Origin of the sequence: Streptomyces sp. NPDC049879 (assembly GCF_044461265.1) — a bacterium.
Lineage (GTDB): Bacteria > Actinomycetota > Actinomycetes > Streptomycetales > Streptomycetaceae > Streptomyces.
In genome coordinates, this window is sequence record NZ_JBITKT010000003.1 from 706,130 (window position 1) to 818,825 (window position 112,696).

105 protein-coding genes (2 of these 105 cut by a window edge) are annotated in these 112,696 nt (G+C 74.4%); 48 read left to right on the forward strand and 57 right to left on the reverse strand.

From position 1 onward, the window contains the following. A protein-coding gene (gene ligD, locus ACIBPC_RS14110; protein WP_398844092.1) for a non-homologous end-joining DNA ligase crosses the window boundary here: on the forward strand, positions 1–657 show its 3' portion. Its footprint begins 330 nt before the window's first position; only the last 657 of its 987 coding nucleotides appear in the window; its start codon lies off the left edge, out of view; it ends in the stop codon at positions 655–657. Here ligD and ACIBPC_RS14115 read toward each other — a convergent pair. Further along, positions 629–1,309: a TetR/AcrR family transcriptional regulator gene (locus tag ACIBPC_RS14115; protein ID WP_398844094.1), complete on the reverse strand. Its 681-nt coding sequence runs from the start codon at positions 1,307–1,309 to the stop codon at positions 629–631. The genes ligD and ACIBPC_RS14115 overlap by 29 nt on opposite strands. 125 nt (positions 1,310–1,434) lie before the next feature. Between ACIBPC_RS14115 and ACIBPC_RS14120 the strand changes: the two genes are divergently transcribed. The 3 genes from ACIBPC_RS14120 to ACIBPC_RS14130 all read left to right on the forward strand — a co-directional run bounded on the left by ACIBPC_RS14120 (position 1,435) and on the right by ACIBPC_RS14130 (position 5,978). Next, positions 1,435–2,571: an FAD-dependent oxidoreductase gene (locus ACIBPC_RS14120; RefSeq protein WP_398844097.1), complete on the forward strand. Its 1,137-nt coding sequence runs from the start codon at positions 1,435–1,437 to the stop codon at positions 2,569–2,571. Positions 2,572–2,835: 264 nt separating this feature from the next. Then, entirely contained in the window at positions 2,836–4,497 is a 1,662-nt protein-coding gene (locus ACIBPC_RS14125) for a glycoside hydrolase family 13 protein (protein WP_398844376.1), read from the forward strand. 68 nt (positions 4,498–4,565) lie between these two features. Then, positions 4,566–5,978 carry a dihydrolipoyl dehydrogenase family protein gene (locus ACIBPC_RS14130; protein ID WP_398844099.1) on the forward strand — a complete coding sequence of 471 codons (1,413 nt, stop codon included), beginning with the start codon at positions 4,566–4,568 and terminating at the stop codon, positions 5,976–5,978. Here ACIBPC_RS14130 and ACIBPC_RS14135 read toward each other — a convergent pair. From ACIBPC_RS14135 to speB, 8 genes are all read right to left on the reverse strand, one after another. Next, positions 5,963–6,739, reverse strand: coding sequence for a phytanoyl-CoA dioxygenase family protein (locus ACIBPC_RS14135; protein ID WP_398844102.1), 777 nt, complete (start codon positions 6,737–6,739; stop codon positions 5,963–5,965). The two genes, ACIBPC_RS14130 and ACIBPC_RS14135, sit on opposite strands and share 16 nt — an antisense overlap. A gap of 87 nt (positions 6,740–6,826) precedes the next feature. Next, positions 6,827–7,228: a hypothetical protein gene (locus ACIBPC_RS14140; RefSeq protein ID WP_362962923.1), complete on the reverse strand. Its 402-nt coding sequence runs from the start codon at positions 7,226–7,228 to the stop codon at positions 6,827–6,829. Between the two features lie 97 nt (positions 7,229–7,325). Next, positions 7,326–8,324: an ABC transporter permease gene (locus ACIBPC_RS14145; RefSeq protein WP_362962921.1), complete on the reverse strand. Its 999-nt coding sequence runs from the start codon at positions 8,322–8,324 to the stop codon at positions 7,326–7,328. Between the two features lie 41 nt (positions 8,325–8,365). After that, positions 8,366–9,244, reverse strand: coding sequence for an ABC transporter permease (locus tag ACIBPC_RS14150; RefSeq protein ID WP_362962919.1), 879 nt, complete (start codon positions 9,242–9,244; stop codon positions 8,366–8,368). Beyond that, positions 9,241–11,280 (reverse strand): dipeptide ABC transporter ATP-binding protein, encoded by a 2,040-nt coding sequence (locus ACIBPC_RS14155; protein ID WP_398844107.1) that lies wholly within the window; start codon positions 11,278–11,280, stop codon positions 9,241–9,243. Before ACIBPC_RS14155 ends, ACIBPC_RS14150 begins: the two co-directional genes overlap by 4 nt. A 71-nt stretch (positions 11,281–11,351) precedes the next feature. Continuing rightward, a complete protein-coding gene (locus tag ACIBPC_RS14160; RefSeq protein ID WP_398844110.1) occupies positions 11,352–12,665 on the reverse strand; it encodes an MDR family MFS transporter in 1,314 nt (437 codons plus the stop codon). After that, entirely contained in the window at positions 12,665–14,281 is a 1,617-nt protein-coding gene (locus ACIBPC_RS14165; RefSeq protein ID WP_398844113.1) for an ABC transporter substrate-binding protein, read from the reverse strand. Before ACIBPC_RS14165 ends, ACIBPC_RS14160 begins: the two co-directional genes overlap by 1 nt. A 41-nt stretch (positions 14,282–14,322) precedes the next feature. Beyond that, positions 14,323–15,555 (reverse strand): agmatinase, encoded by a 1,233-nt coding sequence (speB, locus tag ACIBPC_RS14170; RefSeq protein WP_398844116.1) that lies wholly within the window; start codon positions 15,553–15,555, stop codon positions 14,323–14,325. Positions 15,556–15,803: 248 nt separating this feature from the next. Between speB and ACIBPC_RS14175 the strand changes: the two genes are divergently transcribed. Continuing rightward, complete coding sequence (locus tag ACIBPC_RS14175; protein ID WP_398844119.1) at positions 15,804–16,835, forward strand: LacI family DNA-binding transcriptional regulator; 1,032 nt, start codon at positions 15,804–15,806, stop codon at positions 16,833–16,835. Between the two features lie 102 nt (positions 16,836–16,937). On the opposite strand, the gene ACIBPC_RS14180 is transcribed toward ACIBPC_RS14175, so the two are convergent. Beyond that, positions 16,938–17,228, reverse strand: a complete 291-nt coding sequence (locus ACIBPC_RS14180) for a hypothetical protein (RefSeq protein WP_398844122.1) — start codon at positions 17,226–17,228, stop codon at positions 16,938–16,940. A 135-nt stretch (positions 17,229–17,363) separates the two neighbouring features. On the opposite strand from ACIBPC_RS14180, the gene ACIBPC_RS14185 reads away from it, so the two are divergent. The 3 genes from ACIBPC_RS14185 to ACIBPC_RS14195 all read left to right on the forward strand — a co-directional run bounded on the left by ACIBPC_RS14185 (position 17,364) and on the right by ACIBPC_RS14195 (position 19,787). Next, positions 17,364–18,383: an AraC family transcriptional regulator gene (locus tag ACIBPC_RS14185; protein ID WP_398844125.1), complete on the forward strand. Its 1,020-nt coding sequence runs from the start codon at positions 17,364–17,366 to the stop codon at positions 18,381–18,383. 95 nt (positions 18,384–18,478) lie between these two features. Beyond that, positions 18,479–19,306: a hypothetical protein gene (locus tag ACIBPC_RS14190; protein ID WP_398844127.1), complete on the forward strand. Its 828-nt coding sequence runs from the start codon at positions 18,479–18,481 to the stop codon at positions 19,304–19,306. A 67-nt stretch (positions 19,307–19,373) separates the two neighbouring features. Next, positions 19,374–19,787: an RNA-binding S4 domain-containing protein gene (locus ACIBPC_RS14195; RefSeq protein ID WP_398844130.1), complete on the forward strand. Its 414-nt coding sequence runs from the start codon at positions 19,374–19,376 to the stop codon at positions 19,785–19,787. Between the two features lie 46 nt (positions 19,788–19,833). Here ACIBPC_RS14195 and ACIBPC_RS14200 read toward each other — a convergent pair whose 3' ends face one another. From ACIBPC_RS14200 to ACIBPC_RS14220, 5 genes are all read right to left on the reverse strand, one after another. Next, entirely contained in the window at positions 19,834–20,343 is a 510-nt protein-coding gene (locus ACIBPC_RS14200; protein ID WP_362962901.1) for a hypothetical protein, read from the reverse strand. A gap of 170 nt (positions 20,344–20,513) precedes the next feature. After that, positions 20,514–20,816: a GNAT family N-acetyltransferase gene (locus ACIBPC_RS14205; RefSeq protein WP_362962899.1), complete on the reverse strand. Its 303-nt coding sequence runs from the start codon at positions 20,814–20,816 to the stop codon at positions 20,514–20,516. A gap of 56 nt (positions 20,817–20,872) precedes the next feature. Further along, positions 20,873–21,511: a DUF305 domain-containing protein gene (locus ACIBPC_RS14210; RefSeq protein ID WP_398844133.1), complete on the reverse strand. Its 639-nt coding sequence runs from the start codon at positions 21,509–21,511 to the stop codon at positions 20,873–20,875. Next, positions 21,508–22,155, reverse strand: a complete 648-nt coding sequence (locus tag ACIBPC_RS14215) for a DUF3105 domain-containing protein (protein WP_398844136.1) — start codon at positions 22,153–22,155, stop codon at positions 21,508–21,510. Before ACIBPC_RS14215 ends, ACIBPC_RS14210 begins: the two co-directional genes overlap by 4 nt. 67 nt (positions 22,156–22,222) lie before the next feature. Beyond that, positions 22,223–22,612: a hypothetical protein gene (locus tag ACIBPC_RS14220; protein WP_398844139.1), complete on the reverse strand. Its 390-nt coding sequence runs from the start codon at positions 22,610–22,612 to the stop codon at positions 22,223–22,225. A 286-nt stretch (positions 22,613–22,898) separates the two neighbouring features. On the opposite strand from ACIBPC_RS14220, the gene ACIBPC_RS14225 reads away from it, so the two are divergent. From ACIBPC_RS14225 to ACIBPC_RS14250, 6 genes are all read left to right on the forward strand, one after another. After that, the gene (locus ACIBPC_RS14225; RefSeq protein WP_362962893.1) at positions 22,899–23,858 is read left to right on the forward strand and encodes a sporulation protein; all 960 of its coding nucleotides are present in this window, start codon (positions 22,899–22,901) and stop codon (positions 23,856–23,858) included. Positions 23,859–24,089: 231 nt separating this feature from the next. After that, positions 24,090–25,007 carry a sulfotransferase family protein gene (locus tag ACIBPC_RS14230; protein WP_398844141.1) on the forward strand — a complete coding sequence of 306 codons (918 nt, stop codon included), beginning with the start codon at positions 24,090–24,092 and terminating at the stop codon, positions 25,005–25,007. After that, positions 25,004–25,468, forward strand: coding sequence for a hypothetical protein (locus ACIBPC_RS14235; RefSeq protein WP_398844144.1), 465 nt, complete (start codon positions 25,004–25,006; stop codon positions 25,466–25,468). Before ACIBPC_RS14230 ends, ACIBPC_RS14235 begins: the two co-directional genes overlap by 4 nt. Beyond that, positions 25,465–26,661 (forward strand): glycosyltransferase family 4 protein, encoded by a 1,197-nt coding sequence (locus ACIBPC_RS14240; protein ID WP_362962887.1) that lies wholly within the window; start codon positions 25,465–25,467, stop codon positions 26,659–26,661. The genes ACIBPC_RS14235 and ACIBPC_RS14240 overlap by 4 nt, the downstream gene beginning before the upstream one ends. A 163-nt stretch (positions 26,662–26,824) precedes the next feature. Continuing rightward, positions 26,825–27,226, forward strand: coding sequence for a hypothetical protein (locus ACIBPC_RS14245; RefSeq protein ID WP_362962885.1), 402 nt, complete (start codon positions 26,825–26,827; stop codon positions 27,224–27,226). A gap of 68 nt (positions 27,227–27,294) precedes the next feature. Then, a complete protein-coding gene (locus tag ACIBPC_RS14250; RefSeq protein WP_362962883.1) occupies positions 27,295–27,648 on the forward strand; it encodes a hypothetical protein in 354 nt (117 codons plus the stop codon). Positions 27,649–27,672: 24 nt separating this feature from the next. On the opposite strand, the gene ACIBPC_RS14255 is transcribed toward ACIBPC_RS14250, so the two are convergent. Further along, entirely contained in the window at positions 27,673–28,575 is a 903-nt protein-coding gene (locus ACIBPC_RS14255; RefSeq protein ID WP_362962881.1) for an ABC transporter permease subunit, read from the reverse strand. Further along, positions 28,572–31,274: an alpha/beta fold hydrolase gene (locus ACIBPC_RS14260; RefSeq protein ID WP_398844147.1), complete on the reverse strand. Its 2,703-nt coding sequence runs from the start codon at positions 31,272–31,274 to the stop codon at positions 28,572–28,574. Before ACIBPC_RS14260 ends, ACIBPC_RS14255 begins: the two co-directional genes overlap by 4 nt. Positions 31,275–31,479: 205 nt before the next feature. On the opposite strand from ACIBPC_RS14260, the gene ACIBPC_RS14265 reads away from it, so the two are divergent. The 3 genes from ACIBPC_RS14265 to ACIBPC_RS14275 all read left to right on the forward strand — a co-directional run bounded on the left by ACIBPC_RS14265 (position 31,480) and on the right by ACIBPC_RS14275 (position 34,911). Continuing rightward, positions 31,480–31,707 (forward strand): potassium transporter TrkA, encoded by a 228-nt coding sequence (locus tag ACIBPC_RS14265; protein WP_362962877.1) that lies wholly within the window; start codon positions 31,480–31,482, stop codon positions 31,705–31,707. Between the two features lie 10 nt (positions 31,708–31,717). After that, positions 31,718–33,208, forward strand: coding sequence for a cation:proton antiporter (locus tag ACIBPC_RS14270; RefSeq protein ID WP_362962875.1), 1,491 nt, complete (start codon positions 31,718–31,720; stop codon positions 33,206–33,208). 209 nt (positions 33,209–33,417) lie between these two features. Next, positions 33,418–34,911, forward strand: coding sequence for an MDR family MFS transporter (locus tag ACIBPC_RS14275; protein ID WP_362963095.1), 1,494 nt, complete (start codon positions 33,418–33,420; stop codon positions 34,909–34,911). Positions 34,912–34,992: 81 nt separating this feature from the next. Here the strand turns inward: ACIBPC_RS14275 and ACIBPC_RS14280 are convergent, their stop codons facing one another. Next, positions 34,993–35,253 (reverse strand): DUF397 domain-containing protein, encoded by a 261-nt coding sequence (locus ACIBPC_RS14280; protein WP_362962873.1) that lies wholly within the window; start codon positions 35,251–35,253, stop codon positions 34,993–34,995. A gap of 5 nt (positions 35,254–35,258) precedes the next feature. Next, positions 35,259–36,116: a helix-turn-helix domain-containing protein gene (locus ACIBPC_RS14285; RefSeq protein ID WP_398844152.1), complete on the reverse strand. Its 858-nt coding sequence runs from the start codon at positions 36,114–36,116 to the stop codon at positions 35,259–35,261. Positions 36,117–36,337: 221 nt separating this feature from the next. On the opposite strand from ACIBPC_RS14285, the gene ACIBPC_RS14290 reads away from it, so the two are divergent. Next, positions 36,338–36,799: an ATP-binding protein gene (locus tag ACIBPC_RS14290; protein ID WP_362962869.1), complete on the forward strand. Its 462-nt coding sequence runs from the start codon at positions 36,338–36,340 to the stop codon at positions 36,797–36,799. A 48-nt stretch (positions 36,800–36,847) separates the two neighbouring features. On the opposite strand, the gene ACIBPC_RS14295 is transcribed toward ACIBPC_RS14290, so the two are convergent. Beyond that, on the reverse strand, positions 36,848–38,506 hold the full coding sequence (locus ACIBPC_RS14295) for a SpoIIE family protein phosphatase (protein ID WP_398844155.1): 1,659 nt from the start codon (positions 38,504–38,506) through the stop codon (positions 36,848–36,850). Positions 38,507–38,862: 356 nt separating this feature from the next. Here ACIBPC_RS14295 and ACIBPC_RS14300 point away from each other — a divergent pair, with 356 nt between their 5' ends. Further along, positions 38,863–42,348 carry a CARDB domain-containing protein gene (locus ACIBPC_RS14300; RefSeq protein WP_398844157.1) on the forward strand — a complete coding sequence of 1,162 codons (3,486 nt, stop codon included), beginning with the start codon at positions 38,863–38,865 and terminating at the stop codon, positions 42,346–42,348. A 98-nt stretch (positions 42,349–42,446) separates the two neighbouring features. On the opposite strand, the gene urtE is transcribed toward ACIBPC_RS14300, so the two are convergent. The 6 genes from urtE to ACIBPC_RS14330 all read right to left on the reverse strand — a co-directional run bounded on the left by urtE (position 42,447) and on the right by ACIBPC_RS14330 (position 48,372). Next, entirely contained in the window at positions 42,447–43,136 is a 690-nt protein-coding gene (urtE, locus tag ACIBPC_RS14305; protein WP_398844160.1) for an urea ABC transporter ATP-binding subunit UrtE, read from the reverse strand. Further along, on the reverse strand, positions 43,136–43,909 hold the full coding sequence (urtD, locus tag ACIBPC_RS14310; protein ID WP_362962861.1) for an urea ABC transporter ATP-binding protein UrtD: 774 nt from the start codon (positions 43,907–43,909) through the stop codon (positions 43,136–43,138). Before urtD ends, urtE begins: the two co-directional genes overlap by 1 nt. After that, complete coding sequence (urtC, locus tag ACIBPC_RS14315) at positions 43,906–44,970, reverse strand: urea ABC transporter permease subunit UrtC (protein WP_362962859.1); 1,065 nt, start codon at positions 44,968–44,970, stop codon at positions 43,906–43,908. Before urtC ends, urtD begins: the two co-directional genes overlap by 4 nt. Further along, positions 44,967–45,863, reverse strand: a complete 897-nt coding sequence (urtB, locus tag ACIBPC_RS14320; protein WP_362962857.1) for an urea ABC transporter permease subunit UrtB — start codon at positions 45,861–45,863, stop codon at positions 44,967–44,969. Before urtB ends, urtC begins: the two co-directional genes overlap by 4 nt. A gap of 1 nt (position 45,864) precedes the next feature. Then, the gene (gene urtA, locus ACIBPC_RS14325) at positions 45,865–47,121 is read right to left on the reverse strand and encodes an urea ABC transporter substrate-binding protein (RefSeq protein WP_362962855.1); all 1,257 of its coding nucleotides are present in this window, start codon (positions 47,119–47,121) and stop codon (positions 45,865–45,867) included. Positions 47,122–47,271: 150 nt separating this feature from the next. Further along, positions 47,272–48,372: a substrate-binding domain-containing protein gene (locus tag ACIBPC_RS14330; RefSeq protein ID WP_362962853.1), complete on the reverse strand. Its 1,101-nt coding sequence runs from the start codon at positions 48,370–48,372 to the stop codon at positions 47,272–47,274. A 53-nt stretch (positions 48,373–48,425) separates the two neighbouring features. Between ACIBPC_RS14330 and ACIBPC_RS14335 the strand changes: the two genes are divergently transcribed. Then, positions 48,426–48,890, forward strand: a complete 465-nt coding sequence (locus ACIBPC_RS14335; RefSeq protein ID WP_362962851.1) for a MarR family winged helix-turn-helix transcriptional regulator — start codon at positions 48,426–48,428, stop codon at positions 48,888–48,890. 85 nt (positions 48,891–48,975) lie between these two features. Further along, positions 48,976–49,695 carry a hypothetical protein gene (locus tag ACIBPC_RS14340; RefSeq protein WP_362962849.1) on the forward strand — a complete coding sequence of 240 codons (720 nt, stop codon included), beginning with the start codon at positions 48,976–48,978 and terminating at the stop codon, positions 49,693–49,695. Positions 49,696–49,723: 28 nt separating this feature from the next. On the opposite strand, the gene ACIBPC_RS14345 is transcribed toward ACIBPC_RS14340, so the two are convergent. After that, on the reverse strand, positions 49,724–50,104 hold the full coding sequence (locus ACIBPC_RS14345; protein ID WP_398844166.1) for a 4-oxalocrotonate tautomerase family protein: 381 nt from the start codon (positions 50,102–50,104) through the stop codon (positions 49,724–49,726). 332 nt (positions 50,105–50,436) lie between these two features. On the opposite strand from ACIBPC_RS14345, the gene ACIBPC_RS14350 reads away from it, so the two are divergent. After that, entirely contained in the window at positions 50,437–52,149 is a 1,713-nt protein-coding gene (locus tag ACIBPC_RS14350) for a BCCT family transporter (RefSeq protein ID WP_362963093.1), read from the forward strand. 51 nt (positions 52,150–52,200) lie between these two features. Here ACIBPC_RS14350 and solA read toward each other — a convergent pair whose 3' ends face one another. From solA to ACIBPC_RS14385, 7 genes are all read right to left on the reverse strand, one after another. Beyond that, positions 52,201–53,313, reverse strand: coding sequence for an N-methyl-L-tryptophan oxidase (gene solA / locus ACIBPC_RS14355; protein ID WP_398844379.1), 1,113 nt, complete (start codon positions 53,311–53,313; stop codon positions 52,201–52,203). 146 nt (positions 53,314–53,459) lie between these two features. After that, complete coding sequence (locus tag ACIBPC_RS14360; RefSeq protein ID WP_398844169.1) at positions 53,460–55,112, reverse strand: FAD-binding dehydrogenase; 1,653 nt, start codon at positions 55,110–55,112, stop codon at positions 53,460–53,462. A gap of 72 nt (positions 55,113–55,184) precedes the next feature. Next, positions 55,185–56,069, reverse strand: coding sequence for a biotin-dependent carboxyltransferase family protein (locus tag ACIBPC_RS14365; RefSeq protein ID WP_398844172.1), 885 nt, complete (start codon positions 56,067–56,069; stop codon positions 55,185–55,187). Then, positions 56,066–56,692, reverse strand: a complete 627-nt coding sequence (gene pxpB, locus ACIBPC_RS14370; protein WP_398844175.1) for a 5-oxoprolinase subunit PxpB — start codon at positions 56,690–56,692, stop codon at positions 56,066–56,068. Before pxpB ends, ACIBPC_RS14365 begins: the two co-directional genes overlap by 4 nt. Then, a complete protein-coding gene (locus ACIBPC_RS14375; protein WP_398844178.1) occupies positions 56,689–57,465 on the reverse strand; it encodes a LamB/YcsF family protein in 777 nt (258 codons plus the stop codon). The genes pxpB and ACIBPC_RS14375 overlap by 4 nt, the downstream gene beginning before the upstream one ends. Before the next feature lie 69 nt (positions 57,466–57,534). Continuing rightward, a complete protein-coding gene (locus tag ACIBPC_RS14380) occupies positions 57,535–58,791 on the reverse strand; it encodes an SLC13 family permease (protein ID WP_398844382.1) in 1,257 nt (418 codons plus the stop codon). Positions 58,792–58,984: 193 nt separating this feature from the next. Then, positions 58,985–59,872 carry a hypothetical protein gene (locus ACIBPC_RS14385; RefSeq protein ID WP_398844180.1) on the reverse strand — a complete coding sequence of 296 codons (888 nt, stop codon included), beginning with the start codon at positions 59,870–59,872 and terminating at the stop codon, positions 58,985–58,987. Between the two features lie 182 nt (positions 59,873–60,054). Between ACIBPC_RS14385 and ACIBPC_RS14390 the strand changes: the two genes are divergently transcribed. The 4 genes from ACIBPC_RS14390 (at position 60,055) to ACIBPC_RS14405 (ending at position 62,875) form a co-directional block, all read left to right on the forward strand. Next, a complete protein-coding gene (locus ACIBPC_RS14390; protein ID WP_362962838.1) occupies positions 60,055–60,444 on the forward strand; it encodes a DUF202 domain-containing protein in 390 nt (129 codons plus the stop codon). After that, positions 60,441–60,746: a DUF202 domain-containing protein gene (locus ACIBPC_RS14395; RefSeq protein ID WP_362962836.1), complete on the forward strand. Its 306-nt coding sequence runs from the start codon at positions 60,441–60,443 to the stop codon at positions 60,744–60,746. The genes ACIBPC_RS14390 and ACIBPC_RS14395 overlap by 4 nt, the downstream gene beginning before the upstream one ends. A gap of 53 nt (positions 60,747–60,799) precedes the next feature. Beyond that, a complete protein-coding gene (locus ACIBPC_RS14400) occupies positions 60,800–61,261 on the forward strand; it encodes a MaoC family dehydratase (RefSeq protein ID WP_362962834.1) in 462 nt (153 codons plus the stop codon). Between the two features lie 300 nt (positions 61,262–61,561). After that, entirely contained in the window at positions 61,562–62,875 is a 1,314-nt protein-coding gene (locus ACIBPC_RS14405) for a hypothetical protein (protein ID WP_362962832.1), read from the forward strand. A 149-nt stretch (positions 62,876–63,024) separates the two neighbouring features. Here ACIBPC_RS14405 and ACIBPC_RS14410 read toward each other — a convergent pair whose 3' ends face one another. From ACIBPC_RS14410 to ACIBPC_RS14430, 5 genes are all read right to left on the reverse strand, one after another. Beyond that, positions 63,025–63,291: a hypothetical protein gene (locus tag ACIBPC_RS14410; RefSeq protein WP_362962830.1), complete on the reverse strand. Its 267-nt coding sequence runs from the start codon at positions 63,289–63,291 to the stop codon at positions 63,025–63,027. A 380-nt stretch (positions 63,292–63,671) separates the two neighbouring features. Beyond that, positions 63,672–64,850, reverse strand: coding sequence for an aldose epimerase family protein (locus ACIBPC_RS14415; RefSeq protein ID WP_398844184.1), 1,179 nt, complete (start codon positions 64,848–64,850; stop codon positions 63,672–63,674). 367 nt (positions 64,851–65,217) lie between these two features. Beyond that, entirely contained in the window at positions 65,218–66,123 is a 906-nt protein-coding gene (locus ACIBPC_RS14420; RefSeq protein WP_362968141.1) for a carbohydrate ABC transporter permease, read from the reverse strand. Then, positions 66,123–67,022, reverse strand: a complete 900-nt coding sequence (locus ACIBPC_RS14425) for a carbohydrate ABC transporter permease (protein ID WP_398844188.1) — start codon at positions 67,020–67,022, stop codon at positions 66,123–66,125. Before ACIBPC_RS14425 ends, ACIBPC_RS14420 begins: the two co-directional genes overlap by 1 nt. A 138-nt stretch (positions 67,023–67,160) precedes the next feature. Beyond that, positions 67,161–68,459 carry an ABC transporter substrate-binding protein gene (locus ACIBPC_RS14430; protein WP_362968143.1) on the reverse strand — a complete coding sequence of 433 codons (1,299 nt, stop codon included), beginning with the start codon at positions 68,457–68,459 and terminating at the stop codon, positions 67,161–67,163. Positions 68,460–68,790: 331 nt separating this feature from the next. On the opposite strand from ACIBPC_RS14430, the gene ACIBPC_RS14435 reads away from it, so the two are divergent. The 7 genes from ACIBPC_RS14435 (at position 68,791) to ACIBPC_RS14465 (ending at position 75,094) form a co-directional block, all read left to right on the forward strand. Beyond that, positions 68,791–69,909, forward strand: coding sequence for an ROK family transcriptional regulator (locus ACIBPC_RS14435; protein ID WP_362968144.1), 1,119 nt, complete (start codon positions 68,791–68,793; stop codon positions 69,907–69,909). Next, a complete protein-coding gene (locus ACIBPC_RS14440; RefSeq protein ID WP_398844193.1) occupies positions 69,906–71,021 on the forward strand; it encodes a substrate-binding domain-containing protein in 1,116 nt (371 codons plus the stop codon). The genes ACIBPC_RS14435 and ACIBPC_RS14440 overlap by 4 nt, the downstream gene beginning before the upstream one ends. Next, complete coding sequence (locus ACIBPC_RS14445) at positions 70,961–71,788, forward strand: ATP-binding cassette domain-containing protein (protein WP_398844196.1); 828 nt, start codon at positions 70,961–70,963, stop codon at positions 71,786–71,788. Before ACIBPC_RS14440 ends, ACIBPC_RS14445 begins: the two co-directional genes overlap by 61 nt. Beyond that, positions 71,785–73,008 carry a sugar ABC transporter permease gene (locus ACIBPC_RS14450; RefSeq protein WP_362968147.1) on the forward strand — a complete coding sequence of 408 codons (1,224 nt, stop codon included), beginning with the start codon at positions 71,785–71,787 and terminating at the stop codon, positions 73,006–73,008. The genes ACIBPC_RS14445 and ACIBPC_RS14450 overlap by 4 nt, the downstream gene beginning before the upstream one ends. Positions 73,009–73,030: 22 nt before the next feature. Further along, on the forward strand, positions 73,031–73,312 hold the full coding sequence (locus tag ACIBPC_RS14455; RefSeq protein WP_398844199.1) for a hypothetical protein: 282 nt from the start codon (positions 73,031–73,033) through the stop codon (positions 73,310–73,312). 147 nt (positions 73,313–73,459) lie between these two features. Next, positions 73,460–74,056, forward strand: coding sequence for a DoxX family protein (locus ACIBPC_RS14460; RefSeq protein ID WP_362968175.1), 597 nt, complete (start codon positions 73,460–73,462; stop codon positions 74,054–74,056). Positions 74,057–74,131: 75 nt separating this feature from the next. Beyond that, positions 74,132–75,094 carry a D-2-hydroxyacid dehydrogenase family protein gene (locus ACIBPC_RS14465; RefSeq protein ID WP_398844201.1) on the forward strand — a complete coding sequence of 321 codons (963 nt, stop codon included), beginning with the start codon at positions 74,132–74,134 and terminating at the stop codon, positions 75,092–75,094. Between the two features lie 186 nt (positions 75,095–75,280). Here ACIBPC_RS14465 and ACIBPC_RS14470 read toward each other — a convergent pair whose 3' ends face one another. Together ACIBPC_RS14470 and ACIBPC_RS14475 are read right to left on the reverse strand one after the other, a co-directional pair. Then, positions 75,281–75,928 carry a hypothetical protein gene (locus ACIBPC_RS14470; RefSeq protein ID WP_398844204.1) on the reverse strand — a complete coding sequence of 216 codons (648 nt, stop codon included), beginning with the start codon at positions 75,926–75,928 and terminating at the stop codon, positions 75,281–75,283. An 85-nt stretch (positions 75,929–76,013) separates the two neighbouring features. Beyond that, positions 76,014–76,529 (reverse strand): hypothetical protein, encoded by a 516-nt coding sequence (locus tag ACIBPC_RS14475; protein WP_398844385.1) that lies wholly within the window; start codon positions 76,527–76,529, stop codon positions 76,014–76,016. Positions 76,530–76,641: 112 nt separating this feature from the next. Between ACIBPC_RS14475 and ACIBPC_RS14480 the strand changes: the two genes are divergently transcribed. Next, positions 76,642–77,598 (forward strand): GlxA family transcriptional regulator, encoded by a 957-nt coding sequence (locus ACIBPC_RS14480; protein ID WP_398844207.1) that lies wholly within the window; start codon positions 76,642–76,644, stop codon positions 77,596–77,598. A 129-nt stretch (positions 77,599–77,727) separates the two neighbouring features. Beyond that, entirely contained in the window at positions 77,728–78,738 is a 1,011-nt protein-coding gene (gap, locus tag ACIBPC_RS14485) for a type I glyceraldehyde-3-phosphate dehydrogenase (RefSeq protein WP_398844210.1), read from the forward strand. 126 nt (positions 78,739–78,864) lie between these two features. Here gap and ACIBPC_RS14490 read toward each other — a convergent pair whose 3' ends face one another. Then, complete coding sequence (locus ACIBPC_RS14490; protein WP_398844213.1) at positions 78,865–79,665, reverse strand: helix-turn-helix domain-containing protein; 801 nt, start codon at positions 79,663–79,665, stop codon at positions 78,865–78,867. 123 nt (positions 79,666–79,788) lie between these two features. Between ACIBPC_RS14490 and ACIBPC_RS14495 the strand changes: the two genes are divergently transcribed. From ACIBPC_RS14495 to ACIBPC_RS14510, 4 genes are read left to right on the forward strand one after another with little or no spacing between them, the layout of a single operon-like run. After that, entirely contained in the window at positions 79,789–80,805 is a 1,017-nt protein-coding gene (locus ACIBPC_RS14495) for an ABC transporter substrate-binding protein (RefSeq protein ID WP_398844215.1), read from the forward strand. Between the two features lie 21 nt (positions 80,806–80,826). Further along, positions 80,827–82,563, forward strand: a complete 1,737-nt coding sequence (locus ACIBPC_RS14500) for an SIP domain-containing protein (protein ID WP_398844218.1) — start codon at positions 80,827–80,829, stop codon at positions 82,561–82,563. Beyond that, positions 82,560–83,630, forward strand: a complete 1,071-nt coding sequence (locus tag ACIBPC_RS14505; RefSeq protein ID WP_398844221.1) for a FecCD family ABC transporter permease — start codon at positions 82,560–82,562, stop codon at positions 83,628–83,630. Before ACIBPC_RS14500 ends, ACIBPC_RS14505 begins: the two co-directional genes overlap by 4 nt. Next, positions 83,627–84,658 (forward strand): FecCD family ABC transporter permease, encoded by a 1,032-nt coding sequence (locus ACIBPC_RS14510; RefSeq protein WP_398844223.1) that lies wholly within the window; start codon positions 83,627–83,629, stop codon positions 84,656–84,658. Before ACIBPC_RS14505 ends, ACIBPC_RS14510 begins: the two co-directional genes overlap by 4 nt. 60 nt (positions 84,659–84,718) lie before the next feature. Here the strand turns inward: ACIBPC_RS14510 and ACIBPC_RS14515 are convergent, their stop codons facing one another. Continuing rightward, positions 84,719–85,681 carry a pirin family protein gene (locus ACIBPC_RS14515; RefSeq protein WP_398844226.1) on the reverse strand — a complete coding sequence of 321 codons (963 nt, stop codon included), beginning with the start codon at positions 85,679–85,681 and terminating at the stop codon, positions 84,719–84,721. A 241-nt stretch (positions 85,682–85,922) separates the two neighbouring features. On the opposite strand from ACIBPC_RS14515, the gene ACIBPC_RS14520 reads away from it, so the two are divergent. Then, positions 85,923–87,005, forward strand: coding sequence for a LacI family DNA-binding transcriptional regulator (locus ACIBPC_RS14520; RefSeq protein WP_362964828.1), 1,083 nt, complete (start codon positions 85,923–85,925; stop codon positions 87,003–87,005). A 54-nt stretch (positions 87,006–87,059) separates the two neighbouring features. Beyond that, on the forward strand, positions 87,060–88,751 hold the full coding sequence (locus ACIBPC_RS14525; protein WP_398844229.1) for a glycoside hydrolase family 13 protein: 1,692 nt from the start codon (positions 87,060–87,062) through the stop codon (positions 88,749–88,751). Between the two features lie 56 nt (positions 88,752–88,807). Here the strand turns inward: ACIBPC_RS14525 and ACIBPC_RS14530 are convergent, their stop codons facing one another. Genes ACIBPC_RS14530 through ACIBPC_RS14540 form a run of 3 tightly spaced genes read right to left on the reverse strand, consistent with a single transcriptional unit; the run spans position 88,808 to position 92,119 of the window. After that, complete coding sequence (locus ACIBPC_RS14530; protein ID WP_398844232.1) at positions 88,808–89,182, reverse strand: GntR family transcriptional regulator; 375 nt, start codon at positions 89,180–89,182, stop codon at positions 88,808–88,810. Positions 89,183–89,219: 37 nt separating this feature from the next. Beyond that, positions 89,220–90,602, reverse strand: a complete 1,383-nt coding sequence (locus ACIBPC_RS14535; RefSeq protein ID WP_398844234.1) for a lysine N(6)-hydroxylase/L-ornithine N(5)-oxygenase family protein — start codon at positions 90,600–90,602, stop codon at positions 89,220–89,222. Further along, a complete protein-coding gene (locus ACIBPC_RS14540) occupies positions 90,599–92,119 on the reverse strand; it encodes a pyridoxal-dependent decarboxylase (protein WP_362964834.1) in 1,521 nt (506 codons plus the stop codon). The genes ACIBPC_RS14535 and ACIBPC_RS14540 overlap by 4 nt, the downstream gene beginning before the upstream one ends. 265 nt (positions 92,120–92,384) lie before the next feature. Here ACIBPC_RS14540 and ACIBPC_RS14545 point away from each other — a divergent pair, with 265 nt between their 5' ends. The 3 genes from ACIBPC_RS14545 (at position 92,385) to ACIBPC_RS14555 (ending at position 95,373) form a co-directional block, all read left to right on the forward strand. Continuing rightward, positions 92,385–93,053: a pyridoxamine 5'-phosphate oxidase family protein gene (locus tag ACIBPC_RS14545; RefSeq protein WP_398844238.1), complete on the forward strand. Its 669-nt coding sequence runs from the start codon at positions 92,385–92,387 to the stop codon at positions 93,051–93,053. A gap of 113 nt (positions 93,054–93,166) precedes the next feature. Next, positions 93,167–94,525: a hypothetical protein gene (locus ACIBPC_RS14550; protein ID WP_398844239.1), complete on the forward strand. Its 1,359-nt coding sequence runs from the start codon at positions 93,167–93,169 to the stop codon at positions 94,523–94,525. Positions 94,526–94,572: 47 nt separating this feature from the next. Continuing rightward, entirely contained in the window at positions 94,573–95,373 is an 801-nt protein-coding gene (locus ACIBPC_RS14555) for a S1 RNA-binding domain-containing protein (protein WP_398844241.1), read from the forward strand. Positions 95,374–95,479: 106 nt separating this feature from the next. On the opposite strand, the gene ACIBPC_RS14560 is transcribed toward ACIBPC_RS14555, so the two are convergent. Together ACIBPC_RS14560 and ACIBPC_RS14565 are read right to left on the reverse strand one after the other, a co-directional pair. Continuing rightward, positions 95,480–96,712, reverse strand: coding sequence for an FAD-dependent oxidoreductase (locus ACIBPC_RS14560; RefSeq protein ID WP_398844243.1), 1,233 nt, complete (start codon positions 96,710–96,712; stop codon positions 95,480–95,482). Positions 96,713–96,730: 18 nt separating this feature from the next. Then, entirely contained in the window at positions 96,731–97,225 is a 495-nt protein-coding gene (locus ACIBPC_RS14565) for an alpha/beta fold hydrolase (RefSeq protein WP_398844246.1), read from the reverse strand. 143 nt (positions 97,226–97,368) lie between these two features. Here ACIBPC_RS14565 and ACIBPC_RS14570 point away from each other — a divergent pair, with 143 nt between their 5' ends. Further along, positions 97,369–98,256 carry a helix-turn-helix domain-containing protein gene (locus ACIBPC_RS14570; protein WP_398844249.1) on the forward strand — a complete coding sequence of 296 codons (888 nt, stop codon included), beginning with the start codon at positions 97,369–97,371 and terminating at the stop codon, positions 98,254–98,256. Positions 98,257–98,338: 82 nt separating this feature from the next. Here the strand turns inward: ACIBPC_RS14570 and ACIBPC_RS14575 are convergent, their stop codons facing one another. Together ACIBPC_RS14575 and ACIBPC_RS14580 are read right to left on the reverse strand one after the other, a co-directional pair. Beyond that, the gene (locus ACIBPC_RS14575) at positions 98,339–99,328 is read right to left on the reverse strand and encodes a helix-hairpin-helix domain-containing protein (RefSeq protein WP_398844253.1); all 990 of its coding nucleotides are present in this window, start codon (positions 99,326–99,328) and stop codon (positions 98,339–98,341) included. After that, positions 99,325–102,762, reverse strand: a complete 3,438-nt coding sequence (locus tag ACIBPC_RS14580) for a DNA polymerase III subunit alpha (RefSeq protein ID WP_398844256.1) — start codon at positions 102,760–102,762, stop codon at positions 99,325–99,327. The genes ACIBPC_RS14575 and ACIBPC_RS14580 overlap by 4 nt, the downstream gene beginning before the upstream one ends. 165 nt (positions 102,763–102,927) lie before the next feature. Between ACIBPC_RS14580 and ACIBPC_RS14585 the strand changes: the two genes are divergently transcribed. Further along, complete coding sequence (locus ACIBPC_RS14585) at positions 102,928–103,578, forward strand: HAD family hydrolase (protein ID WP_398844259.1); 651 nt, start codon at positions 102,928–102,930, stop codon at positions 103,576–103,578. Between the two features lie 6 nt (positions 103,579–103,584). Here the strand turns inward: ACIBPC_RS14585 and ACIBPC_RS14590 are convergent, their stop codons facing one another. Next, entirely contained in the window at positions 103,585–105,618 is a 2,034-nt protein-coding gene (locus ACIBPC_RS14590) for a glycosyltransferase (RefSeq protein ID WP_362964854.1), read from the reverse strand. Between the two features lie 312 nt (positions 105,619–105,930). Here ACIBPC_RS14590 and ACIBPC_RS14595 point away from each other — a divergent pair, with 312 nt between their 5' ends. Next, positions 105,931–108,033 (forward strand): LamG-like jellyroll fold domain-containing protein, encoded by a 2,103-nt coding sequence (locus tag ACIBPC_RS14595; protein WP_398844261.1) that lies wholly within the window; start codon positions 105,931–105,933, stop codon positions 108,031–108,033. A gap of 118 nt (positions 108,034–108,151) precedes the next feature. Further along, entirely contained in the window at positions 108,152–108,280 is a 129-nt protein-coding gene (locus tag ACIBPC_RS14600) for a hypothetical protein (protein ID WP_398844264.1), read from the forward strand. Here the strand turns inward: ACIBPC_RS14600 and ACIBPC_RS14605 are convergent, their stop codons facing one another. The 6 genes from ACIBPC_RS14605 to ACIBPC_RS14630 all read right to left on the reverse strand — a co-directional run. Beyond that, positions 108,281–109,033, reverse strand: a complete 753-nt coding sequence (locus ACIBPC_RS14605; RefSeq protein WP_398844266.1) for an urease accessory protein UreD — start codon at positions 109,031–109,033, stop codon at positions 108,281–108,283. It abuts the gene before it with no gap. Beyond that, on the reverse strand, positions 109,030–109,743 hold the full coding sequence (gene ureG, locus ACIBPC_RS14610) for an urease accessory protein UreG (protein WP_362964864.1): 714 nt from the start codon (positions 109,741–109,743) through the stop codon (positions 109,030–109,032). Before ureG ends, ACIBPC_RS14605 begins: the two co-directional genes overlap by 4 nt. 11 nt (positions 109,744–109,754) lie before the next feature. Further along, the gene (locus tag ACIBPC_RS14615) at positions 109,755–110,441 is read right to left on the reverse strand and encodes an urease accessory protein UreF (protein WP_398844268.1); all 687 of its coding nucleotides are present in this window, start codon (positions 110,439–110,441) and stop codon (positions 109,755–109,757) included. A gap of 10 nt (positions 110,442–110,451) precedes the next feature. Beyond that, on the reverse strand, positions 110,452–112,185 hold the full coding sequence (locus tag ACIBPC_RS14620; protein ID WP_398844271.1) for an urease subunit alpha: 1,734 nt from the start codon (positions 112,183–112,185) through the stop codon (positions 110,452–110,454). A 76-nt stretch (positions 112,186–112,261) separates the two neighbouring features. Further along, positions 112,262–112,567: an urease subunit beta gene (locus ACIBPC_RS14625; RefSeq protein WP_362964870.1), complete on the reverse strand. Its 306-nt coding sequence runs from the start codon at positions 112,565–112,567 to the stop codon at positions 112,262–112,264. 16 nt (positions 112,568–112,583) lie between these two features. Further along, positions 112,584–112,696: the final stretch of an urease subunit gamma gene (locus ACIBPC_RS14630; RefSeq protein WP_362964872.1), read on the reverse strand. It continues 190 nt past the right edge of the window; the window shows 113 of its 303 coding nt (coding positions 191–303); its start codon lies off the right edge, out of view; the stop codon is at positions 112,584–112,586.

The following is a 112,696-nucleotide window of genomic DNA, read 5'->3' on the forward strand; positions in this document are numbered from 1 at the left end:
CCGGTGGTGTTCTTCGCCTTCGACCTGCTGCGCCTCGGCCGCGATTCCCTGACGGAGTCCCCGTACACCGAGCGGCGCGCCGCGCTCGAACGGCTCGGGCTCGGCGGGCTGGACGCGTTCGCCGTGCCGCCTGCCTACAGCGGCGACGACGCCGACCCGGCGGCGCTGCTTGAGGTGGCGCGCGGCAACGGGCTCGAAGGCATCGTCGCCAAGCGCCTCGACTCCCCTTACCTACCCGGGAAGCGCTCGCGGCTGTGGGTGAAACGGCCGCTGTTCACGACGCGTGAGGTGGTCGTCGGCGGCTGGCAGCCGGGCGAGGGGCACCGCGCGGGCGGGATCGGGTCGCTGCTGCTCGGCGCGTACGACGAGGACGGCGCGCTGCGCTACATCGGACACGTCGGCACCGGCTTCTCCGACGCGGCGCTGACCGGGCTCGCGGAGCGGCTCGGACCGCTGGCGCGCGGCGGCAGCCCGTTCGGCGGGGCGGTGCCGCGCGACAGGGCGCGGCGCGCCCGCTGGGTCGAGCCGCGCGTGGTCGGCGAGGTGACGCACCGGACGTGGACGCGGGACGGGCGGCTGCGGCACGCGGTCTGGCGCGGCCTGCGCCCCGACCGGACGGCCGGGGAGATCAGCCTTCCGCCCCCCGGAGAGCGGTGATCCCGGCCAAAAAGAGGTCGACGCCCGCGACGAACTCCGCCCGGTCGTCGTGCGCGCGCAGCCGCCCGGCGACGCCGCGGGTGAACGCGTACCGCTCCGGGTCGAGGTCCGCCCACCGGTCCGCCGTGGCGTCGAGGAACGCCTCCCTGTCCGTGCCGGGGCGGGCCGCCAGGGCGTTCGCGGCGTTCTGGCCCGCCTCGCCCAGGATGTAGCTCAGCAGCGTGGACGCGGCGGTGAAGCGGGCGGCCTCCGGGACCCCGAGGGCAGTGACCTGGCGGCCGATGCGCTCGAAGACCGGCAGCATCGGCGACTGCCAGGCCGTACGGGCGAGCTGCGCGCCGACCCACGGGTGCGTGTCGATCGCGTCGAAGACGGCGAGCGCGAGGGCGCGGACGGCCTCCCGCGGGGTCGCGCCCGGGTCGTCGGCGGGGAGGGCGGCGACGACGGCCTCGGTGGCGGCGGCGAGCAGGTTCTCCTTGCCGGTGATGTGCCAGTAGATCGCGCCGGGGCCGGTCGCGAGCCGGTCGGCGAGGGCACGGAAGGTGAGGCCACCCTCACCCTCCGCGTCCAGGATCTCGACGGCGGTGGTGACGATGCGCTCGCGGGTGAGCGGCTCCTGCCGCCGGTCCTGGCGGCGCGCCCTGGTTGCCATGCGGCCCAGCCTAGCGCGCGGGCTGGAACGGCGTTCCAGCTTGACGCCTCCTGGAACGCCGTTCCATGCTGGGGACTGCTGGAACACCGTTCCAGACCGACATCGCGACCAGGAGGACAGCAACCATGACCAGCACCCACGTCACCATCGTCGGCGCCGGGCTCGGCGGCCTGACGCTCGCCCGCGTCCTGCACGTCCACGGCATCCCCGTGACCGTCTACGAAGGGGAGGCCTCCCCCACCGCCCGCTCCCAGGGCGGCATGCTCGACATCCACGAAAGCAACGGCCAGCCCGCCCTCCGCGCCGCCGGCCTGTACGACGCGTTCCGCGACCTCGTCCTCGAAGGCCGCGAGGCGATGCGCGTCCTGGCCCCCGACGGGACCGTCCTGCTCGACCAGCCCGACGACGGCACGGGCACCCGCCCCGAGGTGCAGCGCGGCGCCCTGCGGCGGCTGCTGCTCGACGCGCTGCCGCCCGGCACCGTCCGCTGGGGCCACAAGGTCAGCGGCGTCCGCGCCCTCGGCGGGGGCCGCCACGAGGTGACGTTCGCGAACGGCGCCACCACCGTCACGGACCTGCTGGTCGGCGCGGACGGGGCCTGGTCGAAGGTCAGGCCGCTGCTCTCCGCCGCGACGCCCGAGTACACCGGCACGTCGTTCGTGGAGACCTACCTCCACGACTGCGACACCCGGCACCCGGCCGCCGCCGGGGCGGTCGGCGGCGGCGCGATGCTCGCCCTCGCGCCCGGGAAGGGCATCCAGGCGCACCGGGAGAGCGGCGCGACGCTGCACACGTACGTCGCGCTGTCCAAGCCGCGCGACTGGTTCGACGGCGTCGGCTTCGGCGACCCCGCCGCGGCGAGCGCGCGGATCGCGCGGGAGTTCGACGGCTGGGCGCCCGAGCTGACCGCGCTGATCACCGACGGCGACACGCCCCCGGTCCTGCGCCCCCTCCACACCCTGCCCGCCGCCCACCGCTGGGACCGCGTGCCGGGTGTGACGCTGCTCGGCGACGCCGCGCACCTGATGATCCCCTCGGGCGAGGGCGCGAACCTCGCCATGTACGACGGCGCGCGGCTCGGCGAGGCCCTCGCGGCGCACCCCGGCGACGCCGAGGCCGCGCTCGCCGCGTACGAGCGCGAGCTGTTCCCGCGCAGCGCCGCCGAGGCGGCCGACGCCGCCGAGCAGCACGACTTCATGTTCGGTGCCGACGCGCCGCGCGGCCTGCTCGGCATGCTCACCGGCGAGGACGGGGCCGCCTGAGCACGGCACCGGCCGCCGCCGGTCGGTTACGCTGGCCGGACGGCTGACGGGGACCGATCGTTCCCCACAGCCCCCGCCGCCTCCCCCGCGGTCAGGGTCCGCCCCACCCCCCTGCGGCGCGCCCGTCCCGGAGGCGGCCCAGGCGGCGCCGCCACGGCGCCCGCGCCGGCACGCGGCCCGGCGGACGCGGCACACCCCCACGGCTGCACAGCGTCCCCGCGCGGCGTGTGCGGACGTCCCCGCACGCGTTCCCCCTGAGAGGTCATCGTGAAAGACACCACCACGGCGGACTGGTGGCGCGAATCGGTCGTGTACCAGATCTACGTCCCGAGCTTCGCCGACGCCGACGGGGACGGCATCGGCGACCTGCGGGGCATAGCCGGGCGGCTCGGGCACGTCGCCCGGCTCGGCGCGGACGCGGTGTGGCTCACGCCGTTCTACCCCTCCCCCTGGGCCGACGCGGGCTACGACGTGGCCGACTACCGGGACGTCGATCCCCGGCACGGGACGCTGGACGACTTCCGGGAGCTGCTGGCCCGCGCGCACGGGCTCGGGCTGCGCGTGATCATCGACGTCGTGCCGAACCACGTCTCGGACCGGCACCCCTGGTTCCAGGAGGCCCTGGCGTCCCCGCCCGGGTCTGCGGCGCGCGACCGGTTCGTCTTCCGCGACGGGCGCGGCGAGAACGGGGAGCTGCCGCCCGCCGACTGGCAGTCGAAGTTCGGCGGCCCGGCGTGGACCCGCGTGCCGGACGGCCAGTGGTACATGCACATCTTCGCCGCCGAGCAGCCCGACCTGAACTGGGACAACGGCGACGTCTGGGCCGACTTCGAGAAGACCCTGCGCTTCTGGCTCGACCTGGGCGTGGACGGCTTCCGCATCGACGTGGCGCACGGCCTGCGCAAGGACCTGACGCCGCCCCTGCGCGACACCCACGGCGGCGACACCGCCCCCCTCAACGCCCCGCCCGAGGGCGACGACCACCCGTTCTGGGACCGCGACGAGGTGCACGAGGTCTACCGCGCCTGGCGGAAGATCACCGACTCGTACGACCCGCCGCGCGTCACCGTCGCCGAGGCGGGCGTCAGCGCGCACCGGCTGCCGCTCTACACACGGCCCGACGAGCTGCACCAGGCGTTCAACTTCTTCTACCTGCGCTGCCCCTGGGACGCCTGCGCGTTCCGCGAGGTCGTGGACACCTCGCTCGCCGAGGCACGCGCGGTCGGCACCCTGCCGACCTGGGTCCTGTCCAACCACGACGTGATGCGGCACGTGACGCGTTACGCCCTGCCCGCCGGTGTCGACCACCGCGCGTGGCTCACCGCCGGTGGCCGCGACCCCGAGCCCGACACGGCGGCGGGCGAGCTGCGCGCGCGGTCCGCCGCGCTGCTGACCCTGGCGCTGCCCGGCACCAGCTACCTCTACCAGGGCGAGGAACTGGGCCTGCCCGAGGTGGCGGACCTGCCGGAGGAAGCCCTGCGCGACCCGATGTGGGAGCGGACCGGACACCGCGTCCGGGGCCGCGACGGCTGCCGCGTGCCGATGCCGTGGACGCGGGAAGGGCCCTCGTACGGCTTCGGCCCTGGCGAGGCTGCCTGGCTGCCGCAGCCCGCCGGGTGGGGCGGCCGGTCGGTGGCGGCGCAGGAGGGGCGGCCGGGGTCGTTCCTTGAGCTGTACCGCGAGGCGCTGCGGCTGCGGCGGGAGGCGCTGGGGGACGTGTCGTTCACGTGGCTCCCGGCGCGCGGGGGCGAGCTGGCGTTCCGCAAGGGCGCGGGCCTCGTCTGCCGCGTCAACTTCGGTGCGGACCCGCTGCCGCTGCCCGCCGGGGAACGGGTCCTGCTGGCCTCAGGTCCGCTCACGCCGGACGGTGCCCTGCCGTCCGACACCGCCGTTTGGCTTGCACCGGGGGCGTCCGGGGCATCCTGACCGCCGTGTCCCGGGGCCGCCTCGCCTACGGTGGGGGCGGTCCGTCGGCTGGTGGAGGAGATTTCCGGATGAGCGACAGCAACAGCGAGTACGACGTCATCGTGATCGGCGCGGGCCCGGTCGGGGAGAACGTCGCCGACCGCACGAGCGCCGCCGGGCTGCGGACGGTGATCGTGGAGCGCGAACTGGTCGGCGGCGAGTGCTCATACTGGGCGTGCATCCCCAGCAAGGCGCTGCTGCGGCCCCCGGCGGCGCTGGACGCGGCGAAGGCCGTCGGCGGCGCGAAGGAGGCGGTCGGCGACGGGCAGGTCGACGCGGCGGCGGTGCTGGCGCGGCGCACCTCGTTCACCAGCGACTGGAAGGACGACGGGCAGGTCGAGTGGCTGAAGTCGGCCGGGATCGACCTGATCAGGGGCGACGCGCGGCTGAGCGGTCCGCGCACCGTCGTGGTGGACGGGCGCGAGTACACGGCGCGGCACGCCGTCGCCGTCTGTCCCGGCAGCGACGCGCGGCTGCCCGGCATCCCGGGGATCGGGGAGGCCCGGCCGTGGACGAGCCGCGAGGCCACGTCGGCGCGGGAGGTGCCGGGGCGGCTCGCGATCGTCGGCGGCGGCGTCGTCGGCGCGGAGATGGCGGCGGCGTGGAGCGCGCTCGGCTCCGAGGTGACTCTGCTGCTGCGCGGGGAACGGCCGCTGCCGCGCATGGAGCCGTTCGCCGGGGACCTGGTGGCGGAGGGCCTCGCCGCGCGGGGCGTGGACGTGCGGCCCGGCACGTCCGTCACCGCGCTGCGCAGGCCGGACCCCGAGGGCCCGGTGACGCTGGTCCTGGACGGGGACGCGGGCGAACTCGTCGCCGACGAGGTGCTGTTCTCCACCGGCCGCAGCCCGCGCACCGGCGACATCGGCCTGGAGACGGTCGGGCTCGAACCCGGCTCGTGGCTGACCGTGGACGACACGCTGCTCGTGGAGGGCGTGGACGGCGGGTGGCTGTACGCGGTGGGGGACGTCAACCACCGCGCGCTGCTGACGCACCAGGGCAAGTACCAGGCGCGGATCGCCGGGGACGCCATCGCGGCGCGCGCGCAGGGCCGCGACGTGGCGGTCACGGCGACGGCGGACGCAGCGGCGGTGCCGCAGGTGGTGTTCACCGAGCCTGAGGTGGCGTCGGTCGGGCTGACCGCCGAGGCGGCGGAGGCGGCGGGCCACCGGTTCCGTGCGGTGGACTACGACCTGGGGTCCGTCTCCGGCGCGGCGCTGCACGCGGACGGCTACAAGGGCAAGGCCCGCATGGTCGTGGACGAGGAACGCGGGGTGCTGCTGGGCGTCACCTTCGTGGGCCCGGGGGTCGGCGAGCTGCTGCACGCGGCGACGATCGCGGTGGCGGGCGAGGTGCCCGTCGAGCGGCTGTGGCACGCGGTCCCGGCGTTCCCGACGATGAGCGAGATCTGGCTGCGCCTGCTGGAGACCTACCGGGACGCGTGACCCGCTCCCCCGAGCCCGTCGAGCACGGCGCGCTCGACGGGCGACGGGGCGGCCCCCGACAGGTCGAGATCCCCGGTGGGGACGAGCGGCGGCTGCGCCATGAAGCGCGGCACGCTCCCCCGGTGCGGCTGCGCCGCGTGCACGAGGAACGGGTGGCACAGCCAGACGTCCCCGGCCGCGCCGGTGGCGAGCGCCTCGGGGCGGTGCGCGGTGGCGGGGACGGCCTCGGCGCACAGCTCCGCCCACGGCCGCCCGGCGGCGCCGGAGCCGGCAAGCAGCGGCGGCACGTCGCGATGCGAGCCGGTGCGGACGCGGGTGGGCGCGTCGTCGGGGCCGGTGTCGGAGAAGAGGAAGAGCATCAGCAGCGCCCTGCCGCGCGAGGCGAGGTTCACGCGGTACTCGCCCGCGTCGCCCGCGAAGCTCGCCTCCAGGTGCCAGCCGTCGTCCCCGGGCGGCTCGTCGCTGGGGAACCTGACGGGGAACGTGCCGAGCCCCTGCGGCGCGACCCACCGCCCCTCGCCCACGAGCCGGTCGAACGCCTCGTGCAGCACGGGCGTGTTGGCCGCCTCGCGGAACGGCGGCGTCGAGAAGCCGCCGAGCCGCACGACGGGCCGCGTCCAGGTCGCCGGGGCGCCGGGGTCGCAGCCGGTGGCGGCCCACAGCTCGTCACGGCACCGCGCGACCACGCCGCGCGGCACCGCGCCCGCGATCCGCACATACCCGTCCCTGACGAACGCCTCGGTCTCCGCCGCCGACAGCACCCGCGTCTCCCCTCGCCCGCACGGACCGGAGGCCGAGCGTCGCGCGTCGGGTCCCGTCGGCGCAACGGCTTTTGCGCGGCCCCCTGTTCAGTCGTCGAGGAAGGGCGCGCACAGCTCCTCGGTCTGGGCGTCCCAGTCCTCCTCGTAGCTGCGGGCGAGTTCGCAGAAGACGCGCAGCGCCTCGCCCGCCGCCGACTCGTCCTCGCCGTCCGCGGAGGCGGACTCCGACGGCGTGCCGTCCGGCACGGGGTCCTCGTCCTGCTCAGGCGGCGTGCCGGGCACGGACCCGGACGCGCCGGGCGCCGGCTCGTTGCCGCTGAGGTCGGGGCCGCCGGGCAGCGGGTCCGTCAGCCCCTCCTCGGGCGACGGCTCGGTGATCCCCGCGTCGGGCTCGGGCACGGCGTCCGACGACGCGGTGGACCGGCCGTCCGGTCCCTGCCCGCCCCCGCCGTCACCGCAGGCCGCGGCACCCAGCAGGACCATCGTCACCAGTCCCAAAGTCCGTAGGCGCGTGTGCATTCCGTCCTCCGCCCGGCTCGGCTCGGCTCGCTGTGCGCCCTCACTCTGTCAGACGGCGGCGCGGGGGTCAGACGGTCACCCGCGGGTCGGCCGCGCCCTGGAGGACGTCCGCCACCGTGTTGGCCACGATGTAGACCGCGCCGAGGAGGAACGTGACGCCCGCGACGGCCGGGAAGTCCGAGACGGGGATCGACGCGCCGAGGTAGCTGCCGAGCCCGGGCCAGCTGAAGACGCTCTCGACCACCAGGACGCCCGCGAACATGAAGCCGATCTGGAGTCCGCTCATGGACAGCGCGGCGTTCAGGGAGTTGCGGACGACGTGCCGCAGGACGATGGTCCGCTCGCCCAGGCCCTTGGAGCGGGCGGTGCGCACGTACTCGGCGTCCAGCGTGGTGAGCAGGCTGGAGCGGAAGACGCGGCCGATGGCGAGCGCCGGGCCGAGCGCGAGGGACAGTCCCGGCAGGACGAGGTGCTGGAGGGCGTCCCCTGACAGGCCGGGGTCGCCGGTCAGCAGGCCGTCGAGGACGAGCAGCCCGGTCGGCCCGTCCGGGGGCGCCGAGCCGCTGACGCGCCCGTTCGCGGGCAGCCAGCCGAGCTGCTTGTAGAAGAGGATCAGGCTGAGGATGCCGAGCAGGAACGTCGGCGCGGTGGAGGACACGAACAGCAGGCCGCGGAACGGCGCGGCGGCCCGCCAGCGCAGCACGGACGACAGCGCGAACAGCAGGGCCAGCACCAGCGCCACGGCGAACGCGAACAGCACCAGCTCGATGGTCGCGGGCAGGTAGGCGCCGATGTCGTCGGTCACCGGCCGGTGGGTGCGGAACGAGGTGCCGAGGTCCCCGGTGACCAGCCCGCCGAGGTAGCTGAGGTACCGCTGGATCGCGGGGTCGTCGAGCCCCAGCCTGGCCCGTTCGGCGGCGACGGCCTCCGGGGACGCGGTGGGGCCGAGGGTGGCGGCGACGGAGTCGGTGTTCGAGATCTCCTGGAGGACGAAGAGGACGACGGACAGGACGGCGAGCAGCGTGACGAGGGAGGCGACGCGGGTGGCGGCGAAGCGCAGGGACACGGCGGACACCTGGCCTTTCGGTGCGTGGGTGGTCCGCGGCCTCAGCGGGCCTTGCGGGCGAGGATGTTGCGGACGGCGTCGCCGCCGAGGTTGGCGACCAGGCTGAGCAGCATCACCGTCAGCCCCGGGATGACCGGTATCCACCAGTGCGGCAGCAGCTCCGCCAGGGCGCGGGAGGTGTCGGCGCCCAGCTCGGGCGCGGGCGCGGACTGGCCGAGGCCGAGGAACGACAGGCTGGCGAGGACGAGGACGACGTTGCCCACGTCCAGGCTCGCGGTGACCACGGCGGACGGCACGACGCCCGGCAGCAGGTGCCGCGTGATGACGCGCGTACGGCTCACCCCGGCCATCCGGGCGGCCTCGACGTGCGGCCTGGCGGCCAGGGACCGCACCTCTCCGCGCACGATCCGCGCGTAGTAGGGCCACCAGACGACGGAGATGGCGAGGAACGTGTTCCACAGCCCGGAGCCGAGCGCGGCGGCCACGGCGACCGCGACGAGCATGGCGGGCAGCGCGAGGAACAGGTCGGTGACCCGCATCAGGACCGAGTCCACCCAGCCGCCGAACGCGCCCGCGACCAGCCCGACCACGCCGCCGACGACGAGCCCCACGGCCACGACGACCAGGGCCATCAGCCAGCTCGTGCGCAGCCCGATCAGGGTGCGGGACAGCAGGTCGCGGCCGATGCCGTCGGTGCCGAGCAGCGCGCCGTCCGAGCCCGGCTCGGCGTACAGGGCCCCGGCGGTGCGCACGGGGTCGTGCGGCGCGAGGACGGGTGCGAGCAGCGCGGTCAGGGTGACCAGGGCGACGACGGCGAGGACCGTCCAGTCGAGCCACCTGGCGGCGGCGAGGCGCGGGCGCAGGACGCGGGTGCGCGGGCGGACGGCGGGCGGCGTGCCCGTCACGGCGGCGGCGGTCATCGGATCTCCCCTCGGTGGACGCAGGCGACGCTGCGGCGGGCGGACGGTGCGGCGGTCCTGGCCGTGCCGGGCGGGCGCGGCCCGATGGGGACGAGCTGGATGCCGGTGAGCGTGTCGGCGCACTCGTCGCGGGCGACGGGGCAGCGCGGGTGGTACGCGCAGCCGCTGGGCGGGGACAGGGCGCTGGCGGGCTCGCCGGTGATCTCGGGCAGGGTGACGCCGAGTCCGGGGACGGCCGCGATGAGCGCCCGGGTGTAGGGGTGGCGGGGGTCGCGGATGATCTCGTCCGCCGTGCCGATCTCGACGAGGCGGCCGAGGTACATGACGGCGATGCGGTCGCCGATGACGCGGGCGACGGACAGGTCGTGCGTCACGAAGACGACGGTCATGCCCAGTTCGCGGCGGAGCTTCTGGATGAGGTTGAGGACGTTGGCGGCGAGGGAGACGTCGAGCGCGCTGGTGGGCTCGTCGCACAGGAGGACGCGGGGCGGGACGATCGTGGCGCGGGCCAGGGCGACGCGCTGCCGCTGGCCGCCGGAGAGTTCGGCGGGGCGGGCGTCGAGGGCGGCCTCGGGCAGTCCGACGGCGCGCAGCGCGGCGGCGGCCTTCTCGCGGCGCGCGGCGCGGTCGGTGCCGCGGCCGAGGCGTTCGGTGAGCAGTTCGCGGACGGTGAGCCAGGGGGTGAGCGACGCCCCGGCGTCCTGGAACACCATCTGGATGCCGGAGCGGCCCGGCCCTTCGAGGCCGCCGCCGGTCGCCTTCTGGAGCCCGGCCATGACGCGCAGCAGGGTGGACTTGCCCGAGCCGCTCTCGCCGACGAGGGCGAGGGACTCCCCGGCCTCGATGTCGAGCGTGACGCCGCGCAGCGCGGCGAGCGCCGCCTTGCGGCCCCGGCTGTCGCGGACGGTGAAGTCGCAGGTCAGCTCGGTGGCGCCGAGCACGACGCCGTTCCTGCCGCCCGTGTCCCGCGGCACGGCGGGAGCGTGCGGCACCGTCTCCTCGGGCGGCGCGAGGGCCGCCAGCGCGGTCGCGGCGTCGTCGGCGCGGAAGCAGGCGGCCTGGTGGGGCGCGGTGTCCGCCGTGGGCGCGTCGGGCCGTTCGGTGGCGCAGCGGTCCATGGCGAGGGGGCAGCGGGACTGGTAGAGGCAGCCGGTGGCGGGCGCGGCCGTGGCGGTGGGCTCGGGCAGCAGCGTGCGCAGGGGCGCGGCGCGGTCGGTCGTGAAGTCGAGCCGGGACGCGAGGAGTCCGAGCGTGTACGGGTGGCGCGGGTCGCGCAGGACCTGCTCGGCGGGGCCCGTCTCGGCGAGCCGCCCCGCGTACATGACGGCGATGCGGTCGGCGATCTGCCCGGCCACGCCGAGGTCGTGCGTGATCATCAGCACGCTGCACCCCATGTCGTCGGTCAGGCCGCGCAGGACGCGCAGCACCTGCGACTGGACGGTGACGTCGAGGGCGGTGGTCGGCTCGTCGGCGACGATCAGGCGGGGGCCGCCCGCGATGGCCATGGCGATCATGACGCGCTGCCGCAGCCCGCCGGACAGCTCGTGCGGGTAGGCGCGCATGCGGCGTTCGGGGTCGGGGACGCCCACCGCGCGCAGCAGCCGGACGGCCTCCGCGCCGGAACCGGCCGCCTCGGCGACCTGCCGTCCGACGCGCATCGTCGGGTTGAGGGACGTCATCGGGTCCTGGAAGACGACGCCCAGGTCGTCGCGGCGTGCGGCGCGGCGCAGGTGTTCGGGGCCGTGGGCCATGTCGGTGCCGCCGACGGTGAGCGTCCCGGTGACCCGGGGCGCGGCGGAGGCGGGCAGCAGGCCGAGCAGGGCGAGGCTGAGGACGCTCTTGCCCGAGCCCGACTCGCCGACGAGGCCGAGGATCTCGCCCGGCCTGATGTCGAGGTCGACGCCCTTGACGACCGGGGAGCGGACGCCGCCGCGCTCCAGGCTGACGTGGAGGTCGCGGACGACGGCGACGGGCGGGTTCGGGACGGGTGCGCGCGTGGGTTCTTCTGCGGGCTTCTCGCCGGTGAGGGGGAGCACGTGGTGACCTCGCAATCGCGGGTTTCCCTCTGTCGGGGAATCGGTGCGTTCGAAGGGCCGGGCGGGCGCGTCTACGGGCCGGTCCGGTCGGCGGGCGTCCCCGCGTCGGGCAGGGCGCCGGGTGCGGCGGCGTGCCGCGCGTCGGGTCCGGCGTCCTCGCCGGTCTGGGCGCGGACGACGCGGGCCTCGCGCGACGGTGCGGTGAGGAGGAGGACGAGGGCGATCGCCAGGCAGACGACGGCGCAGCCGGACCACAGCGCCGCGCTGCCCGCGAACTGGACGACGCCGCCGCCGACGAGCGGCCCGACCATGGTGGCCGAGGAGAAGGCGAGGGCGTACGTCCCGAGGTAGCGGCCGCGGGCGGCCGGGGTCGACATGTCGGCGGCGATGGACTGGGCGGAGGGGTGGCCGCCCATCTCGCCCAGGGTCCAGACGCTGACGGCCACCGCGTACAGCACCCAGCTGTCGGCGAACGCCTGGAGGCCGACGCCGACCGCGGTGACCACCATCGCGGCGCAGAGCGTGAGTTCGCGCCGCCAGCGGGCGAACAGCCGGGCCGTGGGGATCTGGAGGGCGCACAGCAGGATGCCGTTGAGGGTGAGCAGCAGGCCGTACTGCTGGGTGGTGAAGCCCTGGTCCGTCATCGCGACGGGCAGGGAGACGGTGGACTGCACGTAGACGACGCAGTAGACGAACATCACGGCGACGAACGACATGAACACCCGGTCGCTCAGCACGTCCCGCAGCCGGGCGCCCGCGGCGGGGGCGGGACCGGCCGTGGCGCGCCGGCGGCGCTGCGGAACGTATACGTCCCGCACGCCGCCGAGCACGATCGCGGCCGAGGTGAGCAGGACCGCCGCCTGCGCGTAGAAGAGGAGCGAGAACGCCCGGTCGGCGATGAACCCGGCGAGCAGCGGGCCGAGGGCGAAGCCGAGGTTGACGGCCCAGTAGTTGTAGGCGAACGCGGCGCGCCGGTGGACCGCGGGCACCAGGTCGGTGATGAGGGCGGCGACGGCGGGCTGCGCGGCGCCGTTCACCAGGCCGAAGAGGAACAGGAGCGCCGCGATCGTGGCCGGCTGCGGGAAGGACGGGATGACCGTCATGGTGGCGGCCGACGCGACCACGCTGCCGACCAGGGTGCGGCGGCGCCCGACCACGTCGGCCAGGACGCCGCCGACCAGGGTGGAGACCACGACCCCGCCCCCGTAACCGGAGACGATCAGGCCCGCCTCGGAGACGGAGAGACCGGCGTCCTTGGTGAGGAAGAGCGTCATGAACGGGACGACGAAGCGCCCGGTCCAGGTGACGAGGACGGCCAGCCACAGCCACCAGAAGCTCGCGGGCAGGTCCCGGAGGCGGGTGCGGACGGGGGCGGGGGCGAGCACTACTCCGACGCTCCCGTGTCCTGGAGGGTCAGGGTGTTGAAGTCGAGGGTGTAGGGCTCGGCGATGCTGTGGGACTCCTCGACGCCGCCGATCCACGGCTGGGTGACGACGAAGTCGTTGACGTACGCCCAGGACGGGGTGCAGGCGGCGTCGGTGATGGCCTGCCCGGCGGCGAGGTAGGTGTCGGTGTCGCCGGTGGCCAGGCCTTCGGCGAGCAGCGCGGTGGCCTCGTCGTCGGTGCACTGGAGGAAGTTGAGGCCGCCGTCCTGGTCCCAGAACACGTGGCCGTACATGTAGGGGTTGCTGGCGTCGGGCCAGGTGCCGGAGGCGATGTAGAGGTCGGGGGCCTCGGCCGGGTCGGCGGCGAAGGAGCCGAAGACCTGGGACGTCTGGTAGCCGGTGATGGTGGCGTCCACGCCCATGCCCTGGAGCTGGGCGGCGATCAGGTTGGCGACCTGCGCGTCGTCGGCGCTGCCCGCGTTGTGGCCGATGACGACCTTCTTCTCGGCGGCGGGGAGGCTCGCCACGTACTGTTCGAGCGCCGCCGGGTCGTGGACGGTCTCGCGGGTGTCGGCGCCGCCGGGTATCGCGCCGCGGGAGAAGACGCCGGTGGCGGGCTCGGCCTTGTAGGTGACGACCTGGTCGATGATCGTGTCCCAGTCCACGGCGTCGAACATCGCGCGGCGCGCCTCGGCCGTGGCGAGGAAGGGGCGGTTGGGGTTCATGTAGAGGACGCCGACCTGGAACGACGGGAGGCTGTACGCCTGGAGCGTGTCGTCGTTCACGTACCGCTCCTGGGAGGCGGAGGGCACGGCGCCGATGATCGCGGACAGGTCGCCGTTGTCGAGGGCGAGCTGCATGGCGGAGGTGTCGGTGTAGACGGGCAGTTCGACGGAGGTGAAGTCGGGCTCGCCGCCCCAGTAGTCCTCGTAGGCCGTCATGCCGTAGCGCTCGCCGACGCGGGCGGTGGTGAGTTCGTACGGTCCTGTGCCGCCGTCGTGCGTGGACAGGTAGGTCTGGGCGAAGTCGTCCCCGGCCTGCTCCTCCAGGACCGTCGGGCTGATCATGCGCGGGCCGTAGGGGGAGGCGAGGTAGTCGAGGAAGACGGCGTTGGGGCGTTCGAGGGTGATGACGACGTGCAGGTCGTCGGGGGTCTCGACGGACGCGATGCCGTCCACCATGTACGCCGGGCCGGCGCCGACGGCGGCGCGGCGGTCGAAGGAGGCCTGGACGGCGGCGGAGGTGAAGGGCGTGCCGTCGTGGAAGGTGACGTCGGGGCGGAGCGTGAAGGTGTAGGTGGTGTTGTCCTCGGAGACCTCCCACTCCGTGGCCAGGCTGGGGCCGATGGTGGACTCGTCGACGCCCGGCTCGTAGCGGACCAGGCCCTCGTAGATGTTGGTGGTGAGGGCGAGGCCGTTGCCGGAGTAGTAGACGTCGGGGTCCGGCGGCTGGCCTATGTCGTTGAGGAGACCGATCGTCAGCACGCCGTCGGTCGGGGCGGACGAGCCGCTCGCGGAGGCGCCGCCGCCGCAGGCGGCCACGGTCAGGACGAGGGACGCGGCGAGCGCGGCGGCGGCGGACGCGCGGGCCGGGCCCGGGAGGGGACGACGGTGCATGGGCGCTCCTGACGGGGCAGTTCGGCGGAGGGACGGCGGGGTCAGGCGGGGTTGCCGGGGTCGGCGGCGGCGGCGGTGTGGCGGAGGGCGCGGGAGTGGCCGGGGCCGAGGGCGGTGGGGTGCAGGTAGTCGGGCTCGGTGAGGCCCTTGCGGCGCATGGCGATGCCGGTGAGCGCCTCGCGGACGGCGCGGTTGGCGAGCAGCGCGGTGATCTCGCCCCGGTCGTCGTAGGGCGGGCTGACCTCGACGACGTCCATCCCGACGATGCCGACCTCGGCGGCGAGGCGGCGGACGGCGGTGAGCACGTTGATGCTGGTCAGACCGCCGGGCTCCGGGGTGCCGGTGCCGGGCGCGTAGGCGGGGTCGGCCACGTCGATGTCGAGGGAGATGTAGAGGTGGTCGGCCTGGTCGAGCGCCTCGTCCACGGCGCGTTCGAGGACCTTGTCGAAGCCGTCGCGGTTGATCTCGGCCATGAAGTGCGTGCGCATCTGCCGCTCGCCCATCCAGTCGAGGACCTCCTGGTCGGGCCAGTAGCCGCGCAGGCCGACCTGCACGAAGTTCTTGCCGGGGACGGCGCCGCTCTCGATGAGCTTACGCATCGGGGTGCCGTGGCTGGCGAGGGTGCCGGGCGAGTCCGGGCCGGTGTCGGCGTGCGCGTCGAAGTGGACGATGCCGACCTTGCCGTAGCCGTAGTGGTCGGCGAGGGCGGTGGCGGACGGCCAGGTGGTGGCGTGGTCGCCGCCGAGGATGATCGGGATGGCCCCTGAGTCGACGATGGTGCCGACGAACTTGCGGATGTCCTCGAACGTCGCCCAGGTGTTGCCCACCTTGATGGGCGCGTCGCCGTAGTCGCAGACGTTGAGCACCTCGAACGCGTCCACGTGGACGTCGAGCGAGAAGTGCGGCCTGCCGTAGCCGCCCTTGTAGTCGCAGGAACGGATGGCCATCGGACCGTGGTTGGTGCCGCTGCGCCCCGACGCGGTGGCGTCCCACGGGACACCGCAGACCGCGACGTCCATCTTGCCCGCGACGAGGTCCTCGGGGGTCAGGCAGACCGGCAGCTTGGCGAACGTCTGGATGCCGGAGAAGCCGCCCTCCGCACGGCGGTTGACGAAGATCGGGCCCGGCTTGCGGCCGACGTTCCAGTCGTCCACCGCGCCGTGGCCCTCCAGGCCGCTGCCGAGGCGCGGCGGCTGCTGCCAGAAGCCCTCGCCGAAGTCGGGGTGGTGGTGGCCGTGCTGCTCGTCGTGCGCGTGGTGCGTGTGCTCAGTCATGGACCCTCTCAGGTGCGGGGTGGCAGGCACAGAAAGTAGGAACTGCCGAATCGATTCGTCAATGGTCTGCGGCGTGCGGAGGACGGTGTTTACACAGCCGGGCGGCGGACCGCGCGCAGGACGCGGGACCGACCCCGGGTGTTAGCACTCCTGTAACAGGAGGCGCGCCGGACAACTGCCCTGATGGCGCGTCGGCCGCGTTCACATGCCGGACGGCACCACCCCGTGGCGCTCGTATGATGAGCACCATGAGGCGCCAGACCGTTACGCTCAAGGACGTCGCCCGCGCCGCGAACGTGTCGCCGAGCACGGCGTCCGAGGCGCTGTCCGGCGGGGGCCGCATGACCGCCGCCACCCGCGAGTCGGTCGTCCGCGCGGCCCAGGTGCTCAACTACCGGCCGAACGCGGTCGCGCGCGGTCTGCGCACGGGGCAGCTGAAGTCCATCGCGGTGCACCATGTGCACTCCGGCGACCGGTTCGCCTCCGACTACTTCCGCGACTTCGTCACCGGCGTCCTGGACGGCACCCAGGCGGACGACTACGACCTGACGCTCCTCAACAGCAACCCCCAGGTGCCGAGGAACCGCGTCCCGCGCGTGGACGGCGTCATCATCGCCGACCCCATCGCCGACGACCTGCGCGCCCACGAACTGCTCAACTCCGGGCTGCCCGTCGTCGCGGGCGAGAACCTGCCGCCCGGCATGCCCGCCTGCCCCGTCGTCGCCGCCGACCACGGCAGCGCGCTGCGCGAGATCCTCGACCACGCGCTCGCCCGGGGCGTACGCCGCCCCGCGCTGCTCGGCCCCGACGCCAACAGCGGGTGGGGCGAGGTCCTGCGCGCCGAGTTCACCGCCTGGTGCGCGGCGCACGGGCTGCGCGGCGCGACGCGGCGGAGCCGCTTCGGCAACCCCTCGGTCCCCGAACACGAGGCCCAAGTGGACGAGTTGCTGACCGCCGAGCCGGGCACCGACCTGCTGATCGTCTCCTCCGAGCCGATCGCCCTGGGCGCCCTCGCCGCGCTGCGGACCCACGGCCGCTCACCCGGCACGGACGTCCTGCTCGCCTGCTGCGCCGAGAGCCGCGTCCTGTCGGCGACGAGCCCGGCGATCACCGGCGTGGACATGCGCCCGCGCGAACTGGGCCGCGAGTGCGCCCGGCTGCTGATCCGCATGCTCGGCGCGGCGGACGTCGGCGACGGCGGGGACGCACCCCCGGCCGGGCCCGTCACCCTCCCCACCACCATCCACTGGCGCGCCTCCACCGGCCCCCGGGACACCTGACGCGTGGCACGTGGCGCCGAATCCGGGCGCCACGAGCGGCCGGACCCTCCGCGCGTCCGGTGCGCGGAGGGTCCGGGTACTACCGGCGCGGTGACCGGCCGGTCACTGGAAGCACTCCCGGTAGATGTCCGCCTCGTGGTCGTAGAGCACGGCGGCCACCTGGCCGCTGACCAGCGGAACGAGATCCACGAGCTTCTGCCGCACGACCTTGGGGTCGTTGGTGTGCGGGTTGTGGCCCAGGCTGGTCAGCCAGGCCCGCGCCTCCGCCACCTCGCCGCGGCACGCCTGGCTGTAGTCGGCGGTACCGGCCTGGGCGGCGGGCGCGGCCAGGGACAGCAGCGCGGCGGCGGCGAGGGAGGTGGCGGCCACGCGGACGGACCGGGAACGGTTCATGGGAAGTCTCCGCAGGAGTAGGGCGTACCGGGAACGCTCGCAGTCTCGCCCGGAAGCGGTGGCCGTCCTTGCCTCCGGACGCACGGCTCTGGCCCCTGCGTGCGGGATGCCGGGAGTCCGGTCGCCGGGGAGAATGTGCCGGACCGTTCGAACGGGCCGATGGGGGGCGCCGTGCTGCTGCTCGACCTGGACGGCGTCCCGCCGCGCGAGCGGGTCGAGGCCTTCCACCACGCGATGACCGACACCTCGGTGCCGAACCGCATCCGGCACGAGGAACCCGACACCGGCATGCGGGCGCGTTTCGAGGGCTGGCGCATCGGCGGCCTCGACCTGTTCGACATGCGCAGCACCGGTTTCGAGGTCCGGCGCACGGCCTGGCACGTCCGCCGCCACCGCGACCGGCCGGTGGTGTCGGTGTCCCTCCAGACCCGGGGGACGCACCGGGCGGAGACGGGCGGGCGGCAGCGCGTGCTGGGGCCGTCGGACATCTGCGTGTTCCACGAACTGGCCCCGCGCGCCTACGGGTGGTCGGGCCAGGGGGCGTCCCGTGCCGTCACCCTCGACATGGCCGACCTCGGCCTGCCGGTGGAGGCCGTCGTCCACGCCTCGCTGCGGTTGCGCGCCAGCCCCCTGCACGGCCTGGTCCTGTCCCACCTGCGATGCCTCTTCCACGAGCCGGAGCGCCTCCAGGCCGATCCCGGCGCCGCCGCCCTGTCCCGTACGACCGTCGAGCTGGTGCGCGCCCTGCTGACGTCGGCGGCCTGGAACGCCGACGACGCGCGCGTCCGCGGCACGATGGACGACTCCCTCCCCACGCGCGTCATGGCCTACGCCCGCCGCCACCTGACCGATCCCGACCTGACGCCGGAGCGGATCGCCCACGCGCACCACGTCTCCGTGCGCCACCTCTACGCCGTCCTCGCGCGCGCCGGCATCGGCCTGGAGCAGTGGCTGATCACCGAACGCCTCGAACGCGCCCGCCACATGCTCGGCGACCCCCGCTGGGCCCACCTGTCCGTCGGGGCCCTCGCCGCCCGGTGCGGGTTCACCAGTCACAGCCACTTCACCCGCCGGTTCCGCGCCGCCTACGGGACCACCCCCAGCGCCCTGCGCCGCCACCGGCCGGACACCCGGGCAGAGGGCCCCGGCGGGTGAACGCGGTCCGCGGGGCCGCGGCGCGGGGGCCGCGACAACTCTTTGTATGATCAACGTATTCAAGAGGACGATCAGGGGGGACCACCATGCCATCCATGTCATCGATGAGACGCCGGGTCCATGTGGCCGTGGCTGTGGCGGGACTCGCCGCGCTGACTGTCGCCTGCGGCGGGGACGGGGGCGGGGAGGACGGCCCCGGGCCCTTCGGCGAGGCCGGCGAGTCCTCGGCCGCGGGAGGTGACGACGCGGGCAGCGGTGACCTGGGGACGCTGGAGGGGCTGACGGCCCGGGAGATCTCGGACCGCGCGCAGGAGGCGCTCGTGTCGGTCGACTCGGTGCGCTTCGCCATGAGCGGCGGATCCGCGTCCGAGACCATGACCGTGGACCTGCACCTGGACCGTTCCGGGTCCTGTGTGGGCTCGATGAGCGCCACGGGCATGGGAACCGCCGAGGTCATCATGCGCAACGGCGAGGAAGTCTGGATGAAGCCGGACGCCGAGTTCTGGCGGACCAGCCTGGGCGCCGCCGACCCCGAGCTGGTCGCCCTCCTCGACGGCCGCTATCTGCACGGCACCGCCGACGACCCGGAGATGGCCACGATGTCCGGCGCGTGCGCGCTGGACGCCATACTCGACGACGTGAGCCAGGACTCGGGCACCGACGAGGATCTGACGATCGGGGAGACCACCGAGCACGACGGTGTCCCGGCCGTCGAGCTGCACGCGGACAACGCCGACGGCCCGTCGACGATGCTGGTCGCCACCGAGGGCGAGCCGTACCCGCTGCTGATGACCGGCGAGGACAACGGCCAGCCGATGGAGGTCGGGCTGAGCGCCTTCAACGAGCCGGTCGAGGTCGTGGAGCCGCCGGCCGCGCACATCCTGGAGGTCGCCGACTTCCGGTCGGGCAACATCCAGGCATGACCTCCGGTCCCCCGCCCCGGCCGCCGGGGTGGGGGACACGGGCCGGGGAGCGCCTAGAGTCGGCGGTATGGCCACGACCGAGAACCGTCCCCGCCCGGAGCCGGGACACACCGACCAGGGCAGCGTGCGGGTGGACAGCTGGATCTGGTCCGTGCGGCTCGCCAAGACCCGTTCCGCGGCGGCCACGGCCTGCCGTGGCGGCCATGTGCGGATCAACGACGAGCGCGCCAAGCCCGCGCAGCACGTGCGGGTGGGCGACGAGGTGCGGGTGCGGCAGGGCGAACGCGAGCGGATCGTCGTCGTCAAGCGCCTGCTGAGCAAGCGCGTGGGCGCCCCGGTCGCCGTCGAGTGCTACGTGGACAACAGCCCGCCGCCCCCGCCGCGCGTCGAGGCGCCCGCGCCCGCCGGACTGCGGGACCGGGGCGCGGGGCGGCCGACGAAGCGCGAACGCCGCCAGCTGGACCGCCTGCGCGGCCAGTGAACCGGGCGGCGGGGACGGTGGTCCCCGCCGCCCGGCGGGCCGTGCATCAGGCAGCGCCGGAGGCGGGCTCCGCGGTGAGGGGGAGGCACACGGCGTAGACCGTCACCTCGGTGTCGAACCCGACCTGGATGAAGACGGTCCACCCGTTCTCGTCGTTCGGGTAGCTGTCGCGGGGGAACGTGTACGCCCCCGCCTGGCTGTACCCGCCGCCGGTGACCGTGGTGCCGGCCGGGCAGGTCGCGGTCACGGGGAACTCGCTCTGCTCCGGGTCGGTGTTGACGAAGGTCTCGGTGACGATCGTGGTCGGCAGCACTGCTCCCGGCGGGCCGGCGGGGCCTTCAGGACCTGCCGGGCCCTCGGGCCCCGCGGGGCCCTCGGGTCCGGGCGGGCCGGGCGGGCCGGGTTCCGACGGGCACTTGTGGTGGCAGCCGCCCTTGTCCCCGCCCGTGCCGTCGTCCGGCGCCGCCTGTGCCGCCGGGACGGCGCCCACGGTGAGCGCCGCGGCCGCCACGGAGAACGCCAGGTTGCGGAGCCGGGTGCGTCTGGGTTTGCTCACTTGCTCTCCACGCGTCGATTCGAGGGGCATCGGTCCGGTTCCCGGACCACGGCACCCTGCATACCAACAAAGCCGGGCATATCGACACGTTGTATGCCCGATCCCGCGGAAGAGGTCCCCGATGGCGCATCGCACGGCGGCCACCTGGCCCAGCGGCGCCGCGCGCGGGCTCAGTCGGTGGCGTCGCTGCCCGGCTCGAAGGCGACGTCGTCGTACTCGGGGTGGCGTGTGAGCCAGTCCGCGATGAACGGGCAGGCGACCAGCGCACGCAGCCCGCGCCGCCGCGCGTCCTCCAGGGCGGCGCGGGCCAGCGCCCCGCCGATGCCCCGGCCCTCGTACTCCGGCCGCACCTGGGTGTGCGGGTAGACGGCCAGCCGGTCGTCGCGCAGGTAGTCGGCGAAGCCCGCGACGGTGTCGCCGTCCCTGGCCTCGAAGCGGCTCGCGTACTCGTTGTCCGTGACGGTGATGCCCACCGGACCATCCTCGCCTCAGGGGCGGCGCCGCGCACGCGGGGCGCCGCCCCCGCGGGTCAGGCGGGCGGCGCCGTGGCGCCCCTGGCGGTCAGCAGGTCGGTCATCAGGCCGATCTCCGACTCCTGGGAACGCGCCATCCCGGCGGCCAGGTCCCGTATCTCGTCGGTGTCGGCCAGCTCGGCACCGGCCTCGGCCATCTCGGCACCCGCGCGGTGGTGCACGGTCATCAGCTGGAGGAACAGCACCTCGGCGTCACGCCCCGAGGCGGCCCGCAGCTCGTCGAGCTGCGCGTCGGTCGCCATCCCCGGCATCAGCGCGCCGTCCCCGCCCTGGTGGGCGTGCCCGCCGTCGTCCATCCAGCTCATCGGCGGGGTGCCGGGGGCGACCGGCGCGCCCCAGCTGTCCAGCCAGCCGAGCATCATGCCGCGCTGGTTCGCCTGCGTGTTGATGATGTCGTAGGCGAGCCGCCGCACCTCCTCGTCGTCGGTGCGGTCCCTGACGATGAACGACATCTCCACCGCCTGCTGGTGGTGGATCGCCATGTCCTGGGCGAAGCCCACGTCGGCCGAGTCCTCCGCCGGCACGGACGGGCCCGAGTCGGCGCGCGCGAACGCGGTGAGCACCACGAGCAGCAGGGCGGCGACGGCCGCCAGGCCGCTCGCCGCCGTCAGCCAGCGCCGCGTGGCCGAGGTCACTGCCCGATCCCGCCGGTGCAGGCGGCACCCGGCTCCTGGGTCTGCGGGCCCTGGACGTACGTCTCGAAGAACTCGCCGACCCGCTCGTCGTCCGCGCTGTCCACGCCGAGCTGGTGGCCCCAGGCGGTGAGCATGACCGGGCTCTCCTGCTCGGCGACCGGGCTCAGCAGGGAGTACGGGGTGGAGGAGACGCGCTCGCCCAGGGCCTCGATGTCCGCCTCGGTGGCGGACTCGTTGTAGGTGGCCCAGACGGCGCCGTGCTCCAGCGAGTGGACGGCGCTCTCGTTCGGTATCGCCTCGGTGTAGACGTCGCCGTCGCAGTTCATCCAGGCCTGGTTGTGGTCGCCGCCGACCGGCGGGGTCTGCGGGTAGTCCACGGTGCCGTCGACGTGGTTGCGGTCGAGGTCCGACCAGGTCTGCTCGCCCTGGACGGTGGCGGCGTCGCCGGACGGGGCGTCGTCGTCGCCGCCGGTGCTGGCGACGAGCCAGGCGCCGCCGCCGACCACGGCGGCGAGGATGACGACGCACGCGACGATGGTGAGCATGCGGTTGCGGCGGTCGCGCGCCTGCTCGATGCGGCGCGCCTCGGCTATCTTCGCGCGGCGGTCGGCGGCAGGGCCGCGCTTCGTCTTGCTGGTGCCCATGGGGAAGTCCTTGTCACGGATGAGGGGGTTGCGGTCGGTCGAACGGCGGATGGCGCGGGACTTCCCGTCACGTCCGGTGGACCTGGAGCCGGTGGAGGTCCACCGCCGGTGTGGCGTCGTGCACCGGCCCGTGCACGCAGGCGTCCGCGACCGGCCGCAGGGCGGGCGGCGGCGGGTCCTGCGGGGGGACGTGCAGCGCGACGGGGAGCGGCAGGACCGGGCTGACCGCCGCCCCGGGCGCGCCGTGGCAGCTGTCCGCCGGGGCGTCCAGGGCGGCGGGCGGCTGGATCTCGGTCCTGGCGGGCGGCTGTCCCGCGGCCGGGTGTCCGGCGGCCGTGGCCGGCGAGCACAGGCCGATGGCGCACAGCAGCGTGACGAGGACGAGCAGGCAGCGTGCGGCGACGGTGCCGGCCGCGGGGCCGCCCGTTCCACCGTGTCCGTCACCTGTTCGGCTCATCGACGGTCATCGTACTCATGGGCGATCTCCAGGGAACCGGTGCCGACCGCACCCGTACGGACACGCAGCGGTTCCGGTCCTCCGGCGGCCGGAAAGGACCGGATCGGTGCCGGAATGAACCGCCGCGGGCGATCCGGCGTCCTCGCCTGCGACGGCACGCGCGCGCGATAGCGTGGCACCGGCCGCGCGGGGCACGACAGTTGGCCCCGGCACGGCACCGGCGCGGATCGGCGCGACGGCCGCACGACGACATGACGGCGCGAAACGACATGAAGGAGACACCGGGATGGTGTTCAAACGGCTGCTCGGGGCCATGGGCGTGGGCGGCCCCTCGGTGGACACGGTCCTCGACAGCGGGGCCGTGCTGCCCGGCTCGGTGCTGACGGGCCGGGTGCTCGTCCGGGGCGGCACCTCGGACGTGGAGATCAGCCACATCACCCTCGACTTCATCGCCCGTGTCGAGGCGGAGGGGCACGAGGGGGAGAGCGAGGGCGTCGTCGTCTTCGACCGCGCCCGCGTCGGCGGCGGCTTCCGGCTGGCCGAGGGCCAGTCGTACGAGGTGCCGTTCTCGCTGCCGGTGCCGTGGGAGACGCCGATCACCGAGCTGTACGGCCAGCCGCTCGGCATCGTGCTCGGCGTGCGGACCGAGCTGGCGGTGGCGGGCGCCGTGGACAAGGGCGACCTCGACCCGCTGCTGGTCCGCCCGCTGCCCGTCCAGGAGGCGGTGCTCGAAGCGTTCGGGCAGCTCGGCTTCGGCTTCAGGTCCGCCGACCTGGAGCTGGGCCGCATCGGCGGCACCGGGCAGACCCTGCCGTTCTACCAGGAGATCGAGCTGACGCCGCCCGCGCAGTACGCGGGGGCGATGCGCGAGGTCGAGATCAGCTTCATCGCCTCCCCGGCGGGCCTCGAAGTGGTGCTGGAGGCGGACAAGCGCGGCGGCTGGTTCTCGTCCGGCCACGACGCGGTGAACCGCTTCGCCGTCGGGCACGGGGACGTCGGCGCCGTCGACTTCACCGCGCTCGTGGACTCGTGGGTGCGGCAGCTCGCCGGCGGCCACCAGCCGTCGTACGGGCAGCAGCACGGCGGCCACGGGTACCACGGCGGTCACGGGGGCCACGACCACGACGAGCACCGCGGCCCCGGCGCCGGCGCCGTGGTGGCCGGTGTGGCGGCCGGCATCGTCGGCGGTTTCGTCGCGGCGGAGATCGTCGACGAGATCGGCGACGCCTTCGAGGGCGAGGACTGACCCCCGGGCGCGGCGCCCGTCCGGCCCAGCGCCCACTCCCCCGCCCCCTTTCCCCACCTCGCTCACTCGCGCGGCAATTCACCCGCGCGAGTGAGCATTTCCGCTTTACGGGCCGGGCACACCAACGCGCCGAAGTACGCGGGGTTTTCCCGCGCCTCTCTTTCTGGTGTATGAACAAGCCTGAATGACATTCCCTTGTTCTTACCCCACTTGGTGTTCGGTACATACGCGATGACTCTGCTACGGAAAATCAATGCCGCACTCGGCTCGGCGACCGGATTCCGCGTCTGCCGCGTCCACCCCCCGGCGGTCCGGGAGCCCGCCGCCCGCACGCCCGTCCCGCCCGCGCGCCCCGAGCCGCCCCCGTTCCGCCCCCCGGCGCACCCGGAGACGGACCGGCTGCTGCGCCGCCCGGTGTTCATCATCGCCCCGGTCCGCTCGGGCTCGACACTGCTGCGGATGACACTGAACGCCCACTCCCGCCTCCACGCGCCGCACGAGCTGCACTTCCGCCGCCTGGAGGTGCGCTGCACGACCCGGCTGGCCGAACGGGCCCTGTCCGTCCTCGACCTCCACCAGGCCGATCTCGAACACCTGCTGTGGGACCGCGTGCTGCACCGGGAACTGGTGCGCTCGGGCAAGTCCTGCCTCGTCGAGAAGACGCCGAGCAACGCGTTCGTCCACGACCGGCTCGCCGCCTGCTGGCCCGACGCCAGGTTCGTCTTCCTGCTGCGCCACCCCGGCGCGATCGCCAGGTCGTGGCACGAGGCCGACCCGGTGCGCCGCGACCCCGAGCAGGCCGCGTGCGACGCGCTGCGGTACATGCGGGCCGTCGAGCGCGCCCGCGCGGCGCTGCCGGGGCACACCGTCAGGTACGAGGAGCTGACCGGAGACCCCGAGGGCGCGCTGCGGGAGCTGTGCGCGTTCCTCGGCGAGGAGTTCGAGCCGGGCATGGTCGAGTACGGCGCGGGGCGCGCGCGGGAGATCGACGGGCTGGAGAAGGGGCTCGGCGACTGGCGGGAGAAGATCCGCACCGGGCGCGTCCAGCCGGGCCGCGACCTGCCGGACGCCGAGGAGGTGCCGGCCGTCCTGCGGGAGGTCTGCGACGCCTGGGGGTACGCGCCCGAGCCCGGCGGTGTCGCCAGGTGAGCGGGCATGCCGAGATCGCGGAGGTGTGGCCGCGCGACGGGCGCCTGCGGCTGGTGGGCGCGCTGAACGGCCACGCGCCGCGGCGGCGGGCGCTCGACCGGCTCAGGGCGCTGACCACGGCGGCCGGGGACTGGTCGCTCCAGTTCGTGCTGCGCGACGACCGGGGCCGTCCCTGGCGGCTGCGCTACCCGGCGCCGCTGGACGGCACGCGCTTCGACGTGTCGCTGCCGGTGGCCGACCTGGCGCCGGAGGACCTGCGGGTGCCCGCGTACTGGGACGTCTGGCTGTCGGCGCCGGACGCGCGGCTGCGGGCGGGCAGGCTCCTGGACGGCATCACCGGCAAGAAGGAGATCATGGTGTATCCGGGCCAGTCGGTCCCCAGGGCGGACGCGGCGGTGCTGGTCAGGCCGTACTACACCGTCAAGGACAACCTGTCGGTCGAGGTTCGGCCGGCGCGATGAAGATCCGTTACCTGCTGCTGCACGCCTACGGGATGGGCGGGACGATCCGCACCGTCTTCACCCAGGCCAACGCCCTGGCCGCCGCCGGGCACGACGTGCGGGTCGTCAGCGTCGTGCGGCGCGCCGACCGGCCCTACTTCCCGCTCGACCCCCGCGTGCGGCTGACCGCGCTGGACGACCGGCGGGCCGGTACGCGCCGGGTGGCGCCGCGCCCGGGGCAGGGAATCGCGGGGCGGCTGCGCGTCCGACGGGCCGGGCGGCTCGCGGCCAGGCCGCCGCGCTGGGTGCCGCCGGGCGAAAGCGGCTACGGGGCGTTCGACCGCGGTCTCGAACAGAAGGTCGTGGCCTACCTCGCCCAGCTGACGGACGGCGTGCTCGTCACCACGCGCCCGGCGCTGAACCTGCTGTCGGCACGGTTCGCGACGCACGGGGTGGTGCGCGTCGCGCAGGAGCACATGAACCTGGGCGTGCACAAGGGCGACGTCCGGGCGGCGATCGCGCGCTGGTACCCGCGGATGGAGGCCGTCAGCGTCCTGACCCAGCGGGACCAGGACGACTACCGGACGGCGGCGCCCGGCGCGCGGGTGGAGCGCATTCCGAACGCGGTGCACTCCCTCAAGCAGAAGCCCTCGACGTGCGTCGGGCATATCGCGGTCGCGGCCGGGCGGCTGCGGCCGCAGAAGGGTTTCGACCTGCTGATCCCGGCCTTCGCGGAGGCGGCCGCCGGATTCCCCGACTGGCAGCTGCGGATCTACGGCGAGGGCGACCGGCGCAAGCAGCTGCGGAAACTCATCGAGGAGCACCACCTCTACAACCAGGTGTTCCTGATGGGCCGCACCGACCAGTTGGACGAGGAACTCGCCAAGGCGTCGTTCTACGTGCTGAGTTCACGGGCCGAGGGGCTGCCGATGGTGATGATCGAGGCGATGGCGCACGCCGTGCCCGTGGTGAGCTTCGACTGCCCGACGGGACCGGCCGACGTGCTCACGCACGGCACGGACGGGCTGCTCGTCCCGCCGGGGGACGTCGGCGGGCTCGCCGGGGCGATGCGGCGGCTGATGGCGGACGAGGCGCTGCGCGCGCGGATGGGCGACGCGGCGCTCGCGACGGTCCAGGGGTACGCGCCCGAGGTGATCGGCCGCCGCTGGCAGGACCTGTTCGAGGAGCTGCTGGCGGGGCGGCGCGTACGCTGAACCGCGGCAGGTGTGGGCCGGTCGGGTCCGGGGGGCTGGGCCGGTGGGGTGGAGTGCCGTCCGGCCGGGGCGGGCGGGCGGGGCACCGGACGGGCGCGGGGGGAGGCTTTCCTTCCCTCTAGACCTTTCCCTCTTCACCCTCCCCTGCGGACAGGAGCACGCCATGTGGGGTTTCGGCACGGTCACCAACGAGTCCCGGCTGCCGGTGGTGGTCGAGTACCCCGTCGCGGCCGGGACAGCCGTCACGATCGGCCGCCCGCACGCGACGCGGGGCCTGGCGCGGGTGCGGATCGGGACCGTGGGACTGATCCAGCTCGTGGACGGGAGCGGCGCGGACGGGCGGAGCCCGGCCGGGGAGGCGGGGACGGGGGTCCTGGAGATCCAGGCGGGAGAGAATCTGGCCACGTGGACCTATGACGCGGACCACCCGCTCACGGTCGATGTGACGGTGCGTCAGGATGGCGCGTTCACGCTGGTGAGCGGCGATCGGGAGCTCTCGGGGGAATTCCGCGGACCGGCCGGTCCCGGGGCCGACGCGGCGGCCGGGGGACCCGTTCTGGAGTGACGGCCGGGTTTCAGGACGCAGAAGCGGGTATCCGATGATTCCGGATGACGGAAGATCGGAGAAAGGTTATGACGACCGACGGAAAGTACTCCAGGGTTTTCGACGAGGTGCAGATCGGCAAGGGAATCCGTCCGGTCGCCCAGCACGGATATGTGACCGTCGAGGACGGCGTGCTGAACCTGCTGGGCTCGGACCGCCACCTGATCGCCAGCGCGCCCATGAGCAAGGTGGAGGCGGGCAAGGCGCGCTTCTCCGGCGGCATGACCGTCGCGATGAAGGTCGACGGCTCGCGCTACAACGTCTCCCCCGGGTACGGCGACCGTGCCGGGAAGCTGGTGCGGCCCGGCCGCCCCGAGCTGGTGGAGCACGCGGCCGAGGAACTGCTCGACCTCATCGAGGCCGGTGGCGGCCGGGTCGACTGACCCGGGACCCGGCCCCCGCTCCCGTCACGACACGATGTCCTTGGTGCGGAAGGCCCGGAAGGCGAGCGCCAGGAAGACGACGGCGCAGGTGACCGAGACGGACACGCCCCGGGTCATGGCCCCCCACTCCAGCTCGGGCTGGAAGGCGTCGGTCCAGGCGAACTGCCAGTGCGCGGGCAGGAATTCACGCCAGTCCCCGAGCGCCGTGATGGCGTCGAGGATGGACCCGACGATGGTCAGGCCGAGCGCACCGCCGACCGCGCCGAGCGGCGCGTCGGTCACCGTGGACAGCCAGAAGGCCAGCGCGGCCGTCACGAGCTGCGACAGGAAGAGGTACGCGACCGTGACGGCGATGCGGCCCGTGGCGTCCCCGGCGGAGAGGCTGCCGCCGGTGGGCAGGGCGAGCGGGCCCCAGCCGTAGGCGGCGGTGCCGACCAGCAGGGCGGCGAGCGGCAGCAGCACCATGGCGGCGGCGCTGAACAGCAGCGCCACCCACAGTTTGACCAGCAGGAGCCGCGACCTGGGGACGGGCGCGGCGAGCAGATAGCGCAGCGAGGACCATCCTGCCTCGGATGCCACGGTGTCCCCGCAGAAGAGCGCGACGGGGACGACCAGGAGGAATCCGGCGGACAGGAACAAGCAGGTGGCGGCGAAGTTCACCCCGGACGTTGTGGCGGCGTCCACGAGGGTGGACTCGCCGCCACCGTCGGGTGTGCCGCCGACCGCGAACGCGACGGCGACGACCGGCGGCAGCAGCGCGAGCAGCGCGGCGATGACGAGGGTCCTGCGGCGGCGGAGCTGCCGTACGGCCTCGACGCGGACCGGGAGGGTGCGGCGCGGCGCGTAGCCGGGCGCGGAGTCCAGGGCCGTGGTCGCGCCCCCGGCGGGGGGCGGTGCGGACGGCTGCGGGATGGCGGGCGGGGTCATCGGGCACCTCCGATGAGGGTCAGGAAGGCGTCCTCCAGGCGGCGGTACGGTCCCGCGCCGCTCACCGGGATGTCCCTGCGGACCAGTTCGGCGATCAGTTCCGCGGCGGTGCGGCCGTCGAGGTGGACCAGCAGGCCGGTCCCGCCGCGTTCGGCGGCGGCCACGCCGGGCAGGGCGGCGACCTCGGCGAGCTGCTCGTCGGTGACGGGCGCCTCGGTGGCGACCAGCAGGGTGTCCCCCGAGCCGCTGATGGTCTCGACCGGGCCCGCCTGGACGAGCTGCCCGCCGTCCATCACGACGAGGTGCGTGCAGGTCTGCTCGACCTCGGCCAGCAGGTGGCTGGAGACGATGACGGTGCGGCCTTCGGCGGCGTAGCGGATCATCACGTCCCGCATGGCGCGGATCTGCGGCGGGTCGAGCCCGTTCGTCGGTTCGTCGAGGATCAGCAGGTCGGGCAGGCCGAGCATGGCCTGGGCGATGGCGAGGCGCTGCCGCATGCCCTGCGAGTAGGTGCGGACGGCGCGGTCGAGGGCCGTGCCGAGGCCGGCGATCTCCAGGGCCTCGTCCAGGTGCGCGTCGGCGGCGGGGCGGCCGGTGGCGCGCCAGTACAGCTCCAGGTTGGCGCGGCCGGTGAGGTGCGGCAGGAAGCCCGCGCCCTCCACGAACGCGCCGACGCGGGACAGCACGGGCGCGCCGGGCCGTACGGCGTGGCCGAAGACGCGGATCTCGCCGCTGTCCGGGGTGATCAGCCCCATGAGCATGCGCAGGGTGGTCGTCTTGCCCGCGCCGTTCGGTCCGAGCAGGCCGAGGACCTGGCCGCGGGCGACCTGGAAGGAGGGGTCCCGCACGGCGTACCGGTCGGAGGAGCGCGTGTACCGCTTGCTGAGTCCGGTGATGCGCAGCGGCACGTCGGCGAGCTGCGGGTCGGGCGGCGGCGCGGAGGTGGGGCGGCGGCCGGTCAGCAGCAGGGCGGCCGCGACGGCGACGGCGGCGAGCGGCAGTCCCCAGGTCCACCAGGGCAGTCCGGTGCCGCCGGTGGTCACCTCGGGCGCGGTGGGGAGGGAGAGGCCGTCCCCCACAGGCTCGGCGGTGACGGTGGCGGGCTGGGCCGGGGAGGCGTAGCCCATGTCGGTGGTGGACAGCACGAGCCGCATGCGGTGGCCGTCGGCGAAGGGGTAGTCGATGGCGGGGAGGGTGAGGTCGGCGGTGACGCCTTCGTCGGTCCCGTCGAGCCGGACGGGGGCGACGAGCTGGGCGGGCAGGGACTGCTGTCCGCCGTCGGGCGACACGTCGTAGAGCTTCGCGAACAGGACGACGGACGGGGTGTCGGCGGTGACGCGGACGCGGACGGTGGGCGAGCCGGTGACGTGCACGGTCCGGTCGAGCGGTGCGCTGTCGAACTGGGCGTACTGGCCCGGGAAGTCGAGCGACAGGCCGAGGCCGATGCCCGCGAGGCTGCCCACCACGTTGCCGAGCCCGGGGACGGCGGAGACGGAGGGCGGCGCGCCGCCCGGCGGGTTGACGAAGGTGGCGGGGTCGCCGTCCAGCGGCACGGTGACGTCCTCGGTGCCGCCGAGGCCGGGGTAGTGGCCGCCGCTCGCGCTGCGCAGGAGCGTGTCGCCGTTGGTGGAGTCGAAGCCGGTGACGCGGGTGACGCGGAAGGCGGGGCCCGTGTCGGCGCCGGGGTCCTCGCGCAGGTAGCGGTCGAACCAGTCGGTGATACGGCCCTCGGTGCGCCCGGCCTCGGAGACGCCGCCGTCGTGCCCGGCCCATACCCAGTCGACGGAGACGGGCGCGCCGTTGGCGGCGATGGCGGTGGCCATGGCGTCGGCCTGGCCGAGGGGGAAGAGCGAGTCGTGCTGGCCCTGGGTGATCAGGGTGGGCACGTCGATGCGGTCCGCGACGGCGGCGGGGCTGCGGTCGTGGAGCAGCGCGAGGGCGGCGTCGTCGGGCGCCCCGGCGACGGCGACGCGTTCGTACAGCTCGCACAGGTCGGCGGTGAACGTGCCGCAGCCCGGCTCGGAGACGGGCTCCTCGCCCGTCTCGCCCGCGGCGCCCGTCTCGGTGGAGCCGGTGGTGAAGAGGATGCCGGCCCACAGGCTCTTGAAGACGCCGCCGGGGAAGAGGGCGTCGGCGAGGTCCCAGTACGTGATCCGGGGCGCGATGGCGTCCACGCGGTCGTCGTGGCCCGCGGCGAGCAGCGCCGCGGCGCCGCCGTAGGAGGAGCCGGTGATGCCGACGCGGGGGTCGCCGTCGGCGTCGAGGAGGACCTCGGGGCGGTCGGCGACCCAGTCGAGGAGGCCGCTGATGTCGGCGATCTCGGCGTCCGGGTCGTTGAGCCCGATGCGGCCCGTGGAGGCGCCGAAGCCGCGCGCCGACCAGGTGAGGACGGCGTACCCGGCGCGGGCGAGGTCCTCGGCCTCGTCGCGCACGTCGTCCTTGCTGCCGCCGAAGCCGTGGGCGACGAGGACGGCCGGGCGGCGCGCGTCCCCGTCGTCGGCCGTGAACCAGGAGGCGTCGATGCTGACCGTGCCGTTCCCGCCCGGCCCGGCGGGCAGGTCGAGCGCGAGGTCGGAGCGGCGGACGGCGGGCCCGTCGTCGGCGAGGACGGTCCAGGTGCCGGCGCCCGCGAGCACCGCGAGCGCGGCGGTGGCGGCGGCGAGCAGCCGCCCGCGTCGCCTCGGCCATCGGATTCCCATGCGCTGAGCGTCCTTTCACGGCCGGGTGACGAAGATCGCCCTACCGTACCCAATGGCTCGGACACTCTCGGTGGCGGCCTGTGGCGGGTGGCTGCCGGGTTTCGGGGCGCGCGGGGGTGAGAATCGGGGCGTTCAGGACACCGCCGCGCGTAGCGGACGCGGGGCGGGGTCGCCGCAGGGATCGAGCGGAACGCGAGGAGCCGTCATGGGCAAGGGTGTGCACGTCCAGGAGCTGCCGGGGGTGGGGAAGCGGTACGACATCGACCTCGGGCGTCCCGACCAGCGGATCTCGGTGGTCATCCGGTCGGGCGGGGTGCGCGACCTCTATGTGTTCGCCTCGGAGTCGGCGGACCCGACGGCCGTCATCGAGCTGGCGGAGGAGCAGGCGCGCAAGGTGGCGGCGGTGCTGTCGGCCACCTTCTTCGAGGACTGAGAGCGGGCGGGTGGCGGAGGCCGACCTGCTGGGTCTGGGGGTCGCGGTCCTGCTCGCCGGGCTGGTCGCGCGGGGCGCGCGGCGGTTCGGGCTGCCGTCGGTGCCGTGCTACATGCTCGTCGGGATCGTGACGGGTCCCGGGACGCCGGGCCCGGTGCTGGTGGGGCATCCCGGGGAGCTGTCGCTGCTGGCGGCGCTGGGCCTGGTGCTGCTGCTGTTCCACCTCGGAGTGGAGTTCCCGGTGGACCAGGTCGTGGGCGGCGGGCGGCGGCTGTTCGCGACGGCGGGCTGCTACATCGCGCTGAACATGTCCGCCGGGCTGCTGCTCGGCTTCGCCCTGGGCTGGGGCGGGCCCGAGGCGCTGGTGGTGGCGGGGGCGCTCGGCATCTCGTCGTCGGCGATCGTCACGAAGTCGCTGATCGAGCTGCACCGGCTGACGAACGCGGAGACGCCGGTGCTGCTGGGCGTCATCGTGATCGAGGACCTGTTCCTCGCGTTCTACCTGGCGCTGCTGTCCCCCGTCCTGTCGGGCGGCGGCGGGCCGGTCGAGCTGGTCGGGGACGTGCTGCGCAGCTTCGGGTTCCTGCTGCTGCTCTTCGCGGTGGCGCGGTTCGGGGCGCGGGCGGTGCAGGGGCTGATCGGCAGCCGCGAGGACGAGCTGCTCGCGGTGCTGACGATCGGGCTGGTGCTCGTGTCGGCCGGGCTGTCGCAGGAGGTGGGGGTCTCGGACGCGATCGGCGCCCTGATGATCGGCCTGGTGGTGTCGCGGACCGAGCTGGACGAACGGGTGGAGCGGCTCGTCCTGCCGCTGCGGGACGTGTTCGCGGCGGTGTTCTTCGTGACGTTCGGGCTGACGATCGACGTGGCGGATCTCGGCCCGGTGCTCGTCCCCGTGCTGGCCGCGGTCGCGCTGACGGTGCTGGCGAACGTGTCGGCCGGGATCGTGGCGGCGCGGTTGTTCGGCTTCAACCAGCGGGGGGCGGCGAACATCGGGCTGACCGTGCTGGGGCGCGGCGAGTTCTCGCTGATCCTGGCGACGCTGGCGATGGGCGCGGGTCTCGACCGCAGGATCGGCCCGTTCGTCGCGCTGTACGTGCTGGTGCTGGCGATCCTCAGTCCGCTGCTCGCGGCGAAGTCGCAGTACCTGGCCCGGTTCATGCCGGACTGGCTGCTGCGGCCGGGCTGGCGCTATGTGCGGGAGGAGACGATCAGCACGTCCTGCACGCATCTGGACCAGATCCGGGTGACGGAAACGGACACCGACGTGTGCCCCGAGTGCGTGGAGGCGGGCAGCGAGTGGGTGGAGCTGCGGCTGTGCGTCACCTGCGGCCATGTCGGGTGCTGCGACGACTCGCCGCTTCGGCACGCCAGCGCGCACGCGCGGGAGACGGGGCACCCGATCATCCAGTCGCTGGAACCGGGCGAGGACTGGCGCTGGTGCTTCCCCGACGAGACGCTGGTCCGCGCCCCGATGGGCTCCCGGCGCGGCGGTGACGACTGAGGGGGGCGGACCTTACCGGTGCATGTGCCGGACTTCAACAGGTGCGTTCACGTTGGCTAAAGCTTTCCCCAATTTGTTTACGTGTAGTAAGCACCTTGTCGTATCGTCGAGTCCGAGTTGCTACCGATTGGGAGAAAGTGACCACTCACAGTAAGGACTCGACGACGCAGGCCGACATAGCCCCGCCGCCGCCCGACACGCCTGTGGCGATGACGCACTCGGAGATCATGCGGGCCCTCTCCGGGCTCCTGCTCGGCATGTTCACCGCGATCCTGTCCTCCACCATCGTCACGAACGCGCTGCCGAAGATCGTCTCCGACCTGGGCGGCGGCCAGTCCGCGTACACCTGGGTCGTCACGGCCACGCTGCTGTCGATGACCGCGTCGATGCCCATCTGGGGCAAGCTCGCCGACCTGTTCAGCAAGAAGCTGCTGATCCAGATCTCGATCGTGATCTACGTGGCGGGCTCGATCGTCGCCGGCCTCTCGCAGAGCCCCGCGATGCTGATCACCGTGCGTGTCGTGCAGGGTCTGGGCGTGGGTGGCCTCGTCGGCCTGTCGCAGATCATCCTGGCGGCGATGATCCCGCCCCGCGAGCGGGGCCGGTACAGCGGCTACCTCGGGGCGACCTTCGCGGTCGCGACCGTCAGCGGCCCGCTGATCGGCGGCGTCCTCACCGACACGCCGGGCCTCGGCTGGCGCTGGTGCTTCTACATCGGTGTGCCGTTCGCCATCGCCTCCCTCTTCGTGCTGCACCACACGCTGCGGCTGCCCACCGTCCGCCGCGAGGTGCGCATCGACTGGGCGGGCGCCCTGCTGGTGAGCGCGGCCGTCTCCCTGCTGCTGATCTGGGTGACCCTGGCGGGCGACAAGTACGACTGGGCGTCCGGGACCACCGCGCTGATGGTCGGCGGCTCGCTCGTGCTCGGGGCGCTCTTCCTCCTGGTCGAGAGCCGGGCCAGCGACCCGATCATCCCGCTGCGGCTCTTCCGCGTGCGGACGATCACGCTCACGTCGGTGGCCTCGCTGTTCATCGGCGTCGCCATGTTCGCGGGCACCGTCTACTTCGGGCAGTTCTTCCAGCTGGCCAGGGACCGCAGCGCCACCATGTCCGGTGTGATGACCATCCCGATGATCGCGGGTCTGTTCGTGTCGTCCACGGTCTCGGGCCAGGTCATCACGCGCACCGGCCGCTGGAAGTACTGGCTGGTCACCGGCGGTGTGCTGGTGACCGCCGCCCTGGGCCTGCTGAGCACGATCCGGTACGACACCCCTTACTGGCGCGTCGCGGTCTTCATGGCCCTGATGGGCCTGGGCATCGGCATGATGATGCAGAACCTCGTGCTCGCCACGCAGAACCAGGTGGAGCCCAAGGACCTCGGCTCGGCCAGCTCCGTCGTCGCGTTCTTCCGCTCCTTCGGCGGCGCGATCGGCGTCTCGGCCCTCGGCGCGCTGCTGGCCAACCGGGTCACCTCGTACACGAAGGACGGCCTCGCCGACGCGGGTATCGACCCCGCCGCCGCGGGGGGCGCGGGGGGCGGCATCCCCGACATGGACGCGCTCCCGGCGCCGCTGCGCACGGTGCTGGAGAACGCGTACGGCCACGGCGTCGCCGACGTGTTCCTCTACGCGGTGCCCGCCGCGTTCGCGGCGCTCGTGCTGACCGTGTTCGTCAAGGAAGTGGCGCTGCGCAGCCACCACTGAGCCGCCGCGCCACCACAGCAGGGAGCCCCCCGTCCGCGCGGACGGGGGGCTCCCTGCTGTACGGCCCGGGGCCGGACCGGCTCAGGCGAGGAGGAAGTCCGCCTCGCCGCGCTTCGCGCCCCGGATGAAGGTCTCGATCTCGTGGGGGGTGTAGATCAGGGCGGGCCCGTCGGGGTCCGTGGACTGCCGCAGCGCCACCCGTCCGTCGGCCAGCTTCATGGCCTCGACACAGTTCCCGCCGTTGGTGCCGCTCCACGGCTTGTGCCAGCCGTCGGCCCCCAGCTCCCTGGCGGGCATGCCGTTGTATATGAAGTCCGTCGGACGACGCTTCTCTTGACCCATGGGTCTCAGAGCTCCTTGCGAATATCACCGAGGATGGACCCGGTGTCCTGTACCGGTGCGGCCTGCGCACCCATGCGGTCGAGAACCTCCAGATAGGCCACGGTGTCGGGCCTCTCGTCGAGGTAGACCGCGCCGGTCAGACTCTCGGCGTAGATGATGTCGGGCAGCTCCGGGATCTCGAACCTGAAGAGCTGGAACGGCCCGAACATGCCGGGATGCGGACCCGCGCTGAACGGCATGATCTGCAGCGTCACGTTCGGCAGTGCCGTCGCCTCGATCAGCCGGTCTATCTGCGCGCGCATGACGGACGGGGGCCCGACGCGGCGGCGCAGCACATGCTCCTCCACCACGGCCCACAGCAGCGGGGCCCGTGGCCGGGAGAGCAGTTCCTGGCGCTCCATGCGGAGCGCGACCCGGCGCTCGATCTCCTCCTCGGCCGCGCCGGGGAAGCCGGTCCTGAAGAGGACGCGGGCGTAGTCGGGGGTCTGGAGGAGGCCGGGGACGCAGTGGGGCTCGTACGCGCGGATCAGGCTGGCCTCGCCCTCCAGGCTGACGTACAGGCTGAACCAGTCGGGCAGGACGTCGCGGAAGCGGTGCCACCAGCCGGGCCGGTTGGCCTCCTCGACCAGCCGCAGGAAGGCCGCGGCCTCCTCGGGCGGCGCGGCGTACCGTTCCAGCAGTGCCTTGACGTAGAGCGGCTTGAGGCCGACCTCGGCCTTCTCCATACGGCGTACGGTGGTGGTGTTGACGCTCAGCGCCTCGGCGGCGTCGGCGAAGGTGCAGCCGGCGTTCTCCCGGAGGTCGCGCAGGCGCAGACCCAGCACGATCTGTCCCACGGTCGGTCCCGACCGCGCCTCTGCCACGTCGCCTCCTGACGGCCCCCGCCGATGTCGGCGGCCCCAATTCCCGGTTCAGGGAAGAAGTTTGCCACACGCCGTAGCGGCATCGACAGAGATGCTTTCGCGCTCTGCGAATCGCAGAACTCCCCTTGCGCTCTGCCCCCAGCATTGCGCATAGTTATCAGGTGATCCGGCTCACCCCCGTTCCGGCCGTCCCCCAGGCCTTCCGGAAGGCGACTCCGCCCGTGTCCCATCCGCGCGACACCCCTGTGGCCCAGGCGCTGCCGCTGCCCCGCTCCCCCTTCCCGGGGGCGGACGGGCGCAGGGAGCGGTTCGAGCTGCCCGCGGTGCCCTCGGCCGTCGCGACGGCGCGGGGCAGGACCGGTGAATGGCTCAGCCACTGGGGCGTGGCGGGGGACGCGCGGGACGCCGTGCTGCTGGTCGTGTCCGAGCTGGTCACCAATGCCGTGCTGCACTCCGGGGGCGAACGCGTCGTGTGCCGCGTCGAGGCGCGCGCCGACCTGCTGCGGGTCGAGGTCGCGGACGAGGGGGACGGGCCAGGCGGGGGACGTACGAGCCTGGTGCGCGCGGACGACGAGTGCGGGCGCGGCCTGCTGCTCCTCGACGCGCTGGCGAGCCGCTGGGGTGTCGTCTCGCCCGACGCGTCGGGCGGCTGCACGGTGTGGTCGGAGATCGCCCGCGACTGACCGCTGGGCGCGGGGCTGCTCCCTGCTGCCTGCGGAGCAGACTTCCTCTCATTGCCTGCGGAGCAGGACCAACGCCATGTCGTCCTGGTCCGCCCCCGGCTGGATCTCCGACATGTGGTCCGCCAGGTCCTCCAGGTCCCACGGGCCGTCGCTCAGCGCGGCCGTCAGGCAGGACGTGCCCTCGTCCAGGTCGCGGTCCGGCTTCTCGATCAGGCCGTCCGTGTACATCATCAGCGTCTCCCCCCGCCGGAGCGTGCGGTCGCTGACGGGGTAGTCCGGCTCGGCGGCGCCGACGTCCACGCCGAGCGGCAGCGTCCCCGGCACGGACAGCAGCACGCCGCGCCCGTCCGCCGACCGCAGCGCGGGGGCGAGGTGGCCCGCCCGTACGAGCCGCAGCCGCCCGGTCGCCGGGTTCAGCTCGGCGTACAGGCAGGTGGCGAACCGCTCCGTCTCCAGGTCGCGCAGGAAGGCGGAGGCCCGTGACATCACGGCGCCCGCCGGGTGGCCCTCGGACGCGTAGGCGCGCAGGACGATGCGCAGCTGCCCCATGACGGCCGCCGCGTGCGTGTCGTGCCCCTCCACGTCGCCGATCACCGTCGCGACGCACCCGCCGGGCAGCGGGATCACGTCGTACCAGTCGCCGCCGACGTCGCGGCCGAGCCCCGCCGAGCGGTAGCGGACGGCGATGCGCGCGCCGGGGACCTCGGGGATGTCGCGCGGGAGCATGGCGCGCTGGAGGTCCTCGGCGAGGTCGTGCTCCTGCTCGTAGAGCACCGCGCGCTGGAGGCTCTGGGCGATGCTGCTGCTGAGGGCGACCATCAGGTTGCGCTCCTCGGGCGGGAACGGGCGGTCCTCCTCGAAAAGCAGCCCGAGGCCGCCGAGCGCGGTTCCCTGCGCGGTGAGCGGCAGGTACGCGGCGGCCCTGATGCCGTGCGCCAGCAGGGCCTTGGCCAGTTCGGGGAAGTGGGCGGCCAGCTCCCCGGCCGAGGTGAGGAAGAGCGGTGCGCGGTCGCGGACGACCCTGCTCATCGGCAGGTCGTCCTCCATGCGCTGGTACTCCACCTCGGGCGGCGCCTCCAGGCCGCCGAGCACCAGGCGCAGGTGCCCGGACTCGATCAGGCCGAGGCGTACGCGTGCGGCGCCGACGAGCCGCAGCCCCGCCGGGCCGCCGAGGACGGACGTCACGTCCCGGACCGTCCTGGCGTTGGCGATGGCGCGGGTGGTCTCCTCGACGATGCTGGTCTGCTTGCGCCGCTCGACCGCGACGGCCTCGCGGTCCACGGCGTGGGACAGTTCGGCGGTGGCGTCCCTGACGATGCCGATGATCCGGTACGGGCGCCCCGTCTCGTCGCGTTCGATGTGGCCCTGGGTGTGGGTCCACTGGGTGAGGCCGCTGCGCCGGCGGATGCGGAAGTACGCGCCGTAGCCCCCGCTGCCGTCGCCGAGGGACTTGCGCAGCATGGCGTCCAGGCGGTCGCCCTCGGCGCGGGAGACGCGGCTGGCGAGCGACTCGGGCCGGGAGTCCCACTCCTCGGGGCGCAGGTCGAAGACGTCGAGGGCCGCCTCGTCGAGGTGCATCACGTTGCGGTCGAGGTCCCAGTCGAAGCTGCCCATCCGGTTGAGGGCGAGGGAGGTGTCCGGGTGGACCGGCCAGTCCTGCGGCAGCGACTCCTGCGGGGCGGGCTCGTGCCGCCTGTTCTCGCTCATCTGAGGACCTCGGTGAGTACGGTTCCTCCCACTCTGGCACGTCCGGCATGTTCTGTCCCGTTGCGCGACCCCCCGTGGAGGACACGCGGTGTGACCGCCGGGTGCGGCTGCGGCACGACATGTCCCCGTCATGCGCAAACCGTTGACAAACTCGTGACCTGCTTGAAAACTCTGACTACCCTCTCGCAAGAGATCGACTAAGTCGCTTAATTCTTCGCAAGATTCTTGCAAGTTCTCGGCAAGCGCACATCCCGTCTGTCGCGGTCCCCGTTCCGCCCCCGACCCGGTGCGTCCGCCGGGGCCGGGCGGGTCCCCCGGCAGCCCCTGCGTCGTTCCCACGGAACTGAGGACCCCCCATGACTTGGAGACAACTCGGCCGGCGGCTGATCAGCGCCCTGGCCCTGGCCGGCCTGCTGGTCGCCGGGCTGCTGCCCGTCGCCGGCGCCGCGTCGGCCGCCGACGGGCCGAACCTGGCCCTCGGCAAGTCCGCCACCGCCAGCGCCACCAACGGCGGCTTCCCCGCGTCCAGCGTCAACGACGGCAACCAGGCGTCCTACTGGGAGGGGCCGAACAACGCCTTCCCCCACTGGGTGCAGGTGGACCTCGGCTCCGCCGCCGCGATCGACCAGGTGGTGCTGAAGCTGCCGACCACCTGGGAGGCACGCACCCAGACGCTCAGCGTCCAGGGCAGCACGAACGGCAGCTCCTTCTCGACGCTCGCCGCCTCCCAGGGCCGCCAGTTCACCCCGGGGTCGGCCAACACCGTCACCGTCGACTTCACCGCGACGCAGGTCAGGTACGTGCGGGTGCACGTCACCGCGAACACCGGCTGGCCCGCCGCGCAGCTCTCCGAGCTGGAGATCTACGGCGAGGACGGCGGCGAGGACCCGGGCGGTCCCGGCGAGCCCGGTGAGCCGGGCGAGGGCTCCAACCTGGCGCAGGGCAGGCCGATCGAGGCGTCCTCCACGACCTTCAACTTCGTCGCGGCCAACGCCAACGACAACAGCCTGTCCACCTACTGGGAGTCGAACGGCTTCCCGTCCACGCTGACGGTGCGGCTGGGCGCCAACGCAGACGTCAACACCGTCGTCGTCCGGCTCAATCCGGACGCCGCCTGGGGCCCGCGCACCCAGAACATCCAGATCCTCGGCCGCGAGCAGAACGCGAGCACGTTCACCTCGCTGCGCGCCGCCGCCGGCTACTCGTTCAGCCCGTCCTCCAACCAGAACACGGTGACCATCCCCGTCACCGGACGCGTCGCCGACCTCCAGCTGCGCTTCACAAGCAACACCGGCGCGCCCGGCGGCCAGGTCGCCGACCTCCAGGTCATCGGCGTCCCGGCGCCCAACCCCGACCTGACCGTCACCGACCTGACGTGGACGCCCGCCGCCCCGGTGGAGACCGACGCGGTGCGGATCAGCGCGACCGTGCGCAACGCCGGTTCGGCCGCCTCCCCCGCGACGACCGTGAACGTGAGCCTGGGCGGCGTCGTCGTCGGCAGCGCCCCGGTGGGCGCGCTGGCGGCCGGGGCCTCCTCCACCGTCACGGTGGACGCGGGCCGCCGCCCCCAGGGCAGCTACACGGTCTCCGCGCTGGTGGACCCGACGGACACCGTCGTGGAGCAGAACAACGACAACAACAGCCGCACCGCCGCCACGCAGCTCGTGGTCGGCCAGAGCCCGGGACCCGACCTCCAGGTCCTCGGCATCGACCACAGCCCGGCCAACCCGGCGGTGGGCGCGCAGGTGTCCTTCACCGTGCGGGTCAACAACCGCGGCACCACGGCCACGAACGCCACCACCGTCACGCGCCTGACGGCCGGGACGACGACGCTCAACACCAACACCCCGTCGATCGCCGCCGGGGCGACGGCGACCGTGAGCGTCAACGGCACCTGGACGGCGACCAGCGGCGGCGCCACGCTGACCGCCACCGCCGACGCGACCAACACCGTCGCGGAGACCAACGAGAACAACAACGTCCTTTCGCGCGCCATCGTCGTCGGCCGCGGCGCGGCCGTGCCGTACACCGAGTACGAGGCGGAGGACGGCCGGCACAACGGCACGCTGCTCCAGACCGACCCCGAGCGCACCTTCGGGCACACCAACTACGCCACCGAGTCCTCGGGCCGCGAGTCGGTGCGCCTGAACAGCACGGGCCAGTACGTCGAGTTCACGTCCACCAGCCCGGCCAACTCGATCGTCGTGCGCAACTCCATCCCGGACGCGCCCGGCGGCGGCGGCCAGGAGGCGACGATCAGCCTGTACGCGAACGGCACCTTCGTCCGCAAGATCACGCTGTCGTCCAAGTACAGCTGGCTGTACGGCAACACCGACAGCCCCGAGGGCCTGACCAACACGCCGGGCGGCGACGCGCGGCGCCTGTTCGACGAGTCCAACGCGCTGCTGTCGCAGAGCTACCCGGCGGGCACCGTCTTCCGGCTCCAGCGGGACGCGAACGACACCGCGTCGTTCTACATCATCGACCTGGTCGACCTGGAGCAGGTCGCTCCCCCGGCCGCCAAGCCCGCCGAGTGCACCTCGATCACCGAGTACGGCGCCGTGGCGAACGACGGGATCGACGACACGGCCGCGATCCAGCGCGCCGTGACGGCGGACCAGAACGGCCAGATCAACTGCGTCTGGATCCCCGCCGGCCAGTGGCGGCAGGAGCAGAAGATCCTGACCGACGACCCGCTCAACCGCGGCCAGTTCAACCAGGTCGGCATCAGCAACGTCACGATCCGCGGCGCGGGCATGTGGCACTCGCAGCTCTACACGCTGACCCCGCCGCACCTGGCGAACGGCATCAACCACCCGCACGAGGGCAACTTCGGCTTCGACATCGACGACAACACCCAGATCTCCGACATCGCCATCTTCGGCTCAGGCACCATCCGCGGCGGCGACGGCAACCACGAGGGCGGCGTCGGCCTCAACGGCCGCTTCGGCGAGAACACGGCTATCCGCAACGTGTGGATCGAGCACGCCAACGTGGGCGTCTGGGTCGGCCGCGACTTCGACAACATCCCGGCCCTGTGGGGACCCGGCGACGGCCTGGAGTTCAGCGGCATGCGCATCCGCAACACCTACGCCGACGGCATCAACTTCACCAACGGCACGCGCAACTCCACGGTGTTCAACTCGTCGTTCCGCAACACGGGCGACGACTCGCTCGCCGTCTGGGCCAGCCGCTACGTCCGCGACACGTCCGTGGACGTCGGCCACGACAACGCGTTCCGCAACAACACCATCCAGCTGCCCTGGCGCGCCAACGGCATCGCGATCTACGGCGGCTACGACAACTCGATCGAGAACAACATCATCTCCGACACCATGAACTACCCGGGCATCATGCTCGCGACCGACCACGACCCGCTGCCCTTCTCGGGCCAGACCCTGATCGCGAACAACGTGCTGCACCGCACCGGCGGCGCGTTCTGGGGCGAGGCACAGGAGTTCGGCGCCATCACCATCTTCCCGGCGAGCCAGAACATCCCGGGTGTGGTGATCCGCGACACGGAGATCTACGACTCGACGTACGACGGCATCCAGTTCAAGCAGGGTGGCGGCAGCGTCCCGGACGCGCGGATCACCAACGTCCGCATCGACGGCTCGAACAACGGCGCGGGCATCCTCGCGATGGCGGGGGCGCGCGGCAACGCGACGCTCACCAACGTCACGATCACGGACTCGGCCGACGGCCACATCGTCGTCCAGCCCGGCTCGCAGTTCGTCATCACGGGCGGCAACACCGGCGGTGCCTCGCAGCGGCAGGACTCCCGCCAGGACGCGGCGGCGGCGCCCGTGGTCGCGCCGTCGTCACGGCGCGGCGCGGTCTGACCCGCCACCACCGCGGGCCCGTGGTCCCCATGAAGGACCACGGGCTCCACGGCCGCCCGGCCCGCGCCCTCCCCGGGGCGCGGGCCGGGCGGTCCGGTTCAGACGCTCAGCGCCTCCCGCACCGCGCGTTCCGCGTCCGCGCCCCTGGCGCCGGACGACGTGACGCGGCCCGCCTCCAGCACGTGGTACCGCTCGGCGGCGCGCAGCGCGAAGGCGATGTGCTGCTCGACCAGCAGCACGGAAAGACCTGACGCGCCGAGGCCGAGCACCGTCTCCTGGATCTCCGCGACGACGGACGGCTGGATGCCCTCGGTCGGCTCGTCGAGCAGCAGCAGGCGCGGCCGGGTCAGCAGGGCGCGGGCGAGGGCGAGCTGCTGCCGCTGGCCGCCGGAGAGCAGCCCGGCGCGGCGGCCGGTGACGGCCCGCAGCGCGGGGAAGCGGTCCAGCGCCTCGTCCAGCGCCGCGCGCCCGTCGCGCCGCGCGTCGGCGACGAGCCGCAGGTTCTCCAGCGCGGTGAGCTGCGGGAAGCTCTGCTGCCCCTGCGGTACGTACGCGAGGCCGCGCCGCACCCGCCGGTGGGCGGGCAGCCGCGTGATGTCCTCGCCCTCGAACAGCACGGCGCCGGACCGCGGCCGCAGCAGTCCGACGACGGCGCGCAGCAGCGTGGACTTGCCCGCGCCGTTGTGCCCGAGGACGGCCGCCACACCGTCGGCCGGCACGGACAGGGACACGCCGTGCAGGACGGTGGTGCGCCCGTACCCGGCCGTCAGCCCGGTGACCTCCAGCATCAGGCGACTCCTTCCTTCTGCCCATCGGGGCTGTGGCCCAGGTAGACCTCCTGGACGCGCGGGTCGGCCCTGACCTCGGCGACCGAGCCCTCGCTGAGCACACGCCCCGCGTGCAGGACGGTGACGCTGCTGGCGAAGGCGCGCATGAAGTCCATGTCGTGCTCGATGACGACAACGGTGCGGTCCGCCGCGATACGCCGCAGCAGGCCGCCGGTCGCGTCCCGTTCCTCGTGGCTCATGCCGGCGACCGGCTCGTCGAGGAGCAGGAGCTGCACGTCCTGGACGAGGAGCATGCCGATCTCCAGCCACTGGCGGCGGCCGTGCGCGAGCGTCCCGGCGAGGTCGCCGCGCCGGTCGGCGAGGCCGATGGTCTCCAGGGCGCGGGCGACCGCCTCGGGGACGCCACGGCGGCGGCGCAGCAGCGCGGCGGGCGACCGGCCCGCGCCCGCGGCGATGTCGAGGTTCTGCAGGACGGTGAGGTTCTCGAAGACGGTGGCGGTCTGGAACGTGCGGCCGATGCCGAGGCGGGCGATGCGGTGCACGGGCCTGCCGAGCAGCTCCGTGCCGCCGAACCCGACGGAGCCGGTCGCGGGCACCAGGCCCGTCACGGCGTCCACCAGCGTGGTCTTGCCCGCGCCGTTGGGCCCGATCAGGAAGCGCAGGTCGCCGGGCCCGACCGTGAGGCTCACGCCGTCCACGGCGGTGAAGCCGTCGAACGTGACGCGCAGGTCGGTGATCCGCAGGCCCTTCAGCGGTGCGTCGGGGGTCGTCACGCGGGCACCTCCGCCGGGCGCGGGCCGCGGCGGGCGAGCAGCCGCCGCAGCGAGACGAGTCCGCCGGGCAGGAACGCCACGACGGCGATGAAGAGACCGGCCTGGAAGTACGTCCACGCCGCCGGGAACTCCTCGGACAGCGAGGTCTGCGCCCAGGCGACCGCGACGGCGCCCGCGACCGCCCCGGCCACGCTGGCGCGGCCGCCGATGGCCGCGCCGATCACGAACTGGATGGACGGCGCGATCCCGATCAGGGCCGGGGAGATGATGCCCACGGCCGGGACGAACAGGGCGCCCGCGACGCCCGCCATCCCCGCCGACAGGACGTAGGCCGCCAGTTTGACGAGCGCCGGGTCGTAGCCGAGGAAGCGGACGCGTTCCTCCGAGTCCCGTACGGCGACGAGCAGTTCGCCGTAGCGGCTGAGGAACAGCTGCCGCGTCAGGACCATCAGGGCGAGCAGGACGCCCGCGATGAGGAAGTAGACGGTCCGCCGGTTGACCGGGTCGAGGAGCGAGAAGCCGAAGAAGCCCTGGAAGTTGGTCAGGCCGTTGGTGCCGCCCGTGGTGGCCTGCTGGCCGACGAGGAGGATCGCGAACGCGGCGGCCAGCGCCTGGCTGAGGATGGCGAAGTACGCGCCGCGCACGCGGCGGCGGAAGACCGCGTAGCCGATGACCGCCGCGAGCCCCATGGGCAGCAGCAGCACGGCGGCCAGGGCGACCGCCGGTGAGCGGAACGGCTCCCACCACCACGGCAGTTCGTTCGCGTCGCCGTACAGCAGCATGAAGTCGGGGAGCCGCCCCGCCCCCGCGTCGGCGAGCTTGAGGTGCATCGCCATCGCGTAGCCGCCCAGGCCGAAGAAGAGGCCCTGGCCGAGGGTCAGCATCCCGCCGCGCCCCCAGGCGAGCGAGATGCCGACGGCGACGATGGCGAAGCACAGGTAGCGGGCCAGCTGCCCGAGCCTGAAGTCGCCCAGCAGCGCCGGGGCGACGGCGAACAGCAGCACGGCGAGGAGCGCGTAGCCCGCGGGCGCGCGCCAGCGGTCGAGCGTACGGGTGGTCATGCCAGGCTCCGGGTCCGCAGGGTGTGGATGCCTTGGGGGCGCCACTGGAGGAAGGCCACGATGGCGATCAGGACGGTGACGCGGGCGACGCTGACGGTGGTCGAGTACTCCATCACCGCCTGGAGGACGCCGAGGGCGAACGCAGCGATCACCGCGCCGCGCAGCCGCCCGATGCCGCCGACGACGATCACGAGGAACGCGTCGATGATCACGTTCGTGCCCATCGTGGGCCCGATCGGTCCCACCAGGGTCAGGGCGACCCCGGCGAGACCGGCGAGGCCGGAACCGGCGAAGAACGTGAGCCGGTCCACGCGGCCCGTCGCGATGCCGGACGCCTCCGCCAGGTCGCGGTGCTGCACGACGGCCCGGATGCGGCGGCCGAGCGGCGTGAACCGCAGCGTCAGCGTGAGGGCCGCGACGGCGGCGACGGCCAGGCCCAGGATGAACAGCCTGCTGTACGCCAGGGTGAGCGGGTCGTCGCCGCCGGTCAGGGTCAGCCGCCCGGACAGCCAGCCGGGCGACTCGGTGTGCACGTTCGGCGCGCCGAAGATGTCGCGGGCCAGCTGCTGGAGCATCAGGGAGACGCCCCAGGTGACCAGCAGCGTGTCCAGCGGCCGCGCGTACAGCCGCCGGATCAGCAGCCACTCCAGCAGGGCGCCCATGGCCCCGGCGACCAGGAAGGCCACCGGGAGCGCGAGGAGGAGGGAGAGCCCGGCGTCCTCGACGGGCCCCTGCAGCACGTACACGGTGTAGGCGCCCGCCATGATGAACTCGCCGTGCGCCATGTTGATGACGCCCATCTGCCCGAAGGTCAGGGAGAGTCCGAGGGCGATGAGCAGCAGGACGGCGCCGATGCTGACGCCGGTGAACGACTGGCTGAGGTAGACCGTCATGTCAGGACAGGCCCTCGGCCCACGGGTAGCCCTCCAGGTAGGGGTCGGGGCGTATCGGCTCGTCCGACGACCAGACCTCGGTGATGCCGCCGTCGGCGCCGATGCGGCCGATGCGGCTGGTCTTGTAGAGGTGCTGCGTCTCGCCGTCCACGGTCACGGTGCCTTCGGGGGCGTCGAACGTGATGCCGTCGGCGGCGGCGCGGACGTCCTCCACCTCGAACGACCCGGCCTCCTCGACCATCCGCGCCCAGAGGTGGACGGAGGTGTAGGCGGCCTCCATGGGGTCGGAGGTGGGGCGGTCCTCGCCGTAGCGCTCCTGGTAGGCGGCGACGAAGCCCTCGTTGGCGGCGCCCTCGGTGGTCTGGTAGTAGTTCCAGGCCGTGAGCTGGCCCGCCAGGTACTCGGCGCCGATGCTCGCCACCTCCTCCTCGGCGATGGAGACGGACAGGACGGGCATCTCCTCGGCGGTGAGCCCGGCCGCGGCGTACTCGCGGAAGAACGAGACGTTGCTGTCGCCGTTGAGGGTGTTGAACACCGCGTCGGCGCCGGAGTCCTCAACCTTGTTGGCGATGGTGGCGAACTCGGTCGAGCCCAGCGGCGCGTAGTCCTCGCCGGCGATCTCGATGCCGTGCTCCTCGGCGTAGGCGGTGATGATGCGGTTGGCGGTGCGCGGGAAGACGTAGTCGCTGCCGACGAGGTAGAGGGACTCGACGCCCTCCTCCTCGCGCAGGTAGTCGAGCGCCGGGATGATCTGCTGGTTGGTGGTCGCGCCGGTGTAGAAGATGTTGGGCGACTGCTCCAGGCCCTCGTACTGCACGGGGTAGAAGAGGAGCGAGCCGTTCTGCTCGAAGACGGGCAGCACGGCCTTGCGGCTCGCCGAGGTCCAGCAGCCGAAGACGGCGGCCACGCCGTCCTGGAGGATCAGCTTCTCCGACTTCTCGGCGAAGGTGGGCCAGTCGGAGGCGCCGTCCTCGCTGATCGGCTCGATCTGCCGGCCGAGGACGCCCCCAGCCGCGTTGATCTCGTCGATCGCCAGGAGCAGCGCGTCCCGTACGGTGACCTCGCTGATCGCCATGGTGCCGGAGAGGGAGTTGAGCAGGCCGACCTTGATCGTGTCGCCCGAGGTGTCCACCTCGGCGGCGGCGCTGCCCGCGGTCTCCTCGCCGGTGCGGGCGCCGCAGGCGGTGAGCGTCATGGCGGTGAGCGCCGACACGGCGGCGGCGAACAGGCGGAAGCGCCGTCCACGGAATCTGGGCATGTCCGTCCTCCATGTCCCGCCCGAGTGGCGGGGTAAGGGGAAGGTGACACCGGGCCGCGCCGCCCGGCCTGAACATGCCACAGCCTCAACAGGCTTGATTTCTCCGGGATTTCTCGACAGTTAACACTTCCGGCCGGAAGGAACGGACCGTCAGCCGGGGCGCGTGCTCCAGGCGTCGAGGTCGGCCGTCACCCGGAAGTCGAGGCCGTCCGCCTCGGCGAGGTAGATCCGCTGCCTGACATGGCGGCCGCTCAGCCGCAGCAGGCCGCGGGCCCCCTCGTAACTCACGCGCTGGGCCGCCCGTTCGATCGCCGGGACGTGCCAGGAACCGGCCGCGGCGACGAGGGCCGCCAGCAGCAGCACGCCCTCGTAGCAGGACTCCCCCAGTGTGCTGGGCGCGGGCGCGCCGTGGCCGAAGCGGGCGGCGTAGCGGCCGTGGAAGTCGAGCGTGTCGGCGGTGGCGAGCGAGCCGAAGAACCCGGCCGTGGCGGTCAGGCCGCGGGTGGCGTCGGGGCCGCTGGCGAGCAGCATGTTCTCGTCCATGAGCGTGCTCAGCCGCAGGGCGCGGCGGTCCAGCCCGGCGGCGGCCCAGGCGCGGTTGAAGCGGACGGCGTCGCTGCCGACGAGCAGCATCAGCACGGCGTCGGCGTCGTGGCGCTCGACGCGGCGCAGGGCGGCGGCGAAGTCGTCGGTGCCGAGCGGGAGATAGGTGGTGCCGCAGATCCGGCCTCCGCTCTCGCGGGCGTACGCGTGGGCGGCGCGCGCGGTACGGCGCGGCCACACGTAGTCGTTGCCGACGACGTACCAGCGGCGTACGCGGTGCTCGGCGGCCAGCAGCCGCATGGCGGGCCGGAGTTGTCCTTCGGGGGTCTCGCTGGTGAGGTAGACGCCCGGGGTCGTCTCGCCGCCCTCGTACAGCGCCGTATACACGTACGGCACGCGGCCGGCGAGGCGCGGGGCGAGCGCGCGGCGCACCGAGGAGATGTGCCAGCCGGTGACGGCGCGCACGATCCCGGCGTCCACGAGGGCGGCGACCTCGGCGGCCACCTGCCGCGGCGGGGCGCCGCCGTCCACGGTGACCAGGCGCAGTTCGCGGCCGAGGAGACCGCCCGCGGCGTTCACCTCGTCGGCGGCGAGCCGGGCGCACAGCTCGCAGGCGGGGCCGAAGATCCCGGCGGGGCCCTGGCGCGGCACGACCAGCGCGACGCCGAAGGTGTCGGCGTCGGCGGCGAGCCACTCTCCGTCGGCCATCGGCCCATCATCCTTGGTTTGTACGATGGTTGGCCTGTCGCCCGAGGAGTGAGATGGCCGTGCCGAGCGAGGAACGACCCGAGGATCTGGCCGCTCTGCTCACCAGGGCCGGGCGGCTGTCGGACCGCAGGCTGCGCGCCGTCCTGGAGGGCGCGGGCTGCTCGGCCGACGCGTGGCGCGTCCTCGACCTGCTCGCGGACGGCGAGGGGCACGGCATGACGGCGGTCGCCGGGCGCGTGCTGCTGCCGCCGCCGACGCTGACCCGGCTGATGGACCAGCTGGTGGACGACGGGCTGGTGCACCGGCGGGTGGACCCGGTGGACCGGCGCCGCATCCTGGCGTATCTGACGCCGCGCGGCGTGGAGTTGTGGCGGACGCTGGAGCGGCGGGTCGCGGAGAGCTGGGCGGGGCTGCCCGGCGGCGGGGACGACGAGCTGCTGACCGTGCTGCTGCGGCGGCTGGTGGCGCGCCTTGAGGACGCGGCGGCGGCCGACGGGCGTGCCCTGCCCGCCCGTTGACGGCGCGTCGGCTCCTTCCGGTGCCGCGCGGCGCTCGCTAGGCTGCTCGGTCAGGCCCGCCCGTGTGCGCGACCGAGGAGGCGTCATGCCGAGCGTCATCGCCCGACCCGTGCGGACCGCCCTCCCCCTGCTGGCCGCGCTGCTCGCGGTGGCCGCCGCGGGCTGCTCGGCGGACGGCGGCGGGGACGGCGCGCCGGAGGCCACGCGGGAGGGGGCCAGGGCGGGGCAGACCCAGGAGGAGGCCCCGGCCGGGGCGGCCGGTGACCCCGTGGGCGCGGCCGAGGTGTGCGACGGCGCGCTCTCGCCGGAGGCGGGCGCGGCGCTTGAGGAGCTGACGGGCGCGTCGGAGTTCGAGGAGGCACAGCTCCACGAGACGGGGGACGTGGCGCCGGCCGACCTCGCCGCGTACGCGGACCGGCTGCCGGCGTCCGAGGCGTACTACGAGGACTTCTGCATCGTCCGGGCCGCGGGCGCCGGGGAGCCGTCCGCGCGCATCGCCTTCGGCCTGCGCGAGGCGGTGGACGTGCCCGGGACGCCGGGGCCGCGGGAGGTCCGCTACGCGGCCGGGGACTACGCGTACGCCACCGACGCGTCGGCGATCGTCGTCTTCCCGTGCGCGGGCGCGGGCCCCGGGGACGCCGGATACGTCGAGGCGAACCTCTGGACCGGCGGGGACTCGCCCGCCACGCGTGACGCGCAGATCACCCTCGCCGCGTCCTTCTCCCGCGCGCTCGCCGGCCGGCTCGGCTGCCTGGACGGCGCGGGGCTGCCCGAGGGCGTGCCCGAACGGGTCGCGGGCGCCTGACCCGGCCGGGCCGGCCGGCGGGCGCGGGTCACTCGGCGGGGGCGCCGCCGACGAAGGTGCGCTCCTGCGGGGACGCGACGAGTTCGACCATGGTGCCGGGGCGCAGCTCCTCGCCGAGGGCGCCGGTGACCGCGTCGGTGAGCGCGGCGGCGAGGCGGACGGAGATCTCGGCCGCCTCGGGGCGGTCGAAGGCGGCGGCGCGGATGCCGAGGACCACCGAGACGTGGGTGTCCACCGCCTTGCCGCCCTGGGCGAAGCGGCCGGTGGGGACCCCGGTCAGGACGATGCCGACGAGGTCGCGGGCCCAGGCGCCGTAGACGTCGGCGACGGCGTCGGTCAGGGCGGCGACGAGGGCGGACTCGTTGCCCGCGAGCCTGTTCTCGGGGACGTGGACGGTCAGGTGCGGCACGGGCGGTTCCGTTCTCTTTGACAACAAAGCATTTGCTCTCAAACATAACTCCGGATGCCGCCGGGTGTCCACGCGGGCGGCCCCTCCGATCGGCCGAACCGGGCGCCCGATCCCGTGGCGCGGGACGGGAACGACGCGGGCCGCGGCGCCGTTGGGTGAGGTGATGACTACGCTGTGCGATGGCACCAGGTGAAGGAGAGCCGGAAGAGGCGGAAGAAAAGTCGAATGATCTGAGTGATCCGGGGTAGCCGCGGCACATTCGTTCGTTTCCCTGTACAGCTATCCGCTGCGCAGGCTGAGAGAAAGGCACCGGCGTGCCAGGCGACAAGCAGATCCGGGGACCGGCGACCACATCGTGGCGCCCGTCGTTCACGAACTCGCGGACCGACCCCGTGGTCTTCGGCGTGACGGCGGCGATCACGCTGGCGTTCGTCCTGTGGGGCGCGGTCGGCACGGACTCCCTGGCCGACGCGTCCTCCTCCGCGCTGAACAGTGTGATCCACAACGCGGGCTGGGCCTTCGTGCTCGCCGCGTCGTCGTTCGTGGTCTTCGCGCTCTGGCTGGCGATCAGCCGCTACGGCCGGATCACGCTCGGCACCGAGGGCGAGAAGCCCGAGTTCAGGACGGTCTCCTGGGTCGCGATGATGTTCAGCGCCGGCATGGGCATCGGCCTGATGTTCTACGGCGTGAACGAGCCGCTGAGCCACTTCGTCTCCCCGCCGCCCGGCACCTCGCCCGACGATCCGGGCGAGCGGATGTCCACCGCCCTGGCGACCACGCTGTTCCACTGGACCCTGCACCCCTGGGCGATCTACGCGGTCGTCGGCATGGCCATCGCGTACAGCACCTACCGGCGCAAGCGGCGGCAGACGATCAGCGCGGTCTTCACGCCGCTGATCGGCGAGCGGCACGCGAACGGCGCGGTCGGCAAGGTCATCGACATCCTGGCGATCTTCGCGACCCTCTTCGGCTCGGCCGCCTCGCTCGGCCTCGGCGCCCTCCAGATCGGCAGCGGCATCGAGGAGGTCGGCTGGCTGGACAACGTCGGCACCGGGCTGCTCGTCGTGCTGATCGCCGCGCTGACGACGGCGTTCATCGCGTCGGCCATCTCGGGCGTCGCGAAGGGCATCCAGTGGCTGTCCAACATCAACATGGTGCTGGCGGGGCTGCTGGCCGTGTTCGTGTTCGTCGTCGGCCCGACCGTGCTCATGCTCGACCTGCTGCCGACGTCGCTCGGCTCCTTCATCGACAGCCTGCCGGGGATGGCCGCGCGCAGCGAGGCCAGTGGTGGCGAGGACGTCGCCGGGTGGCTGTCGGGCTGGACGGTCTTCTACTGGGCGTGGTGGATCTCGTGGACGCCGTTCGTGGGCCTGTTCATCGCGCGCATCAGCCGGGGCAGGACGATCCGGCAGTTCGTCGGCGGTGTGATCCTGGTGCCGAGCACGGTCAGCCTGGTCTGGTTCGTGATCTTCGGCGGGACGGCGATGCGCCTGGAGGAGAACGGCGCGGACCTCACCAGCCAGTCCACCACCGAGGGGCAGCTCTTCGCGGTGCTGCGCGAGTACCCCGTGGCGGGGCTGACGTCGGTCCTCGTGATGATCCTCGTCGGCATCTTCTTCGTCTCGGGCGCGGACGCGGCGTCGATCGTGATGGGCACCCTGTCGCAGCGCGGCACGCTGGAGCCCGGCCGGATGGTCGTCGTGTTCTGGGGCGTCCTGACCGGTGCCGTGGCGGCGGTGATGCTGCTGGTCGGCGGTGGCGGCTCCTCGGCGCTCGACGGATTGCAGAATCTGACGATCCTGGCGGCCGTACCGTTCGCGCTGGTGATGGTCGGGCTGTGTGCCGCGCTGATGCGCGACCTGCGGCACGACCCGCTGATCGTGCGCGGCGAGCGCGGTGAGGCGGCCGTCGAGATGGCCGTCATCGCGGGCAACGAGAAGTACGACGGCGACTTCGAGATCCGCATCGGGCCCGGCCCGGGCGGCGAGCAGACCGCGACCGCCGAACCGCGGCCGGCGCAGCCGTCGCGGCCCGCGGGCGGCTGAGGCCGTTCCGCCGTCCCCCCGGCCCGCTCCGGGGCCGGGGGAACGGCGGACTCAGGCGGCGCCGCCGAACCGGTCGGGCCCGAACAGGCCGATCGGATGGGCGGTGCTGCCGGTCAGCGCCAGGTCGGCGAGGATCTCGCCCACGACCGGCACGAACTTGAAGCCGTGCCCCGAGAAGCCGCACGCAACCGTGACGGCCGGGTGCGCGGGGTGCGGCGCGATGACGAAGTGCTCGTCGGGCGTCGTGGTGTACATGCACGTCGCGGCGCGCAGGTGGCGTCCCGGGAGGGTCGGCAGGCGGTCGGCCGCGTAGGCCGCGATGTCCGCGATCTCCGCGGGGCGCACCGTGCGGTCGATGGTCTCGGGGGTGCACTCCTCGCCCTTGCGGAAGAACGCGACCTTGGCGCCGCCCTCGGGCCCCTCGACGGCGGGGAAGCCGTAGATCTGGGCGCCCTCCGGGTCCTCCCAGATGTAGACCGGGTGGCGCTCCGGCGCGTAGGGGGCCGTGCCGCCGGTGGGCGAGAACCAGTGCATGACCTGCCGTTCGACGGTGAACGGCACGCCCAGGCCGGGGAGTTCGCGCGGCGCCCAGGCGCCGGGGCACAGCACGAGGTGCCCGGCCGTGTACGTGCCGCGCGCGGTGGTCACGCGCACGCCGCGGCCGCCCGGCAGCGCCTCCCACGAGGTGGCGGGCTCGTGGAACCGCAGGTCGGCCCCCGCCCTGGTGGCCAGCTCGATCTGGGCGGCGACCGTCTCCTCGGGGCGCAGCAGCCCGGCGCGCGGCTCGAAGAGGGCGATGTCGTCGTCGTGCGGCGCGAAGGTGGGGAAGCGGCGGCGTATCTCCGGGGCGTCGAGGATCTCGTGCGGCAGGTCCCAGGTCTCGGCGGAGTGGCGGCTGCCCGCGACGGTGCGGCTGTCGGGGCGGCCGATCATCAGGCCGCCGCAGAGGGTGGCGACGTCGCGGCCGGTGGCGCGCCCGAGGCGCTCGTACAGCTCGTAGGCGCGCAGCAGCAGGGGCACGTACGCGGCGCCCTCGAAGTACGACTGCCGCGTGATGCGCGAGGCGCCGTGGCTCGACCCCTGGGCGTGGGCCGGGCCGAACTTCTCCAGGCCGAGGACGCGGGCGCCCCGCGCCGCGAGGTGGTCGGCGGCGGCGCTGCCCATGCCGCCGACGCCCAGCACGATGACGTCGTACCCCGTCGGTACAGCGGGCACAATCGGCACGGTCGGCACGGGGTTCCTCCTGGGGGTGCGGGGCCGGCGGGGACCGTCCCACTGTCTCGCACGGCCCCGGGCGCGCGTGCCCCGGGTCAGCCGACGGCGCGGGCGGCGGCGCGGCCCGCGGTCCGGCCGGAGAAGAGGCAGCCGCCGAGGAACGTGCCCTCCAGCGAGCGGTAGCCGTGCATCCCGCCGCCACCGAACCCGGCGGCCTCGCCCGCCGCGTACACGCCGGGCAGCGGTTCGCCGTCCGGGGTGAGGACGCGGCCGGACAGGTCGGTCTCCAGGCCGCCGAGCGTCTTGCGGGTGAGGATGCCGAGGCGGACGGCGATGAGCGGCCCCGCGTCCGGGTCGAGCATGCGGTGCGGCGGGGCGACGCGGACGAGGCGGTCGCCCAGGTAGCGGCGGGCGGCGCGGACGGCGGCGAGCTGGAGGTCCTTGGAGAACGGATTGCGGATCTCCCGGTCGTGGTCCTCGACGCGGCGGCGCAGCGCGGCCTCGTCGATCAGGGGCTCGCCGGTGAGGGCGTTCATGCCGCGCACGAGGGCGGACAGGTCGCGTTCGACCACGAAGTCGGGGCCGTGGTCCATGAACGCCTGGACGGGCGCGGGCGCCCCGGCGCGGGCGCGGCCGATGACGTCGCGGACGCTCTTGCCGGTCAGGTCGGGGTTCTGCTCGGAGCCGGAGAGCGCGAACTCCTTCTCGATGATGCGGCGGGTCAGGACGAACCACGTGTGGTCGTACCCGGTGCGGGTGATGTGGGCGAGCGTCCCGAGGGTGTCGAAGCCGGGGAAGTAGGGGGCGGGGAGCCGTTCGCCGGTGGCGTCGAGCCACAGCGACGAGGGGCCGGGGAGGATGCGGATGCCGTGCCGGGACCAGACGGGGTCCCAGTTGGTGATGCCCTCGGTGTAGTGCCACATGCGGTCGCGGTTGACGGCGTGGGCGCCCGCCTCCTCGGCGATGCCGATCATGCGGCCGTCCACGTGGGCGGGCACGCCGGACAGCAGGCGCGCGGGCGGGGTGCCGAGGCGCTGCGGCCAGTGGGCGCGGACGAGGTCCTGGTCGCCGCCGATGCCGCCCGAGGTGATGACGACGGCCTGGGCGCGCAGGCTGAACGCGCCCGCGACGTACCGGTTGCTCGCGGTGCCGCGGCGGGCGGCGCTGGGGGCGAGGACGTCGCCTGTGACGGTGTCCACGGTCCCGGCGGTGGCGGCGAGGCCGGTGACGCGGTGGCGGAAGCGGAGCTGGACGAGGCCGCGCTCGGCGGCGCGGCGCACGCGGCGTTCGAACGGGGCGAGGACGCCGGGGCCCGTGCCCCAGGTGATGTGGAAGCGGGGCACGGAGTTGCCGGGGCCGGTCGCGTCGCCGCCGCGCTCGGCCCAGCCGACGACGGGGAAGAACCGTATGCCGTGGCCGCGCAGCCAGGAGCGCTTCTCCCCGGCCGCGAAGTCGACATAGCTCTCCGCCCAGCGGCGCGGCCAGTGGTCCTCCGGCCGGTCGAACCCGGCGGTGCCGAGCCAGTCCTGCCAGGCCAGCGCGTGGCTGTCGCGGACGCCGAGGCGCCGCTGCTCGGGGGAGCCGACGAGGAAGAGGCCGCCGAACGACCAGTGGGCCTGGCCGCCGAGGGACGCCTCGGGCTCCTGGTCGAGGAGGAGGACGCGGCGGCCCGCGTCGGCGAGTTCCGCGGTGGCGACGAGACCGGCCAGACCGGCTCCGATCACGATCACGTCGGCGTCGTACGCCATGCCGTCCCGCCTCCCCTGCCGCGCTGCCGGTGGTGGTGCCGGACCGATCCTGCGGGTGGGGCGGGTGTGGCGTCAACCGTTGCGGGGGCGGGGCAGGAAGCGCAGGGGGGTGCCGGGGGCGGCCTGCGCGGCGGCGGCGAGGGCGCGTTCGGGGACGACACCCGCGACGGGGTAGCCGCCGGTGGTGGGGTGGTCGGCGAGGAAGACGACGGGGCGTCCGTCGGGCGGGACCTGGACGGCGCCGAGGACCATGGGTTCGCTGGGGAGTTCGCCGTGGCGGGCGCGGGTGAGGGCGGGGCCTTCCGTGCGCAGTCCGACGCGGTTGCTGTCGGCGGACACGCGGTAGGGGGCGGTGGCCAGGGTGGCGGCGGCGTCGGGGGTGAGCCAGTCGTCGCGGGGGCCGAGCAGCAGCGGCAGGACGAGGGTGGCGGGCGGTGCGGGCTGGGGCACGGCGTCGGTGGGTGCCGGGCGCGGGGGCGGGGCGCCGAGCGGGAGGACGTCGCCGGTGCGCAGGGGCGCGGGGCCGAGGCCGGACAGCAGGTCGGTCGAGCGGCTGCCGAGGACGGGCGGGCAGGCGATGCCGCCGGAGAGCGCCGCGTAGGTGCGTACGCCGCTGGTGGCGGGGCCGATGTCCAGGACGGCCCCGGCGGGCACGGTGAAGGCCAGGCCCCAGGGGGCGGGGCGGCCGTCGACGGTGACGGGGCAGGGCGCGCCGGTGAGGGCGGCCGTGAGCGGGGCGTGGGCGCGCAGGGCGCAGCCGGTGAGGGTGGTCTCCAGGGTGGCGGCGTCGGGCGGGTTGCCGACGAGGCGGTTGGCGAGGAGGTGGGCGGGCGGGTCGAGCGCGCCGGAGCGGGGGACGCCGAGGTGGGCCTGCCCGGGGCGGCCGAGGTCCTGGACGGTGGTGAGGGCTCCGGGGCGCACGACGGTGCAGGCGCGGTCGTTCGTGCGGCCGGTCATGCCGGCGCTCCGGGGGCGGCGGTGAAGCGTACGCGGGTGCCGGGCGTCAGCAGCGCGGCGGGCTCGCGGGCGGGGTCCCACAGGACCGCGTCGGTCGTGCCGATGAGCTGCCAGCCGCCGGGCGAGGCGGTGGGGTAGACGCCGGTGTAGGGCCCGGCCAGGGCGACGGACCCGGCGGGCACGGAGGTGCGGGGTGTGGCGCGGCGCGGTACGGCGCGGTCGTCGGGCAGGCCCGTGAGGTAGCCGAAACCGGGCGCGAAGCCGCAGAAGGCGACGGTGAATTCGGTGGCGGCGTGGAGACGGGCGGCCTCCGCCGGGGTGACGTCCCACAGCGCGGCCACGTCGGCGAGGTCGGGCCCCGTGTAGCGGACGGGGATCTCGACGGTGCCGCTCTCGCCGGGGGTGGCGGGCGGGATGTCCCAGGTGGGGAGCGCGCGGGCCAGTGCGGCGGGGTCGGTGAGGCCGTCGAGCAGGACGGTGCGCGCCGCGGGGACGATCTCGGCGACGGGCGGCAGGGTCCCGGCGGCGCGGCGGCGGAGCAGTTCGGCGTGGAGGGCGCGGGTGCGTTCTCCCGTGGGGAGTTCGACGAGGAGGGCGCGGTCGCCGTAGGGCAGGACGTTCATGCGAAGCGCTCCAGGGTGATCCCGGCGGCGGTGAGGGCGTCGCGTACGCGGCGGGCGAGGTCCTGCGCGCTGTCGGTGTCGCCGTGCAGGCACAGGGACCGGGCGCGGACGGCGACGCGTTCCCCGTCGTGGGAGGTGACCTCGTGGTCGCGGGCGATGCCGACGGACCGCTGGACGACCGCCTCCGGGTCGGTGACGACGGCGCCCGGCTCGCTGCGCGGCAGGAGGGTGCCGCGTGCGGTGTAGGCGCGGTCGGCGAACGCCTCGTCCACGGTGGGGAGTCCCGCGGCGCGCGCGGCCTCGTGCAGGCGCGAGCCGGGCAGGCAGAGCACGGGCAGGGGGCGGCCGGTCAGGGTGATGCCCTCGATGACGGCGGCGGCCTGGGCCGGGTCGTGGACGACGCGGTTGTAGAGCGCGCCGTGGGGCTTCACGTACGAGACGGCGGAGCCCGCCGCGCGGGCGAAGAGGTCCAGCGCGCCGATCTGGTAGGCGACCTCGGCGGCCAGTTCGGCGTGCGGGACGTCCATGGTGCGGCGGCCGAAGCCCGCGAGGTCGCGGTAGCTGACCTGCGCGCCGATGGCGACGCCCCGGGCGGCGGCGAGGTCGCAGACGCGGCGCATGGTCGCCGGGTCGCCCGCGTGGAAGCCGCAGGCGACGTTGGCGCTGGTGACGAGCGTGAGCAGCGCGTCGTCGTCGGTCAGCCGCCAGCGGCCGAAGCCCTCGCCGAGGTCCGCGTTCAGGTCGATGGTCGGTGGGGTCGGTGGGGTCGTCATGTGCCTCGCCGTTCGCCGTGCCGGGGTACGCCGGGTCCCATCATGGCGGGCCGCGCGGCGGGCGTCGCGTCAGATCCCGATGGTGCGCAGCGCGGCCCACAGGGCGACGACGGCGAGCACGAGCGAGGCCGGGACGGTGAGCAGCCCGAGGCGGGTGAACGTGGCGAGCCGCGCGTCCGTGCCGTGCGCGTGGAGGGTGCGGCGCCACAGCAGGGTGGCGAGCGAGCCGGCGTACGTGAGGTTGGGGCCGATGTTCACGCCGATCAGGACGGCGAGGACGGCGCCGGGGCCGATGGGGGCGGCGAGCGGGAGGAGGACGAGGACGGCGGGCAGGTTGTTGACCAGGTTGGCCAGCAGGGCGGCGAGCGCGGCGAGGCCCAGCAGCGCGGGCAGGGAGGTGCCGGAGGGGACGAGGCGGCCGAGCGCGTCGGCGAGCCCGTTGTCCATGACGGCGCGGACGACGACGCCGAGCCCGAGGACGAAGGCGAGGAACGGCAGGCCCGCCGCGCGGACCAGCTCCCCCGGCGTCGTGCGGCGCCTGGCCAGGGCGCGGACGGCGAGCACGGCCGCGCCCGCGGCGGCGGCCCACACCGGTTCGAGGCCGAAGGCGGAGACGACGGCGAAGCCGGCCAGCGTGCACAGGACCGTGACCAGCGCGAACCACGGCATGCCCAGGGGCTCCTCCCTCTCCCCCGGGCCGGTGCCCCCGGCCAGCTCGGCGGCGAAGAAGCGGCGCGTCACCGCGTACTCCACGGCGATCGCGACCAGCCAGGGCAGCGCCATCAGCGCGGCGAAGCGGGCGAAGCCGAGGCCGCTGGCGGTGAACGCCAGCAGGTTCGTCAGGTTGGAGACGGGGAGGAGGAGCGAGGCGGTGTTGGACAGGTGCGCGGTCGCGTAGACGTGCGGCTCGGGGCGCGCGCCGAGGCGGGCGGCGGTGGCGAGGACGACCGGGGTGAGCAGGACGACGGTCGCGTCGAGGCTGAGCACGGCGGTGATCAGCGAGGCGGTGACGAAGACGTGGCCGAGCAGCCGCCGGGGGCTGCCCGCGGCCGTCCTGGCCATCCAGGCGCCGCAGGCGCGGAAGAGCCCCTCGGTGTCGCACAGCCTGGCCAGGATCAGGACGGCGGCGAGGAACCCGGCGACGGGCGCGAGCCGTTCCAGCTCCTCCCCCGCGTGGTCGGTGCTGACCGCCCCGGTGACGACGACGAGCAGCGCGGCGGGCACGGCGACGGCCGCCTCGGTCCAGCCGCGGGGGCGGAAGACCGCGCTGAGGAGGACGGCGGTGAGGAGGGCGGTCGAGAGCGTCTCGGCGAGTGCGGTGTTCAGCGGCGGGCTTTCCTGTGACGGCGCGTGGTGCGGGCCTGGTGGTCGGCGGGTGGCCGTCGGGCCGGTTCTCCGCGCCCGGGGTGAGGGGGCGGGGAGAACCGGCCGCGCACGTCGTCGGGCGGGCGGCCGGTCATGGCGGCAGTCTGCCAGGCCCGCGACGGCGGGCCGCGCCGACCGGCGGCGGGTACGGGAGCTAGGCGAGGGTGCCGGTCCAGGAGGCGCTGCGGGTGTCCGTGGTCGTGTACCAGACCTCGACCACCAGCTCGGTGCCGTCCTCCCCCGCCGGGATGGCGAAGGTGGGCGTGTACTCCGCTGTCTCGCCGGGCGCGAACTCGCCGTCGAGGGGCTCGCTGCCCTCGAAGAACAGCGCCTCGGCCTCGGTGCCGACGGCGTCCGCGACGTACGGCTCGAAGACGGCCGTGTCGACGGGCCGGTCCGAGCCGTTCACGATGGTCATCTCCACCTGGAACGGGGTGCTGCCCTCCGTGATGCCGGAGGACTCGCCCAGGGTGTCGAGCGGCACCTCGGTGAGCGCCGACACGGTCACGGACACCCCGTCGTCCCAGGTGAAGGCCTCGCCCACCGCGACCCCGTTCGGCGGCTCGGTGTGACCGGTGTCACCGGCGTCCTCGGTGCCGCAGCTGTCGTCCCGCCAGGCGCCGTCCTCCCACACCCACGGGATCTCCTGCTCCGTCGTCCCGCCCTCGGCCGTGGGGTCGCTGATGGTGGCGAGCACCCGGGCGCTCGTCCCGTCGAACTCCGCGATCTCCACCCGGTCGAGGGCCGCGCCCTCGGGCGCGGCGGCGGCCAGGTCGAACACCTCTCCGAGTTCGGCGGCGGTCATGGCCTCCCGGCAGGCGGCGCTCCACCCGGTGTGCACGGCCTCGGCGTCGGCGTCGAGCATCGCGGCGAAGCTGTCGTCCACGGCCTGGCGCAGTTCCTCCTCGGTACCGGCGGCGGCGGTGGTGCTCTCGCCGCCGCCACCGTCGTCGCCGTCCGATCCGCACGCGGTGGCGGACAGGGCAAGGAGGGTGGCGACGGCGGCGGTCAGGGTGCCCCTGCGGGCACGCGTCGTTGTCATGATCAGAAGAATGAGCCATCGCAGGGTGCGGTGACGGCCATGTGCCGCTTCTGTGATCATCGCGCCAGGAGTTCCCCGTCCGTTGTCCCAGGTTTCCCGGAGGCTTGAGGTCCCGGGGGCGGCGCGTGGGCGGGGGTGTCCCTGCGGTGGAGGGGTGGACGGCGCCTGATTAGGGTCGTCACATGATCAGACGGGCCAGGGACGCGGTGCGGCTGTGGTTCTCGCCGCAGCGCGTGCGGGCCGAGGGCAGCCAGCCTGATTATCGGTTCAGCTTGGCCAACGAGCGGACCTTCCTGGCGTGGCTGCGCACCGGGCTCGCCCTGCTGGCGGGCGGCATCGCCGTGGACCAGTTCCTCACCGGGCTGCCGGGGCCGTTCCGCACCGTCGTCGCCGTCGTGCTGCTCGCGGGCGGCGGGCTGTGCGCGATCCGCGCCGTCAACCACTGGGTCCGCACGGAACGCGCCATGCGCCGCGGCGAGGACCTCCCCGCCGGGCGGTTCCCCGCGCTCCTCGCGGTGACGACGGCCCTGGCGGCGCTGGCGGTCGTCGTCGCCGTGCTGGTGAGCGGATGACGGGCGGCGCGCCGCCCGGGGCGCAGCGCGAGCGCACGCGGCTCGCGTGGCGGCGTACGACCCTGGCGTTCGCGGTGGTCCTGGTGCTGGCCGCCCGCGAGGGCGTGCGGACGGGCCGGGGCTGGGTCGCCGTGGCCGTGGCGGCGGCGCTGTGGGTCGCCTTCCTCGCCCTGGCCCACCGCAGGCTGCTCGCCCTGTCGGGGACGGGGCCGCCCCCGGCGCCGGTGGCGGCCGTCGTGGGCGCCGCCTGCGCGGTCACCGGGACGGCGGTGTGCGCCGTCGTGCTGGTGGCGGACGGCTGAGTCCTGCCCGCCCGCCGGGGCCGGCGCACAGGGTCCGGCGGTACGGTGGCGGGATGGCCGAGCCTCGTGTCTTCGCGTCACCGGCCGAGCTGCGCGCCGCCGTCGGCGAACCGCTCGGCACCGGTGACTGGCTCGGCGTGGACCAGGAGCGCGTCGACCTGTTCGCGGCGGCCACCGGCGACCACCAGTGGCTGCACGTCGATCCGGCGCGCGCGGCGGCCGGGCCGTTCGGCACGACGATCGCGCACGGCTACCTGACCCTCGCCCTGCTGCCCGCCCTGGTCCCCGGCCTGCTGCGGGTCGCGGGGACGCGCATGGCGGTCAACTACGGGGTGAACAAGGTGCGTTTCCCCGCGCCGCTGCCCACCGGTTCCCGGGTACGGGCGACCGGGCGGATCGCGGACGCCGCCGACGTGCCGGGCGGCGTGCAGCTCGTCCTCGCCGTGCTGGTGGAGCGCGAGGGCGGCGAACGCCCCGTCTGCGCCGCCGAGACCGTGACCCGCTACTACCTCTGACCACCCCCCGGGCCGCGCGGCGGCGCCGGGGCGGGCGTCGGGGGCGCGGCGAACTGCGGGGAGCGCGTGCGGGACGGCGCGTGCGCCGTCTGCGCCGGGGCGTGCGGAGGAAACACAACTGCTGCGTACGCGTACGGATCATTCATGTACTCACCGTCAACCAACCGGCTACTCCACGCCACTTGACATGACGAAATACCGAAAAAGCAACCCGATGGTGTGATGTCGGGGCAGGGGCGCGACCGCGAACGCCTCCGTGCGCCCTGTCGGCCGGGCCGTCCGCATGAGACGACAGGACACATGACGAACCGGCGCGGTCCCAACCTTCAGTTGCGGACGCTGCTCATCGAGGCCGGCTGGACCCAGGAAGCCCTGGCCCGCGCGGTGAACACCCTCGGCGGCGAGATAGGGGCGGTGCTGCGCTACGACCGCACCGCCGTCGCCCACTGGCTGTCCGGCACCCAGCCGCGGCACCCCGTCCCCCAGCTCGCCGCCGAGGCGCTCTCACGCCGCCTCGGGCGCTCCGTCACGCCGGAGGCGGCCGGATTCCCCGGCGCGGTGCGCGAGAGCGTCCCCACGGACGCCGTGAGCGGCTTCACCGCGCTGGCGCGCGCCGACGCGGACGCCGGGCGGCGCGCGCCGCTGCACCAGCGCCCGTACCGCGTGGCGGACGCGACGGTGCCCGCGCCGCCCGAGGCACCCGAGCCGGGCAGGCCGCTCGGCTCGCGCACCGACGAGACGACGGCGCTGCACGACGCCGTCGCGTTCTTCGCCGCGTCCATCGACACGCACGGCGGGCGGCACGCGCGCAGCGCCCTGTCCGCGTACCTCGCCGACGACGTGGCCCCGCTCCTCGCCGCCGCGCCGCCGGGGCGCCACCGGGCCGAACTCCTCGTCCTCGCCTCGCGGCTGGCGTTCCTGCTGGCCCGCATGTACGAGGACGGGCTGCTGCACGGCGTCGCCCAGCGGTACTACACGTACGCCCAGCGCCTCGCGGCCGAGTCGGGGGACCGGACGGCGTGGAGCGTCGTGCTGCGCGCCATGAGCGCCCAGGCGCAGCGGCTCGGGCACCTCCCCGCGGCGCTGCAACTGGCGGAGGCGGCGCACGAGGGGGCGCGTACGGCGCCGCACGCGCACCAGGCGTACGTCCAGGCGCAACTGGCGGTGGTCCTCGGGCAGAACGGGGACCGGCGCGGGGCGCTCGCCGTCATGGGGCGCGCCGAGCGGGCGGCGGAGCGGTCGCACAGCGGCGCGTCGCCGTTCGACAACTACCCGGTGGCGGCGCTGCACTTCCAGACGTCGGCGATGCTGGAGGCCATCGGGGAGCTGCCGGGCGCGCTCGCCGCGCTGCGCCGCGCCTCGGGTGAGCGGGCGCCGTCCGACCTGCGCGGCCGGGCGCTGAGCCAGGCGAGGTTCGGTCAACTGCTGTTGCGCACCGGGCATCTGGACGAGGCGTGCGCGGCGTGGGAGGGGTTCCTCGTCACGCAGGAACGGTTGCGCTCCGGCGACGCGGAGCGCGCGCTGCGCGACATACGGCAGGCGCTGCGGCCCTACCGCAACCGGAAGCGCGCGGCCGAACTGCTCGCGCGCACGGTGCCCGCCGGGAACCGCTGAGCGGGCGGCGGCGGATACGCGGACGGCCACCGCGTCGACCCGGGTGTCGTCGCGCGGTGGCCGGAGGGGAACGGACGGGTGGCGGTGAGCGCGTCAGGTCCGCCGCGCGGGCGCCGCCTCCCCTGGGGTCGGCCGCGCCCGCCGGTCGGTCAGCCGCGCCCGCCGAACAGCGTGCGCCGCAGCCTGCGCAACGGCGCGAACAGCAGCACCCGTGCGCCGCGGCTGGTGTGCGCGGCGCGCTTGTCACGCCGGGTGAGCTCCAGCATGAGCGAGGTGGCCTCTTCGGCGTCGCGCTGCGGCACGGCGGGTCCGGAGAGCACACTCAGATGACGGTCGAGCCGCGCGCTGGTCGCGCTGCTCCCGCAGTTGATGGCAGGCACGCGGGGCGGCCTGCTGCGCGCTGTTATCTGCTCCATGACTCTCCCACCCGTACAACGACACCCGGTCCGGGCAGGGTAACCCTAACGCCCCACACGAGCGCGTGGGTATCCCGGTCCCACGATTCACCTTGCCCAGCAACGGGGTTGACGAACACCGCCGGAGGCGTCCGCACCCCGGATCACCTCGCGTCACCGCGAAAAAGCCCCATGCGCCTGGCTTGTCCCCGGCACCGGGGCGGCAGCCGCCACGCGGTGCCGCCATCCACCCACACGGAGGAATCGTCGGATCCCCGCCACCTCCCGTCCCGCGGGGTCGCGGCGGGGGGCGGCGGGGTCGGGACGGCTTGCCGATCATGACGAGAATCACGTCGGCGGACCGGTCCTGACGGCGCGGACGGCCCGGTGCGCGCCCCCTCTCACGCCCGGCGGACGCCGAACCCGTAGACGGTGGACGAGCTGTAGGTCTGCCCCGGCCGCAGCACCGTGCTCGGGAAGGCCGGCTGGTTGGGCGAGTCGGGGAAGTGCTGGGTCTCCAGGCACAGGGCGTCGCTCTGCCGGTAGAACGAGCCCGAGGTGCCCGCGAACGAGCCGTCGAGGAAGTTGCCGGTGTAGAACTGCACGCCCGGCTCCGTCGTGCTGACGGTCATCGTCCGCCCCGACGCGGGGTCGTACACGGTGGCGAACTGCTCCGGGCGCCGGGTGATGCCCTTGTCCAGGACGAAGTTGTGGTCGAAGCCCTGGCCGAAGCGGAGCTGCTCGTGCGACCTGCGGATGTCGCGGCCCACGGGCTTGGCGCGACGGAAGTCGAAGGGCGTGCCCGCGACGGGCGCCAGGTCGCCGGTGGGGATCAGCGTCGAGTCGACGGGGGTGAAGCGTGCGGCGGCGAGCTGGACCTGGTGGTCGAGGACGGTGCCCGAGCCCTCGCCCGCGAGGTTCCAGTACGTGTGGTTGGTGAGGTTGACGACGGTCGGGGCGTCGGTGGTGGCGCGGTAGTCGATGCGCAGGGCGCCGTCGTCGGTGAGCGAGTAGTCGACGCGGACGTCCAGCGTGCCGGGGTAGCCCTCCTCGCCGTCGGGGCTGGTGCGGGTGAGGGCGAGGGAGGCGGGCCCGGTGGGCTCGACGTGCCACACGTGCTTGTCGAAGCCCTGGTTGCCGCCGTGCAGGCTGTTCGGGCCGTTGTTGACGGGGAGGCTGTAGGTGCGCCCGTCGAGGGTGAAGCGTCCGGCGGCGATGCGGTTGCCGTAGCGGCCGATGAGGGCGCCGAAGTAGGGCGAGAGCGTGAGGTACGGCTCCAGGCTCGCGAAGCCGAGGGACACGTTCGCCGTCTCGCCGCGGCGGTCGCGTACCTCCAGGGTCTGCACGATGCCGCCGTAGCTGAGGACCTTCAGGAGGGTGCCGCCGCGGGAGAGCGTCCAGCGGTGGACGTCGCGGCCGTCGGGGAGGTGCCCGAAGACCTCCTGGCGCGGTCCGCGGCCCGTGCCGCCGTGTGACGCGGGGGCGGCGGCGGTGGTGTCGGCGGCGCTGGCCACGCCGGACGTGGCGGCCACGCCCGCGGCCACGGCCGAGGTGAGGATCGTGCGTCTGCTGGGTGTCATGACCGGTTACTCCTCGTCGCGCAGTGATCTCGGAGTGCAGCGTTCGCTTTTTTCGCTTTCGGTTCGACTCTGCGAGGCGAGAAGCTAGGCGGGCCGCTGACACCGCGTCAAGAGTTATGCAGGGTGAATCCCGGGACTCCTGGTGAAATCGCAGGTCAGCGCGTGGACTTCACACGACGGCGCGGCCGGGGCGAGACGCGGGCGTGATCTTGCCGCAGGGCACATGGTGGACAGGGCGGCGTTCCGGAGCCGCGCGCTCCCCGCCGTTCCCACATTTATCCAAGCGGCCGGACGACGGCATGCGGGCCCCGCGCCCCGGCCGTGCGGCCGGGGCGCGGGGCCCGCGCGGGTCGGATTCCTCCCCGGGTCAGCTCTTGACCGAGCCGGACATCAGCCCGCCGATGAAGTACTTGCCGAGGACGATGTAGACCAGCAGGGTCGGCAGCGAGGCGAAGAGCGCGCCCGCCATGGAGACGCCGTAGTTCTGCAGCAGGGCGCCGTTGGCGAGGTTGTTCAGCGCCAGGGTCACCGGGCCGTTCTGGCTGGAGGAGAAGAACACCGCGAACAGGAAGTCGTTCCACGCCGAGGTGAACTGCCAGATGAGCACGACGACGAAGCTCGGCACCGAGATCGGCAGGATCACCGACCAGTAGGTGCGCAGCAGTCCGGCGCCGTCCATGCGGGCGGCCTCGACCAGTTCGTGCGGGACCGTCTGGTAGTAGTTCCGGAAGATCAGCGTCGTGATCGGGATGCCGAAGACCACGTGGAGCAGGATCAGGGTCGGGATGCCGCTCGGCAGGCCCAGGTCGAGCACCAGCTCGTTCAGCGGGATGATCACGGCCTGGTAGGGGATGAACATCCCGAACAGGATCAGCGTGAACACGAGGTTCGCGCCCCGAAAGGACCAGCGGGAGAGCACGAAGCCGTTGACCGAGCCGAGGACCGCGGCGATCAGCGCCGACGGGACGACCATCTGCACGGTGCGCCAGATCGCCGGGGCCAGGGCGTCCCAGGCCGTCTCCCAGTTGTCGAACGTCCAGGTGCTCGGCAGGTTCCAGGCGCGCTCGGGGGCGGCGTCGCCTGGGCCCTTGAAGCTCGTCACCAGCAGGACGTAGACGGGGATCAGGACGATCAGGAGGAAGAGGAGCAGCGCGGCGTAGCGCAGCGTGCGGGCGAGGGTGAAGCCCTTGGGGCGGCGCGCGCGCTCGGGAGACGCGGCCGGGAGGCCCGCGGCGGTCCCCGGGGGGACCGGCTGGGTGGAGAGCGTGGCCATCACTTCTCCCTGCGATTCGTGCGGATGAGGTAGGGCACGACCACGAGGGCCACGAGGACCAGGAGGATCGTTCCTACGGCGGCGGCGTTGGCGTAGTCGAAGCTCGACTTAAACATGTACATGTCGACGGCCGGGACCTTGGTCTGGTAGTTCGCCGGTTTCGAGATGGACATGATCAGGTCGAACGACTTCAGCGACATGTGGCCGATGATGATCAGCGCGGACAGCGCGATCGGGGACAGCTGCGGGAACAGCACGTGGCGGTAGAGCTGCCAGGTGGTCGTGCCGTCCATGCGGGCCGCCTCGCGCAGTTCCTCGGGGATGCCCCGGAAGCCGGCGAGGAAGAGCGCCATCACATAGCCGGACAGCTGCCAGATCGCGGGGATCGCGATGGCGGTGATGCCGTAGTCGACGTTGTTCCACCAGTTGCTCTGGAGGAAGTCGAGGCCCACCATCTGGAACAGCCGGTTGAGTCCCGTCGCGCTCTCGTCCTGCCCGGAGTTGAGCAGCCACCGCCACACCACACCGGAGGCGACGAAGGAGATCGCCATCGGGAAGAGGTAGACGGAGCGGAAGATGCCCTCGCCCTTGATCGGGCGCTCCAGCAGCCAGGCCCACAGGAAGCCCATGAACATGGTCCCGGCCAGGAAGAGGACGGTGTAGAGCAGGAGGTTCTTCAGCGAGTGCTGGAACGCCTCGTCGCCGAGGAGGTCGAAGTAGTTGCTGAACCAGACGGTGCCCGAGGGCTCCTGGCCCGTCGTCTGGGCCGCCGTGTGGATGTCGGTCGTCGACGTCTGGAAGTTGACGGCGATCAGACCGTAGACGAACACGCCTATCAGGATCAGCGAGGGGGCCAGGAGCAGCAGCGGCGCCCCGGCACGTCTGAGGGTCTTGGTCATTGAGGTCTCCCTGAGCGCCGCGGCGCGCCGCCGGAAGGTCCGGCGGGCTCGCCGCGGGCGCGGTCCGGATGGGGCGCCGCGGGACGGGGGCGTACGGCACGGTCGTCCGGCCGCCGCCCCCGTCGTGTCGCCGCGGGGTCAGTCCGTGCTGACCGCCGACGCGAGCTCCGACTGGAACGCCGCGAGGTCGGACGCTCCGGAGGTGAACTTGCTGGTGGCGTCCGTGATGGCGTTCAGCGTGGCCACCGGGGCGGCGGCGCCGTGCGCCAGGGAGGAGACGATGGTGTCCTGGGCGAACGACTCGATGGCCGTCTGCTGGTACTCCGAGAAGTCGGCCGGGTCGGCGTCGGTGCGCGCCGGGATGGAGCCCTTGGCGGCGTTGAACGCGGTCTGGCCCTCGGCGGAGCTGATGGTCTCCAGCCACGCCTCGGCGCCCGCCTCGTGGGGCGCGCCCACCGGGAGGGTGAAGGAGTCGGCGAGGAAGTCGAAGACACCGTCGGTGCCGGGGACCGGCGCCGCGTTGAAGTCGGTGCCGAGGGTCTTGCCCTGCTCCTCGAACGCGGCGATGGCCCAGTCGCCCATCACGTTGAAGGCGGCGTTGCCGTCGATGACCATCTGGGTGGCCTCGGGCCAGTCCAGGCCGTCGCGGTCGCTGTTGGTGTAGCTCATCGCGCGCTCGAAGTCCTCGAGGGCGGCGGTGACGTCGGCGCCCTCCCAGTCCGTGGTCCCGTCCCACAGGCCGGAGTAGGCGTCGGAGCCGAGGTCGGACAGCAGGATCGTCTCCAGCAGGTGGACCTGGGTCCACGCGGTGGCGACGGACAGCGGCGTGACGCCCGCGTCCTGGAGGGTGTCCATGTCCGCGAACCACTCGTCGAGCGAGTTGTAGGTCTTCTGCGGGTCGATGCCGTTCTCCTCCAGCACCGACGCGTTGGACCACATCATGTTGGCGCGGTGGATGTTGGAGGGGATCGAGTAGATCTTGCCCTCGTGCGTCAGCAGGTCCACCAGGTCGGCGGGGAAGGCCTCGCGCAGGTCGAACTCGTCGTACAGCGACGAGACGTCCTGGAGCTGTCCGGCGTTGATGTAGTCCAGCAGCTCGGCGCCCGCGTGCGCCTGGAACGTGTCCGGCGGGTCGTTGGCCTGGAGGCGGGACTGCAGGAGGTCCTTCGCCGCGGAGCCCGCGCCACCGGCGACGGCGCCGTTGATGAACTCGGTGTCCGGGTGCTGCTCGTCGAAGACGCCGACCAGGGCGTCCAGACCGGCCTTCTCGGAACCGGCCGCCCACCAGGTGAAGACCTCGACCTCGGAGTCGGAGCCGCCGCCCTCCGAGCCGCCGCCACCGCCGCCGCCGTTGGAGTTCCCGCTGCACGCGGAGAGTGTGAAGGCGGTGACGGCGGCGCCCGCCACCATCATGCCTATTTTGCGATTGACACGCATGCGAGTCCCTACGCCTTCATTGCCGTACCTGGGATCGGCGCGCAGGGGGACGGCGCGCCGCCGACGGGCGCCGTTGCGCCCTCGTTGTCCGGCAGTCATCAAAGGCCCAGGATTCGTTGAAGTCAAGAAGTAAATTCATAACGAACGGGAAGCGGTCCTTGGAGTTGGATCACATACCCAACGGGGAGCGGTCGCGCCGCGTCCCGAACGCCCCCTGGACGGCGGGGCATGACCGGTCGGCACAGCAGCGGGTATCCTCCCGACTGTGCGCGCTGATCGGGTGACACCGGGCTCACAGACTTCACTGCGTGAGGCCAACCGAGCCCGCATCGTGAGCGCCGTTCAGCGATGCGGTTCCCTGACGCAGATCGAGCTGGCCGGCGTCACCGGGCTGTCCCCGGCCACGGTGTCCAACATCGTCAAGGAGCTGACGCAGCTCGGCGTGCTCCACACCTCGCCCTCCACCCGCAGCGGCAGGCGGGCGCTGCGCGTCACCCTCGCCCGCAACCTCGGCCTCGTCGCGGGCGTCCACTTCGGCTTCCGCTCGCTGCGGGTCGCGCTCGCCGACGCCTCGATGCAGGTGCTGACCGACCAGTCGATGCCGCTGGCGCCCGACCACCGGGCGGACACCGGGCTGCGCCGGGCGGCGCTGCTGGTCATGGAGATGATCGACTCCCTCGACGCGCGCCCCGAGGAACTCCTCGCCGTGGGCGTCTGCCTGCCCGCCCCGGTCGACCACCGCACGGGCCGCATCACCACGCTCGGCATGCTGCGCGGCTGGGACGGCGCGGTCGTCCCCGAGGTGATCGGCGAGGAACTCGGCGTCCCCGTGACGGTGGACAACGACGCGAACCTCGGCGCCCTCGCCGAGACGCGCTTCGGGGCCGCCGCCGGACACGACGCCGTCGCGTACCTGCGGGTGTCCCACCGGGTGGGCGGCGGACTCGTGCTGGGCGGCAGGCTCGTCCACGGCCGCGCGGGCGGCGCGGGCGAGATAGGCCATGTGACGGTCGACGCCAACGGGCCCATCTGCCGCTGCGGCAACCGCGGTTGCCTGGAGACCTTCGTGGGCGCCCCGGCGCTGCTCGGGATGCTCGCCGCCAGCCACGGGCACCTCACGCTGCGCGACGTCATCGCCCGCGCCACGGAGGGCGACGCAGGCTGCCGCCGCGTGCTCTCCGACTCAGGGCAGCACCTGGGCGTCGCCGCCGCCAACCTGTGCAACCTCGTGGACCCGGAGATCGTCGTGGTCGGCGGCCAGCTCGCCGAGGCGGGCGAGATTCTGCTCGGCCCGATGCGCACGGTCGTCGAACAGCGCACGATGCCCAGCACGGCGGGCCCCGTCCGCGTCGTCGCCGCCGGACTCGGCCCCTCCGCCGAGGTGCGCGGCGCGCTCGCCGTCGCCCTCGACACCGCCCGCATCGGCGGGGCGCTGGGGGTGACGACATGACCGGCGCCGACCGCACGTCCCCCTGGCGCGGCCGCCTCGCGGCGTGGACGGCCGGGCTCTGCGCGCTCGTCCTCGTCGTGACGGGCGCCGTGTTCGCGGCGGGCGCGGACCGCGACGCGTCCGAGGGCGCCATCGCCCTGCTGCTCCCCGAGGTCGAGACGGCACGCTACGAGACCACGGACCGGCCCACGTTCATGGGCATCGTCGACCAGCGCTGCCCCGGCTGTGAGGTGTACTACGCCAACGCCGACCAGAACGCGGCGACCCAGCAGCAGCAGGCGGAGTCGATGCTCGCGCGCGGCGCGGACGTCCTGGTCCTCGACGCCGTGGACGCGGTGGCCGCCGTCAGCATCGTGCAGGAGGCGAAACGGTACGGCGTGCCGGTCATCGCCTACGATCGGTTCATCGCCGACGCCGACGTCGAGTACTACGTATCCTTCGACAGTGAGCTGATCGGCTACCTCCAGGGAACCGCCCTGGTCGCGGCCGTCGAGGAGCGGGGTCCACGCCAGGACGGGCGTCCCCCCGGCGTCCTCCTCGTCGACGGGTCCCCGACCGATCCCAACTCGGCGGAACTGGCCGCGGGAGTCCGCCGTGCGCTCGAGGGAGAGGGCATCGAAGTGCTGGCCCAGTACGACACACCCGACTGGAGCCCGGACCGGGCCACCGACTGGGTCGAGAGCCGGCTGACCGAGTTCGGCGACCGCGTCGACGGCGTGTACGCGGCCAACGACGGCATCGCGGGCGGCGCCGTCGCCGCGATGAAGGCCGCCGGGTTCGACCCCGTGCCGCCGGTCACCGGCCAGGACGGCGAGCTGGCCGCCGCGCAGCGCATCATCTCCGGAGATCAGTACATGACCGTCTACAAGGCCACCACCGAGCAGGCACGCACGGCCGCCGAACTCGCCGTGCGCGTGCTGCGCGGCGAGGAGCCCCGCACCACCGCGGTGATCGACGGCGTCCCGAGCATGCTGCTGGCCCCCCGCGCGGTCGGCGCGCGGGACGTGCACCACGTCCTCGTCGCGGGCGGCGTGTACTCGGTGGACGAGATATGCACCGAGGCCTACCGCACGGCCTGCGACCGCGCCGGACTCCGCGAGGAGACGCCGTGAGCACGCCCGCCCCCCGCCGCGCCCCCGTGCTCTCGCTGCGCGGCGTCTCGAAGAACTTCGGCGGCGTCCGCGCCCTCACCGGCATCGACCTCGACGTCCACCCGCACGAGGTGCTGGCCGTCGTCGGCGACAACGGCGCGGGCAAGTCCACGCTCGCCGGGGTGATCTCCGGCGTGTACCGGCCCGACGCGGGCCAGATCACGCTGGACGGCGAGCCCGTGACCCTGGACTCCCCCGCCACCGCCCGCAACCTCGGCATAGCCGCCGTCTTCCAGGACCTCGCCCTCTGCGACAACCTCGACGTCGTCGAGAACCTCTTCCTCGGGCACGAACCGACGCGCGGCGGCTTCCTCGACGAGGTCGCGATGGAGCGCAAGGCCTGGGAACTCCTCGGCCAGCTCGCCACCAGCGTCCCCTCCGTACGGCTGCCGGTCCGCGCCCTGTCCGGCGGGCAGCAGCAGGTCGTCGCCGTCGCGCGCGCCCTGCTCGGCTCGCCCCGGGTCGTCGTCCTCGACGAGCCGACCGCCGCCCTCGGCATCCGCCAGACCGCCGAGGTGCTGAACCTCGTGGAACGGCTGCGCGACCGCGGCCACGCCGTCGTCGTGATCAGCCACCAGGCCGCCGACCTCCAGGCGGTCGCCGACCGGTTCGTCGTCCTGCGGCTCGGCCGCATGGGCGGGGAGCTGGACGCGGCGAACGCCGGGTACGAGGACCTGCTCGCCGCGATGACCGGCGTGAGCCGCCCGAGCGGCAGGAAGCCACGATGACCCGCGCCCCCGCGCCCGCCCCGGTGCGCACCCACGTCGCCGCCTTCGACAGCGGCGAGTCGTCCCTGCCGAACCTGCTGCGCCGCATCCCCGACCGGGAGCTGGGCATGGTCCCCGTGATCGGCGCGCTCGCCGTGATCTGGGCCGTCTTCGGCCTGGTCAACCCCGCGTTCCTGTCCGCCGAGAACCTCGTCAACCTCACGCTCCAGTCCGCCCCGACCGGCGTGATCGCGCTCGGCGTCGTCCTCGTCCTGCTCGTGGGGCAGATGGACCTGTCGGTCGGCTCGGTCAGCGGGCTCGCCGCCGCCGTCGTCGCCGTCACGACCGTGCTGCACGACTGGCCGATCGGGCTCGGCATCCTGCTCGCGCTCGCCGTGGGCGTCGCCGTGGGCCTGTGCTACGGCTTCGCGGCCACCCGGCTCGGGCTGCCCAGCTTCGTGCTGACGCTCGCCGGGCTGCTGATCCTGGCCGGTGTGCAGCTGCGGGTGCTCGGCTCGCGCGGGTCGATCAACCTGCCGTTCGAGTCCTGGCTGGTGCGGTTCGCGCAGCAGGGCTTCCTGTCGCCGCTGGCCGCGTGGGCGCTGGTCGCGGCGGCCGTGACGGTCGTGACGGCCGTGCAGCTCCTGGAGCACGCGCGCCGCGCCCGGGCCGGTCTGCCGCGGATCGGGACGGGCAGGCTGGTCCTGCGGACGGCCGGGCTCGCCGCCGTGCTCAGCGCGACCGTCGCGTACCTGGGGACGGCCAGGGGCATCGGCTACCCGGTGGTCCTGTTCGTGTCCCTGGTGGTCGTGGTCGACGTGCTGCTGCGCCGTACGCGGTGGGGGCGGTCGGTGCGGGCCGTGGGCGACAACCGGCGCTCGGCGCTGCTGGTCGGCGTGGCGGTGCGGCGTACGACGGTCTCCTGCTTCGTCGCCTGCTCGGCGCTCGCCGCGCTCGGCGGCGTCCTCGCGGCGGGCAGGCTCGCCGCCGCGAACCAGGGGACGGGCGGCGCGGACACGTACCTCACCGCGATCGCGGCCGCGGTGATCGGCGGGACGAGCCTGTTCGGCGGGCGGGGCAACGCCTGGTCGGCGGTGGTCGGCGTGCTCGTCATCACGTCGATCTCCAACGGCCTGACGCTGCTGGACCTGGACACCGCGTCGCGCTACATCGTCACCGGCTCCGTCCTCGTCCTGGCGCTCGCCGCCGACACGGCCCTTCGCCGCCACCGCAGCCCCTGACCCGTCGGGAATCCCCCTTGGCTTGCGCAGACTCGCCACTGTCCTGGCGACCGTCGCCGCCGCGCCCGCCGCGCCCGCGGGCACGACCTACGGCAGCATCCGCCTCTCCTACGACGCCGCCACCGGCCGGCACTGCGACTGGCGCGACGAGGTCCGGGACGTGGACGACGGCGGCTCCTCCCTCCACGCCGGGCCGGTGAGCGTCTTCGCCGCCGGGCACTGCATCCGGGTCTTCGGCCAGGTCAGCGACGTTCCCCCCATCGCCACGGGCGGCAGCGGCACCGGTGGCGTGCACTGCGGCTGACGCGGCGCCGTTCCCCCGAACGGTCCGGCAGACCGGGTGCCGCGCCCGTCGCGGACGGATGCTGGGTACGGCGGCCCCGCCCCCGCGCGGGCCCGCCGTACCCACGGCTCCCGCCGGAGCGCCGCACCACCGAGGAGTGACACCGTGATGTTCCCCCAGCGCAAGAACACCTCCGCCCGGCGCGACACGGGCCTGCTCCTGCTGCGCCTGGGGACGGGCGGGGTCCTCGCGGCCCACGGCGCGCAGAAGCTCTTCGGCTGGCTCGGCGGCGGCGGCCTCAGCGGCACGGCCGCCGCGATGGACACCATGGGCTTCCGGCCGGGCAAGGCCAGCGCTCTGGCCGCCGGGCTCGGCGAGGCGGGCGGCGGCGCGCTGCTCGCCCTCGGCCTGGCCACCCCGGCGGCGGGCGCCGCGGCCGCCGGGACCATGGGCGGCGCCGCGGCCGTCCACGCGGACAACGGCTTCTTCGCCATGAACGGCGGCTACGAGTACCCGGCGTTCCTCGGCTTCACCGCCGCCGCCCTCGCCGTGACGGGCCCGGGGCGCTTCTCCCTCGACCACGCCATGGGCGACCTCCTCAACCGGCACTGGATGGTGCCCGCCGCGCTGATCGGCACCGCCGCCGCGCTGCTGGCGGTCGTCGGCTCGCGCTCCCGCACCCTCGCCCAGCCCACCACCGGCGAGATGCGCACGGACATCGAGCCGCCGACGGCGAGCCCGGACGGCGACGCCCCCGGCGAGTGACGGCGGCCCCCGCCCGTACGATCGTGGCGCGGCGTCCGCGCCCGTGCGGACGCGTCGGGAGAGGACTCGGGTCTCATGCGCGTCGCCGTACTGGACGACTACCAGCGGGCCGCCGCCCGTTTCGCCGACTGGGACGCCCTGCGCCGCGACCACGGCGTCAGCCGGATCGACCACCTGCACCACCACCTGCCCGACGACGACGCGGTGGCGGCCGCGCTCGCGCCGTACGAGGTGGTGGTCGCGATGCGGGAGCGCACCCCGTTCACCGCCGCGCGCCTCGCCCGGCTGCCGCGCCTGCGGCTGCTGGTGACGACGGGGATGGCGAACGCCGCGATCGACCTGGCGGCCGCCGCCCGGCAGGGCGTGACCGTCTGCGGCACGCGCAGCGGCCAGTCGGCCACCCCCGAGCTGACATGGGCGCTGATCCTCGGACTGCTGCGGCACCTGCCCGAGGAAGCCGCCGCGATGCGCGCGGGCGGGTGGCAGCACACGGTGGGCGGCGACCTGGACGGGCGGACGCTCGGCGTCGTCGGACTCGGCAGGCTGGGCACGCGCGTGGCGGCGATCGGCGCGGCGTTCGGGATGCGGGTGCTGGCGTGGAGCAGCCGCCTCGACCCGGAGCGCGCTCGCGGCCTGGGGGTCGAACCGGTCGGGAAGCGCGAGCTGTTCGAACGGTCGGACGTGGTGACCGTGCACTACAAGCTGGGCGAGCGCAGCAGGGGCCTGATCGGCGCCGAGGAACTGTCCTGGATGCGCCCCACCGCGTACCTGGTCAACACCTCGCGCGGCCCGCTCGTCGACACCGCCGCCCTCCTGGCCGCCCTCCACGGGAACCGGCTCGCGGGCGCGGCGCTCGACGTCTACGACACCGAGCCGCTCCCCGCCGACCACCCGCTGCGCACCGCGCCCCGCACCCTGCTCACGCCGCACATCGGGTACGTGACCGAGGAGTCGTACCGGATCTTCTACGGGGACGCGGCCGAGGACATTGCGGCCTTCGCGAGCGGCGCGCCGGTACGGGTTCTGACGGCGGGCTGAACGGGCCCCGACGGCTCAGCGCGTCCCGCTGCCACGGCCCGGTGGTCCCGCCGCCGTCCCCGTGGTGGCGGTCCCGCACGTTGACCTGGCAGTGGAGCCGCGCCTCCGCCCGCCCCTCGTTCCACGGTGGCCCCCGTCGACGGCGGCCCGCCGTCGCGCATGGCGGGGCGGGGGCGGGGCGGCGGGTCAGCCGATGGAGAGGCCGAGGTCCGTGACGTACCAGACCCCGTCGAACGCGCTGGCCTCGATGGACATGTCCACGTCCTCGGCGCTGACACCCTCGGAGTGGGAGAGGACGACCTCCTGGAGCGTCTGCCCGCCGACGTCGATCTGCTCGATCGGGAACGTCGCGCTGGTCTCCGACTCCGGCTCGCCCGTGACCGTGACGGTGGGCTCGCCCGCCATGTCCGCGGGGGTGAACGTCTCGGCGAGGCCGGTCAGCTGCGCGCTCATCGGGCCGCCTGCGCCGCAGGTCCCGGCGGTGCCGACCTCCGGGTCGCCGCCGTCCTCGGCGGGCATGGCCATCAGCAGGCAGGCGTCCTCGGGCCGGTTGTCGATGACGGCCGTCACCCAGCCCGCCACCACGTCCTGGGCGGAGCCCTGGACGTCGGCGGCCTCCCCGGCCGCCTCGCCGCCGGTCTCCTCCTCGGCCGCGTCGTCCGCACCGTCGTCACTCCCGGCGCCCTCCTCGTCCGAGGCGGCGGTCTCCCGCACGTCCTCGGCGGGCGCGGGGTCGCCGTCGTCGGAGCAGGCGGTGAGCAGCGAGGCCGCCATCACCAGGCCCAGGGCCGCCGTCAGGGGGGTCGCGCCGATCCTCGTCATCCGTGCTGCCATCGTCCGTTGTCCTCGCAGAGAGATCGATCAAGGTCGCCAATAATTATGGGGGAGCCGGGACAGTGGTCCCGCACACGAACCCCCGTCAGGGGATCACCCGTTGCACCAGGCCCCAGGTGAACTCGGCGATGACGTCCCGCAGTTCGCCGGAGGCGGTGGGCGCGGCGAACGCCAGGCGCGAGCGGGTGGGCGCGGAGCCCTCCATCGGCCGGGCGGGCGGGAAGGCGCGGGCGAGTTCGGCGACCGTGCAGGACCACGGCGTCACGTCGTCCAGCGTGCGCGGCGCGGGCGCGGGGTGGCCGGGCGCGCGGACCAGCTCCTCGTTCCACACGGCGCCGCCGGGCGCGGTGAGGACCTCGAAGCGCAGGCCGGGCCAGAGCGGGACCGGCCAGCGGTGCGCCTCGGCCCGGAGGTCGCCGATCCGGAGCGCGGCGGTGGACTCGGGCGCGCCGAGGACCGAGCGGTACCGTGCGAGGGCCCCCGGGGCGCGGCCGGCGCGGGCCATCGCCTGCCAGTGGCGGTTGGCCTCGCGCATGCGGTCGCGTCCCGCGCCGAGGGTGCGCAGCGCGTCCGCCACCAGATCGGGCTGGAAGTCGGCCATCCGGCGCAGCAGGACGAGCTGGAAGTCGAGGGGGTCCACGGCGGGGCATTCTGCCAGTCGGGGCCGGTGGCAGGATGCCCTGAGCGGGAGCGGGAGCGGGAGGAGCCATCCGATGAAGCACGGGCACCACGGGAACCACCGTGTCGCCGTCCTGGTGCTCGACGGCGCGAAGCCGCTGGACGTGGGCATCCCGGCGCAGGTCTTCACGCGCCGCCCGAGCATGCCGTACGAGGTGCGGGTGTGCGGCGCCGCGCCCGGTCCCGTCACCGGGGGCGACGGGCTCTCGTACCACGTGGCGCAGGGCCTTGAGGCGTTCGAGGACGCCGACACCGTCTTCATCCCCGGCTACCGGGAGCCCGCGACCACCGAGCCGCCCGCGGCGGTCGTGGCGGCGCTGCTCGCGGCGCACGCGCGGGGGACGCGGCTGGCGGCCATCTCGACGGGCGCGTTCGCGCTGGCGGCGACGGGCCTGCTGGACGGGAAGCGCGCGACGACGCACTGGCACTACACGCGGGCGCTCGCCGCGCGGCACCCGCTGGTGCGGGTGGACGAGAACGTGCTGTTCGTGGACGAGGGCGACGTGCTGACGTCGGCGGGCGCGGCGTCCGGCATCGACCTGTGCCTGCACCTGGTGCGGCGTGACCACGGGGTGGGGCTGTCGCACCATGTGGCGCGGCGGCTGGTGGCGGCGCCGTACCGCAGCGGCGGGCAGGCGCAGTACGTGCCGCGCAGTGTGCCGGAGCCGCTGGGCGACCTGTTCGCGGACACGAGGGAGTGGGCGCTTGCGCACCTGGCCGAGCCGCTGACGCTGGAGACGCTGGCCCGTACGGCGCGGGTGTCGCCGCGCACCTTCTCGCGGCGGTTCGTGGAGGACACCGGGTGCACGCCGATGCAGTGGGTGCTCAGGGCGCGCGTGGACCTGGCCCGTGAGCTGCTGGAACGCACGGACCTCGGGGTCGAGCAGATCGCGGACCGCGTCGGGCTCGGCAGCGGCGCGAACCTCCGGCTGCACTTCCAGCGCATCCTGGGCACGTCGCCGACCGAGTACCGGCAGACGTTCTCGGCCTGATCCGGGGCGCGATCCTTGCGGCCGGTGGCGCGCCATCTGGCGAGATGCTTGCGCACGCTGTCATCCGAGCCACTTCCGTCCCCTCCCCCGCCCGCCGAGCATGGGGAGCAGGACGAAAGGAGCCGACCCATGACCCGCATCGCCATCAACGGATTCGGCCGCATCGGACGCGCCACCCTGCGGGCGCTGCTCTCCCGCGGCAGCGACCTGGAGGTGGTCGCCGTCAACGACCTCACCAACCCCGCCACCCTGGCGCACCTGCTGGAGTACGACAGCACGCTCGGCCGCCTCCCCCACCCCGTCACCGTGGAGGGGGACACGCTCGTCACCGGGGACCGCCGCGTCAGGGTGCTCGCCGAGCGGGACCCCGCCGCCCTGCCGTGGGGCGACCTCGGCGTGGACGTCGTGCTGGAGTCCACCGGCCGCTTCACCTCGGCCGACGCCGCCCGCGCCCACCTCACCGCCGGTGCGGGACGGGTCCTGGTGAGCGCGCCCTCCTCCGGCGCCGACGTCACCCTCGCCTACGGCGTCAACACCGGCGCGTACGACCCGGCGTGCCACCGGATCGTCTCGAACGCCTCCTGCACCACCAACGCGCTGGCCCCGCTGGCGTCGGTCCTCGACGACCTGGCGGGCATCGAGCACGGCTTCATGACGACGGTCCACGCGTACACCCAGGAGCAGAACCTCCAGGACGGCCCGCACCGCGACGCCCGCCGCGCCCGTGCCGCCGCCGTGAACATCGTCCCGACCACGACCGGCGCCGCCAAGGCCATCGGGCTGGTCCTGCCGGGGCTCGACGGCAAGCTGTCGGGCGACTCGATCCGCGTGCCGGTCCCGGTGGGCTCGCTGGTGGAGCTGAACACCACCGTCGCCCGCGAGGTGACCCGCGACGCCGTGCTCGCCGCCTACCGCGCCGCCGCCGACGGCCCGCTCGCGGGCGTCCTGGAGTACGCGGACGCGCCACTGGTCTCCAGCGACATCACCGGCCGCCCGGCGTCCTCGGTTTTCGACTCGGCCCTGACCCGCGTCGAGGGACGGCACATCAAGGTGGTGGCCTGGTACGACAACGAATGGGGCTTCTCCCACCGGGTGGTCGACACCCTGGAACTCCTCGCCTCCACCCCGGTGACCCGCTGACCCTCCCTCTCCGATCCAGCCGGTGCCCGCTCCCCCGGGCACCGGCTCGCCCCGCGCGGTTCCGGCCACCGGCGGTCCGCTCCACGGGGAGAACCGCCGCGGCGGCCGGGCCCGCCCGGGACAGGGTCAGTGTGAGCCCGCCACGACCCCGGCCGGGGGCGTCCCGGGAAGGGTGCGCATGGACGCGGGGTCGCCGGTGAAGTGGGTGCCGGGGAGCCCGGTCTCACGGGTCAGCGCCTTGAGCAGGCCGCTGCGTGTCGTGTAGCCCGCGAGGTGTGCCGCGACCGTCAGGCCGTCCCCGCCGCGCAGGCGGGAGATGGCGACGTTCAGCCGCGCCCGTGCCCGCCACCTGCTGAACGACATGCCGGTCTCCTCCCGGAACACCCGCTGGACATGCCGCACGCTGGTCCCCTGCGCGGCGGCCAGCTCATCCAGCGTCAGATCCGACATCGCGGCGCGCGCCACCGCGCGCGCCGCCGGGTGGACAGGCTGCCGCAGCGTGAAGTACGGGCTGCCGAGGGACCGCAGGAGCACGTCGAGCGCCGCCCGGAAAGGGCGGATCTGCTCAGGCGTGGCGGGCGCCGCGCCCAGGACGGTGGTCATCAGCCGCGTCACCTGCGGTACGACGCCGAGCCGCTGGACGCGCTGGGCCGGGACCGTCCCCGGGGACAGCAGCGGGCCGAGAACGACGCTGCCCGGCGCGTACCGCGCCGAGTGCGGGACACCGGGCGCGAGCCAGAGGCTCTCCCGCGTCCCCAGCCGGACCGCGCGGCCGTCCACGAGGAGGTCCGCCGTGCCCGCCACGACATGGATGAGGTGCGGCTCCCGGTGGGCGTGAGAGCGGTGTCCCCGGAAGCGGATGGCGTGCTCGGGGACGACGGTGGTGAGTTCACGCTGCGTGTTCGTCACTTCGATCCTGCGTTCCATGTCGCGTCGGTGGCGGCCGATGTCGCATGGGGACCGGCCCGCCCCGTAAGTCCGGCTTAGGGTAGCCTAACCTTCCTCCCGGCGCGTGGGGGCGGGTCCCGGTCTTCTCGTGAATGAGGTTCCATGCGCACGCCTGCCCGTCGTCCCGCTCTCGTCAGCCTGCTCGCGGCCGCGGCCCTGAGCACCGCCCTGGCGGGCTGCTCGTCGTCCGGCTCCTCCGGCGACGACCCCGCCACGGCCGGCTCGCCCGGTACGGCGGACAGCAGGGTCGTCACCACCGACCAGGGTGAGGTGACCGTCCCCGGCGACCCGCAGCGCGTCGTCGTGCTCAACTACGCCCTGACCGGCTACCTCTACGACCTCGGTGTGCCCGTCGTCGCGACGGTCGCCGAGGACACCGAACACGACGGCGAGTTCTCCGAGTTCTGGGGCGACGCCCCCGAGGAGCAGGGCACCGGGTTCCTGCCGTGGAGCATGGACGGCTTCGACCACGAGGCGATCCTCGGGGCCGAGCCCGACCTGATCGTCGCCGGGGGTGTGGGTCTGCCCGCCGTGCTGGCCGCCGAGGAGTACGACCGGCTCAGCCGGATCGCGCCCACCGTCCTCGTCGGCGACGGCCTGACGACCTGGCAGGACCAGTTCTCGTTCCTCGCCGAGGACGTCTTCGACCGGCCCGAGGTGTACGAGGACTCGCTCGCCGCCTACGACGCGCGGGTCGCGGAGGTCCGGGACGCCATCACCCTGCCGCCCACCCCCGTCGCGACACTGACCATCACCGCCGACCGCACGCCGTACCTCCTCTTCGAGGACATGGGCCTGTCGCAGACCCTGGCCGAACTCGGCCTCGAACCCGCGCCGCTCGTCGCCGAACACGGTCTGCCGCCCTACAAGCCGGGCGGCGACATGGCCGAGCTCTCCACCGAGCAGGTGGGCCAGCTGCTGCCCGACGTCCCGACCGTGTTCGTCACCGGCTTCAACGCGGACACCGCGGACGTCGCCTCCCTCGCCGACGAGCCGGTGTACGCCGCCCTGCCCGCCTTCGAGGAGCAGCACGCGTACGACCTGCCCTACTGGGCCGTCCGCGGCGACTACGACGAGTCGCTGGCGCTCCTGGACATCGTCGAGCAGCAGTTCTCCTGAGAACGGGTCACCCACGCAGTCATGTCTCACCACGACGTCACCGTCCACCCGCTCGTCCTGCGCCGCACCGAGGTCGCGCGGGTGGCCGACGTGACACCGCGCATGCGGCGGATCACCGTCACGGGGCCGCAGCTCGGCTCGTTCGAACGCGACGGGATGTCCCTGCCGGGCTTCGCCAGTCCGGCGTTCGACGACCACGTGAAGCTGGTCTTCGCGTCCGACGGCGACGTGCGGGCGGTCCTGCCCCGGCAGGTGGAGGGCGGCATCGAGTGGGCGCCCGCCGCCACCCGGCAGGGCCGCGACTTCACACCGCGCCGCTTCGATCCGGAGGCCCTGGAGCTGGACCTCGACTTCGTACGGCACGGGGACGGACCGGCCGCCGTCTGGGCGCGGCACGCCCGGCCGGGGGACGAGCTGTGGTTCGCCGGTCCCAAGGCGTCCACCGTCGTCCCGCCCGACAGCCCGTGGGTGCTGCTGGCCGGGGACGAGACGGCGCTCCCCGCCATCGGCCGGTACTTCGAGGAACGCCCGGTGGACGCGCCGGTCCGCGCCGTGGTCACCGTGCCGGGACCCGCCGCCCGGCAGGACCTCGCCGTCCGCCCGGAGGACCGGGTGACGTGGGTGGTCGCCGAGCCGGGCGACCCGGCGGCGCTGGCCGCCGCCGTCGCCGCCGTCGAGCCGCTGGACGGCGTCCCGTACGTGTGGGCGGCGGCCGAGAGCCGGTCGCTGCTGCCGGTGCGCCGCCACGCCGCCCGCGTGCTCGGCACGCCCAAGACGCGGCAGAACATCACGGGTTACTGGCATCTGCGGTCCGGCACCGGTGCGCCGCCGGCACCGGTGGCCTGGTTCGCCGTACGGGCCGCCCTGCGGCTCGGCGTGCCGGACGCGCTGGCGCCCGGGCCGCTCGACGGGGACGTGCTCGCGAGGCGGGTCGGCGTCGAACCGGCGCGCCTCGCCGTGCTCCTGGACGCCCTGGTCACCGCCGGGGTGGTCGCCCACGACGCGTCCGGCCGCGTCGGACTCGGCCCGGCGGGAGAGGAACTGGCCGAGGACGACCACGCCCGGGAGCGCTACACCGGCCTCCACGCCGACCGGATCGCCGCCCTCGCCGAACTGCCCGCCGCGCTCACCGGCACCACCCCGGCCTGGCAGGCCGCGCACGGCCTGACGCTGCGGGAGACCGCCGCACGCGACACCGCGCGCTACGCCGAACTGGTCGAGGACGCCGAAGGGCTCGCCCAGCTCGTCACCGGCCTGCCGCGCCACCCGGTGTGGGGCAGGGCCCGGCGCGTCGGCGTCACGGGCCCCGGCGCGCTCTCCGTCGCCGATGTCCTGCACGGGCACGCCGCCGCGGACGTCACGGTCGTCGAAGCGCCCGCCGCGCTGGCGGCGCTGCGCGCGGAGGCCCGTCCCGACTGCCCGCACGCCTTCGCCGAGGACTGGGGCACGTACGACGCCGTGGCCACCGCGCTCGCGCTCGGGCACCGGACGGACGACGAGGCGGCCACGCTGCTCCGCGCCCTGCGGACGGCCGCGCCCGTCGCGGTCCTGGTCGAACGGCTCGCGCCCGACGGCCTCAGCCCCGCCGCGCTGTCCGAGGGCGCCCTGCTGCACCTGGCCACGCTCGGCACACCACCCCGTACGCCGGACCGCTTCACCCACCTCGCCGCCACGGCCGGGTGGACCGTGACGGGGCGCCGCAAGCTCGGCTGGGGCGTCGGGTGCGTCGAGCTGGCCGCCGCCGGGACCGCGCCGTGACGCTCCACCCGCCGCGCGAACGGGGCGCCGCCACGCCGACCGCCCCGGGCGACGGACCACCGCGGCGGATCGGGAAGGTGCGGCGTCCCGCCTGTCTGGCCCTGGCCGTGGCGGTGCTCGCCGCCGCCTGCGCCGCCAGCGTCGCGATCGGCTCGGCGAACCTGCCGCTGTCCACCGTCTGGGAGTCGGTCACCGGGCAGGGCGGCGGCATCGACCACCTCACCGTGCGCACGCTGCGTGTGCCCCGCACGGTCCTGGCGGTCCTCGTCGGCGCCGCGCTCGGCGTCGCGGGTGCGCTGATCCAGGGCCTGACGCGCAATCCGCTGGCGGACCCCGGCGTGCTCGGTGTGAACGCGGGCGCGCAGTTCGCCATCGTGCTGGCCGTGGCCGTCCTGGGCGTCACGCGGATCGAGCAGTACCTCTGGTACGGCTTCGGGGGCGCGGTGGCGGCGGCCGTCGTCGTCCACCTGATCGCCGCCTCGGGCCCCGGCGGCGCGACCCCGCTGCGGCTCACCCTCGTCGGTGTCGCGCTCAGCGCCGTGCTCATGGGCGCCGCCCAGACCCTCGCCCTGACCGACCCGGAGACCTTCGAACGCATGCGGTACTGGGCCGCCGGAACCGTCGCCGACCGCCCGGACGGCACGCTCACGCTGATCTGGCCGTTCATCCTCGTGGGGGTGGTCCTCGCCTTCGCCTGCTCCCGGGGGCTCAACGCGCTGGCGCTCGGCGACGACGTGGCGCGGGCCCTCGGCGCGCGGATCGTGGCGACCCGTGTCGTCGGCCTGCTGGCCGTGACCCTGCTGTGCGGCGCCGCCACGGCGGCGGCCGGACCGATCGGCTTCGTCGGGCTGATGGTGCCGCACGCCGTGCGCTTCGTCACCGGACCCGACCAGCGCTGGGTCCTGCCGTTCAGCCTCGTCCTCGGCCCGGTCCTCGTGCTGCTCTCCGACATCCTCGGGCGCGTCGTCGTCCGGCCGGCGGAACTCCAGGTGGGGGTCGTCACCGCGTTCCTCGGCGCCCCCGTGCTGATCGCCCTGGCACGGCGGGGGAAGGCGCGCGTCCCGTGAGCCGCGCCGTCGTCCTGCGGGCCGGGCCCGTCAGCCGCCGCACCACCGTGCGGGCACTGACCGTGAACGCGGTGCTCGTCCTCCTCGTCGCGGGCTGCGCCCTGGCGGCGCTGATGCTCGGCGACCGCCCGCTCACCCCGGGCCGGGTACTGGCCGCGTTCGGCCCGGACGCGGACGCGCTCGACCGGCTCGTCGTGGTCGAGTGGCGCGCGCCGAGGGCCGCCGCCGCGGTCCTCTTCGGCGCCTGTCTGGGCGTCAGCGGCGCCATCTTCCAGTCGCTGACCCGCAACCCGCTGGGCAGCCCCGACGTCGTGGGCCTCAACACCGGTGCCCACACCGGCGTCATCACCGTCCTGACGCTCGGCGGCACGGGCTACGCGGCCCAGGCCGGCGGCGCCCTGCTCGGCGGCCTCGGCGCGACCGCCCTGGTGTACCTGTGCGCGTACCGGGGCGGCGTGCACGGCTTCCGCTTCATCGTCGTCGGCATCGCCGTCTCGGCCATGCTCTCCTCCGTCAACACCTGGCTGACGGTCAAGGCGGACCTCGACGTCGCCATGCGGGCCGCCGTCTGGGGCGCCGGCGGTCTGGGCGGCGTGGACTGGCTCCCCGTGACCGTCTCCGCCGCCGTCGCCGCGCTCCTCGCACCGGCGCTGCCCGCCGCCGCGCGGTGGCTGCGGCAGCTCGAACTCGGCGACGACACCGCCGGAGCGCTCGGCGTCCGCACCGAGGCGGCGAAGGCCGCGCTGGTCGTCCTGGGCGTCGCGCTGACGGCGCTGGTGACGGCCGCGACGGGGCCCGTCACGTTCGTCGCCCTCGCCGCGCCGCAGATCGCCCGCCGCCTCACCGGGCACGGCGGCTCGGTGGACCTCGTCGGATCGGCGCTGGTCGGGGCGCTGCTGGTGTCGGGCGCCGACCTCGTCGGCCAGCACGCGATCCCCGGCACCGCCCTGCCCGTCGGGGCCGTCACGGTCTGCCTCGGCGGGGGCTACCTCCTGTGGCTGCTCGTCCGTGAGGTGCGCCGCGGCTGAACGGACGCGCCGCCCCGCCCGTCCGGTGGCCGGGCCGGCCCCCGCCCACGACGGCACCGGTCAGCGGGCGCGGCCCCGGGGTTTGAGGGGAGTCGGGGGGAGAGGTGGTGCGTCGAGGCGGGGGCCGGCGTAGCCGTGGACTTCGCCGAAGCGGGTGGTGGTCATCCAGTCCTCGCGGGCCTGGGCGATCTCCTCCGAGGAGCGGCCGATGAAGTTCCACCACATGACGAGCTGTTCCTCGAACGGTGTGCCGCCCAGCAGCATGAACGACGCGTCCGTGTCGGAGCGTACGTGCAGTTCGCGGCGGCCCGTGCCGAGGTAGAGGAGCGCGCCGGGGCCGAGGGGTACCCCGTCCACCTCACAGCCGCCCGCCATGGCGAGCGCCGCGTACTCGAACTCCTCCTCGACCGGCAGCCGCGCGTCCGTCCCCGCCGCGACCGTGATGTCCGCGCCGACCAGCGGGCTGTGGACGGTGCCGGGCGACGTCGCGCCGGCCAGGGTGCCGAGGACCACCGTCGCGCGCAGCCCGCCGCCGCCCGCGATCTCCGGGAGCGCGGTGTGGTGTTCGAACGCGGGCTCGCGGTGGCGGTGGCCGTCCGGCAGGGCGATCCACAGCTGCGAGCCGTGCAGCACGGGGGTGTGCGTCCGGGGCGACTCCTCGGAGTGCGCGATGGCGCGGCCCGACGTCATCAGGCCGAGTTCGCGCGGCCGTACGGTGCACAGGCTGCCGAGGCTGTCGCGGTGGAGCACCTCGCCCGCGTGCAGCCAGCTGACGGTCTGGAGGCCCATGTGCGGGTGCGGCGGGACCTGCATGCCGGGCTCGCCGGCGATGTCGTCGGGCCCGTACTGGTCGACGAAGCACCAGGCGCCGACCATGCGGCGCCCCATCGTGGGCAGCAGGCGGCGCACGACCGTGCTCTCGCCCAGCGGCACGGCCTTGCCCGGCAGGAGGTCGCGTACGGGCCCGGGGCCGTGGCCCCCGCCGCACCGGGTGGCCACCGGCGTCCGGTCCAGATTGCTCATGGCTCGATCCTGCACCAGTCGCCGCGCGTTCCCCACCCCGCCCGGCTGTCAATTGTCGGGGTGCGTCAAAAAACCATGTACACGTTTACATCAGCCCTTGCACGCCGTCACCTGGGGGTCCGGGGCGGCGGGGGGAGGCCGTCAGGCCAATTCCGCGGTGGAGGAAGATCTTTTCCTGTAAGCGATTGCATTCTCTCCGCGGTCGGCAGTACGTTCGGCTCACTGCCGTGATCGGAGGGTTATGGCCGCCAGCATCAACGACGTCGCCCGGCGCGCGGAAGTGTCCACCGCGACCGTGTCCCGCGCCCTGCGCGGCTTGCCGAACGTCTCCGAGGCCACTCGGGAACGGGTGCTGCGCGCCGCCGAGGAGCTGCAGTACAGCGTCTCCCCGCACGCCTCGCGTCTCGCCTCCGGCAGGACCGGGACGGTCGGGGTCGTCCTCCCGTTCGTCAACCGGTGGTTCTACAGCCAGGTCGTCGCCGGTATCGACTCCGTGCTGCGCGCCAACGACCTGGACATCCTGCTCTACAACCTCGGCGACGAGCGGGTCCACGAGCGGTTCTTCACGCGGATGCCGCTGCGCCGCCGCGTGGACGCGCTGATCGTCCTCAACCTCCCGCTGTCCACGGCCGAGTGCGACGCGCTCGTCTCGATGGACGTGCCGATCGCCGTCCTCGGCACCCGCATTCCCGGCTGCTGGCACGTGTCGATCGACAACGCGGAGGGCGCGAGCACCGCCGTGCGCCATCTGATCAACCTCGGTCACCGGCGCATCGGGATGATCACGGGGGCGCTGGGCGACCCCCGCGGCTTCACCACACCGATCGTGCGGCAGCACGCGTACCGCACCGTCCTCGCACAGGCCGGGGTGGCGTACGACCCGGACCTCGAAGTGCCGGGGCACCTCGAAATAGAGGAAGCGGCCTCGGCGATGGCCAAGCTGCTCAGCCTGCCCGACCCGCCGACGGCCGTGTTCGCGGAGTCGGACCAGATGGCGTTCGGCGCGCTGCGCACCCTGACCCGCATGGGGCTGCGGGCGCCCGACGACGTCTCGGTGATCGGCTTCGACGACCACGAGACCGCCGAGCTGCTCGACCTGACCACCGTCGCCCAACCCGTTGCTCACCAGGGGGAGCTGCTCGCCCGCCAGGTCCTGGACGCGCTGTCCGGGACGAGCGTGGAGCCGACCCGGGTGGTGGTGCCGACCCGGCTCGTCGTCCGGGGCACCACGGGCGCGGCACGTGCCGCGCGTTCCCTGTATCACATCTCCTCACCTCGGCCGGGACCTGAACCGGACCAGCACAGCCGCACTACTGCGCGGTGAGCCGCTCGATCCGCGCATTTTCCAGGGTCAACTCGCAAGAGGAATGGAAGATACGTGCCCCGCACCCGCATTCATCAGAAGCCGGCCGCCCCCTGGTGGAGCACCGCCGTCGTCTATCAGGTCTACATCCGCAGTTTCGCCGACGGGAACGGCGACGGTGTCGGTGACATCGCCGGCCTGCGCGCCCGCCTGCCCTACCTCAGGGAGCTGGGGGTCGACGCCGTATGGATCACCCCGTGGTACCCGTCGCCGATGGCGGACGGGGGCTACGACATCGCCGACTACCGCGCCATCGACCCCGCGTTCGGGACGCTGGCCGAGGCCGAGGAGATGATCGCCGAGGCGCACGCGCTCGGCGTCCGCGTCGTCCTGGACATCGTCCCGAACCACACCTCGGACCGGCACCGCTGGTTCGCGGAGGCCCTGGCCGCCGCGCCGGGGTCGCCCGAACGCGACCGGTACGTCTTCCGCGACGGCCGGGGCGAGGCGGGTGAACTGCCGCCCAACGACTGGCGCAGCGAGTTCGGCGGCCGGGCGTGGACCCGGGTGACGGAGCCCGACGGCACGCCGGGGCAGTGGTACCTGCACCTGTTCGCCGCCGAGCAGCCGGACCTCAACTGGGCGAGCCGGGAGGTGCGTTCCGACTTCGAGGCGATCCTGCGCTTCTGGTTCGACCGGGGCGTGGACGGCTTCCGCATCGACGTGGCGCACGGCCTGGTGAAGGACCACACGCTGCCCGACCTGGGCATCGCGGACGACGCGGTGTTCGAGCACGAGGGCGGCAAGGAGGACCACCCGCACTGGGACCAGGAGGGGGTCCACGAGATCTACCAGACGTGGCGCAAGGTCGCCGAGTCGTACGCGGGCGACCGGGTGTTCGTCGCCGAGGCGCATGTGCGCGAGGACCGGCTGCCGCTGTACCTGCGGCAGGACGAGCTGCACACCGCGTTCAACTTCGCCTTCCTCAAGTCGGCGTGGGAGCCGAACGTACTGCGCGAGGTCATCGACCGGGGCGTCCGCACGCTGGCCGAGGTCGGCGCCCCGCCGACCTGGGTGCTGTCCAACCACGACGTGCCCCGCCATGTGACGAGGTACGGGCGCCGGGACACCGCGCTCGGCCGACGCGACGAGACCGGGAGGCCGGCGGCGACGGCGACCGACCGCGCGCTCGGCACCCGGCGGGCGCGCGCGGCGGCGCTGCTGATGCTCGCGCTGCCCGGCGGCGCGTACCTCTACCAGGGCGAGGAACTGGGCCTGTGGGAGGTCGAGGACCTGCCGGAGGACGTCCTGCGGGACCCGACGTGGGAACGCAGCGGGCGCACGGTGCGCGGCCGTGACGGCTGCCGGGTGCCGCTGCCCTGGTCCGGCTCGGACGCGCCGTTCGGCTTCGGCCCGGCGGGCGGCGAGGCGCCGTGGCTGCCGCAGCCGGCGGAGTGGGAGTACTTCAGCGCGCAGTTCCAGTCGGGCGCGCCCGCGTCGATGCTGGAGCTGTACCGGACGGCGCTGCGGCTGCGCAGGGGGCAGCCCGGCTTCGACAGCGGGACGCTGCGCTGGCTGGACGCGCCGGAGGGCGTGCTGGCGTTCGAGCGCTCCCCCGTGCTGCGGTGCGCGGTGAACTTCTCCGGCGATCCGATGCCGCTGCCGCGCGACTGGGGTGTCCTGCTGACCAGCGACCGGATCACCGGCGGGACGCTGCCCGCCGACACCACCGTCTGGCTGTGGGGCGGCGGCGCCGCGCTGCGGTAGGCGCGGCCGGGGAGACGTACGGCGTGCGGCCCGTGCCGGGGCCGGGTGACCAGGGGTCAGCCGGCCGGGTCGTACGCGGCACGCAGCGCGTCCCGTACGGCGGCCTGGGCTTCCTCCCGGTCCAGGCCGAGCCGCCGGGCGCGCTGGGCGTACGCCTGGGCCGCCGCCGCCGCTTCCCGCGCGGCGGCGTCCCCGGCGGCGGCGACGAAGGTGCCGTGCCGCCCGCGCGTCTCGACGACGCCGTCCGCCTCCAGGGCGCGGTACGCCTTGGCGACGGTGTTGGCGGCGAGGCCGAGTTCGTCGGCGAGGCCGCGGACGGTGGGCAGCCGGTGGCCCGCGGGCAGTTCGCCGCTGCCCGCGAGACCGGCGATCCGGGCGCGCAGCTGTTCGTACGGCGCGACGGGTGATGCGGGGTCGATGGTCAGCTTCACCCGCCCGATTGTGCCGCAGGCGGGCGGGCCCGCGCCGTCAGCCGCCGAACGTCTGGAACGCGGTGCGCTCCGGCGTCCTGAACACCTGGCGGCCCGTCACGGCGTTGAGGACCGTGGCGCCCCGGTAGGCGCCGATGCCGAGGTCGGGCGCGGCGGCGCCGTGGGTGTGCAGCTCGGCGTTCTGCACGAACAGGCCGCCGGTCACCTCGGGGACGGTGCGGACGCGGTGGCCCGCGTCGATGTCGTACCTGCCCTGGCCGTCCCAGGCGATGAGTTTCTCGACCGGGTCGAGGCAGGCGGGGCGGCGGGCCGCGTAACCGGTGGCGGCGACGACGGCTCCGGTGGCCAGCTCGCGTTCTGCGCCGGTGTCGGCGTGGGAGGTGGTGAGCCGTATGGTCCCGTCGTCGGCGGTCCGTGCGCCGAGGAGCGCCGTGCCCGGCAGGAGGGTGACCGGGGGGCGGTCGCCGTCGAGCAGGTGGTCGTACAGCTCGGCGTGGATGAGGTCGATCGTCTCGGTGTCGATGCCCTTGTAGAGCTGCCACTGCGAGGCGATCAGGCGGTCGCGGACGGCGGGGTCGAGGCCGTTGAAGTACCGCATGTAGGCGGGTGTCGTGTACTCCAGGACGAGCTTGGAGTAGTCGAGCGGCGCGAAGCCCCACGAGCGGGTGAGCCAGGTGAGGGACCATCCGGCGTCGCGCTGGCGGCGCAGCAGGTCGAGGAAGACCTCGGCGCCCGACTGGCCGGAGCCGACGACGGTGACGTCCCTGACGCCCTGGGCGCGCAGGCCTTCGACGCGGTGGAGGTGCTCGCCCGAGTGGAAGACGCGGTCGGGGGTGCGGGCGGCGGGGACGGCGAGGGCGGTGGGGAGGTGGGGTTCGGTGCCGATGCCCATGGCGATGTTGCGGGCGAGCCGGGTCGTGGGGTGGGCCGCCGTGGGTCCCGCGGCGCCGTCGGCGGGGGTCAGGGTGAGGCGCCACAGGGCGCGTTCGGCGTCCCAGTGGACGGCGGTGACGTCCGTGCCGAAGTGGCAGCCGGGCAGGCGGGCGGCGGCCCAGGCGCAGTAGTCGGCGTATTCGCGGCGGGGCACGTGGAAGCGTTCGGCGATGTAGAAGGGGTACATCCGGTCGTGCTCGGCCAGGTAGTTGAGGAACGACCAGCGGCTCGTGGGGCGGACGAGCGACACGAGGTCGGCGAGGAAGCCGACCTGGAGCTTGGCCCAGTCGAACATCAGGCCCGGGTGCCAGTCGTAGGCGGGGCGGCGGTCGTACGCGGCGTAGGCGAGGTCCTCGACCTCGTCGGCGAGCGCGGTGAGGGAGAGGTTGAACGGGCCGATGCCGACGGCGGCGAGGTCGAGGACGGGCGGCTCGGCGCCGTCCTGCGGGGTGTGCGGGGCCTGCGGGGCGTGCGGGGTGGTGCTCACAGGTGCTCTCCGGTGCTCTCGACGGCTTCACCGGCGGCGACGACGGCGGCGAGCAGCTCGTCCAGGTCGGTCTTGGTGGCCTGCGGGTTGAGCAGGGTGAGTTTCAGGCGCACGCCGCCGCCCGGCAGGTCCGTGCGGCCGACGAGGGCGGTGCCCTGGCGCAGCAGGCGGCGGCGGAGCGCGCCGTTGACGGCGTCGGGGTCGGCGCCGGTGCGCGGCGTGTAGTGGAAGACGACCGTGGTGAGGACGGGTTCGGCGGTGAGTTCGAGGCGGGGGTGGGCGGTGACGGCGGCGGCGGCGTGGCCGGCGAGGTCGTGGCAGGCGTCGAGCATGGCGCCGACGCCCTCGCGGCCGAGGGCGAGGAAGGTGGCGGCGACCTTGACAGCGTCGGCGCGGCGGGTGGTGGCCAGGGAGTTGCCGAGGAGGCCGTCGTACCCGGCGGCGCCGTCGTCGTCGGGGTTGAGGTAGGCGACGCGCAGGCCGGTGGTGGCGGCGAGGTCGCGGGCGTCCCGGGTGAGCAGGACGCTGGCAGCGGCGGGCTGCCAGGCGGTCTTGTGGAGGTCGATGGTGACGGTGTCGGCCGCTTCGAGGCCGGTGAGGAGGTGCCGCAGGCGGTCGGAGAAGAGGGCGCCGCCGCCGTAGGCCGCGTCCACGTGCAGCCGGGTGCCCTCGCGGCGTGCGAGCGCGGCAAGTTCGGGGAGGGGGTCGATCGAGCCGTAGTCGGTGGTGCCCGCCGTGGCGACGATGGCGAGGGGGATCTCGTCGGGGGCGCGGGAGGTGAGGGCGTGGTCGAGCGCCGCGACGTCCATGCGGTGGCCCGCGTCGGCGGGGATGGCCCTGACGGCGTGTTCGCCGAGGCCGAGGAGGGCGCAGGCGCGGGCGACGGAGAAGTGCGCCAGCTCCGAGCAGTAGACGACGGGGCGGACGGCCAGACCGGTCAGTCCGGTGCCGCGGATGTCGGCGCGGTCGCCGAGCACGGCGTCGCGCGCCATCAGGAGCGCCTGGAGGTTGGAGGCGGTGCCGCCGGGGGTGAGGACGCCGTCGGCGCCGGGGCCGTAGCCCGCGAGGCCGGTGAGGGAGCGGATGAGGCGGCGTTCCAGCTCCACCGCGTAGGGGCCGCTGTCCCAGGTGTCCACGGAGGCGTTGAAGACGGAGGCGAGGACGTCGGCGGCGGCGGCGATGCTCAGGGCGGGGGGCTGGAGGTGGGCGGCGGCGCGCGGGTCCGCCAGGTCCACGGTGTGGGCGGCGTACGAGCGGGCCAGGGCGAGGACGGCGGCGCGGCCCTTGCCGGTGCGCGGGAGGGGCCCGTCGGGGAGCTGGGTGTCGATCAGGCGTGACAGCTCGTCGGGGGTGAGGGCGGGGAGGGGTCCGCTGCGGCGGCGGAGCGCCCCGGCGGCTTCTCTGGTCAGCTCGGTGACGAGCCGTCCGACCTCGGCGAGACCGGCGGGGTCGGCGGCGAGCAGGTCGGGCTCCAGGAGGGCCGAGGGTGCGGGGGCGAGTGGTGCATGGCCGGACATGCTCATGGGGTCTTCGGGTGTCCCTTGTCGAGTCGGCTGCTGATCGGTGACATCGGTGACATGGGGGTGCGTCCGGCAGCCGGGGGTCGGCTGACGGCTGGACGGACGGTCTCCGTTCACGCGGATCAATTTAGGTTAGGCATACCTAACTATGTCAACAGGGCCCCGGTGTGCGGGTGGTCACGGCGGGGGCACTGTCAGTGCCTGGGCGTAGGCTCGGGAACGCGCCGGTGGCGGACCGGCGGTGAGCGGCGGGAGGCGCACGGTGGACACGGAACGGGTGGGGGCGGCGTGGTCCGGCGGTGACGCGGGGGCCGTCCGTGACGTCACGTCGGAGGCCGAACTGCGGGAACTGGTGGGCGAGCCCGCGCCGTACACCCGCGACAAGACCCGCACCGCCCTGCACGCGCTGGACCGCGCCTGGCTCGCCCGCTCGCCGTTCTGCCTGATCGCCACCTCGGGCGCCGACGGCTCGTGCGACGTCTCGCCGAAGGGCGATCCGCCCGGCTTCGCGCTCGTCCTCGACGACCACACGCTCGCGATACCCGACCGGCCGGGGAACAAGCGGCTCGACGGCCTGCGCAACGTCCTGGCGAACCCGCGGGTCGGCCTGGTCTTCCTCATACCCGGCCGGGGCGACATGCTGCGGGTCAACGGGCGGGCGCGGATCGTCCGGGAGGCGCCGTTCTTCGACCGCATGACGGTCCGGGGCAACCGGCCGCGCCTCGCGCTGGTCGTGGAGGCGGAGGAGATCTTCCACCACTGTGCCAAGGCCGCGCTGCGCTCGGACCTGTGGGCCCCGGAGACCTGGGCCCCGGACGCCCTCCCGTCCCGGGCGCGGATATCCAAGGCGCTGGAACGACCGGACGACGCGCTGGAGTTGCTGGAGGAACACTACGGCCCGGGGTACGCGGAACACCTCTACGAGGGCTGAACCACCGCGCGGCCGGAGCCTGTCGGCGCTCCGCCATCGTGCCCGGAGCGCGGTGCGGGACTGCGGGAAGCATGGAGATGGCGGCGCGGAACGGACCGGGGTGGGGTGAGGCCATGCGGAGTTGGGCCGGGGTGCTGGCCGGCAAGCTGGTGTTCGTCACGATCTGCTGCTTCCCGGTGCCGATCGCCTTCGCCGTGGCGTACACCGCCTGGCGCGAGGGCGAGGACTGGGCGTGGATCGCGCTCGTCTCCGGGCTCGCCGGCGCGGCGCTGATCGTCGGCGTCGCCGTGAAGGCCGCGCGGGGCGACCTGCCCCGGATCACCCGCAAGGACCTGGCGGGGGCCACGCCCCTCCCCCACCGGGACGGCACGTTCGTGCTGTGGGCGCCCCGGTCGGGCGCGGGCCCGGCGGACGCGGAGCTGGTACGGGCGGACGTGCTGGAGGCGGCCCTCGTGCGCTACAGCCCGGAGGGCGAGGCGACCTTCACGACCTGCACCGGGGACCACACACCCGACGAGTTCACGCCACTGATCAGGCTGCGGCTGCGGGTGCACGGTCCCGCGGGGCCTTTCGAGACGACGGGCGAGTGGCGGGTGCCGTCCGTGTGCCTGTCGGCGGTGACAGCGGGCCGCCTGGCCGTGCTCGCCGCACGGACCGGCGGTGACGTCGTCCCGCAGTGGCCGCGCAGCACGCTGCTGGCGGGCACGCGGAGTTGCCGGGTGACCGGCCTCGACGGCCGCACGGACGACGTGACCGGGCGCCCGGTCCGCCTGCTGCGGCAGATGCGGATCGCGCGGGCGGCAGGCGGTGTGGAGCTGGAGGGCGACACGATCGACCTGCGGCGCCTCGACGCGGACACGGCGGCGCGGTACACCGCCCTGGCCGAGCGGGACCGCGCCTCCCCCGAGGCACGGGCGCCGGTGGCCGAGCCGGGCGAGGCGTCCCGGTGGATCGTGGACCGGCTCCCCGGCGAGAAGGGGGCGTTCGGCACGGTGAGCCGGCGATGGTGGCGGCGCGGCGGCGTGCTGGTGCGGGGCCGGTTCCTGAAGATGCGCTGCACGGACACGTTCCAGGACCACGGTCCGGTCCTGGACACGATTCTGCGCGTGCAACCGGCGGACGGCGGGCCCCCGTTCGACGCCGCGCGGCAGCTGACCGTGCCGATGAACTACCTGGCGGTCCTGCACCGCACCCGGGACGTCGTCCTGTACGCCGCCCCTGACGGCGGGTCGTACATCGTCGACTGGGCCCGCACCTGCCTGCTCGCCGGGACGGGCGCCGCCACCGTCGTGGCCCCGGATGGCCGTCAACTCGCCGTGACGGAACGCCCCGGCGTGCTGTGGGCGCTGATGAACCTGCTGGCGTCCCACGGCGTCTCCGTCCCGGGGCCCGTGCTCGACCTGCGCGGGCACGGGATGAACGCGGTGGCGGAGAAGGTGCTGGACGTGCTGCGCGGCGGCGGTCCACCGTGACGGGGGGTGCCCGCCGTGCCGGAACGCCCCGTGAAAGGCTGGGAGGCGTGGACGCAGCGGCGGACGGGCGGGCTGCCCGGGACTTCCTCGCGACACTCGGCGTCGGCGACCTCTGCGGGGGGACCGCGACCGAGGTGACCCGCTCGCACGGGCTGGTCGTGACACTGGACGGCTTCCCCGCGCGCCCGCTGGGGACGGTCGGGCCGCTGGACGTGTCCTGGCGGCCGGGCGTTCCCGCCGCGGTGCGGGCCGGGCAGCGGATCACGGCCGAGGTGATCGCCGTCGAACCGGGCGAGGAACGGGTCAGGCTGTCGATGGCCGCCACCGAGAACCCGGAGCTGTGGGCCTTCCTCAAGGCGCGCCGTCCCGGCGAGATCCTCTCGGGGACCGTCGCGTCGCTCCAGAGGTTCGGCGTGTTCGTCGCCCTGGACGAGGGCCCGGCGCACCCGGTGTTCCCCGGCGTCGGGTTCATCACCATCCCCCAACTGTCCTGGCACCGCGTCGAGGAGGCGTCGGACGTCGTCAGCACCGGGCAGCGCGTCTCGTGCGCGTTCCTCCAGTTCGACACGTGGAACGGCGAGGCCAGGCTGTCGCTGCGGGCGACGCGGCCGGACCCGTTCCTGGCCTTCGCGGACGGCCTGACGGTGGGCCAGTCCCTGCGCGGACGGGTCACCCGGTCCCTGCCTGCCGGTGTCCTCGTCCGGATCGCCGACGGGGTCGAGGGGCTGATCCGGCAGGCACGCGCCGTCCGGCCGGGCGAGGAGATAGCGGTGGTCGTCGCGGGCATCGACCGGGAGCGGCGGAGGCTGGTCCTCTCCCGACACGAGCCCGCCCCTGACCTGCCCTGATCCCCGGCCCTGGTCGCCCGGCCCCCGCCAAGGCACCGCCGCCGAGGGGATCGAGCTGCCCGGCGGACCCTGCGGCGCGGGCGCCGACAGCAGCCCTGCGGACTCCTCACCCCGCCCCGGCCGCGCCTCGTGACGCGGTGGGCGGCGGCGGGTAGTCGTCGACGGTCACGGAGTTGTGGAGGCGTGCGCTCCTGGTGGTGAGGCGGAGGAGGGCACGGCCGGCCCCAGCGGGCAGGGCGGAGATCAGACGGGCGCCCTGGGCCAGGCCCCACACGCCGAGGCGCGAGGTGGGCACCAGGGTCTTCGCCGCGCTGAGCGCCGCCTCGCGGCTGCCGCGTACGTACTGCGCCATCGCACGCTCGTACGCGGGGAAGGCACGCTCGTGGTCACCGGCCGCCCGCGCCAGCTCCCCGGCGAGGACGTACGCCCCGACGACGGCCAGGCTGGTGCTGCCGCCGACGACCGGGCCGGGGCAGCAGCCCGCGTCGCCGACGAGCGTCACCCTCCCCCGCGACCAGGTGTCCATGCGGAGCTGGGTGATCGAGTCGAAGTAGAACGCGGGGGTGCGGTCCAGTTCGTCCAGCCAGCGGTCCACGTCGGGGTGCATGCCCTCGAACGCACCGCGCACCAGCTCCTTCTGCCGGTGCACGTCGTGGTGGTGGCCGGGCTCACGCCCGCTCCGGAAGAGGAAGAGCGCCCGCGCGTCGCCGAGGTGCCGCGCGCCGTACATGCCGGCGGTGCGGCCGACACCGGCGTGCAGGACGAGTTCGCCGTCGAGCCCTTGGAGGTTGGGCAGGGTCAGCACCCCGAAACAGGCGCCGGTGAAGGCGCTGAAGCGGGACTCCTCGCCGAAGACGAGGCGGCGCACTTCGGAGTGCAGCCCGTCGGCGCCGACGACGAGGTCGAAGCGGCGTGACGCGGCCTTCTCGAACCGCACCTCACCGTCGGGCGAGACGGCGGTGACCGAGTCGCCGAAGACGTACTCGACGTCGTCGCGCGCGGCGTCGTGGTAGATCCGGCTCAGGTCGTCGCGCATGATCTCGAGGTGCCGTTCGGAGGCGGCACGGAAGATCCTGGCGAGGTTCACCCGGACGGGATGCCGCGCGCCTTCCCGGTGGACGGTCATCCGGCTGGTGCCGGTGGCCCGCTCCTCGATGCGCGGGAGCACGCCCATCTTCTCCGAGATGTCCATCGCGGGCCGGAACAGATCGACCGCGTGGCCGCCGGCCCCGCGCGGAGCCGGCGCGCGCTCGACGACTGTGACGGAGAAGCCGTGCCTGGTGAGCCAGTAGGCCAGCACCGGACCGGCCACGCCGGCGCCGGAGACAAGGATCCGCATGCCGCCCCTCCTCGTCATTCAGGCCACCCGTGCGGCGCGGGTCGCGGTGAAGGCCGACAGGGGAACGGCGGTCCGCGGGGGGTCCTCGGGTACCGGTGAGTGCCCGAGACCGGGCAGCGGTTCGACTGCCGCGCCCGGAACGGCGCGGTGATCGGCGGCGGACGAGGACCGCCGCCCGCGGCCGTCCGCGCCGAAGTTCACCGGCAGCGGCTTGCCGAGGGCCGTCAGCCGCTCCGGGAGCGCGTAGCCGCGGTCGGCCGGTTCGGCCGACCGGCCGTGCCCGGGCAGGCCGATCCGGATGACGCGGTGAGAACCGGTCAGCAGCGGAACCATCGGGTTCCACGCGCGGGCCGAGGACGCGGGCCCGTGGATGAGCGGGAGAGCGGGGGCGTCATGAGGGCCGTCCTGGCCGTCCTGGCATACGTGGATGTCGCCGTCGTCCGGCGACAGGGTCGACCGCACGGTGGCCCCGGTGCTGCCGTTCCCGTGCGATCGGTCGTCAGAAGCAGTCATGGGCCCACTGTCGCCGCCGACTCCGCCGACGGATTGGACGAATGTCCCCCTCGGCCGGCTCAGGCCCGAAGGGCCTGGAGGGTCGCCCCCATACCGGCAGAGCTGCCAGGGAGGATCCGGAAGACGACCCCTAGCATGGGCCGGTGTCGACTTTCATGCACGGTGGGGCGGAGTGGGACGTCGCATGTCCGCGGCGTCCCAGCAGGCTGGCCGGTGTCACCATGGCCGGATTCCGTGTCCACGACCTGGCCGCGCTCCGGATGGTCCCGCACCCGTCCGTGACACTGTCGCTGGAGTTCGGCGCCCGCTCGTCCGTCCTCGACTGTGCCGCCGGACGGCAGCACCGGGGAAGCGCCGTCGCCGGGCCCGGGTTCGGGACCGGCGGCGGGGTCCGGGTGCGGGGGGAGCACATCGAGTGTGTGCAGGTACGCCTGTCACCGGTGATCGCACGCGCGGTCCTGGGCGCCTCCCCCGCCGGCCTCGACGGCGCCGTCGTGCCTCTGGACGACCTCTGGGGCCGGGAGGCGTCCCGGATCCGCGAGCAACTCGGTGATGTCCCGTCGTGGCAGGGCCGCTTCGCGTTGACGGACGCGCTGCTCGCCCGCCGGTACGAGGCGGCGCCGCCGGTGGACCCGGAGGTGGCCTGGGCCTGGCACCGCATCGTCGCCGGCCGTGGCCTGGCCCGGGTCGACGGACTCGCGGCCGAGGTCGGATGGAGCCGTAAGCGCCTGTGGTCCCGGTTCCGGGCGCAGCTCGGCCTGCCGCCCAAACGCGCGGTCAGGCTGGTCCGCTTCGACCACGCCGCCCACCGCCTGGTCGCGGGTGAAGGCGCCGCCCGGGTCGCGGCCGACGCCGGCTACGCCGACCAGTCCCACCTGCACCGGGACGTCATGGCGTTCACCGGGGCGACCCCCGCGGCCGTGGCCGGCGAGCCGTTCCTCGCCGTCGACGACCTCGCGTGGCCCGGCCGCGGAACACCCGGCGAGCCTCATGCGCCAAGGGGCTCCGGCTCGGCCGCCCGCCGGGCATAGGACGGCTGCCGTCGGGCGGACGGGGTCGGCGGCGCCGTCTCCCGGCCGACGCGTCGGCCATGCCCGGGCAGCCGTGACGCCGTCACGGGCGGACGAGTGCCGCGGGCCCCACCGAGCCGGGCCATCTCGCGGCGATACGGTCGAGGACCGGTTCAATTCGACGGGCGCTCTCCGTCTGCCGGTCGAAGGTGAGCTGCCGACCGGAGGACCGCGCGTCCGTCAGGTCCTCGGCGCGCAGCGCGACGGTGCGGACGCGTGCCCGCTGGAGGCCGAGCGCGTCGTGCAGGGCGTAGGCCGTGCCCGCCAGCGCCGGGGTGTGGGCGGTCGGTTCCGGCAGGGTGCGGCGGCGCGTGGTGGCGGTGCGGTCGGCGTAGCGGACGGTGAGGGTGAGGGCGCGGGTGGTCTGCCCGGTGCCGCGCAGCCGGTGGCCGAGCCGGTCGGCGAGCGTGAGCAGGGCGCGGCGGCGGACGGCGGGGTCCAGTTCGTCGTGGCCGAAGCGGTGCTCGGCCGCCGTGGACCTGGCCGGTGTGCCGGGGACGACGGGGGTCGGGTCGGTGCCGCGGGCGAGGGCCTGCACCCGGCGGGCGGTGGACGCGCCGAGGATGCGCTGGAGCGTGAGGGGCGGCGCGGCGGCCACCAGGCCCGCCGTGTGGATGCCGTACGCGGCGAGGGCGCGGGCGGTGGCGGGGCCGACGCCGTGCAGGTCGGCGGCGGGCCGGTCGGCGAGGAAGGCGGCGATCGCGTCCGGGTCGTCGGGCACGGCGCCGATCCCCGGGCCGCCGCCGGGCGGGGCGGCGGCGAGCCGGGCGAGCAGCGGGTTGGGGGCGACGCCGATGGCGCAGTCGGTGCCGTGCAGGGCCAGGCCGCGTACGCGGACGAGCCGGGCGAGCCGTACGGCGTCGAGGCCGAAGTAGCGCAGGGCGCCCCGGACATCGGCGAGCGCGGCGTCGGGCGGCAGGGCCTGGACGACGGGGGTGATGCCGTGCAGCACGTCGAGCAGCCCGTCGTAGGGCGCGTGGCCTGGGCGGTCCGTGGTCAGGTAGCGCACGTAGAGCACGTGCCGCCCGGTCATCCGGCGCTCCCCGGGCTGGAGTGCCACAGCTTGCGCGGCGGGGTGGCGGCGGAACCGCCCGCCGGGCGGAGGTCGGCCCAGGGGTGGAGGGTGGCGCCGGTGGGCAGCTCGATGCGCCGGGCGGTCCCCTCCTCCGGCGCCTCCCCGTCCCCGGGGCTGTCGGCGAGGCGTTCCGCCACCGCGTCGAGGCCGCCGGTGCGGCGCAGTTCGGCCAGCTCGGTGAGGTCCCAGGCCGCCTGGCCGACGACGGTCAGCGCCCGCGCGCCGCGCCGCTGGACGGTGCCGCGCACCAGCAGCAGCCAGGAGTGGAACACGGTGTGGGCGCACGCGGCGTGGCTGTCCTCGAAGAAGGTCAGGTCCACCAGGCCCGAGGTGTCGTCCAGGGTGGCGAAGATGATGCGCCTGCCGGAGCGGATCGCCGGTGTCTGGGTGGCGGCCTTGGCGCCCGCGACCAGCACGGTCTCCCCCTGCCGCGCGTCGCGCAGGCGGTGGGCGCTGAGCACGCCCAGCTCGTCGAGGAACGCGCGGTGCCCCGCCAGCAGGTGGCGCTGGGACTCCATGCCGAGCACGTCGAGTTCGGCGCCGAGCCGTTCCTCCTCGTCCAGGTCGGGCAGCCCGGCGGGGGGCGTGCGCTCGGTGTCGCCGAACGGGAGCTGGCCGCCGCCGGGTCCGCTGCCGACGCGCTGGCGGTGCAGGTCGGCGATGTGGAGCAGCAGGTCGCGGCGGTTGGCGCCGAAGGCGTCCAGGGCGCCGACGGAGGCGAGCCGTTCGGCGACCGGTCTGGACGGGGCGGCGCGGGCGAACAGGTCGCTGAGGGAGGCGTACGGGCGGCCCGCGGCGATCCGTTCCGCCTCCTCGCCGCTGATGCCCCGGACGTCGCCGAGGGCGAGCCGGACGCCCCACCGCCCCGATTCGGACTCCAGTTCGATTCGATAGGCGGCGTCCGACGCGTTGACGTCCAGCGGCAGCACCGGCACCCCCCGGCGCCGCGCGTCGGCGAGCAGCAGCCGCTTCGGGTACATCCCCGGGTCGTGCGTGAGCAGCCCGGCGTAGAACGCGGCCGGGTGGTGCGCCTTGAGCCAGGCCGACTGGTAGGTGGGCACGGCGAACGCGACGGCGTGCGCCTTGCAGAAGCCGAACGACCCGAAGGACTCGACGATGTCCCAGGTCCGCGCGACGACCTCGGGCGCGTACCCCCGCTTCCCCGCCTCGGCGGCGAACCAGGCGGCCACCCGCCCCTGCCGCTCCCGGTCGGACAGCGCGCGCCGCGCCTCGTCCGCCAGCGCGCGGTCGCAGCCGGTCATCCGCGCGAGCACGCCGATGACCTGCTCGTGGAAGACGACGACGCCGTGCGTCTCGCGCAGGACCGGCTCCAGGTCCGGGTGCGGGTAGCGCGCGGCCCGCCGCCCGGCCCTGCCCTCGATGAACGGCCGCACCATGTCGGCGCCGACGGGGCCGGGCCGGAAGAGCGATATGTCGACCACAAGATCGTGGAAGTTCTCCGGCTGGAGCCGCGCGATCAGGTCGCGCTGTCCCGGCGACTCGATCTGGAAGCACCCCAGCGTCTCGGACGACCTGATCAGCCGGTACGTGTCCGGGTCGCCGGGCGGCACGCGGTCGAGGTCGAGCCGCTCCCCGGTGGCACGCTCGGTCTCGGCGACCGCGTGCGCCATGGCGGACTGCATCCGCACCCCCAGCACGTCGAGCTTCAGCAGCCCGAGGTCCTCCACGTCCTCCTTGTCGAACTGCGACATCGCGAAGCCCTCGCCGCTGGTGGGCACCACGGGCGTACGGTCGCGCAGCGACGTGTCCGACAGCAGCACGCCGCAGGGGTGCATGGCCACGCCGCGCGGCAGCGCGTCCAGCGCCTCCACCAGCTCCCACATGCGCGGCCCGTACGCGTCGGCGTCCACGTCGCGCAGCTCAGGCAGCTCGGCGAGCGCGGCGCGCGCGTCCCTGGCCCTGATGTGGGGGAACGCGGTGGCCAGCCGCCCCGTCTCGGCCGGGTCGAGGCCGAGGGCGAGCCCGACGTCGCGGACGGCGTGCCGCACGCGGTACGTCTCGGGCATCGCGACGGTGGCCACGCGCCGCTCCCCGAAGCGGTCGAAGATCGCCCGGTACGCGTCGAGGCGGCGCGCGGACTCCACGTCCACGTCGATGTCGGGCAGCACGGCGCGGCGCGGGGAGAGGAACCGTTCCATCAGCAGCCCGTGCTCGACCGGGTCGGCGTGCGCGATGCCCAGCAGGTGGTTGACGAGCGAGCCGGCGCCCGAGCCGCGCGCGGTGACGCGGATGCCCAAGCCCCTGATGTCCCGCACGACCTGGGCGACGGTGAGGAAGTACGACGCGTAGCCGAGGCGGGCGATGAGGTCCAGCTCGGCGTCGAGCCGGTCCCAGCGCACCCGGTCGCGTTCGAGCCGCCGGGCGACCATCCCGGCCGTGCAGCGGGAGCGCAGGACGCGGTCGGCGGTACGGTCGGCCGCGCCGACGAGCCCGGCCTCGGGGAAGTGGACGCTGCCGATGCCGAGGTCGCCCTCGGGGTCCACGCGGCAGGAGTCGGCCGTCTCCTCGGTGACGGCCAGCAGGCGGCGCGCGGCGGTGGCGCCCATCCCGGCGGCCTCCGCGGCGGCGTCGGCGGCTGAGGCCATCGCGGCCGGGCCCTTCAGCCAGTGCTGGCCGTTGTCGTGCGGGCCGCGCGGGTCGATGGGGACGAGGCGGCGCGCGGCGTCGAGGACGTCGGCGACGCGCCCCTGCCCGGGGTCGGCGTAGCGGACGCCGTTGGTCAGCACGGGGGGTACGCCGGTGGTGGCGGCGAGGCCGAGGGCGCGGGCGGCGGGGCGTGACGGGCCGCTCGCGTCCACGGCGATGCGCAGCCCGTCTCCGGCGGCCTCGCGCCACGGGTCGAGCAGGCGCGCGGCCCGGTCGGGGCGCCCGGCGGCCAGGGCGCGGCCCGGCGGGGAGTCGGGGCCGAGCAGCACGACGAGGCCGTCGAGCCCGCCGCCGGTCACCTCGGCCCAGGGCAGCAGGGGCCGTTCGCCCGTCCCCGCGACGGCGGCGTGGGCGGCGGTGATCAGGCGGCACATCCTGGCCCATCCGGCGGCGCCGTCGCGGGCGAGGAAGGTGACGCGGGGCGCGGACTCGTCGGTGAACGCGCCGCCGCGCACGGGCGTGCGCCGCCTGGCCGCCGTGCCCGGGGGGCCGTCGGCGGGTTCCGGGGCGGCGACGGCCAGTTCGACGCCGTAGACCGGCCTGATGCCGGCGGCGGCGCAGGCGCGGGTGAAGCGGACGGCGCCCGCGAGGGTGTCGCGGTCGGTCAGGGCGAGGGCGTCCATGCCGCGCTCAGCCGCCCGTTCGGCGAGGCGTTCGGGGTGGGAGGCGCCGTAGCGCGCGGAGAAGCCGGAGACGGCGTGCAGGTGCGTGAAACGCGGGGTCATCCGCACCTCCTCCCGTCATGCCAGGCCCCCGTCTCTCCGTTCCTGGGTCCACCATAAACCAGCCATCGAACACATGTACGACAGAGAGCATCGCAGGTCAGCGGCGGACCCTCCCGCCCCCTGGCCGGATCCCGCCCCCCGCCCGGCACGGGTTAGGCTGCCCGGGTGGCGCTTCCCCTCGACCTGGTGATCTTCGACTGCGACGGCGTGCTTGTGGACAGCGAGCCCCTCGCCCTGCGTGTGTGCGTCGAGTTGGGCGCCGAGCTGGGCTGGCCGCTCACCGAGCACGAGATCGTCGACCGCTTCCTCGGCCGCTCCGAGCAGGCCGTGCGGCTCCAGGTCGCCGAGCGGCTCGGCGAGGCCCTGGCCGAGCGGTGGGGCGAGGAGTACAGGGCGCGGCTCGCCGCCGTCATCGACGCGGAGCTGACCGAGGTCGCGGGCGTCTCCGCCGCCCTGGACACGCTCGGCCCGCTCCCCCACTGCATCGCGTCGAGCGGCGGGCACGACAAGATGCGCCGCACGCTGAGCCGTACGGGCCTGTACGAACGGTTCGCGGGGCGCATCTTCAGCGCCACCGAGGTGGCGCGCGGCAAGCCGGAGCCCGACCTGTTCCTGTACGCGGCGGAGCGGATGGGCGTCGCGCCGGAGCACTGCGTGGTCGTGGAGGACAGCCAGTACGGCGTACGGGCCGCCCGCGCGGCGGGGATGCGGTCGTTCGGCTACGCGGGCGGGCTCACGCCGGCCGAGTGGCTGGCGGGGCCCGACACCGTCGTCTTCCACGACATGCGCGAGCTGCCCGCCCTGCTCGGCCGCTGACTCACCTCACTCGTCGGCGGCGGCCTCGGCGGTCTCCCCGGGAGCGGGCGGCGGGACCTCGCGGGCGCTCAGGACGAGCACGTTGTCCGAGGTGTACCCCACGCGCACGGCGACCCCGTCTCGCACGGCCGCCGGGTACACGTCCGTGGCCCTGCGGTCGGCGCTGTCCCCGCCGATGCGGCCGACCGTGAGCAGGTGCCCGTCCGCGGTCCGCAGGCGTACCTCCCACTGCGTGGGCTCTTCCTGGGCGCGCCGGGCGAACGCCTCGCCGTAGGGCAGGGTCAGCAGCATCCGCTCCTCGTCGAGGGTCACGGCCGTGGCGGTGAAGTCGCGCCCGGCGTCGAGGCGGCACGCGGCGACGGCGCCCGCCACCCGGCCCGGGGCGGCGTTCCCCAGCAGCCGCACGGTGACGGTGGCCGAGTCCTCGTGCGCCGCGATCCCGGTGACCTCCGCGTGGGCGGGGCGCTGCCAGACGCGGACGGTGAGGTTGCCGTCCTTGGTGGTGTACGGGACCCAGGAGGTGACGCCGCCGGAGGCCGTGGCGGGCGGCGCGGTGACGAGCGCGGCCTGCTCGACGAGCGCGGCGGCGACGCGGCGCGGCTTGTCGCCCTCGGTGGCGAGGAAGCAGTCCCAGCGGCCCTCGGCGAGGGCGTGGGCGGCGCGGGGGACGGCGGCGCGGCCGTCCCGGTCCAGCGGGACGCGTATCTCCCGGCGCGGGGACGACTTGCGCAGCCGCAGCACCAGCTCGCCCCGCGCGGCCTGGCCGAGCGCGACAGTGAAGCCGCCGTCGGGCGTGGCGGCGCAGTGGGCGGACGGCGGTCCCGCGTCGGGCACGGCCGCGACGACCGGCTCGGCGGCGGCCTGCCGCTTCCGGCCGCCGAACAGGCCCCGCAGCTTCCCGGCCGGGCGCAGCGCGGGCCGCAGTTCGCCGAACAGCTCCTCGTACCGGCGCGCTATCGCGTCCGGCCGGTAACGGGCCGCCGTGGCCTGCGCCTTCCCCGCCATGCGGCGGCGCAGCCCGGCGTCCGCCATCAGGGTCCGCAGGCTCTGCGCGACGGCGTCGGCGCCGCCCTCCGGCGGGACGAGCAGGCCGTCCTCGCCGTGCGTGATGATCTCGCGCGGCCCGACCGGGCAGTCCGTGGAGACGACGGGCACGCCGCACGCCATCGCCTCGACGATGGTCAGGCCGAACGACTCGTACTCCGACGTGACGGCGGCTATCGCGCCCTTGGCCCACTCGGTCTCGATGGGCGCGGCGGCCCCCATGAGGCGGGCGCGGTCGGAGAGGCCGAGCCGTTCGATGTGCTCCCGCAGCCCCGGCTTGGCCTGGCCGCGGCCGTAGATCCGCAGCTCCCAGTCGGGGAACTCGCCGGTCAGCTTGGCGAACGCGTCGAGCAGCCGGTCGTAGCGCTTGACGCCGACGAGCCGCCCGGCCGCGACGATCACCCGGCTGTCCCCGGTGGCCGGGGCGACGGCGGGCGCGGCGGAGCCGTTGGGTATGTGGACGATGCGGGCGGGGGCGTCCGGCAGCGCCGCGCGGTAGTCGGCGGCGTCGGCGGCGGCCACGGGGGCGAACGCGTCGAGCAGCGGCACGGCGGCGAGCTGCATCTCCCGCGACTCGGCCGACCGGGTGCCGAGCTGCGAGTGCTCCTGCCCGATCCGCAGGTAGCGCGAGGTGCCGAGCCTGCCGAGGTAGGTGTTGAGGGTGGGCCGGGTGCCGATCACGACATCGGCGTCGGTGGCGGCGAGGAACGCGCCCAGCCGCTCGTCGCTGAGCCGCGACGCGGTCCGCTCCCCCGGCAGCACCTCGCTCGGCCCGGCCTGCGCGAGCAGCGCGGCGTCCGCCGTCCCCTCGCGCTCGTCGATCAGCGTGACGATCCGGACGCGCGGGTCGAACGTGAAGCTGGTCGTGTCGCGGTGCCGGTAAAGGCTCGCGATCGTGACGGTGTGCCGCTCGGCGAACGCCGCCGACAGCGTCGACACGGCCCGGATCGTCCCCCCGATGCCGTAGGCGTTGTTGAGCAAGAACGTGATCTTCACACCGACTCCCCCTCACACGGCCCGCACTCCTCCCCCCGGCGGACACGTTTTCTCCATAACGTGCCAAAGATGTTGCCACACCGGCATCGGGTGCCACAGAAAAGAGCCGACGTCACACCATGTCGAGCCGGGCGAACGACGCAATCCACACATATCCCCACCCACGAAGTGAGGGAAGTCACAAGATTGTTTGCCCATGAACACGTCATCGGCACGCCATTGCCCCCCTTCGGCCACCTTTCCGCTACAGGGACGTCACCCTAGGGTCAGCTGGCGTATACCTGCCGTGCTGATCCGTGTTGGGGTGGACCGTTGCAACAGGCAAGACGACGAAACAAGGAACGGGCGGGGACGCTGCTGGCGTCCGCGGCGCTGCTCGCCGGGCTGGTGCCCGCCGTCCTGGCGGCGGACGCCACAGCGGCGCCGGTGGAGGGGCCACCGGACCAGATCACTCCCGCCCAGCTGTCCATGGAGTACGGCGGCGCGTGCCGCCCCGCCTCCGACCCCGCATGGACCGGCTCGCTCGAACAGATCGAGGCCCGTGACGTCACCGACCCCGACGGGGACACGGTGGCCGTGGAGTTCGCGGCGAGCTGGGACGCGGGGGACGGCCAGGGGGACGCGGTGCGCTGGGAGTCGGGGCTGACCACGGCCCTGTCGTCCGGCTCCACCTTCCGCGTCACCCTGCCCGAGGACATCCCGCCGGACACGCCCGTCCGGTGGCACGCCCGCTCGTTCGACGGCACGGCGTACAGCCCGTGGTCCTCAAGCGGCGACGGGCGGCACGCCTGCCACTTCGTGCACGACAGGACGAGCCCCGCCGAGCCGGACATCTCCTCGGCGGCCTACCCGGAGTTCCGGAGGGATGACCCGGTCGCGCCCTGGCACCAGGGCACCGGGCACTACGGCAGCTTCACCCTGACCGCGCACGACGACGACGTGGTCGAGTATGTCTACTGGCTGAACGGCGGCCCCATGGTGACGGTCCCCACCACCGGCGGAGCGGCACGCACGATCGACTGGGTACCACCGACTCCCAGCGAGCACACCCTCACTGTCAGGGCACTCGACCGCGCGGGCAACGGTTCCGACGAGGTCACCTACGTCTTCCGCGTCGCCGCCGGTGCCGGTCCCCGCGCGCGGTGGCAGGCCGACGAGGCCGCCGGTGCGTCCGCCACCCCCGCCGCCGTCCCGGCCCGCTGGGCGAACCTGGCGGGCACGGCCACCCTGGGCACCCCCGGGACCACCGGCACGGCGCTCCACCTCGACGGCGCGACGGGATACGCGGCGACGACCGCCCCCGTCGTGGACACGAGCAGGTCGTTCACCGTGTCCGCCTGGGCGCGGCTGGACGCGGAACCGGCGCAGGACGCCGTGGTGGTCACGCAGACCGGCAGGCGGCAGGCGGGCTTCGAGCTGTCCTGGTCGGCGGCCGACGGCGGCTGGGCGTTCGGCCGGTACGGCGCCGACGCGGCGGACGGCACGGCGCCCGTGCGGGCGCTGGCCACCGACGTGGACGTGGTGCCCGGCGCGTGGACGCACCTGGTGGGCACGTACGACGAGGCGTCGGGGCAGCTGCTCCTCCACATCGACGGGCAGCTCGCCGGCACCGCCCCGTTCGACGGCGCCTGGAACGCGTACGGCCGCGTCCTGATCGGCGCGGGCGACACCGGCGGCACGCCCCGCTCGTTCTTCCCCGGCAGCATCGACGACGTGCGCGTCTGGGACCACGCGAGGACCCCAGCCGACCCGGACAGCACCGGCCGCCCCGCCGTGGCGCGCTTCCCGCTGGACGAGACGACCGGCCGCCGCGTCACCGGCGCGGCCGCCGCGCTGCCCGCCGGGTACCACGGCGGCGTGCAGACCGGCGTCCCCGGCGTCCACGGCCGGGCCGCGCACTACAACGGCACGGACGCCTACGCCACGACCGCGACCGGCCTGGTCGACACCGGCCGCAACTTCGCCGTCTCCGCCTGGGCGCGGCTCGACGGGACCCCGGCGGCGGACGCGGTGGTGGCCGCGCAGGCGGGCCCGGCGGGTGTCGGCTTCGAGCTGTCCTGGTCGGCGGCCGACGACCGCTGGTCCTTCGCGCAGTACGACGGGGAGGGCGCCGGGGCACGGGTCACCCAGCCGGACGGGCAGACCGCCGCGAAGGACACGTGGACGCACCTCGTCGGCGTGCACGACGCGTACGCGGGGACGCTGACCCTGTACGTGGACGGCGAGAGGGCGGGCTCGGTCCCCTTCGACACCCCGTTCACGGCGGACGGCCCCGTCCTCATCGGCGCGGGCGACACCGGCGGCACGCCCCGCTCGTTCTTCCCCGGCACCATCGACGACGTCCGCGTCTGGGACCGCATGGTGACCGACTACGAGGCCGCCCAGATCTACCACCAGGCCCCGATCACCCCCTGACACGGCGCCGCGCCGCCTCATGCCCACGAGGCGGCGCGGCGTCAGGGCGCCGGGACGGCGAACGGAGTGCGCTGATGAACGGGCAGCGGGTCGGGATCTCTTCCGGAGAACTGCGGCCGTGCACGCCGCGCCCGACGTCCGCGCCGATCCGTCCGAGCAGACCATCGGGCTGCTCTCGGAGACGTGGGCCCAGCTCGATGCCGTGCTGGGGGACGTGCTGCGTGCCATCGGTGGCGAAGTGGCCTGACTACAGCAGCACGCCCAGGTGTTCCGCGCCCGCTGTCAGGAGGCGGCGCAGTGTCAGGCCGTCGGCCGCCACCGCTGTCACCAGGGCGGCGGGGGCGGCCAGCGGTGTCACCATCGCCGTGTCGCCGAGGAGCAGCGGTTCGGCGGGCTTGTCGGTGAACGCCGGGTCGGCGACGAGGAGTTGGCCGACCGCCCGGTGCCCGCCCAGGACGGCCCCGCCGTCGGCGCCGGGCGCGCCTGGCCCGTACGCCAGCTCCTGGTCGAGCACGACGGCCCCGCCGATCCCCAGCACCAGCCGCGCCACCAGCCGCCCCGGCGCCTCGCCGGAACGCCCGAGGATCTGCTCCTCCCGGTAGACGAGCCGCGCCGTGTCCGCGAGGTCGGCGCGGGTCGTCATCCGCAGGTCGCTGCGCGCGGCGGAGATCACGGGCTCGGGCAGCCAGTGCAGCGAGCCGCCGCCGCCCACGCTCAGGGCGGTGTCGTACGTCGCGCCCGCCGCGTCACGCCCCGGCAGCGCGACGGTCGCGGCGGCGGAGGTGACGCGCAGCGCCGCGCCCGGCAGGACCTCGGCGGTCAGCCGCAGCCGGTCCCCGCCGAGCGGCGCGCTCATCGCGCCGACCACCGTGACCTGGCTGTACGCCCCCGCCGCCCGCGTGCGGCGCAGCGCGAGCGGGCCGTCGCCCCGCAGCAGCGGCAGCGTCCCGTCCGCCGCCGCGGTGAGGCGCGCGTGGGCGGTGACCCCCGCCCCCGTCATACGGCGGCGGCACGCACCGGGCGCCCGGCCGTCCAGGCGGCGAGCCGCTCCCGCACCCACTCCGCGACCGGCCGCACGCCGTCCTCGCCGCGCAGCGAGGTGAACGCGACGGGCAGGTCGCCGCGCTGCGCCTTCGCGTCGCGCGCCATGCCGTCGAGGTCGGAGCCGACGTACGGGGCGAGGTCGGTCTTGTTGACGACGAGCAGGTCCGCCGAGGTGACGCCGGGCCCGCCCTTGCGCGGGATGTCGTCCCCCGCGGCGACGTCGATCACGAAGATCTGCGCGTCGACCAGCCCTGTGGAGAAGGTGGCGGTGAGGTTGTCACCGCCCGACTCGACGAGCACGAGGTCGAGCGGCCCCGTGCGCTCCTCCAGGTCCTCCACGGCCTCCAGGTTGGCGGAGATGTCGTCGCGGATGGCGGTGTGCGGGCAGGCGCCGGTCTCGACGGCGGCGATGCGCTCCGGCGGGAGGACGGCGTTGCGCAGCAGGAAGTCGGCGTCCTCGCGGGTGTAGATGTCGTTGGTGACGACGGCGATGGACAGTTCGTCGCGCAGCGCGCGGCACAGGGCGGCGACGGTCGCGGTCTTGCCTGAGCCGACGGGCCCGCCCAGGCCGATCCGCAGGGCGCGGCGCGTGCCGTCGGGAAGGGTGGGGCGCGCGCTGCTCCAGGTGTGGCGGTGGGGGAATGTCTCGGGGTGGTCGAGGTGCATGGGCGGGCTCCCTAGGAGGCGAAGAGGCGCACGGGCCAGGCGGCGTGCTGCTGTGCGGTGATGTCGAGGAGGGGCGCGGAGGCGGCGGGGAGGCGGCCGGTGTCGCCGGTGGCGCGTACGGCGTCGGCGGCCGCGGTGGCGCGCTCGGCGACGGAGTCCATGGCGTCGGCGAGCCCGGCGAGCACGGCCGTGGCGTCGAAGGGGTCGAGGCTCAGGAGCCGTACGGCGGCGGTCGCCGGGCCGCCGCAGCTCTCGTACGCGGCCGTCTGCGCGGCGTCGCGCGGCGCCAGCCCGGCGGCGCGGGCGGTCAGGCCGAGGACGACGGGCTGGTGCAGGCCGCGCGGCCTGGCGGCGGCCACGGCGTCCAGCTCGGGGGAGGGCCAGGTGGCGCGTGCGGCGCGCAGGAGCTGGCGGCCCAGCTTGCGGGCGGTGTCGCGCAGGGCGGGCGCGGGCGTACGGGCGTCGGCGGCGGCGTCGAGCGCGTACGGGTCGCAGCCGGCGCAGGCGGCGGCCGCCAGGGCGGCGGCGACCAGGCCCGTGGTGTGGAGGCGGCCCTCGCAGAAGGCGGCCAGGGTGGCGGGGCCCTGGATGCGGCCCGCGCGGACGGCGGCCTCGGCGCCGCCGGAGTGGGCGTGCGCCCCGGCGGGGAAGCGGCCGTCCGCGAGGAGCAGCAGGGCCGCGCGGCGGGAACTCGTCAAAGGCGTGCCCCTAGAAGAGGAAGTAGCGCTGGGCGAGGGGCAGTTCGGTGGCGGGCTGGGGGACGACCGCCTCGCCGTCGATGGTGACGGTGAAGGTGTCGGGGTCCACGGCGACGGCGGGCCTGGCGTCGTTGAGCCGCATGTCGGCCTTGGTGACGCCCCGGGTGTTCGCGATGGCGGTGAACGACTTGCCGACGCCGTACCGGTCGCCGAGGCGCTCGTCGAGCCCGGCCTCCAGCGCGAGCGCGGTGACGAAGTTGAACGAGTTCGCCGCCGGGGCGCGCCCCGTGGCGCCGAACATGGGGCGCGGCAGGACCGGCTGCGGCGTCGGGATGGACGCGTTGGCGTCGCCCATCTGCGCCCAGGCGATCTGGCCGCCCTTGATGACGAGCAGCGGCTTCACGCCGAAGAACGCCGGGTCCCACAGGACGAGGTCGGCGAGCTTGCCCGGCTCGACGGAGCCGATCTCGTGGTCGAGCCCCTGCGCGACGGCCGGGTTGATCGTGTACTTGGCGATGTAACGGCGGGCCCGCAGGTTGTCGGCGGCGCCGTCGCCCGGCAGCGCGCCGCGCCGCCGTTTCATCACGTGCGCGGTCTGCCACGTGCGCATGACCACCTCGCCGACGCGGCCCATGGCCTGCGAGTCGGAGGAGATGATCGAGATGGCGCCCAGGTCGTGCAGGACGTCCTCGGCGGCGATGGTGGACGGCCTGATCCTGGACTCGGCGAAGGCCAGGTCCTCGGGCACGGACGGGTTGAGGTGGTGGCAGACCATCAGCATGTCGAGGTGCTCCTCGACGGTGTTGACGGTGTGCGGGCGCGTCGGGTTGGTCGAGCTGGGCAGGACGTTCGCCTCGGAGACGACCGTGATGATGTCCGGCGCGTGCCCGCCGCCCGCGCCCTCGGTGTGGTACGCGTGGATGCCGCGCCCGGCGATCGCGGCGAGGGTGTCGGCGACGAAGCCCGCCTCGTTCAGCGTGTCCGTGTGGATCGCGAGCTGGGCGCCGGTCTCCTCGCACACGGACAGGCAGGCGTCGATGGCGGCGGGGGTGGCGCCCCAGTCCTCGTGGATCTTGAAGCCGACGGCGCCGCCGCGCAGCTGGGCGAGCATGGCGTCGCGGGAGACGGTGTTGCCCTTGCCGAGCAGGCCGATGTTGAGGGGGATGCCGTCCAGGGCGGCGAACATGCGGGCCAGGTGCCAGCCGCCGGGCGTGATGGTGGTGGCCTTCGTGCCCTCGGCGGGGCCCGTGCCGCCGCCGACGAGGGTGGTGACGCCGGAGGCGAGCGCCTCGTCGGCGATGGTCGGCGAGATGAAGTGGACGTGCGCGTCGATGGCCCCCGCGGTGAGTATCCGGCCGTTGCCCGCGATGATCTCGGTCTCGGGGCCGATCACGAGGTCCGGGTGCACGCCGTCCATGGTGTCGGGGTTCCCGGCCTTGCCGAGGGCGGTGATGCGGCCGTCCCTGATGCCGACGTCCGCCTTGACGATCCCGGTGTGGTCGAGGACGACGGCGCCGGTGATCACCGTGTCGGGGGTGCCCTCGGCGCGGGTGGCGCGGGACTGCCCCATGGACTCGCGGATGACCTTGCCGCCGCCGAAGACGGCCTCGTCGCCCGCCCTGCCGGGGCCGCCCGCGAGGTCGTCCTCGATCTCGATCAGCAGGTCCGTGTCGGCGAGCCGCAGCCGGTCGCCGGTGGTCGGTCCGAACAGGTCGGCGTACCGGGCGCGGGTCAGCTCGGCCATGCCCGTCCCCTCTCCTCGGTCGTGCGGATGATGGTGGCGGGGGCGGGGGCGGGGGCGGGGACGGGGGCGGTGGTGGTCACAGCGCGCCGCCGGTCTCGCCGCGCAGGCCGGGCACGACGCGGCGGCCTGCCAGCGGCACCAGCTCCACCTCGACCGGGATGCCCGGCTCGAAGCGGACGGCGGTCCCGGCGGCGATCCCGAGCCGCTTGCCGCGCGCGGCGGCGCGGTCGAAGACGAGGCCGGGGTTGGCCTCGGCGAAGTGGTAGTGCGACCCGACCTGGACGGGGCGGTCGGCGCCGTTGGTGACGGTCAGCCGCGTCACGGGCGCGCCCTCGTTCAGGGGGACGGGGGTGTCGGCGTACAGGATCTCTCCGGGGATCACGGGTGCCTCCTCCTGCTCAGGCGATGGGCTCGTGGACGGTGACGAGCTTGGTGCCGTCCGGGAAGGTCGCCTCGACCTGGACGTCGTGGATCATCTCGGGCACCCCCTCCATCACGTCGGCCCGGCCGA

Coding starts and splice junctions, on each gene's coding strand:
- ACIBPC_RS14115 (WP_398844094.1), bottom strand. CDS start 1,309: ATGGCAACCAGGGCGCGCCGCCAGGACCGGCGGCAGGAGCCGCTCACC.
- ACIBPC_RS14120 (WP_398844097.1), top strand. CDS start 1,435: ATGACCAGCACCCACGTCACCATCGTCGGCGCCGGGCTCGGCGGCCTG.
- ACIBPC_RS14130 (WP_398844099.1), top strand. CDS start 4,566: ATGAGCGACAGCAACAGCGAGTACGACGTCATCGTGATCGGCGCGGGC.
- ACIBPC_RS14150 (WP_362962919.1), bottom strand. CDS start 9,244: ATGACCGCCGCCGCCGTGACGGGCACGCCGCCCGCCGTCCGCCCGCGC.
- ACIBPC_RS14165 (WP_398844113.1), bottom strand. CDS start 14,281: ATGCACCGTCGTCCCCTCCCGGGCCCGGCCCGCGCGTCCGCCGCCGCC.
- speB (WP_398844116.1), bottom strand. CDS start 15,555: ATGACTGAGCACACGCACCACGCGCACGACGAGCAGCACGGCCACCAC.
- ACIBPC_RS14175 (WP_398844119.1), top strand. CDS start 15,804: ATGAGGCGCCAGACCGTTACGCTCAAGGACGTCGCCCGCGCCGCGAAC.
- ACIBPC_RS14180 (WP_398844122.1), bottom strand. CDS start 17,228: ATGAACCGTTCCCGGTCCGTCCGCGTGGCCGCCACCTCCCTCGCCGCC.
- ACIBPC_RS14190 (WP_398844127.1), top strand. CDS start 18,479: ATGTCATCGATGAGACGCCGGGTCCATGTGGCCGTGGCTGTGGCGGGA.
- ACIBPC_RS14195 (WP_398844130.1), top strand. CDS start 19,374: ATGGCCACGACCGAGAACCGTCCCCGCCCGGAGCCGGGACACACCGAC.
- ACIBPC_RS14215 (WP_398844136.1), bottom strand. CDS start 22,155: ATGGGCACCAGCAAGACGAAGCGCGGCCCTGCCGCCGACCGCCGCGCG.
- ACIBPC_RS14220 (WP_398844139.1), bottom strand. CDS start 22,612: ATGAGCCGAACAGGTGACGGACACGGTGGAACGGGCGGCCCCGCGGCC.
- ACIBPC_RS14225 (WP_362962893.1), top strand. CDS start 22,899: ATGGTGTTCAAACGGCTGCTCGGGGCCATGGGCGTGGGCGGCCCCTCG.
- ACIBPC_RS14230 (WP_398844141.1), top strand. CDS start 24,090: ATGACTCTGCTACGGAAAATCAATGCCGCACTCGGCTCGGCGACCGGA.
- ACIBPC_RS14240 (WP_362962887.1), top strand. CDS start 25,465: ATGAAGATCCGTTACCTGCTGCTGCACGCCTACGGGATGGGCGGGACG.
- ACIBPC_RS14245 (WP_362962885.1), top strand. CDS start 26,825: ATGTGGGGTTTCGGCACGGTCACCAACGAGTCCCGGCTGCCGGTGGTG.
- ACIBPC_RS14250 (WP_362962883.1), top strand. CDS start 27,295: ATGACGACCGACGGAAAGTACTCCAGGGTTTTCGACGAGGTGCAGATC.
- ACIBPC_RS14255 (WP_362962881.1), bottom strand. CDS start 28,575: ATGACCCCGCCCGCCATCCCGCAGCCGTCCGCACCGCCCCCCGCCGGG.
- ACIBPC_RS14260 (WP_398844147.1), bottom strand. CDS start 31,274: ATGGGAATCCGATGGCCGAGGCGACGCGGGCGGCTGCTCGCCGCCGCC.
- ACIBPC_RS14265 (WP_362962877.1), top strand. CDS start 31,480: ATGGGCAAGGGTGTGCACGTCCAGGAGCTGCCGGGGGTGGGGAAGCGG.
- ACIBPC_RS14275 (WP_362963095.1), top strand. CDS start 33,418: ATGACGCACTCGGAGATCATGCGGGCCCTCTCCGGGCTCCTGCTCGGC.
- ACIBPC_RS14280 (WP_362962873.1), bottom strand. CDS start 35,253: ATGGGTCAAGAGAAGCGTCGTCCGACGGACTTCATATACAACGGCATG.
- ACIBPC_RS14295 (WP_398844155.1), bottom strand. CDS start 38,506: ATGAGCGAGAACAGGCGGCACGAGCCCGCCCCGCAGGAGTCGCTGCCG.
- ACIBPC_RS14300 (WP_398844157.1), top strand. CDS start 38,863: ATGACTTGGAGACAACTCGGCCGGCGGCTGATCAGCGCCCTGGCCCTG.
- urtE (WP_398844160.1), bottom strand. CDS start 43,136: ATGCTGGAGGTCACCGGGCTGACGGCCGGGTACGGGCGCACCACCGTC.
- urtC (WP_362962859.1), bottom strand. CDS start 44,970: ATGACCACCCGTACGCTCGACCGCTGGCGCGCGCCCGCGGGCTACGCG.
- urtB (WP_362962857.1), bottom strand. CDS start 45,863: ATGACGGTCTACCTCAGCCAGTCGTTCACCGGCGTCAGCATCGGCGCC.
- urtA (WP_362962855.1), bottom strand. CDS start 47,121: ATGCCCAGATTCCGTGGACGGCGCTTCCGCCTGTTCGCCGCCGCCGTG.
- ACIBPC_RS14330 (WP_362962853.1), bottom strand. CDS start 48,372: ATGGCCGACGGAGAGTGGCTCGCCGCCGACGCCGACACCTTCGGCGTC.
- ACIBPC_RS14335 (WP_362962851.1), top strand. CDS start 48,426: ATGGCCGTGCCGAGCGAGGAACGACCCGAGGATCTGGCCGCTCTGCTC.
- ACIBPC_RS14340 (WP_362962849.1), top strand. CDS start 48,976: ATGCCGAGCGTCATCGCCCGACCCGTGCGGACCGCCCTCCCCCTGCTG.
- solA (WP_398844379.1), bottom strand. CDS start 53,313: ATGGGCAGCGCCGCCGCCGACCACCTCGCGGCGCGGGGCGCCCGCGTC.
- ACIBPC_RS14360 (WP_398844169.1), bottom strand. CDS start 55,112: ATGGCGTACGACGCCGACGTGATCGTGATCGGAGCCGGTCTGGCCGGT.
- ACIBPC_RS14365 (WP_398844172.1), bottom strand. CDS start 56,069: ATGACCGGCCGCACGAACGACCGCGCCTGCACCGTCGTGCGCCCCGGA.
- pxpB (WP_398844175.1), bottom strand. CDS start 56,692: ATGAACGTCCTGCCCTACGGCGACCGCGCCCTCCTCGTCGAACTCCCC.
- ACIBPC_RS14375 (WP_398844178.1), bottom strand. CDS start 57,465: ATGACGACCCCACCGACCCCACCGACCATCGACCTGAACGCGGACCTC.
- ACIBPC_RS14385 (WP_398844180.1), bottom strand. CDS start 59,872: ATGACAACGACGCGTGCCCGCAGGGGCACCCTGACCGCCGCCGTCGCC.
- ACIBPC_RS14390 (WP_362962838.1), top strand. CDS start 60,055: ATGATCAGACGGGCCAGGGACGCGGTGCGGCTGTGGTTCTCGCCGCAG.
- ACIBPC_RS14395 (WP_362962836.1), top strand. CDS start 60,441: ATGACGGGCGGCGCGCCGCCCGGGGCGCAGCGCGAGCGCACGCGGCTC.
- ACIBPC_RS14400 (WP_362962834.1), top strand. CDS start 60,800: ATGGCCGAGCCTCGTGTCTTCGCGTCACCGGCCGAGCTGCGCGCCGCC.
- ACIBPC_RS14405 (WP_362962832.1), top strand. CDS start 61,562: ATGACGAACCGGCGCGGTCCCAACCTTCAGTTGCGGACGCTGCTCATC.
- ACIBPC_RS14410 (WP_362962830.1), bottom strand. CDS start 63,291: ATGGAGCAGATAACAGCGCGCAGCAGGCCGCCCCGCGTGCCTGCCATC.
- ACIBPC_RS14415 (WP_398844184.1), bottom strand. CDS start 64,850: ATGACACCCAGCAGACGCACGATCCTCACCTCGGCCGTGGCCGCGGGC.
- ACIBPC_RS14420 (WP_362968141.1), bottom strand. CDS start 66,123: ATGGCCACGCTCTCCACCCAGCCGGTCCCCCCGGGGACCGCCGCGGGC.
- ACIBPC_RS14425 (WP_398844188.1), bottom strand. CDS start 67,022: ATGACCAAGACCCTCAGACGTGCCGGGGCGCCGCTGCTGCTCCTGGCC.
- ACIBPC_RS14430 (WP_362968143.1), bottom strand. CDS start 68,459: ATGCGTGTCAATCGCAAAATAGGCATGATGGTGGCGGGCGCCGCCGTC.
- ACIBPC_RS14440 (WP_398844193.1), top strand. CDS start 69,906: ATGACCGGCGCCGACCGCACGTCCCCCTGGCGCGGCCGCCTCGCGGCG.
- ACIBPC_RS14445 (WP_398844196.1), top strand. CDS start 70,961: ATGCACCGAGGCCTACCGCACGGCCTGCGACCGCGCCGGACTCCGCGA.
- ACIBPC_RS14450 (WP_362968147.1), top strand. CDS start 71,785: ATGACCCGCGCCCCCGCGCCCGCCCCGGTGCGCACCCACGTCGCCGCC.
- ACIBPC_RS14460 (WP_362968175.1), top strand. CDS start 73,460: ATGTTCCCCCAGCGCAAGAACACCTCCGCCCGGCGCGACACGGGCCTG.
- ACIBPC_RS14465 (WP_398844201.1), top strand. CDS start 74,132: ATGCGCGTCGCCGTACTGGACGACTACCAGCGGGCCGCCGCCCGTTTC.
- ACIBPC_RS14470 (WP_398844204.1), bottom strand. CDS start 75,928: ATGGCAGCACGGATGACGAGGATCGGCGCGACCCCCCTGACGGCGGCC.
- ACIBPC_RS14475 (WP_398844385.1), bottom strand. CDS start 76,529: ATGGCCGACTTCCAGCCCGATCTGGTGGCGGACGCGCTGCGCACCCTC.
- ACIBPC_RS14480 (WP_398844207.1), top strand. CDS start 76,642: ATGAAGCACGGGCACCACGGGAACCACCGTGTCGCCGTCCTGGTGCTC.
- gap (WP_398844210.1), top strand. CDS start 77,728: ATGACCCGCATCGCCATCAACGGATTCGGCCGCATCGGACGCGCCACC.
- ACIBPC_RS14490 (WP_398844213.1), bottom strand. CDS start 79,665: ATGGAACGCAGGATCGAAGTGACGAACACGCAGCGTGAACTCACCACC.
- ACIBPC_RS14495 (WP_398844215.1), top strand. CDS start 79,789: ATGCGCACGCCTGCCCGTCGTCCCGCTCTCGTCAGCCTGCTCGCGGCC.
- ACIBPC_RS14500 (WP_398844218.1), top strand. CDS start 80,827: ATGTCTCACCACGACGTCACCGTCCACCCGCTCGTCCTGCGCCGCACC.
- ACIBPC_RS14515 (WP_398844226.1), bottom strand. CDS start 85,681: ATGAGCAATCTGGACCGGACGCCGGTGGCCACCCGGTGCGGCGGGGGC.
- ACIBPC_RS14520 (WP_362964828.1), top strand. CDS start 85,923: ATGGCCGCCAGCATCAACGACGTCGCCCGGCGCGCGGAAGTGTCCACC.
- ACIBPC_RS14540 (WP_362964834.1), bottom strand. CDS start 92,119: ATGTCCGGCCATGCACCACTCGCCCCCGCACCCTCGGCCCTCCTGGAG.
- ACIBPC_RS14550 (WP_398844239.1), top strand. CDS start 93,167: ATGCGGAGTTGGGCCGGGGTGCTGGCCGGCAAGCTGGTGTTCGTCACG.
- ACIBPC_RS14560 (WP_398844243.1), bottom strand. CDS start 96,712: ATGCGGATCCTTGTCTCCGGCGCCGGCGTGGCCGGTCCGGTGCTGGCC.
- ACIBPC_RS14565 (WP_398844246.1), bottom strand. CDS start 97,225: ATGACTGCTTCTGACGACCGATCGCACGGGAACGGCAGCACCGGGGCC.
- ACIBPC_RS14575 (WP_398844253.1), bottom strand. CDS start 99,328: ATGACCGGGCGGCACGTGCTCTACGTGCGCTACCTGACCACGGACCGC.
- ACIBPC_RS14580 (WP_398844256.1), bottom strand. CDS start 102,762: ATGACCCCGCGTTTCACGCACCTGCACGCCGTCTCCGGCTTCTCCGCG.
- ACIBPC_RS14605 (WP_398844266.1), bottom strand. CDS start 109,033: ATGACGGGGGCGGGGGTCACCGCCCACGCGCGCCTCACCGCGGCGGCG.
- ureG (WP_362964864.1), bottom strand. CDS start 109,743: ATGCACCTCGACCACCCCGAGACATTCCCCCACCGCCACACCTGGAGC.
- ACIBPC_RS14620 (WP_398844271.1), bottom strand. CDS start 112,185: ATGGCCGAGCTGACCCGCGCCCGGTACGCCGACCTGTTCGGACCGACC.